85 protein-coding genes and 1 pseudogene are annotated in these 83914 nt (G+C 71.5%); 47 read left to right on the top strand and 39 right to left on the bottom strand.

From position 1 onward, the window contains the following. The 5 genes from ABD844_RS25985 to ABD844_RS25965 form a co-directional block, all read left to right on the top strand. The coding region (locus ABD844_RS25985; RefSeq protein ID WP_344883138.1) for a hypothetical protein at window positions 1–861 on the top strand (861 nt) is incomplete at its 5' end. A gap of 29 nt (window positions 862–890) precedes the next feature. Beyond that, window positions 891–2432 carry an AMP-binding protein gene (locus ABD844_RS25980; RefSeq protein ID WP_344883135.1) on the top strand — a complete coding sequence of 514 codons (1542 nt, stop codon included), beginning with the start codon at window positions 891–893 and terminating at the stop codon, window positions 2430–2432. Window positions 2433–2473: 41 nt separating this feature from the next. Further along, window positions 2474–3676 carry a class I adenylate-forming enzyme family protein gene (locus ABD844_RS25975; RefSeq protein WP_344883132.1) on the top strand — a complete coding sequence of 401 codons (1203 nt, stop codon included), beginning with the start codon at window positions 2474–2476 and terminating at the stop codon, window positions 3674–3676. Between the two features lie 9 nt (window positions 3677–3685). Next, complete coding sequence (locus ABD844_RS25970) at window positions 3686–4987, top strand: FAD-dependent oxidoreductase (RefSeq protein ID WP_344883130.1); 1302 nt, start codon at window positions 3686–3688, stop codon at window positions 4985–4987. Next, the gene (locus ABD844_RS25965; protein ID WP_344883127.1) at window positions 4971–6134 is read left to right on the top strand and encodes a DUF6986 family protein; all 1164 of its coding nucleotides are present in this window, start codon (window positions 4971–4973) and stop codon (window positions 6132–6134) included. Before ABD844_RS25970 ends, ABD844_RS25965 begins: the two co-directional genes overlap by 17 nt. 20 nt (window positions 6135–6154) lie before the next feature. On the opposite strand, the gene ABD844_RS25960 is transcribed toward ABD844_RS25965, so the two are convergent. From ABD844_RS25960 to ABD844_RS25945, 4 genes are all read right to left on the bottom strand, one after another. Further along, a complete protein-coding gene (locus tag ABD844_RS25960; RefSeq protein ID WP_344883124.1) occupies window positions 6155–6835 on the bottom strand; it encodes a copper homeostasis protein CutC in 681 nt (226 codons plus the stop codon). A 161-nt stretch (window positions 6836–6996) separates the two neighbouring features. Next, a complete protein-coding gene (locus ABD844_RS25955) occupies window positions 6997–8157 on the bottom strand; it encodes a hypothetical protein (RefSeq protein WP_344883120.1) in 1161 nt (386 codons plus the stop codon). After that, window positions 8154–8654, bottom strand: a complete 501-nt coding sequence (locus ABD844_RS25950; protein WP_344883117.1) for a SigE family RNA polymerase sigma factor — start codon at window positions 8652–8654, stop codon at window positions 8154–8156. The genes ABD844_RS25955 and ABD844_RS25950 overlap by 4 nt, the downstream gene beginning before the upstream one ends. Before the next feature lie 167 nt (window positions 8655–8821). Continuing rightward, entirely contained in the window at window positions 8822–9994 is a 1173-nt protein-coding gene (locus ABD844_RS25945; protein ID WP_344883114.1) for a S8 family peptidase, read from the bottom strand. Window positions 9995–10115: 121 nt separating this feature from the next. Between ABD844_RS25945 and ABD844_RS25940 the strand changes: the two genes are divergently transcribed. Both ABD844_RS25940 and ABD844_RS25935 read left to right on the top strand, forming a co-directional pair. Further along, window positions 10116–10382, top strand: a complete 267-nt coding sequence (locus ABD844_RS25940; protein WP_344883111.1) for a hypothetical protein — start codon at window positions 10116–10118, stop codon at window positions 10380–10382. 32 nt (window positions 10383–10414) lie between these two features. Then, entirely contained in the window at window positions 10415–11353 is a 939-nt protein-coding gene (locus tag ABD844_RS25935; RefSeq protein WP_344883108.1) for an endonuclease/exonuclease/phosphatase family protein, read from the top strand. Between the two features lie 77 nt (window positions 11354–11430). Here ABD844_RS25935 and ABD844_RS25930 read toward each other — a convergent pair whose 3' ends face one another. The 4 genes from ABD844_RS25930 to ABD844_RS25915 all read right to left on the bottom strand — a co-directional run bounded on the left by ABD844_RS25930 (window position 11431) and on the right by ABD844_RS25915 (window position 15560). Continuing rightward, complete coding sequence (locus tag ABD844_RS25930; RefSeq protein ID WP_344883105.1) at window positions 11431–12033, bottom strand: GNAT family N-acetyltransferase; 603 nt, start codon at window positions 12031–12033, stop codon at window positions 11431–11433. Between the two features lie 205 nt (window positions 12034–12238). Continuing rightward, entirely contained in the window at window positions 12239–12976 is a 738-nt protein-coding gene (locus ABD844_RS25925) for a GntR family transcriptional regulator (protein ID WP_344883102.1), read from the bottom strand. 904 nt (window positions 12977–13880) lie between these two features. After that, window positions 13881–14303 (bottom strand): Zn-ribbon domain-containing OB-fold protein, encoded by a 423-nt coding sequence (locus tag ABD844_RS25920; protein WP_344883099.1) that lies wholly within the window; start codon window positions 14301–14303, stop codon window positions 13881–13883. A 69-nt stretch (window positions 14304–14372) separates the two neighbouring features. Beyond that, entirely contained in the window at window positions 14373–15560 is a 1188-nt protein-coding gene (locus tag ABD844_RS25915; RefSeq protein ID WP_344883096.1) for a thiolase C-terminal domain-containing protein, read from the bottom strand. Between the two features lie 139 nt (window positions 15561–15699). On the opposite strand from ABD844_RS25915, the gene ABD844_RS25910 reads away from it, so the two are divergent. From ABD844_RS25910 to ABD844_RS25885, 6 genes are all read left to right on the top strand, one after another. Next, window positions 15700–16326 (top strand): flavin reductase family protein, encoded by a 627-nt coding sequence (locus ABD844_RS25910; protein ID WP_425568652.1) that lies wholly within the window; start codon window positions 15700–15702, stop codon window positions 16324–16326. Then, on the top strand, window positions 16323–17438 hold the full coding sequence (locus ABD844_RS25905) for an acyl-CoA dehydrogenase family protein (protein WP_344883093.1): 1116 nt from the start codon (window positions 16323–16325) through the stop codon (window positions 17436–17438). Before ABD844_RS25910 ends, ABD844_RS25905 begins: the two co-directional genes overlap by 4 nt. Before the next feature lie 13 nt (window positions 17439–17451). Further along, the gene (locus ABD844_RS25900) at window positions 17452–18237 is read left to right on the top strand and encodes an SDR family oxidoreductase (RefSeq protein ID WP_344883090.1); all 786 of its coding nucleotides are present in this window, start codon (window positions 17452–17454) and stop codon (window positions 18235–18237) included. Window positions 18238–18269: 32 nt separating this feature from the next. Then, a complete protein-coding gene (locus ABD844_RS25895; protein ID WP_344883088.1) occupies window positions 18270–18599 on the top strand; it encodes a PadR family transcriptional regulator in 330 nt (109 codons plus the stop codon). Further along, window positions 18596–19600: a hypothetical protein gene (locus ABD844_RS25890; protein WP_344883085.1), complete on the top strand. Its 1005-nt coding sequence runs from the start codon at window positions 18596–18598 to the stop codon at window positions 19598–19600. Before ABD844_RS25895 ends, ABD844_RS25890 begins: the two co-directional genes overlap by 4 nt. 63 nt (window positions 19601–19663) lie before the next feature. Beyond that, window positions 19664–20971 carry a DUF2252 domain-containing protein gene (locus ABD844_RS25885; protein ID WP_344883082.1) on the top strand — a complete coding sequence of 436 codons (1308 nt, stop codon included), beginning with the start codon at window positions 19664–19666 and terminating at the stop codon, window positions 20969–20971. Between the two features lie 37 nt (window positions 20972–21008). Here ABD844_RS25885 and ABD844_RS25880 read toward each other — a convergent pair whose 3' ends face one another. The 3 genes from ABD844_RS25880 to ABD844_RS25870 form a co-directional block, all read right to left on the bottom strand. Next, the gene (locus tag ABD844_RS25880; RefSeq protein ID WP_344883079.1) at window positions 21009–21830 is read right to left on the bottom strand and encodes an ATP-grasp domain-containing protein; all 822 of its coding nucleotides are present in this window, start codon (window positions 21828–21830) and stop codon (window positions 21009–21011) included. A gap of 99 nt (window positions 21831–21929) precedes the next feature. After that, entirely contained in the window at window positions 21930–22190 is a 261-nt protein-coding gene (locus ABD844_RS25875) for a hypothetical protein (protein ID WP_344883076.1), read from the bottom strand. Between the two features lie 43 nt (window positions 22191–22233). Continuing rightward, entirely contained in the window at window positions 22234–22521 is a 288-nt protein-coding gene (locus tag ABD844_RS25870) for a hypothetical protein (protein WP_344883073.1), read from the bottom strand. Between the two features lie 218 nt (window positions 22522–22739). On the opposite strand from ABD844_RS25870, the gene ABD844_RS25865 reads away from it, so the two are divergent. After that, on the top strand, window positions 22740–23396 hold the full coding sequence (locus ABD844_RS25865; protein WP_344883071.1) for an NIPSNAP family protein: 657 nt from the start codon (window positions 22740–22742) through the stop codon (window positions 23394–23396). Window positions 23397–23460: 64 nt separating this feature from the next. Here the strand turns inward: ABD844_RS25865 and ABD844_RS25860 are convergent, their stop codons facing one another. Together ABD844_RS25860 and ABD844_RS25855 are read right to left on the bottom strand one after the other, a co-directional pair. Beyond that, window positions 23461–24378 (bottom strand): SDR family oxidoreductase, encoded by a 918-nt coding sequence (locus ABD844_RS25860; RefSeq protein WP_344883069.1) that lies wholly within the window; start codon window positions 24376–24378, stop codon window positions 23461–23463. A 45-nt stretch (window positions 24379–24423) separates the two neighbouring features. Then, complete coding sequence (locus tag ABD844_RS25855) at window positions 24424–25386, bottom strand: SDR family oxidoreductase (protein ID WP_344883067.1); 963 nt, start codon at window positions 25384–25386, stop codon at window positions 24424–24426. A 42-nt stretch (window positions 25387–25428) separates the two neighbouring features. Here ABD844_RS25855 and ABD844_RS25850 point away from each other — a divergent pair, with 42 nt between their 5' ends. From ABD844_RS25850 to ABD844_RS25835, 4 genes are read left to right on the top strand one after another with little or no spacing between them, the layout of a single operon-like run. Next, on the top strand, window positions 25429–26157 hold the full coding sequence (locus ABD844_RS25850) for an enoyl-CoA hydratase family protein (protein WP_344883063.1): 729 nt from the start codon (window positions 25429–25431) through the stop codon (window positions 26155–26157). Between the two features lie 8 nt (window positions 26158–26165). After that, window positions 26166–26927, top strand: coding sequence for a CoA transferase subunit A (locus ABD844_RS25845; protein WP_344883147.1), 762 nt, complete (start codon window positions 26166–26168; stop codon window positions 26925–26927). Beyond that, complete coding sequence (locus tag ABD844_RS25840; RefSeq protein ID WP_344883060.1) at window positions 26899–27636, top strand: CoA-transferase subunit beta; 738 nt, start codon at window positions 26899–26901, stop codon at window positions 27634–27636. Before ABD844_RS25845 ends, ABD844_RS25840 begins: the two co-directional genes overlap by 29 nt. Next, window positions 27633–28667, top strand: coding sequence for an NAD(P)H-dependent flavin oxidoreductase (locus ABD844_RS25835; RefSeq protein ID WP_344883057.1), 1035 nt, complete (start codon window positions 27633–27635; stop codon window positions 28665–28667). The genes ABD844_RS25840 and ABD844_RS25835 overlap by 4 nt, the downstream gene beginning before the upstream one ends. A 7-nt stretch (window positions 28668–28674) precedes the next feature. On the opposite strand, the gene ABD844_RS25830 is transcribed toward ABD844_RS25835, so the two are convergent. Together ABD844_RS25830 and ABD844_RS25825 are read right to left on the bottom strand one after the other, a co-directional pair. Further along, on the bottom strand, window positions 28675–29346 hold the full coding sequence (locus ABD844_RS25830) for a pentapeptide repeat-containing protein (protein ID WP_344883054.1): 672 nt from the start codon (window positions 29344–29346) through the stop codon (window positions 28675–28677). A 2-nt stretch (window positions 29347–29348) separates the two neighbouring features. Continuing rightward, window positions 29349–30761: a glycoside hydrolase family 3 protein gene (locus ABD844_RS25825; RefSeq protein ID WP_344883051.1), complete on the bottom strand. Its 1413-nt coding sequence runs from the start codon at window positions 30759–30761 to the stop codon at window positions 29349–29351. Here ABD844_RS25825 and ABD844_RS25820 point away from each other — a divergent pair, their 5' ends adjacent. Next, window positions 30762–31595 (top strand): hypothetical protein, encoded by an 834-nt coding sequence (locus tag ABD844_RS25820; protein WP_344883048.1) that lies wholly within the window; start codon window positions 30762–30764, stop codon window positions 31593–31595. 124 nt (window positions 31596–31719) lie between these two features. Here ABD844_RS25820 and ABD844_RS25815 read toward each other — a convergent pair whose 3' ends face one another. Further along, a complete protein-coding gene (locus ABD844_RS25815) occupies window positions 31720–32871 on the bottom strand; it encodes an acetyl-CoA C-acetyltransferase (RefSeq protein WP_344883044.1) in 1152 nt (383 codons plus the stop codon). Between the two features lie 97 nt (window positions 32872–32968). Between ABD844_RS25815 and ABD844_RS25810 the strand changes: the two genes are divergently transcribed. Next, window positions 32969–33637: a TetR/AcrR family transcriptional regulator gene (locus ABD844_RS25810; RefSeq protein WP_344883041.1), complete on the top strand. Its 669-nt coding sequence runs from the start codon at window positions 32969–32971 to the stop codon at window positions 33635–33637. Further along, a complete protein-coding gene (locus tag ABD844_RS25805; RefSeq protein ID WP_344883038.1) occupies window positions 33634–34314 on the top strand; it encodes a DNA alkylation repair protein in 681 nt (226 codons plus the stop codon). Before ABD844_RS25810 ends, ABD844_RS25805 begins: the two co-directional genes overlap by 4 nt. 30 nt (window positions 34315–34344) lie before the next feature. Here ABD844_RS25805 and ABD844_RS25800 read toward each other — a convergent pair whose 3' ends face one another. Further along, the gene (locus ABD844_RS25800; RefSeq protein WP_344883144.1) at window positions 34345–34944 is read right to left on the bottom strand and encodes a LysR substrate-binding domain-containing protein; all 600 of its coding nucleotides are present in this window, start codon (window positions 34942–34944) and stop codon (window positions 34345–34347) included. Between the two features lie 154 nt (window positions 34945–35098). Beyond that, a pseudogene (locus ABD844_RS53255) lies at window positions 35099–35221 on the bottom strand (helix-turn-helix domain-containing protein); the annotation flags it as partial. A 95-nt stretch (window positions 35222–35316) separates the two neighbouring features. Here ABD844_RS53255 and metE point away from each other — a divergent pair. From metE to ABD844_RS25780, 3 genes are all read left to right on the top strand, one after another. Continuing rightward, entirely contained in the window at window positions 35317–37572 is a 2256-nt protein-coding gene (gene metE, locus ABD844_RS25790) for a 5-methyltetrahydropteroyltriglutamate--homocysteine S-methyltransferase (protein ID WP_344883032.1), read from the top strand. A 180-nt stretch (window positions 37573–37752) separates the two neighbouring features. Then, window positions 37753–38382, top strand: coding sequence for an RNA polymerase sigma factor (locus ABD844_RS25785; protein ID WP_344883030.1), 630 nt, complete (start codon window positions 37753–37755; stop codon window positions 38380–38382). After that, on the top strand, window positions 38379–39383 hold the full coding sequence (locus ABD844_RS25780; protein ID WP_344883027.1) for a CU044_5270 family protein: 1005 nt from the start codon (window positions 38379–38381) through the stop codon (window positions 39381–39383). The genes ABD844_RS25785 and ABD844_RS25780 overlap by 4 nt, the downstream gene beginning before the upstream one ends. 74 nt (window positions 39384–39457) lie before the next feature. Here ABD844_RS25780 and ABD844_RS25775 read toward each other — a convergent pair whose 3' ends face one another. Next, window positions 39458–40438, bottom strand: a complete 981-nt coding sequence (locus ABD844_RS25775; protein WP_344883024.1) for an N-acetylglucosamine kinase — start codon at window positions 40436–40438, stop codon at window positions 39458–39460. 79 nt (window positions 40439–40517) lie between these two features. Between ABD844_RS25775 and ABD844_RS25770 the strand changes: the two genes are divergently transcribed. Genes ABD844_RS25770 through ABD844_RS25750 form a run of 5 tightly spaced genes read left to right on the top strand, consistent with a single transcriptional unit; the run spans window position 40518 to window position 45383 of the window. Next, window positions 40518–41387 (top strand): MurR/RpiR family transcriptional regulator, encoded by an 870-nt coding sequence (locus tag ABD844_RS25770; protein ID WP_344883021.1) that lies wholly within the window; start codon window positions 40518–40520, stop codon window positions 41385–41387. A gap of 1 nt (window position 41388) precedes the next feature. Continuing rightward, window positions 41389–42123: a sugar isomerase domain-containing protein gene (locus ABD844_RS25765; protein WP_344883018.1), complete on the top strand. Its 735-nt coding sequence runs from the start codon at window positions 41389–41391 to the stop codon at window positions 42121–42123. A 19-nt stretch (window positions 42124–42142) separates the two neighbouring features. Continuing rightward, the gene (ngcE, locus tag ABD844_RS25760; protein ID WP_344883015.1) at window positions 42143–43558 is read left to right on the top strand and encodes an N-acetylglucosamine/diacetylchitobiose ABC transporter substrate-binding protein; all 1416 of its coding nucleotides are present in this window, start codon (window positions 42143–42145) and stop codon (window positions 43556–43558) included. Beyond that, a complete protein-coding gene (locus ABD844_RS25755; RefSeq protein WP_344883011.1) occupies window positions 43555–44466 on the top strand; it encodes a carbohydrate ABC transporter permease in 912 nt (303 codons plus the stop codon). Before ngcE ends, ABD844_RS25755 begins: the two co-directional genes overlap by 4 nt. Then, window positions 44466–45383: a carbohydrate ABC transporter permease gene (locus ABD844_RS25750; protein ID WP_344883009.1), complete on the top strand. Its 918-nt coding sequence runs from the start codon at window positions 44466–44468 to the stop codon at window positions 45381–45383. The genes ABD844_RS25755 and ABD844_RS25750 overlap by 1 nt, the downstream gene beginning before the upstream one ends. A gap of 489 nt (window positions 45384–45872) precedes the next feature. On the opposite strand, the gene ABD844_RS25745 is transcribed toward ABD844_RS25750, so the two are convergent. After that, entirely contained in the window at window positions 45873–47222 is a 1350-nt protein-coding gene (locus ABD844_RS25745) for an NsdA family TPR-like regulatory protein (RefSeq protein WP_344883006.1), read from the bottom strand. Between the two features lie 24 nt (window positions 47223–47246). Continuing rightward, window positions 47247–47636 (bottom strand): hypothetical protein, encoded by a 390-nt coding sequence (locus ABD844_RS25740; protein WP_344883003.1) that lies wholly within the window; start codon window positions 47634–47636, stop codon window positions 47247–47249. 343 nt (window positions 47637–47979) lie between these two features. On the opposite strand from ABD844_RS25740, the gene ABD844_RS25735 reads away from it, so the two are divergent. From ABD844_RS25735 to ABD844_RS25710, 6 genes are all read left to right on the top strand, one after another. Next, a complete protein-coding gene (locus ABD844_RS25735) occupies window positions 47980–48312 on the top strand; it encodes a hypothetical protein (RefSeq protein WP_344883000.1) in 333 nt (110 codons plus the stop codon). Window positions 48313–48541: 229 nt separating this feature from the next. Further along, window positions 48542–48733, top strand: coding sequence for a hypothetical protein (locus tag ABD844_RS25730; protein ID WP_344882996.1), 192 nt, complete (start codon window positions 48542–48544; stop codon window positions 48731–48733). 144 nt (window positions 48734–48877) lie between these two features. Continuing rightward, window positions 48878–49678, top strand: a complete 801-nt coding sequence (locus tag ABD844_RS25725; protein ID WP_344882993.1) for a DNA glycosylase family protein — start codon at window positions 48878–48880, stop codon at window positions 49676–49678. Beyond that, the gene (locus ABD844_RS25720) at window positions 49635–51110 is read left to right on the top strand and encodes a B12-binding domain-containing radical SAM protein (protein WP_344882990.1); all 1476 of its coding nucleotides are present in this window, start codon (window positions 49635–49637) and stop codon (window positions 51108–51110) included. The genes ABD844_RS25725 and ABD844_RS25720 overlap by 44 nt, the downstream gene beginning before the upstream one ends. A gap of 3 nt (window positions 51111–51113) precedes the next feature. Continuing rightward, window positions 51114–51725 (top strand): dTMP kinase, encoded by a 612-nt coding sequence (locus ABD844_RS25715; protein WP_344883141.1) that lies wholly within the window; start codon window positions 51114–51116, stop codon window positions 51723–51725. A gap of 19 nt (window positions 51726–51744) precedes the next feature. Further along, complete coding sequence (locus ABD844_RS25710; RefSeq protein WP_344882987.1) at window positions 51745–52200, top strand: NUDIX hydrolase; 456 nt, start codon at window positions 51745–51747, stop codon at window positions 52198–52200. 264 nt (window positions 52201–52464) lie between these two features. Here ABD844_RS25710 and ABD844_RS25705 read toward each other — a convergent pair whose 3' ends face one another. Next, window positions 52465–52887 carry a hypothetical protein gene (locus tag ABD844_RS25705; RefSeq protein WP_344882984.1) on the bottom strand — a complete coding sequence of 141 codons (423 nt, stop codon included), beginning with the start codon at window positions 52885–52887 and terminating at the stop codon, window positions 52465–52467. A gap of 110 nt (window positions 52888–52997) precedes the next feature. Between ABD844_RS25705 and ABD844_RS25700 the strand changes: the two genes are divergently transcribed. Together ABD844_RS25700 and ABD844_RS25695 are read left to right on the top strand one after the other, a co-directional pair. Further along, window positions 52998–53474, top strand: a complete 477-nt coding sequence (locus ABD844_RS25700; RefSeq protein ID WP_344882982.1) for a GntR family transcriptional regulator — start codon at window positions 52998–53000, stop codon at window positions 53472–53474. A gap of 51 nt (window positions 53475–53525) precedes the next feature. Further along, window positions 53526–54098, top strand: coding sequence for a GntR family transcriptional regulator (locus ABD844_RS25695; protein WP_344882980.1), 573 nt, complete (start codon window positions 53526–53528; stop codon window positions 54096–54098). Here ABD844_RS25695 and ABD844_RS25690 read toward each other — a convergent pair. Genes ABD844_RS25690 through ABD844_RS25660 form a run of 7 tightly spaced genes read right to left on the bottom strand, consistent with a single transcriptional unit; the run spans window position 54091 to window position 61105 of the window. Next, the gene (locus ABD844_RS25690; protein WP_344882977.1) at window positions 54091–55269 is read right to left on the bottom strand and encodes an ABC transporter permease; all 1179 of its coding nucleotides are present in this window, start codon (window positions 55267–55269) and stop codon (window positions 54091–54093) included. The genes ABD844_RS25695 and ABD844_RS25690 overlap by 8 nt on opposite strands. Continuing rightward, window positions 55269–56099 carry an ABC transporter ATP-binding protein gene (locus tag ABD844_RS25685; RefSeq protein ID WP_344882974.1) on the bottom strand — a complete coding sequence of 277 codons (831 nt, stop codon included), beginning with the start codon at window positions 56097–56099 and terminating at the stop codon, window positions 55269–55271. The genes ABD844_RS25690 and ABD844_RS25685 overlap by 1 nt, the downstream gene beginning before the upstream one ends. Then, on the bottom strand, window positions 56092–57834 hold the full coding sequence (locus ABD844_RS25680; protein ID WP_344882971.1) for a peptidoglycan-binding protein: 1743 nt from the start codon (window positions 57832–57834) through the stop codon (window positions 56092–56094). Before ABD844_RS25680 ends, ABD844_RS25685 begins: the two co-directional genes overlap by 8 nt. A 10-nt stretch (window positions 57835–57844) precedes the next feature. Continuing rightward, entirely contained in the window at window positions 57845–58714 is an 870-nt protein-coding gene (locus ABD844_RS25675; RefSeq protein ID WP_344882969.1) for a hypothetical protein, read from the bottom strand. Window positions 58715–58748: 34 nt separating this feature from the next. Then, window positions 58749–59666, bottom strand: coding sequence for a hypothetical protein (locus tag ABD844_RS25670; protein ID WP_344882966.1), 918 nt, complete (start codon window positions 59664–59666; stop codon window positions 58749–58751). After that, entirely contained in the window at window positions 59663–59986 is a 324-nt protein-coding gene (locus ABD844_RS25665; protein WP_344882963.1) for a PadR family transcriptional regulator, read from the bottom strand. Before ABD844_RS25665 ends, ABD844_RS25670 begins: the two co-directional genes overlap by 4 nt. A gap of 48 nt (window positions 59987–60034) precedes the next feature. Then, a complete protein-coding gene (locus ABD844_RS25660) occupies window positions 60035–61105 on the bottom strand; it encodes a thiolase C-terminal domain-containing protein (RefSeq protein ID WP_344882960.1) in 1071 nt (356 codons plus the stop codon). A gap of 295 nt (window positions 61106–61400) precedes the next feature. On the opposite strand from ABD844_RS25660, the gene ABD844_RS25655 reads away from it, so the two are divergent. Together ABD844_RS25655 and ABD844_RS25650 are read left to right on the top strand one after the other, a co-directional pair. Then, on the top strand, window positions 61401–62249 hold the full coding sequence (locus tag ABD844_RS25655) for a LysR family transcriptional regulator (RefSeq protein ID WP_344882957.1): 849 nt from the start codon (window positions 61401–61403) through the stop codon (window positions 62247–62249). A gap of 15 nt (window positions 62250–62264) precedes the next feature. Then, complete coding sequence (locus tag ABD844_RS25650) at window positions 62265–62903, top strand: MerR family transcriptional regulator (protein WP_344882954.1); 639 nt, start codon at window positions 62265–62267, stop codon at window positions 62901–62903. Here the strand turns inward: ABD844_RS25650 and ABD844_RS25645 are convergent. After that, entirely contained in the window at window positions 62895–63782 is an 888-nt protein-coding gene (locus tag ABD844_RS25645; RefSeq protein WP_344882952.1) for a hypothetical protein, read from the bottom strand. The genes ABD844_RS25650 and ABD844_RS25645 overlap by 9 nt on opposite strands. Before the next feature lie 79 nt (window positions 63783–63861). Here ABD844_RS25645 and ABD844_RS25640 point away from each other — a divergent pair, with 79 nt between their 5' ends. After that, the gene (locus ABD844_RS25640) at window positions 63862–64287 is read left to right on the top strand and encodes a TIGR03668 family PPOX class F420-dependent oxidoreductase (protein ID WP_344882949.1); all 426 of its coding nucleotides are present in this window, start codon (window positions 63862–63864) and stop codon (window positions 64285–64287) included. Here the strand turns inward: ABD844_RS25640 and ABD844_RS25635 are convergent. Next, complete coding sequence (locus ABD844_RS25635) at window positions 64277–64951, bottom strand: ThuA domain-containing protein (RefSeq protein WP_344882946.1); 675 nt, start codon at window positions 64949–64951, stop codon at window positions 64277–64279. The two genes, ABD844_RS25640 and ABD844_RS25635, sit on opposite strands and share 11 nt — an antisense overlap. 187 nt (window positions 64952–65138) lie before the next feature. Here ABD844_RS25635 and ABD844_RS25630 point away from each other — a divergent pair, with 187 nt between their 5' ends. Next, window positions 65139–65900 carry an SDR family NAD(P)-dependent oxidoreductase gene (locus tag ABD844_RS25630; protein ID WP_344882943.1) on the top strand — a complete coding sequence of 254 codons (762 nt, stop codon included), beginning with the start codon at window positions 65139–65141 and terminating at the stop codon, window positions 65898–65900. On the opposite strand, the gene ABD844_RS25625 is transcribed toward ABD844_RS25630, so the two are convergent. After that, window positions 65890–66462, bottom strand: coding sequence for a TetR/AcrR family transcriptional regulator (locus ABD844_RS25625; protein WP_344882940.1), 573 nt, complete (start codon window positions 66460–66462; stop codon window positions 65890–65892). The genes ABD844_RS25630 and ABD844_RS25625 overlap by 11 nt on opposite strands. A gap of 84 nt (window positions 66463–66546) precedes the next feature. On the opposite strand from ABD844_RS25625, the gene ABD844_RS25620 reads away from it, so the two are divergent. Together ABD844_RS25620 and ABD844_RS25615 are read left to right on the top strand one after the other, a co-directional pair. Further along, complete coding sequence (locus ABD844_RS25620) at window positions 66547–68196, top strand: NAD(P)/FAD-dependent oxidoreductase (RefSeq protein WP_344882937.1); 1650 nt, start codon at window positions 66547–66549, stop codon at window positions 68194–68196. Further along, window positions 68193–69674: an ATP-binding protein gene (locus ABD844_RS25615; RefSeq protein ID WP_344882934.1), complete on the top strand. Its 1482-nt coding sequence runs from the start codon at window positions 68193–68195 to the stop codon at window positions 69672–69674. Before ABD844_RS25620 ends, ABD844_RS25615 begins: the two co-directional genes overlap by 4 nt. Window positions 69675–69711: 37 nt before the next feature. Here the strand turns inward: ABD844_RS25615 and ABD844_RS25610 are convergent, their stop codons facing one another. From ABD844_RS25610 to ABD844_RS25595, 4 genes are all read right to left on the bottom strand, one after another. Continuing rightward, window positions 69712–70608 carry an RNA polymerase sigma-70 factor gene (locus ABD844_RS25610; RefSeq protein WP_344882931.1) on the bottom strand — a complete coding sequence of 299 codons (897 nt, stop codon included), beginning with the start codon at window positions 70606–70608 and terminating at the stop codon, window positions 69712–69714. Window positions 70609–70655: 47 nt separating this feature from the next. Further along, window positions 70656–71498: an SDR family NAD(P)-dependent oxidoreductase gene (locus ABD844_RS25605; RefSeq protein WP_344882928.1), complete on the bottom strand. Its 843-nt coding sequence runs from the start codon at window positions 71496–71498 to the stop codon at window positions 70656–70658. A 167-nt stretch (window positions 71499–71665) separates the two neighbouring features. After that, window positions 71666–72880 carry a hypothetical protein gene (locus tag ABD844_RS25600; protein WP_344882925.1) on the bottom strand — a complete coding sequence of 405 codons (1215 nt, stop codon included), beginning with the start codon at window positions 72878–72880 and terminating at the stop codon, window positions 71666–71668. An 8-nt stretch (window positions 72881–72888) separates the two neighbouring features. Further along, window positions 72889–76503 (bottom strand): outer membrane protein assembly factor BamB family protein, encoded by a 3615-nt coding sequence (locus ABD844_RS25595; RefSeq protein WP_344882922.1) that lies wholly within the window; start codon window positions 76501–76503, stop codon window positions 72889–72891. Window positions 76504–76693: 190 nt separating this feature from the next. On the opposite strand from ABD844_RS25595, the gene ABD844_RS25590 reads away from it, so the two are divergent. Beyond that, complete coding sequence (locus ABD844_RS25590) at window positions 76694–77749, top strand: LLM class flavin-dependent oxidoreductase (RefSeq protein ID WP_344882918.1); 1056 nt, start codon at window positions 76694–76696, stop codon at window positions 77747–77749. Window positions 77750–77836: 87 nt separating this feature from the next. Then, window positions 77837–79327, top strand: a complete 1491-nt coding sequence (locus tag ABD844_RS25585) for an AMP-binding protein (RefSeq protein ID WP_344882915.1) — start codon at window positions 77837–77839, stop codon at window positions 79325–79327. Here ABD844_RS25585 and ABD844_RS25580 read toward each other — a convergent pair. Next, a complete protein-coding gene (locus tag ABD844_RS25580; protein WP_344882912.1) occupies window positions 79312–79911 on the bottom strand; it encodes a TetR/AcrR family transcriptional regulator in 600 nt (199 codons plus the stop codon). The genes ABD844_RS25585 and ABD844_RS25580 overlap by 16 nt on opposite strands. Before the next feature lie 97 nt (window positions 79912–80008). On the opposite strand from ABD844_RS25580, the gene ABD844_RS25575 reads away from it, so the two are divergent. Further along, entirely contained in the window at window positions 80009–81172 is a 1164-nt protein-coding gene (locus ABD844_RS25575; RefSeq protein ID WP_344882909.1) for a cytochrome P450, read from the top strand. Here the strand turns inward: ABD844_RS25575 and ABD844_RS25570 are convergent. Continuing rightward, on the bottom strand, window positions 81158–82066 hold the full coding sequence (locus tag ABD844_RS25570) for a cyclase family protein (protein WP_344882906.1): 909 nt from the start codon (window positions 82064–82066) through the stop codon (window positions 81158–81160). The genes ABD844_RS25575 and ABD844_RS25570 overlap by 15 nt on opposite strands. A gap of 29 nt (window positions 82067–82095) precedes the next feature. Between ABD844_RS25570 and ABD844_RS25565 the strand changes: the two genes are divergently transcribed. Next, window positions 82096–83286: a serine hydrolase domain-containing protein gene (locus ABD844_RS25565; protein ID WP_344882903.1), complete on the top strand. Its 1191-nt coding sequence runs from the start codon at window positions 82096–82098 to the stop codon at window positions 83284–83286. Window positions 83287–83298: 12 nt separating this feature from the next. Here ABD844_RS25565 and ABD844_RS25560 read toward each other — a convergent pair. After that, on the bottom strand, window positions 83299–83914 hold a 616-nt coding region (locus tag ABD844_RS25560), incomplete at its 5' end, for an SDR family NAD(P)-dependent oxidoreductase (RefSeq protein WP_344882898.1).

Raw genomic sequence — 83914 nt, 5'->3', positions numbered from 1 at the left:
GCCGGCGCGCTGTGGGCCGCCGCCGCGGCGGACGTGGCGGAGGCGGCGGCGAGCGTGGGCCCGCGCGGCCGGATGCGCCTGCACCACGCGCTGTCCGCGCTCAGGGCCACCACGCTGGTCGCCACCCCCACGGGGGCGATGGACCTCCTGGCCCGGCTGCACCTGGAGTTCCTGCTGGACCCGCTGGACCTCGGGCTCGGAACCATCGTCCTGACCGGCGAGATCGCCTCCAAGCGCACCTTGCGGCACCTGGCGCAGGAGTTCGGGGCCCGGGTCACCGAGGTGCTGTCCGACCCGTTCGGCGGCGGCGCCCTGGCCTGGCGCGCGGACGAGGACGAGCCGCTCCGGCCGCTGGCGGACGGCCTGCTGGGGCTTGCCGCCCTGAACAAGGACACCACTGCGGACCTGACGGCCGGTCCGGTCGAGTTGGTCGTCACCCCGCGCGCCCACGCCACGCTCGGCGACGCCGTGCTCAGGACCGGTCTGGTCGCCCGGCCGGACGGTCCCGGCCTGCCCGCGCCCGCCCACACGGTGGGAGAGCACGTACTGGTGAGGGGCGTGTGGCTGGCGCTGCCACGGGTGGACAAGGCGCTGTCGCGGATCGACGGCGTGACGGGGTGGGAGCTGACCGTCGGCCGCCAGGGGACGCTGGACACGGTGGTGCTGACGGTGACGTTCGGACGGGAGAGCCTGGTCGGCAACCCGATGTGGAAGGCGCGGATCGAGCAGGCCGTACGCGCCCTGACCCCCGTCTCGGTCGCCGTGGAGATCGCCGGGGAGATCTCCGAGACCCCCTCCCCCGGCACCGTGAACGACCTGCGCGGCCACCACCTCGGAAGGGACCGGGCGCTCATCGCCTAGACGCTCACCAGCGACGCAAGGGGCAGCCGATGGGATCGATGCCGGACTGGGGAACGCTTCCCCGGATGCTGCGCGACCAGGCCGCACGGCACCCGGACGACACGGTCGTCGCCGAGCCAGGAGGCGCGCGCCTGACGCTGTCGGAGCTGCGGGCGGCGGCGTCCTGGATCGCCCGGGGCCTGATCGCGCTCGGCGTGGCCCCCGGCGACCGGGTGGCCGTGTGGGGGGTGAACTCGGCGTCCTGGGTGGCACACGCGTTCGGGATCTGGGACGCGGGCGCGGTGATCGTGCCGCTGTCGGCCCGCTACAAGGGGTTCGAGGCGGCCCAGCTCATCGAGAAGACGCGGGCACGGGTGCTGGTCACCGGCGCGGGGCCGTCGGAGTCCCCGCTGGCGGACCTGCTGCCCCCGCTGCCCACCCTGCAACACGTGCTCGGTCCTGGCACGGCGGGCTTGTCCGATCTCGGTGCAGGGGTGCCCGCGCCGGAGGCGGAGGAGCGGGCGCTCGCCGTACGGCCCGAGGATCTGTGCGAGATCATGTCCACCTCGGGCACCACGGGCGTGCCCAAGGGCGTCATGCTCGACCACCACCAGGTCCTGCGCGGCTACTGGGACTGGTCGGAGATCGTCACGCTGGACGAGCGTGACCGGTATCCGGTGATCGCCCCGTTCAACCATGGGTTCGGGCTGAACGCCGGGCTCGTCGCGTGCGTGCTGCGCCGGGCCACGATGCTGCCGGTCCCGGCCCTCCCGCCGGAGGCGCTGATGTCGCTGATCTCCGCCGAGCGGGTCACGGTGCTGGCCGGGCCGCCCACGCTGTTCCACCGGGTGCTGGACGAGCTGGACCGGGGCGCGCGTGACGTGTCGTCGCTGCGGGTGGCCATCTGCGGGGCCGCCGCCGTGCCGGCCCGGCTGATCACCCGGCTGGTCGAGCGGGTGGGGCTGGAACGTGTGATCAACGCGTACGGGCTGATGGAGGGCACGGTCGTCTCGATGACCCGGGAGGGCGACCCGATCGACGTGATCGCCGCCACCACGGGCAGGCCGGTGCCGGGCATCGAGGTCAGGATCGTGGACGACGACGGCGCCGAGGTCGCGCCCGGCGAGCGCGGCGAGATCCTGCAACGCGGCTACGGCGTGATGCGCGGCTACTGGGGCGAGCCCGCCAGGACGGCCGAGGTGATCGACGCGGACGGCTGGCTGCACACGGGCGACGTGGGCGTGCTGGACGAGGCGGGCAACCTCGCGATCGTGGACCGCAAGAAGGAGCTGTACATCGTCAACGGCTTCAACGTCTCCCCCGCCGAGGTCGAGTCGCTCCTGCTGCGCCAGGGCTCGCTGGCGCAGGCCGCGGTGATCGGCGTGCCCGACCCGGTGTCGGGCGAGGCCGGGCTGGCGTACGTGGTCGCGCGGCCGGGCGTACGGCCCCCCGATCCCGCCGCCCTGCTCGCCTGGGCCAGGGACAACATGGCCGGCTACAAGGTGCCCAGGCGGGTCACGGTGCTCGACTCCCTTCCCACCAACCCCAACGGCAAAGTCGACAAACAAGCCTTACGCCACAAGGCTGGATGAACGAGTAGCGTAGAAGGAGGACCTTCGCCCCGGGAGCTGCCATGTTGCGCCTGCTTGCCGGTGAGGCCGCACGGAGGTTCGGGGGACGCGCCGCTGTGGTCACCGGCGACACCTCGCTGTCCTTCGCCGAGCTGGACCGGCTCTCCGACCAGGTCGCCGCCGGGCTGGCCCATCGCGGGGTGCGCATCGGCGACCTCGTGGTGCTCGCGCTGCCCGACGGGCCGGAGTTCGTGATCTGCTACGTCGCCGCGGCCAAGATCGGCGCGGTGACCGCGGGCATCGGCACCGCGCGCATGGAGCTGCTCGGCACGCTCGACCCGGCCCTGATCGTGACCGTTCCCGGCGTGCTGCCGCCGCTGGCCGGGCTCGACGTGGTGACGCTGCCCGTCGAGCGCGACGGGCGCGGGGCGCGGGCGTACGACCCGGCCCTGCTCACCGGGTTGCGCAGGAACGAGCCGCCGCCCCCGCCGTTCCCGCCGGACCCGGCGCGGCCGGTCGTGATCACGTTCACCTCGGGCAGGACGGGCCCGCCGAAGGCCGTGGTGTTCGGCAACCGCCAACTGGAGGCGATCCGGGCCCACGGGGCCGGCACGCACTGGGGGACGCAGCAGGGCGCGGGTGAGGCGCGGCTGGTGCCGTACCCGCTGGGGCGGCTCGGGTTCGCGACCCGCCTGCCGGTGTTCCTCCAGACCGGGCGGACCTGCCACGTCGTGCCCGAGTGGAGCCCGGAGGCCGCCCTGCGGGTGATCCGCCGGCACGGGATCGGGGTGTTGCAGGGGAGCCCGTACCAGTTGGCGCGCATCCTGGAGGGCGGCGAGGACCTGCCCGGCCTGGCGCTCGTCCTGTGCGGCGGCGCTCCGGCCGCGCCCGAGCTGATCAGGGCATTGCGCAGCAAGTACGGCGTGCCCGTGTGCAACCGCTACACCTGCACCGAAGCCGGGCTGGGCATGGGCACGCGGCCCGACGACCCGCCGGAGACCGCGGAGGTGAGCGTGGGCAGGCCGCGCGGCGGCGTGGACCTGTCGATCAGAGACCGCGAGGGCCGTCCGCTGCCCTGCGAGGACCCGGGCGAGGTGCTCCTCCGCTCCGACGCGGTCATGAGCGGTTACCTTGGCAGGAGCCCCGATCGCGCGGTATTCGCCAGGGACGGGTTCATCCGCACCGGCGACCGGGGATACATCGATCACACTGGCCGGTTGCATCTGGTGGGACACGTGGCCCGTGTACCACAATCACCGGCATAGGGAGGCGGCGTGACGTTGCACGTGGCGGTCATCGGGTCGGGCCCTGCCGGGATCTACACCGCGGAGGCCCTGGTGAAGCAGTCGGCCGAGCCTGTCGAGGTCGACGTGCTCGAACGCCTGCCGACCCCCTACGGCCTGGTCAGATACGGCGTCGCGCCCGACCACACGTCGATCAAGTCGATCGCCAACTACCTGCGCAGGGTGCTGGAGCTGCCCGAGGTGCGCTTCCTGGGCGGCGTCACGCTCGGCGCGCACCTGTCGGTCGAGGATCTCCTGGGCGCCTACGACGCGGTGGTCTACTGCACGGGCGCGATGGTCGACAGGAAGCTCGGCATCCCCGGTGAAGACCTGCCCGGCAGCGTGGCGGCGACCGACTTCGTCAACTGGTACTGCGGGCATCCCGACGTCGATCCCGACCGGTTCACGCTCGACACCTCCGAGGTCGCGGTGATCGGGGTCGGGAACGTGGCGGTCGACGTCGTACGCGTGCTGGCCAAGACCGCCGACGAGCTGCGCGCCACCGACGTGCCCCACGAGGTGCTCGAACGCCTCGGCGACAGCCAGGTGAAGGCCATTCACATGGTGGGCCGGCGAGGGCCCGAGCACGCCAAGTTCACCCTGAAGGAGCTGCGCGAGCTGGGCGAGCTGGCCAACGCCGACGTCTGCGTGCGCCCCGAGGAGGCCGTCGTGCTCGGCGGCGACTTCCCCCGCCAGATCCAGGGCAACATCAAGGTCCTCCAGGAATGGGCGGGTCGCGAGCCGGTGGGCCGCCCGCGCCGCCTCGACGTACGGTTCTGGCTGCGGCCGGTGGAGATCCTCGGCACCGAGCGGGTCGAAGGGCTCAAGCTCGAACGCACCCGCCTGTCCGACGACGGGCGCGTGATCGGCACCGGCGAGTACGAGACGCTGCCGGTGGGCATGGTGCTGCGCTCGGTGGGCTACCAGAGCGTTCCGCTGCCCGGGGTGCCGTTCTCGGAGAAGACCATGACCGTGCCCAACGAGGCAGGGCGCGTGCGTGAGCGCGAATACGTGGCGGGCTGGCTCAAGCGCGGGCCGACCGGGGTGATCGGCACCAACAAGTCCGACGCGGCCGAGACCGTCCGCACACTGCTGGCCGACCTCGGCGGCAGGCCCGGGGCCGGGCGCCACGGCATCGACGCGCTGCTGGCCGAGCGCGGGGTGCGGCCAGTGACGTACGAGGAGTGGCGGGCCATCGAGGAGGCCGAGGGCGAGCTGGCCCGCACGCTGGGCCGGGGCGAGCGCGTCAAGCTGGTGGGGTTGGAGGCCATGCTCCGTGCGTCACGTCCCTGAGGGGTTCGAGCGGGCGTACCGGGTGCAGCAGGCCCGCTTTCCCGGCGTCGATCCCGCTGTGGAGCCGGGCTGGCAGCCGGTGCACACCGTGTACGTGCCCGCCGACCGGTTCTCCGCGCGTACCGTGGCCGAGTGGGGCGATCAGGCGTCGTCCCTGGTGAAGGCGCATCTGGCGGGGCCGGGCGAGCTGGCGGAGGTCTTCGGGGTGCCCGCGCCGCTGGCCGCCGACGTGCACGACAGGGTGGGGCGCAAGCTCGCCGCGGAGCCCGTGGAGGACCTGCGCGTCGACTTCGAGGACGGCTACGGCGTGCGGCCGGGGGCCGAGGAGGACGGGCACGTCGAGCAGGCCGCCGACGCGGTCGCCGCGATGCACGCCGCGGGGACGCTGCCGCGGCGGTGGGGGCCACGGGTGAAGTCGTTCGCCGACGGAGATCCCGCGCGGTCGGTGCGGACGCTGGACGGGTTTCTCGCCGGGGTCGTCGCCCGGGTGGGCGAGCTGCCCGAGGGCTTCACGGTGACGTTCCCGAAGGTGCTGATGGAGGCGTACCTGGGGCAGTTCGCCGGTGTGCTGGCGGAGCTGGAGGCGCGCTTCGGGGTGCGGCTGCGGTTCGAGATGCAGGTGGAGGCGCCGCAGACGCTGCCGTTCCTGCGGGGCGACCTGAACGAGTCGCTCGGCGGGCGGCTGGCGGCGGCGCACTTCGGGGTCTTCGACTACACCGCCGCGATCGGGCTGCCGCCGCACGAGCAGCGGCTCGACCATCCGGCCTGCGACCACGCGCGGCACGTCGTGCAGACGGCGTTCGCGGGCACCGGGGTGGAGCTGTCCGACGGCTCGCTGGCCGCCTCACCTGCCTCCGATCGAACGGCGGACGTCCACGGGCTGTGGCGGCGGCACGCGGAGCTGGTACGGCACTCGTTGCGGCACGGCTTCCACCAGGGCTGGGACATGCACCCGTCGCACCTGGTCAGCCGCTTCGCCACCGTCTACGCCTGCCACCTGGCCCGCTACGACTCCTACCGGGAGCGGGTGCGGGCCTGGGAGGAGCGGCGACCGGCCGAGGGCGGCGTCATGGACGAGCCCGCCACGATCCGCACACTGGCCGCCGCCCTGCGCCGCGCCGACGCGGCACTCGCCCTGCCCGAGTAGCCCTCTGACAGGGCGGTGGCTCAGTCGCGTTCGACCAGGGAACGCCACTGGCGTACCAGGCCCGGCTCGACCGGGTCCGACCAGCTCGCCCGTACGGCCGACCCGACGTGGAAGGCGCGGACGCCGTAGTCGAGCAGCGCCGGCACGTGGGCGGGCCGCAGGCCGCCGCCGGCCAGCACGATCGACCCGTCCCCTGCGTCGGCCCGCGCCTTCAGCACGGGCAGCCCGTCGCCCACGCCGGTGGGCGCGCCCGAAGTGAGCACGGTGGCCAGGTTGGGCAGCAGCCGTACGGCCCGCCAGGCCGCCTGCACGTCTGCGGCGTGGTCGACGGCGCGGTGGAACGTCCACGGGAGCGGGGAGACGGCGTGGATGAGCGCCTCGGTGGCCGCCAGGTCCACCACGCCCCCGCCGTCGAGGAACCCGAACACGAAACCCGCCGCACCCGCCTGCGCGAGCGTCTTGGCGTCGCGCCTGAGCCGGTCGAGCACATCGGGGTCGGCGAGAAAGTTGGCGTCGCAGCGGAGCATCACCATCTGCGGGAGAGGGCATTCGGCGGCGATCTCGGCGACCGTCTCCGGGGAGGGGGTCAGCCCGTCTGCCGCCATGTCGGCCACCACCTCCAGGCGGTCGGCGCCGCCCTGTTCGGCGGCCACGGCGTCGCGCACGTTGAGCGCGATCACCTCGAGCAGGGATCCGGTCATGGAGGAGAGGTTATATGGTGATCTGCGCCTTTGCGTCCGAAAGTGTCGTGCTACCCATGAGGAAACAGAGGCCGCTGTGCCCACCGAGGCGTTCGGCGGGGACGGCCCCCGATCTACCGTCGCCGCCGCCCGCCCCCGACGCGAAGGGCCTACCGGCGCTCCTAGCGGGTGGATTCGTGGTCCTCGCGCCAGAGCTCCGTGCCGTCCTCGTCATATCCGACGACCCTGAAGCCTTCCGCGTAGATGTCGTCGGTGCGGTCCTGCGTTCCGGCGAACATCCGGAAACCGCCGACCTTCCACGGATCGGGCACGGTGGGGGCGCTCACCGTGGTGCCGTCCTTGAAGACGATCACGACGCGTCGGGTCTTCGTGCTCGCGATGCCGAACCAGTGCTTCTTGTGCTCGCTCAACTCCACGTTCATGGGCTTGCCGCCCATGTCGGTCAGCGCCCGGTCGGGGCCGCCTCTCTCGATCACCGCCATGCCGGGCGAGAGGAGGTTCAACCCCACGGCCCTCCCGTCCAGTTTCCAGATCAGGTTCCTGTCGGGGGTCTCGTAGAGCCCCACGTCGAGCTTGCCGGGCATCTCCTTGGCAGGACCGACCGGCTTGGCGTCGGCCTCGGGCACCACCAGGGGCTGTGGCGCGATCCGCTTGATCGTCTCGCCGTCGCCGCCCGCGAACTCGAACGCCGTCACCGTCTCGTCCGTGGGAACGGAGACCGTCCAGACGGCCTGAGGAGCGCCCTGCGGCGTCTGGAGCGTGCCGGTGACCCGTCCGCCCTCGCGGAGCACGGCCGTGACCCGGGACACCTCGGGCCGCGCGGTGCCGAAGTGCAGCACCTTTCCCGTGACGGCAGGGGGGAACGACTCGGTGGAGCCCTGGACCGTGGCGGTCTCGCCGTCGATCGGCGCGCCGCTGCAGGACTTCGTGCTCCCGCCGGACCTGCTCATGTACTCCGTGCAGAAGCCGTTGGCGCCGTTGTCGGCCTTGGCGAACCACAGCGAGATGGGGCGCTCCTCCGCGGGATTCTCGATCGTCAGGCGCTGCCCGACGGGGGTCATGTTCGAGATGGAGTTCCACGTGGGCGAGGAGGTGGCGACGCTGGCGACGTTGCCGCCCTCCCCCATGCCGCGGGTGGCCAGCAGCGCGACCGGCGCGGCGATCGCGACCACGCAGATGCCCGACACCAAGGCGTTCCTGCGCACCCTACGCCGCCGTGACCGGGACACCACCTCCGTGGAGAACTCGGTCGGGGCCTGTGGCGCCCGCGTGGCGGCGGTTCCGAGCGTCGCGCGCAGGCGGGATTCCAACTGGTCGGTCATGCGGGGCTCCCGTTCATCTGTGAGGGGCTGGGCAGGACGGAGCGGAGCTTGGCCAGGCCGAGGGAGGCGTGGCTGCGTACGGTGCCCCGGGAGATGCCGAGCACGTCGGCGATCTCCATGTCGGACAGGTCCTCGTAGTAGCGCAGCACCAGCACGGCCCGCTGCTTGCGCGGCAGCGTGCCAAGCGCCTGCCACAGGCCGTCGTCGCTATCGGAGGGCGGTGTGTCGAACCGGGCCGTCTCGGGCAGCGCCCAGTCCGGCCGCTCACGCCTGCGCAACCGCCACGTGCTGATGTGCAGCCTGGCCATGATCATCCGGGTGTAGCTCTCGGGCGCCTGTTTCCGCCGTACCCGCGGCCAGGCCTGATGCAGCCGGATCAGGGCCTCCTGCGTCAGGTCGGCCGCGTCGTGCGGGTTGCCGCTCAGCAGGTAGCCGTAGCGCAACAGGGCGTCGGCCCGTTCCGCCACGAACTCCTCGAAGCGGGGATCGTCTTCCAATGGCCTGTGCCTTTCCTCGTTCCGTCGGGGGATAGACGGCCCGGGCGGCCGAACTGTTGAATGCGCGACCGCCGGAAAACCCCGCACCCGACCATCCGCACGGAAAACGCGAGGCCGCCCGAGGCCGAAACCCCAGGCGGCGGGAGTCCCTGCTCGCGACCCCCAGGCTACGGGGCGCGCACCAGGCCGACGCCGCGATCGGCCACGTCCACACCGGAGGCCAGCGGGCTGACGGCGGCGTTGGCGAACAGGCGGGCGAGCACCGTGGACGACGTGGCCGGCAGCGGCGACTTCAGCACGTCCTCCCACCACAGCGCCGCCACGCCCGCGACGTGCGGGGTCGCCATGCTGGTGCCGCTCAGCGAGCGCAGGCCGCCGCCGGCCCGTGCGGAGACCACACCCACCCCCGGCGCGCTGACCTGCGGGAAGGTGTTGGAGAAGGGCGCGATGACCAGACCGTTGCCGGTGGGCGACTGCGCCAGAGCGCCGACCGCGATGACGCCCTCCGCGGCGGCGGGCAGCGACACCGCAATCTCGAAGTCGGGATGGATCTGACGCTCGCTCTCGTTCCCCGCCGCGGCCACGACGAGGGTGCCGGGGCCGACGGCCTCGCGAGCGGCCACCATCCGCATGAGCGCGTCGAAGAGCCGCAGGTTGGCGCGGTACGCCTCCAGGGCCACCGACGTGGCGAACTTGGGCTGCCGTCCCATGTCCACCAGCCGCTGCACCATGCCGGGGAAGTCGAACCCCAGGGACATCGAGATCACCTGCGCGCCCTGGCGCAGCGCCCACTCCAGGCCCCGCAGCAGGCCCTCGGTGTCGCCGCTGCCGTCGTCGGCGAGCACCTTGCCGATCGCGGCCCGGGTCACGCCGGGCGCGACGCCGATGCGGGTGCCGTCCACCGCCCAGCCGAAGACCGTACCGGCGCAGTGCGTGCCGTGGCCCTGCTTGTCGCCCACGCCCGAGCCGCTGAAGTCCTCCTGGATGAGCGTGACGCCGGTGAAGGCGGGGTGGGTGGCGTCGATGCCGGTGTCGAGGACGGCGACGATCACGTCCGCCCCCGTCCGCGTCGAGACGTCGGCGCCCACGGCCTTGACGCCCCAGGTGGCCGCGGCGGCCTCCGCCCGGCCGTCGGAGCCGTCCTCGACCGGCTGGATGAGCATGGTCGGCATGACCGGCGCCACCGCCCGCACCTCGGGGTCGCGGGACACCTCGCGCAGGTCGCTCTTGCCGAGTTCGAGCACCTCCACGTGCGGCTCGCCGCCGGCGAGGACCTGTGGCGGCACGGGCCCCGGCGGCCGGGCCGACTCATAGGGGCTTGCCGTGCTCACGCCGCTCATGTCCCGGAGCACGCTGTATCTTTCACCCACTGGAGCTTCTCCCCCGATTCACACCACCCCGAAGACCGTCCCTCGAGTACGGGGTGCCGGCGCGACCGACTCCACCGGGATCACTTCCCGCGTGTACCGGCGGCTGCTCAACGGCGGGCCGCTGCGCCCCGACCGGGTGGCCGGCTGGTTCAACGCCTGGTGCCCCATCGACCCGGTCGCCATCGGCTGCCCGCTGGGCGACCACTGGCGGAACGGGCCGGACGAGACCCCCGTCGCCAACCCCGCGGGCCGCGCCCACGACATCGAGGAGTACCTCGCCCATCCCGAGGTCGCCAGGACGATCGGGATCCCGCTGAGCCCGCCCGCCCTGACGACGCCGCCCGGCGGACCCGCCTGACGCCGGTCCTCGTGAAACGGAGGCACGCAGCCATGTCGAACCTCAAAGTCGCGACGGTCAACGGGGAGTGGATGAACGACTGGTTCACCCCCGACGCCGAGCCTGCCGCGTTCACGCGGACGTTCTCTCACGACGGTTCCGAAGACGGCGAGCAGGGCGTCACCGCCGAGGCCGCGGGCCGCCTGGCCGGGCTGATCTCGGCCGTGGACGCCGACGTCGTCGCGCTCGTGGAGGCACCGAGCCGCACGGCCGAGCTGCGGTTGTTCATCGACGAGTACCTGACGGCCGGCGGCCGCGCCGTCTACGACTTCGTGGAGGGCGACTCCGGCGGGAGCCAGAAGCTGGCCCTGCTGTTCAAGCCCGACCGCGTCACGGTCTCCCTGACGCCTTCGTCGGAGGCGAGCCTGCTGATCGACCCGTGGCCGGCCGACGTCGACGGTGACGGGCGGAACCGGCGCAGGATCGCCAACGAGGCGATGCGCATCCGCAAGGCCATGGAACAGCGGATGACCGCCGACCCGGCCTCGGCGCTCGTCGTGCTCGGCGACCTGAACGACGGGCCCGGCCAGGACTACTTCGAGGAGTTGTACCTCGCGCACAACGTGACGGACATCCTCGCCGGCTCTCCGTACCAGCCGGAGCGGCTGTTCGGCCACGCCCAGGCCCGACGTCGCGGAGGACCAGCGCTTCAGCGCCGTGTTCGACGACTTCGTCACCAAGGAGCCGAACCGGCGGGTCCTGCTGGACCACATCCTGCTCTCGCCCGCCATGATGGACGGCGGCTCACCCCTGGCCAAGGTGCCCGGTTCCGGGCGGGTCGAGCACGCCGCCTGGGCCGCCCAGGTCAGCGGCGACGGCTCCGCACGAGACCGGCGCGCGACCGACCACCGCCCGGCCAGCGTGCTGCTCGCCCGCGCCTGACCGCATCCCCGCGGCGGCGCCCGCCTGCGGTGCCGCGAGAAGGGTGTTGAGGTCTGTCTTCACCGACCGACCGTCAACACCCTTCGCGCTCTCCGCACTGCTACCGCAGCGACTCGGGACTGCTGGTCTAGGCGCTGATCAGTTCGGCGATGGTCAGGTCGCGGAAGACCGTGGTCGTCACGTCCTCCGACGGCCGCTCGAAGAGCGCCCCGGACGACCGATGGGGCAGGTCCACCGTGCGGACGTGGCGGAACCCGCGGGTCCGGTAGTAGTGCTGCAGCCGCGGGTTGCCCTTGGCGCAGTCGAGCCGGAGCCAGGGCAGCCCCGCGGCGTGGGCCGCGGTGCAGGCCCAGTCCAGCAGGGCGTCACCGAGGCCGAAGCCCGACCAGGGACGGGCCACGGCCAGTTTGTGGATGTAGAGTGCCGCCCCCGGATTGTCGGCCGGAGTCCAGAACTCCGGGTCCGCGTGGTCGTCAAGGGCTATGGTGGCCACCGGAGGGGCCGATTCGTCGGGGTCCAGGTATCTGAGCTCGTCGTCCAGCAGGAACAGCACCCGCTCCTCGATGAGCGGCTCGATCCGCTCGGGACCGAACCCGCCACGGGGCCACTGCCGCACCCCTCGCGTGTAGAGCCACTCGGCGGTGTCGGCGAGCAGCGTGAGCACGCCGGGAAGGTCCGATGGTTGCGCTCTGCGGAGGGAGAGCGGGTGCAGCAGGGTGGTGGTGTGCATAAGTCGTACCCTTCGTTGCGATGGGTTGCAGCGCAGGCACATAGCGTGAGGACGCAATGTCGCGCAGAGGGCGAAATGTGGCCATAATCCGAAAAAACTGGATAAATGGCGATTTAGGGGAGTATGCACGACTCCCCTAGGCCAGCGAGGCGGCTATTTCTCGCTGCGCCCGGCCGGCGGGATCACCCCTTCACCCACGAACTCGTCAGCGGCGATCGAGTTCGTATCTGATCAGATGTTTGTCGGCTGGCAACACCGACACGGCGACACGCACAGGCATGTCGGCCCCGTCGTAACCCACTCGGACATAGACCATGACTGGCGTGCCGAGTTCGAGTTGGAGGCGCTCGGCCTCCTCTTGGTTGGGCATCCGCGCCCAGATGTCGTCGATGACGCGGACCTGCGCATGGCCCAACTCTTCCAGCACCCGATTCGCCCCTCGCGCGATGTCTCCGGGCCTGGCGATCTCGGAGTCGGCAACCAGATCACGGGGGAAGTAGGAATCGTTGGTGTTGTACGGCTGGCCGTCCACGAACCGCAGACGACGCCTCACCACCGCCAATTCACCGTCCGCCAGTTCCAGCCTGCTGGCGATCTCCTCGACGGGAGACACCGTCAGCACCTCGATGTACTGGCTGGGCGCTCGGCCTTCCTGCGCGACGGCGTAGGCGAACGCCTCGCGCAACTCCCCGCTGGATTGCGGCTCCAGCTCCCGCTGTGGATAGATCAGCAGCGGTCTGCGGTCTCTGACCACGGTTCCGCGCCGCGGCGTGCGCGTGACGAGTCCCTCGTTGACGAGTTCGCCAAGGGCCAGCCTCACCGTGTTCCTGCTCACCCCATGGTCTTCCATGAGCTGCGCCTCGGTCGGTAGCTGTGCCCCGGGGCCGAGGACACCCGAGTAGATGGCCCGTCGCAACTCCGAAGCCACCTGCTGATACAGCACCGACCTTGCCACTTTCACCCCTTTTGTTCCAACAATTTAGACGATCTGGTTCTAGCAGGCCACAACCCCTTGACCAAACCGCCCCGACCGGCCCATCATCCATTCGTTGGTACAAATCCATCTAAAGGCCGGTGAGGGGGTGAAGGCCAGTGTTGCCGGTCCGCACGGGTACGCCATACCTGCCCTGGCATGACCCTCGCGAAGCTACGCGTCTACTGCGTTACGCGTCGCCTCGCGTGCGATCGACCCACACCTACCAGAGCATGTCCAACGGCGCCTCCGCGCAATCGGTGTTGACTGAGCTGACCGTGTGGTGCGATGACGGATCCTTTATCGCGAACGAGGAGGGTGACGCCCCCGTCACGCGTCCCATTGATGACCCGGTCGGTACAGCTCGACGCATCGCCGCACGTAACCGGCAGCAGGGACCTTCACGTCCCCCCATCGACTCCGTGGGCGAGCCAACGGTCTAGGACTCCATCCCTCGCCGGAGTCCTGGCGCCGTCGCACACGGGGCAGGAAGCGCGTCCTGGCGGGTCCCCCACGCCCGCCAGGGCGCGTTTTCCACTCAGGGACCGACCACGAGACCCACGCCTCCATCTCCCGATGGGGGCCTTCTCGTTTTCCGGGACGGCGGGGCGCGGGCCCTGGGGCGGGCACCCGCTCGCGCCCTTGGGCGCGCAGGCAGGATCTCGTCGCGTGACCCCCCGGTCACCATCGCCACCGAGTCCTCACCGCTCACGTCTGCCGCCAGTCTGTGCCGTCCGCGTAGACGACGCCTACTGCCTCATCATCAACCCTGGGACGCGAACGCGGGGACACCTTTCTTGTTGGTGGGACTGGTGGGATTTTCTGGTACCAATCCAGTTTCCGGCGCAAGATCAACCAGCCGGGAGGATTTCCGTCAGTACGGAGCGGAACGCGGGGTTCCGGCGTCGGCCGGCGCCCAGTCCAGCAGCGTCAACCCCTCCCCCACCTCGGTGAACACCCCCACGACCCGCTCGCCGCCCACCGGGTGCCGCGCGGCGCGCCAGTTGCCGTACACCAGACAGCCCGGAACCGCCACAGGCCGGACCATCACCACTAGGTATGGCTCGCGGCGCCCCGGCACGAACGGCTGACGGCTGACGATCCAGCTCTCGACCGTCCCCACGGGCTCCACCTCCCGCCAGTGCCACCCCTCCGTACGGCAGGCCGCGCAGAACGCCCGCGCCGGGAACCGGAGCGTGCCGCAGGCGTCACACTCCTGCACCGCGAACTCCCGCCTGGCGACCCGCTCCCACCAGGGCGCGGAGTCCCGGTCGGGCTGCGGCGGATAGGCCGTCACGAGGCCACCTCAGACTCCGTCACGACGCCCCCTCGGCATCCGTCACCACTCTCTCCTCAGGACCCGTCACTACGCTCTCCTCAGGATCAGGGCCGAGGTGGCGGGCAGGATGTAGCCGGGCTGGGACGTCGAGAGCGCCACCTCCGCCCCCGGCACCTGCCGGTCCCCGGCCTCGCCCCGGAGCTGGGAGACCGCCTCGGCGAGGTGGTTGATCCCGTGCACGTACCCCTCGGACAGGAAGCCCCCGTGCGTGTTGACCGGCAGCGGGCCGTCGAGCGCGGTGGCCCCCGAGTCCACGTACGGGCCGCCCTCCCCCTTGGCGCAGAACCCGTAGTCCTCGAGCTGGACGATCACCGAGTACGTGAAGCAGTCGTACAGCTCGGCCACGTCGATGTCGGCGGGCCCGAGCCCGGCCTGGGCGTACAGGCGCGGGGCCAGTGCGGCGGCGGCGGTCACGGTGGGATCGGGGCCGGTCCAGGAAGGACCGCCGGGACCGGAGAGATGAGAGGTGCCGCCGCCCCAGGCCGCGGCCGAGACGAGGACGGGCGGGCGGCGCAGCGAGCGGGCGCGTTCGGCGGTGGTGACGACCACGGCGCAGGCCCCGTCGGTCTCCAGGCAGCAGTCCAGGAGGCGGAACGGCTCGGCGATCCACCGGCTGGCCAGGTAGTCGTCCAGGGTGATCGGGGCGCGCATGAGGGCGCGCGGGTTCTTGGCGGCGTTGGCGCGCTGGGTCACCGCGAGCCGGCCGAAGTGCTCCTCCTTGGTGCCGTAGCGGAGCATGTGGGCGCGGGCGTACATGGCGTACTGCTGGGGTGGGGCCACGAACCCGTACGGGGCCTGGTACTGCGTCTCCGGGCTGACCGGCACGCCCCGGCCGGTGCCGCCCATGCGGAACTCCGAGCGGGCGTTGACGGCCCGGTAGCAGACGACGGTCTCGGCCATCCCGGCGGCCACCGCCAGCGCGGCCTGGCCGACCACCGCGTGCGAGACGCTGCCGCCGCCGAACTGGTCGAGGTGCCAGGCCAGGTCCGTCAGGCCCAGCGCGGGGCCGACGAGCGTGGGCGGGGCGGAGTCGCCCACCCGGTGGGTGGCCAGGCCGTCCACGTCGTCGGGGGCCAGCCCCGCGTCCTCCAGGGCGGCGAGCACGGCGCGACAGGCCAGGGTCAGGGTGCTGACGCCGGAGTCCTTGGTGAAGGGGGTGTAGCCGACCCCGGCGACGGCGGTGCGATCGCGGAATTCAAGCAAGCGCTTGGACACATCGGTCACGGTAGGCGGGCGCGTCCGGACCTGTCAACGCAGGTCGGAGGGGGCGACTTGACAGCGTTTCGAGGATCGTCCTACCGTCCAAGCAAGCGCTTGGTATGATAGGCGCATTCGGTGGACGAGGAGGCGGACCATGAGCACACACGCTGCCCGGCTCATCACGCCGGACGGCGGTCGCGGCCTTCCGACGCCCCATCAGCGCAGGATTCGCAACGGAGCCGCCATGCCGCCGGGCCCATCCCACCACAGCCCGAACGGCCACCTCGACAGCCGCCGCTTCCGTCAGGTGCTCGGCAGGTTCGCGACCGGAGTGGTGGCGATCACCGCGGTCGACCCGCTGGACGGGCAACCGTGCGGCCTGGCCGCCAACTCCTTCACCTCGGTCTCGCTCGACCCGCCGCTCGTGGCGTTCTGCGTGGCGTACACGAGCACGAGCTGGCCGAAGGTGCGCGGCGCCAAGGTCGTCACCGTGAACGTGCTGTCCGAGGACCAGCAGCCCGTCTGCGCGCAGATGGCGGCCAAGGGCGGCGACAAGTTCGCGGGCCTGGAGTGGACCGGCTCGCCCGGCGGCAACCCCGTGCTCGACGGCGCGCTGGCCTGGATCGACTGCGCCGTCGAGGCCGAGCACCCGGCGGGCGACCACGTGATCGTGGTGGCCCGAGTGCTCCAGCTCGACACGTACGCGGAGGGTGGTCCGCTGGTGTTCTTCCGCGGCGCCTACGGCTCGTTCGACGGCTCGTCCGACGAGGGGGCTCGTTGACCCTTCGTGAGGAGGCGCGCGCCTGGCTGGAGGCGAGCCTGAGCGGCGAATTCGCCGCCGCGCGAGGGCTCGGCGGCCCCGGCCGCGAGCACGAGGGCCACGAGCTGCGCCAGGCGTGGGAACGCCATCTCGGCAAGCACGGCTGGACGTGCCTGGCCTGGCCCGAGCGGTACGGCGGCCGCGCCGCCTCCCTGGAGGACCAGGTCGCCTTCCACGAGGAGTACGCCAGGGCCGAGGCCCCGGCCCGCGTGGGCCACATCGGCGAGGGCCTGATCGGCCCCACCATCCTCGAGTTCGGCACCGACGAGCAGAAGGACCGGTTCCTGCCCCCGATCCAGCGGGGCGAGGAGCTGTGGTGCCAGGGCTACTCCGAGCCGGAGGCCGGATCCGACCTGGCGAACGTCCAGACGCGGGCCCGCCTCGAAGGCGGCGAATGGGTGATCACCGGCCAGAAGGTGTGGACGTCGCTGGCGCACGTGGCCGACTGGTGCTTCGTCCTGTGCCGTACGGAGGAGGGCTCGCGGCGGCATCGCGGGCTGTCGTACCTGCTGGTGCCCATGCGGCGGCCGGGCGTGCAGGTCCGGCCGATCGTGCAGCTCACCGGGACCTCGGAGTTCAACGAGGTGTTCTTCGACGGCGCGCGCACGGCGGCGGGCAACATCCTCGGCGCGCCCGGCGAGGGCTGGCGGGTCGCCATGGCCACGCTGGGCCACGAGCGCGGCGCGTCCACGCTCGGGCAGCAGATCGGCTTCCGGCGGGAGCTGGCCGCGGTCATCGAGACCGCCAGGCGGACCGGCGCGGCCGAGGATCCGGTGCTGCGCGACCGGCTCGTACGCTCGTGGCTGGAGCTGGAGATCATGCGCCTCAACGCGCTCAGGATGCTGCGCCCCGACCCGGGCCCCGAGGCGTCGATCGCCAAGCTGTACTGGTCGGAGTGGCACCGCAGGCTGGGCGAGCTGGCGCAGGCCGTCCAGGGCAGAGCGGGGCTCGTGGGCGAGCCGAACGCCCTGCGGCGGCTCTACCTGTTCAGCCGGGCCGACACGATCTATGCCGGTTCCAGCGAGATCCAGCGGAACATCATCGCCGAGCGCACCCTGGGACTCCCCCGCTGATTGGAGCCTGCCGATGCCCCAGCAGAGATCCTCGTCGTACCCGAAGGCGCACGGCCTGCTCGACGGCAAGGTCACCCTGGTCACGGCCGCCGCGGGAGCGGGCATCGGCTACGCCACGGCCAGGCGCTGCGCTGAGGAGGGCGCCACGATCGTCGTCTCCGACCGGCACGAGCGCCGCCTGTCGGCCGCCGCCGACGCGCTGACGGAGCTGACGGGCGTCAAACCGCTGGCCGTCCCGTGCGACGTGACGTCGGAGCCTCAGGTGCTGGCGCTGTTCGACGCGGTGGTGGAGGCGCACGGCCGGCTGGACGTGGTGGTCAACAACGCCGGCCTCGGCGGTACGGCCCCCCTGTCCGAGATGACCGACGACCAGTGGCACGCGGTCATCGACGTCACCCTGAACGGCACCATGCGCTGCACCAGGGCCGCGCTCCGGCAGATGATCGCCCAGGGCTCCGGCGCCATCGTCAACAACGCCTCGGTCGTCGGCTGGCGGGCCCAGCGGGGGCAGGCGCACTACGCGGCGGCCAAGGCCGGTGTGATGGCGCTGACCAGGTGCGTCGCGCTGGAGGCGGCCGAGCACGGGGTCCGGGTCAACGCCGTGGCGCCGTCGCTGGCCGTGCACCCGTTCCTCGCCAAGGTGACCAGCGAGGAGTTGCTGGCCGAGCTGACGGCCAAGGAGGCGTTCGGGCGTTCGGCGGAGCCGTGGGAGGTGGCCAACGTGATCGTCTTCCTGGCCAGCGACTACGCCTCGTACATGACGGGCGAGGTGGTCTCGGTCTCCTCACAGCACCCCTAACAATATCCTGCGAGACAAGATATGGTGGGTGCATGAATATGACGGAGCCCATGTTCCTGGCGCTGACGGCGCTGGTGGACGAGCCGCGCCACGGCTACGGCATCCTCCAGGAGGTCGACCGGCTGTCCGAGGGGCGCACCCAGCTCAAGATCGGCACGCTCTACGGCGTCCTCGACCGCCTCTCCGCGGCCGGTCTGGTGGCGCTCGACCGCGAGGAGGTGCAGCAGGGGCGGCTGCGCCGCTACTACCGGCTCACCGACGAGGGCGCCCGCGCGCTCCAGGAGGAGGCCGCCAGGCTGGCCGCCACCGCGCACGCCGCCACGGCCCGCCTGCGCGTCAGGACCGCCGGAGGCGCCGCATGAGCCTGCTCGAACAGCGCTACCGGTCGGTGCTGCGCCTGCTGCCCGCCTCCTACCGCGCCGAGCGGGAGGAGGAGATGGTGTCCGCGTTCACGGAGATGTCCGGCGAAGTGCCCGACGAGGTGAACCCGCGCCCTCGCTGGGGCGAGATCGCCAGCGTGCTCGCGCTGTCGGTGCGGGTGCGGCTGGGCGGCGTGGGCGCGACCCCGCGGGCCTTCGCCTGGGGCCGCGCCGTACGCCTGCTCGCCCTGCTCGGCCTGGCCCACCAGAGCATGTACGCCACCTCCGAGCTCATCGGGCTGGCCCACCAGTTCACCCGCGGCACCGACCACCAACTCACCGCGGGCCAACCGCTCTCCTTCGAGCGGCTGATGTCCATCGCCGTCCTGGCCGCGACGGTCTGCTCGGCGGTCGCGTTCGCGGCGATCGTCCGCGGCCATGTCCGCTGGGCGAAGGTGACGGCCCTGCTGGGCGCCGCGCCCATGGTGGTCTACTTCGTGGTCCCGATGGTCCTGGCCGGGTACTCAGGCGACGGGCCGCTGACCGAGGCGACCCGCCTGGCGCTCGTACTGCTGCCGTTGGCCGCGCTCCTGGCGGGCTTCCACTCCGACTTCGAGCCGACGCGCGGCCCGTGGACGCTCGCGCTGGCGCCCGCCGCCGCGGGCCTGGCGCTGCTGGGCTGGCCCGGCGCCGCCCTCGCGCTGGGGCTGCGCGATCCGGAGTGGATCTACATGTGGCTGGACCTGGGAATGGTGGTCGCGGCGTGGGCCGTGGGCGCGACGGTGGTGCTGGCCCGCCGCCGCTCGGCGTCCTGGGCACTCGCGCTGTCGGCGGCCGGTCTGCTGCTGCTGGCGGCCCGGCTGCCGGCGCTCACCAACCTGCCCGCGGGCGTGGAGTGGGCTGCGGTCTGCGTCCAGTGCGCGTTGCTCGGCACGTTGTCCGCCGCGCTGGCCGCGACCGGGCTGGGCCGGCTGCCCGCCGTACGGAGCGCGCCCGGGCCCTGACTGCCCCTGTCAGGGAAAGACCAGGGTAGGCGGCAAGGGCGATCCGGATCTAGTCTCCCCTGCATGGGCACACGCTCCTCCTTCTTGCTCGACGTCCTCATGGCGGAGTTCGGCGAGTCGATCAAGCGCGATCCGGCCGCGTTCAGGCGGAAGTTCCGGAAGATGGCGGCCTCGCCCTTCGCCTTCTACCGGGGCAGCGCCTGCCTGTTCTACGCCGACATGGCGGGCGGCTCCAGCGGGGCGTACGCCGACGACTCCTACCTCGACGGGCCGACCAGCCGGGTGTGGATCCACGGCGACCTGCACGCGGAGAACTTCGGCACGTACATGAACGCCTCCGGCGAGCTGGTCTTCAACGTCAACGACTTCGACGAGGCGTACGTGGGGCCGTACGTCTGGGACCTCAAGCGCTTCGCCGCCAGCGTGGCCCTGCTCGGCTACGCCAAGGCGCTGTCGGACGACTCGATCAGCGTACTCGTCACCGACTTCGCCGGCGCGTACCTGATGGAGCTGGGGGCCGTCGCGGCGGGCGGGGACGACGCGATCGGGTCGCTCACGCTCGGCACCACCAGCGGCGTGCTGCACCGGGTGCTCCAGCGCGCCCGGCTCAGCACCCGCGTGGCGCTGCTGGACGTGGAGACCGTGATCGACGACTACGACCGCCGCTTCGCGCTCATGGAGGGACGCGAGCCCGTGGACGCGGCGACCCGGCGGGACGTGCTGGCCGCGTTCGACGACTACCTGGCCACGTTGCCCGTGACGGTCAACCCCGTCGAGCACGTGATCAAGGACGTGGCGCTGCGCAAGGGCGTGGGCATCGGGTCGGCGGGGCTGCCGTCGTACAACCTGCTGCTCGAAGGGCGCTCGCAGGCGCTGGAGAACGACGTCATCCTGTACATGAAGCAGGCGGCGGTGCCCGCGGTGGCGCGGCACGTCGCCGACGAGAAGGTCACCTCCTACTTCCTGCACCAGGGGCACCGCACGGCCGAGTCGCAGCGGGCGCTGCAGGCGTACGCCGATCCGTGGCTGGGTTACACCATGCTCAACGGCGTGGGGCAGCTCGTGGCCGAGGTGTCGCCGTACTCGGCCGACCTCGACTGGGACGACGTCAACGAGCCGGCCGAACTGCGCTCGATCGTGCAGGACCTGGGCCGGGCGGTCGCCCGCATGCACTCGGTGGCCGACGACGAGTCCAGCCACGACCTGGTGGACTTCTCGACGGAGGAGGCGATCGTGCACGTGATCGGCGACGACCGGGCGGGGTTCGTCGCGATGCTGGTGGACTTCGCCCACCGTTACGGGGCGCAGGCCAGGCACGACCACCAGCAGTTCGTGGACCTCTTCCGCAACGGCCGCCTCCCGGGGGTGTGATCCCGAGAGGACGGCCGCCGAGCTGGGCTGCCGCTGATCACAGCAGCTCGCGCAGGGCCCGCGCGAACCTCGCCGCAGCCTCCGGCTCCTGGTTCAGGAAGAGATAGGGCTCGGTCAGCTCCACCTCGATGACGGCCGGTCCGCCGCCGGGAAGCCGGACCAGGTCGATCCTGGCGTAGAGAAGGACATGGGGTACGGCAACAAGCACCTTCTCGGCGAGTTCGACCTGGTCCGGGGCTGGGGTGCGAGTGTGGACCCGCGGGGGTTCACCGGCCGCCTGCCCTGTGTCCAACACGGGGGCCAGCACGGGGTTGCGGCGGACGGCGTGGCTGAAGCGGCCGTTGAAGTACAGCAGCGAGGTCTCGCCCTCCGACTCCACCATGTCGAGGTAGGGCTGCACCATCGGTGTGCGCCCCGCGGCCTCCAGCGCCGCGGCCAGCGTCTGGGCCTCGGCGCGGTCGGTGGTCCTGGTGGTGTCGCGGCCCCCGGCGGAGACGGCCGGCTTGACCACGTATTCCGGCCAGTCCGGCAGCCCACGCGACGACCAGTGCGTGGGCACGGTCGGCACGTCGAGGTCACGCAGGTACGTCTTGTCGGTGTTGGACTCGAGCACGGCGCGGGAGTTCAGCAGCCGCGTGACGGACTCCGCCCCACGCGCCCACGCCAGGAACTCCTCCCGCCTGGGCACGTAGTCCCACACCGAGCGGATGACGACGGCGTCGTACGCGCTCCAGTCGACACCAGGGTCGTCCCAGCGCTCGGCGCGCCCCTCGATGCCGACCTCCCGCCAGGCGGCCAGAACCGGGGCGATCTCGTCGTCGTCAGCCCCCGCAGACGTGGCATAAGCACAGATAGTCACGCACGGATGCTAATACGGCGCGAGCCGGGCCAAATCCGACCCGGCTCGCACCTACTCCGGACACACCGCGTCATGCCGTCCCGCGGCGTGGCCCCCGAATCAGTCGACGACGTCGTCGACGACCACGTCGCTACCGTTGGTGCCGATCACGGCGTTGCCGTTGACGTTGTTGACGCTGGTCGCGCCGTGGCCGCCACTCAGGTTGGTGCTGACGACGTTGCCGAAGTTGTTGCCCGACTGCGAGGAGTGGGCATTGTGGCTGGAGTTGCCCGCGTTCGTGTCGGCGTACGCGGGGACGGACAGCAGGGTCACCCCGGCCGCGGCGGCGATGACACCCGTCACGCAGAGCTTCTTCATCATCTCGATGTCCTTTCAGAGTGCTGTTTTCCCGGACGTCAGCCGGTCAGTGGAAGATGTACGTCACCGTGATCCCGCCGTTGGTGGCGGTCGGGGCGAAGCCGTTGACGTTGTTGACGTTGGTCGAGAACCCCTGGCCGTGGTTGCGGCCGAAGACGTCGCCGAAGTTGTTGCCCGACTGGGTCGAGTCGCTGTTGTCGCTCCGGTTGGCCGACCAGTTGCCACCGCCCCAGGGACCGGCCCAGTCGTCGTCAGCGTGAGCGGGGACTGCAAGCAGCGTGCCGCCGGCGACCGCTGCCAGCACGGCCGCGGCGGCGCACAGTCTTTTGATCACATCTGCTCCTTCGCCAGTGGAACAAGCCCGCAGGAACGGCGGTGGGCCAGGGCCCAGGGCACACCACCATCCCCGTTGACCTTCTTTGACCTCAGGGGATCAAGGTCAGAGCGAGCATATAACCTCACGTGGTCGTTTGATAGCTGTGAGTGATCAGAACATTGTTCGGCCAATACGCTGACAAGGGGTGTCAGTGACCAGGGCCTAGTGTCCGCCACATGATCTACGAGCTACGCCGCTACCAGATGCGTCCTGGGCGGCGGGACACACTGATCTCCCTGTTCGAGCGGGAGTTCATCGAGACGCAGGAAGCCGTGGGCATGCGGGTGACGGGCACGTTCCGGGAGGCCGGGGAGCCCGACACCTTTCCCTGGCTGCGGGCCTTCCCCGACATGGAGGCGCGGCGGGAGTCGCTGGCGGCCTTCTACGGCGGGCCGGTGTGGCAGGCCCACGGTGAGGCGGCCAACGCCACGATGCTGGACTCGGACGACGTGCTCCTGCTGCACCCCGCCGGGCCCGAGCCACTCTCTGGGGAACGCCCGCCCGCAGGCGCGGGAGAACCGCCCTCGTCACTCTACGTCGCCACGATCTACCACGTCGCGGGCGACGACTTCGCCGCGTTCTTCGCCCGCGAGGCCGCGCCGGTGCTCGCCGCGGCCGGGGTGGCGCCGGTCGCCTGCCTGGAGAGCGAGCACTCGGAGAACACCTTTCCGCGGCTGCCCGTACGGACCGGGGTGAACGTGTTCGTGTGGTTCGCACGGTTCGAACGGGCGGCGGACGAACGCGAGGTGCCCCTGCCCATGCTCGCGTCCCGCCTCACCGCCGCCCCGCAGCGCCTCCGCCTGCACCCCACCGCCCGCTCCGCCATGCGCTGACCCCCGCAGGCTCCCTTGAGAGCCGCCCGCGCCACGTAGGGCCGCCGCTTCCTCCCGGAGAACCTCAGCCCGGCTGTGGGGACGTGCCGTAGACCGGTTCAGGGGGCGGGGCGGAGGAGAGGAGGGCGGTGAGTGCGGGGCCGAGGTCAGCGGGCGACCAGCGGGCGCCGCAGTCCACCGCCGGGCCGTGGCGCCAGCCGGTGGCCACCGAGACGACACCGCCCTCCACCTCGAACATCCGCCCCGTGACGTGCCCCGACTCCGCCGAGCCGAGCCACACCACGAGCGGGGCCACGTTGGCGGGGTGCATGGCGTCGAACCCGGACTCCGGCCTGGCCATGGCGCCGGCGAACACCTCCTCCGTCATCCGGGTACGGGCGGCGGGCGCGATGGCGTTCACCGTGACGCCGTACCGGCCCAGCTCGGCCGCCGCCACCTGGGTGAGAGCGGCGATGCCCGCCTTGGCCGCCGCGTAGTTGGCCTGCCCGACGCTCCCGAGCAGGCCCGCGCCCGACGAGGTGTTGATCACCCGGCCGCTGACCCGGTCCCCGGCCTTGGACCTCTCCCGCCAGTACGCCGCCGCGTGCCGCAGCGGGGCGAAGTGTCCCTTGAGGTGGACGCGTACGACGTCGTCCCAGTCCTGCTCGGTCATCGAGACCAGCATCCGGTCCCGGACGAACCCCGCGTTGTTGACCAGTACGTCGAGCCTGCCGTACGCGCTGACGGCCGTCTTGACCAGCCGCGCCGCCCCGTCCCAGTCGGCGACGTCGTCGTTGCTGGCCACCGCCTGGCCGCCGAACCCGCGGATCTCCTCGGCCACCGCCAGGGCGGGGCCGGGCGAGCCGCCGTCGCCGCCGGGGCCGGTGCCGAGGTCGTTGACCACGACGCGGGCGCCCTGCCGGGCGAACTCCAGCGCGTGTTCCCTGCCGATGCCGCGACCGGCGCCCGTCACGACCACCACTCGGCCGGCACAGATTCCCACACAGACCTCCCGGAAGGATCAAGCAGGAAGGATCAAGCAGAGATATCAGGAAATGTCGCCAGAAACCAGATGTCGCCAGGCGGGGATCTCGCCGCCGCCGTCCACCCGCACCTCGGCCCCGGTCACATAGCCGGGCGCGGCCAGCCACAGGCACGCCCGCGCCACGTCGGCAGGGGTGGCCATCCGGCCCGCCGGGATGGCCCGCCCGTCCAGATCGGAGCGCCCCCCGTAGTGGCCGGACGCGTCACGGGCGGACGCCTCACGGGCGGGCGTTCCGTAGCCGGATGCGCCGGGGCCCGATGTGCCAGGGGCAGGCGTGTCGACGGCGGGCGTGTCGAATGCGGGGTTGTCGAAGGCGGGTGTGTCGAGGGTCGTGGCCAGGCCCACGACGACCGTGTTGACGCGTACTCGCGGGGCCCACTCGGCGGCCAGGCAGCGGGCCAGGTGGTGCAGGCCGGCCTTGGCGGCGCCGTACGCGGAGGTGCCGGGCGAGGGGCGGGCGCCGCTCGCGCTGCCGATCATGATGACGGCCCCGCCCGAGGCGGCCAGCAGCGGGTACGCGCGCTGCGAGACCAGCAGCGGGGCCGTGAGGTTGAGTTCGATGACGCGGGCGTGCAGGCGCGGCGAGGTGCCCTCCAGGGGCGCGGGGGGCGAGCCGCCCGCGTTGTTCACCACGACGTCGAGGCGGTCGAATCCGGCGAGCAGGCGTTCGACGTCCTCCGGCACCCGGACGTCCGCCCGCACGAACCGGACGCCCGCCTGCGCCAGTCGACGCCCACCGCCCCCTGGCACACCCACCTCCGCCTGGGCGAAGCCGTTTCCGGGAGGACCCACGCCCGCCCGAGCGGAGCCGTGCGCGCCTGCGCCGCGTGGCTCGGGTGCGGTGCGGGCGCAGACGGTGACCTCGGCGCCCGCCGCGCGGAAGGCCGCGGCGATGCCCGCGCCGATGCCCCTGGTCCCGCCGGTCACCAGGACGGACTTACCCGTGTAGTCGTAAGTGACGGTCACGGATGCTACCGTACCAAGCAAGCGTTAGGTAAGGGAGAGTGGATGGGGATCTCGCTGCTGGGTGGGCCCGTCGCCGAGGTGGTGGTGGACGTGCCGCCGGTGAACGCGTTGCCCGTGCGGGCCTGGGAGGAGCTGGCCCGGGCCGTACGCGCCGCCGGGGACGACCCCGTGACCAGGGTGGTCGTGCTGCGGGCCGAGGGACGCGGGTTCAACGCCGGGGTGGACATCAAGGAGATGCGTGACACCGAGGGCTTCACCGCGCTGGTCGGGGCCAACCGGGCGTGTTACGCGGCGTTCGCGGCCGTGTACGAGTGCGCCGTCCCGGTGGTGGCCGCCGTGCACGGGCACTGCCTGGGCGGCGGGATCGGCCTGGTGGGGAACGCGGACGTGGTCGTGGCCGGCGAGGACGCGTACTTCGGCCTGCCCGAGGTGGACCGCGGCGCGCTGGGGGCGGCCACGCACCTGGCCAGGCTGGTGCCCCGGCACCTGGTGCGCGCCATGGTCTACACGTGCAGGAACGCGACCGCGGCCGAGCTGCACGCGTTCGGGTCGGTGCTGGCGGTGGTGCCGCGCGACAGGCTGCGCGAGGCGGCGATGGAGGTGGCCGGGCAGATCGCGGCCAAGGACCCGTACGTCATCCGCCGCGCCAAGGAGTCGCTCAACGGCATCGACCCGGTCGACGTCAACCGCAGCTACCGCTTCGAGCAGGGCTTCACCTTCGAGCTGAACCTCATGGGCATCGGCGACCGGCACCGGGAGCGGTTCACGTGAGCAAGCTGATGACGGCCGGGCAGGTGGCCGCGTCCGTGGAGAGCGGCATGACGGTGGGCATCGGCGGGTGGGGCTCGCGCCGCAAGCCCATGGCCCTCGTCGGCGCCCTGCTGCGCTCCCCCGTACGCGACCTCACGATCGTCTCGTACGGCGGCCCCGACGTCGGCCTGCTGTGCGCGGCCGGGAAGGTGCGCAGGGTCGTGGCCCCGTTCGTCACGCTCGACTCCATCCCCCTGGAGCCCAACTTCCGGCGCGCCCGCCAGGCAGGGGAGATCGAGTTCACCGAGTACGACGAGGGCATGTTCATGTTCGGGCTGCTGGCGGGGGCGCACCGGCTGCCGTTCCTGCCGACGCGGGCGGGGATGGGGTCCGACGTGCTGCGGGTCAATCCTGAGCTGCGCACGGTGCGCTCGCCGTACGCGGACGGCGAGGAGCTGGTGGCGGTGCCGGCGCTGACCGCGGACGTGGCGCTGGTGCACCTGAACCGGGCCGACGCGCTGGGCAACGCCCAGTACCTGGGGCCCGATCCGTACTTCGACGACCTCTACGCCAAGGCGGCCGCGCGGTGTTACGTCTCGTGCGAGCGGGTGGTGGACACCGCCGACCTGCTCAAGGGCGGGCCCGTGCAGTCGTTGCTGATCAGCCGGTCGATGGTGGCGGGCGTGGTGGAGGCGCCGGGCGGCGCCGGGTTCACCTCGTGCGAGCCCGACTACGGGCGCGACGAGGAGGCGCAGCGGCGCTATGTGGAGGACTCCCGTGAGCAGGGCTGACGTTTGCGTGGTGGCGTGCGCGGAGGCGTTCAGGGGCGACGGGGAGATCCTCGCGGCCGGGATCGGCGGGGCGATCACGGTGCTGGCGGCGCGGCTGGCGCGGCTGACGTTCGAGCCGCTGCTGCTCACGCACGACGGCGTCTGCCTGCTCACCGGCGACGTGCCCGCGCTGGGCGAGGCGCCGCGGGAGGTGGAGGGGTGGCTGCCGTTCAGGGAGCACCTGTGGCTGGTGCTGAACGGTCGGCGGCACGTCATGCTCGGGGCGAGCCAGATCGACCGGTACGGCAACACGAACATCTCGTGCGTCGGCGACTGGGCCCGGCCCACGGCGCAGCTCCTGGGCGTACGCGGCGCCCCTGGGAACACGCGCTGCGACCCGACGAGCTACTGGATCCCCCGCCATTCGAGGCGGGTCTTCGTGCCCGCCGTCGACATGGTCAGCGGGCTCGGCACCGATCGGGGCGCGTTCGAGCTGCGGCGGGTGGTGACGAACCTGGCCGTGCTGGACTTCGGGGCGCCTGACGGGGCGATGCGGCTGGTGTCGGTGCATCCCGGGGTGAGCGTGGCCGACGTGGCGGCGGCGACGGGGTTCGACCTGCACGGCATGTCGGGAAATGTCGCCCGGACGCGGGAGCCGACCATCGAGGAACTGCGCGTGCTGGACCGGCTCGACCCCGGCCGCCTGCGCGACCGGGAGGTGCCCGCGTGAGGACCGCGCTGACGTCGCTGGTCGGCTGCCGGCACCCGATCGTGCAGACCGGCATGGGGTACGTCGCGGGCGCCCGGCTGGCGGCGGCCGTGTCCCTGGCGGGCGGCCTGGGCGTCATCGGCGCGGCCACCATGTCGGTGCCGGAGATGACGGCGGCGATCCGGCGGGTGAAGGAGCGTACCGACGCGCCCTTCGGGGTGAACCTCCGCGCCGACGCCGACGACGCGGCCGAGCGGGTGGAGGTGCTGGTCCGGGAGGGGGTGCGGGTGGCGTCGTTCGCGCTGGCGCCGCGCCGGGAGCTGATCGCCCGGCTGAAGGACGCGGGCGTCGTGACGATCCCGTCGGTGGGCGCGCGCCGGCACGCGGAGAAGGTGGCCGGGTGGGGCGCGGACGCGGTCGTCGTCCAGGGTGGCGAGGGCGGCGGGCACACCGGTCCCGTGGCCACCACGCTGCTGCTGCCGCAGGTCGTGGACGCGGTGGACATCCCGGTGATCGCGGCAGGAGGGTTCTTCGACGGGCGGGGGCTGGTGGCGGCGCTGGCGTACGGGGCCTGCGGGATCGCCATGGGCACCCGATTCCTGCTGACCGAGGACTCGCCGGTGCCCGACGAGGTGAAGAAGTTCTACCTGGCGGCGCGGGAGACGGTGGTGACCACGTCCGTGGACGGCGTGCCGCACCGGGTGCTGGACACGCCGTTCGTGGCCTCGCTCGAACGCGCGCGGCTGCTGCGGGCGGTGGTGAACGGCACCCGCTTCAGGCGGCTGTCGGGGCTGTCGTGGCGGGCGATGCTCCGGGAGGGGCGGCGGATGCGGCGCGGGCGCGAGCTGACGTGGGCGCAGGTGCTGCAGGCGGCCAACACGCCGGTGCTGCTGCGGGCGGCCATGGTGGACGGGCGGGTGGATCTGGGGGTGATGGCCTCGGGGCAGGTGGTCGGGGTGCTCGACGACCTGCCGTCGTGCCGGGAGCTGATCGAACGTGTCATGGCCGAGGCGGAGACCGCCCTGGCCCGGCTCCCCCGGCCCGCGGGCTGAGCGAGGGCTACAGGACGGTGATGCCGCGGGCGGCGAGGATGGCGTTGGCCTGCGCCTGGTTGATGATCGCGCCCGCGAACGCCCGCAGCTTGGCGTCGTCGGGCTCGCCCAGGTCGGCCCCGCGCAGGTCGGCCTTGGCGAACTTGGCGCCGAGCAGCCGGGTGCCGCGCAGCCGGCAGTCGCTCAGCGTGGCCTCGGTGAAGTCGCAGCCCGACAGGTCGGCGTCGTCGAAGCGCACGCCCTCGACGACCTCACCGCGCAGCGAGCAGCCGCCGAGGTTGGCCAGCGTCAGGTTGGAGCGCGACACCTTGAAGCCGGTGCCCCGCGAGCCGGTGAGCGAGGCGCCGATCATGCGGCAGCCCGTGAACGAGGCGTCCGTCAGCAGCGCCCCGCCGAACTGCGCAGACGACAGGTCGACGTCGGTGAACGTCACGTCGATGAGGTCGGCGTCGTTGAACCTGACGCGCATCCCGCCCCCGCCGCCGAACACCGCCCCGTCGAGGTCGGCCTTGCGGAAGTCGGTCTGCTCCAGCACGCACGACTCGAACGTGGCCCCGGCCAGCGAGGCGCCCCACAGGTCGGCCTCCGTCAGGTCGCACTCGCGGAAGACGTGCGTCTCACCCGGGGGGAGCCGGTCTGCCAACGCCTTGTGCGACAGGTCCTCGCCGTCGAAGTTCACGTTCAGAGACTACCGGTCAGCACCTCCGCCGCGGCCTGGCCGCAGACCCTGGCCGACCCGTACGTGGCGACGTGCACGGAGCCCAGGTCCGAGCGGGCGGGCAGGCCCATCTCGACCACCACGGCGTCCGGGCGGGCGCTGAGCAGGTGCCGCAGCGCCTCCGACTGCCAGGCGTGGCGGTGCACGTCCCTGACCACCACGACCAGCGGGTGACCTGTGGCCTCGATGATCAGGCGCTCCAGCTCGGGGCCGGTGGCCTGCGCGACCGTCAGGCGGGTGACGGTGGTGCCGGGGATCAGAACGCTCAGCGGCCTGCCGACGCCCCACGGGGTGTTCCTGTCGATGGCCAGGTTCATCTCCGGGGACAGCTCCACCACGTGGGGCACGCCCATCAGCGGGAGTACGGGCGCGGTGGAGCGGCGGGTGACCCTGATCGCCCGCCGGGCCGCGACCAGGCCGATCCGGCCGTCGGCGGGTGCAGGGCTGCCCGAGGAGGCGGCCCATGCGGCCAGCTCGCGGACCCGGCGAGCGGCGTCGGCCAGACGCTCCTCGGGCAGCAGCCCCTCCGCCACCGCCGCCGCGATCGCCTCGCGGATGCCGATGACGGTGGCCTCGTCGAAGTTCTCGCCGCCGACGCAGATCGCGTCCGCGCCGGCGGCTATGGCGCGGGCGGAGGCGCCCCCGATCCCGTACGCCCCCGACACCGCGGCCATTTCTATGCCGTCAGTGATGATCATCCCGTCGAACCCGAGCTCCTCCCGCAGCAATCCCGTCAGGACCTTGGTGCTGAGCGTGGCGGGCCGCTCGGCGTCGTACGAGGGCACCAGGAGATGGCCGGTCATGACGGCCTTGACGCCCTCCGCGATCGCCTCGCGGAAAGGGTGCAGCGCCTCCTCGATCCCGCTCTCGGCCACGACCGGCACCCCGTGGTGGGAGTCCACCGAGGTGTCCCCGTGTCCGGGGAAGTGCTTGGCGCAGGCGGCCACCCCGGCCGACTGGAGCCCGCGGACGAACGCCCGGGTGTGCCGGGCGACCAGCACCGGGTCCGCACCGAAGGCCCGCAGGCCGATGACCGGGTTGTCGGGGTTGGAGTTGACGTCGGCGGAGGGGGCGAAGTCGATCGTGATGCCCGCTCTGGCCAGGTCGCCGCCGAGGTCTCTGGCCAGGGACTCGGTGAGGTCCACGTCGTCCACGACGCCGAGCGCGTACCCGCCGGGGCGGGAGCTGCCGCCGGCCACCTCCAGCCTGGTGACCTCGCCGGACTCCTCGTCGGTGCCGACCAGCACCGAGGGGTTCTCCGCACGCAGCGCGGCGGTCAGCCGGGCCACCTGCGCCGCGTCGGCGATGTTGCGGGAGAACAGCACGACGCCGGCCAGCCCGTCGCCGAGCCGGCGTCGGAGCCAGTCGGGGGGCATGTGTCCAGGGAAACCGGGGAAGAGGACTGCGTCAGCGAGGCGAAGCAGATCACCGCTCAGGGGCATGACCCGAAATCTAATAGGAAAGTTTCTTATTTGCTAGAGCCATTTTCTGACGTCAACCCGCTTCCCTTCGTGAGGAACTCCGCCGCCTCGCGCCTCACCCGGACAGTCACCGTACAGCGCCGCTGGTCCACGCACGAAGTCCGCGCGTTCTTCTGGGCGGCCTCCCGCGCCGGAACCCACCGTCTCGGGGCAAGGCTCTGCTTGATCGCGGGACGGCGCGCGTTTCAGCCCGGCTTCAGCGGATTTTCAACGTGTGGCGTGATTATGGCGCGGACCGGACGCCGGGGGACGGGCGGCGCGCTCGCCCTCCGGTCCACCCAGGACCACAGGAAGAACATGAACCTTCGTCACAAGTCAGCCGCCGCCGTGGGCGTCGCGATGCTCGCGACTCTGTTCGTCTCCGCCGCCGCGACTCCGGCCAGCGCGGCCGGCCCGTGTGGCAGCGGCTACAACCTTGTGGGGACGTACAGCATCTCGCTCCACGGCATGAAGTACGGCACCCTTGAGGTCCGATGGAACGGCAGCACCGGGAAGAACTGCGCGCTCGCCTACGGCACCGGCTCGAACTACGGCCGGTCCGCGCTCAAGTCGGCGCGGATCAAGGTGGCCGGCGCTGACAACTGGGCCGATTCCGAGGTCGGCACCTACAAGTACTACGCGGGTCCGGTTTATGTCGCCGCCCGGGGCGAGTGCATCACCGTGTTCGGCTCCATCAAGGGCGACAGCAAATTGGCCACCACGAGGAAGGAGAACGTCCACTGCGACTGACCGGGAGCCCCCAGGCCCGCGTGCACGGTGACCTCGTCATTGTGCGTGCGGGTCTTTTCGGGGTGCCACTGTTCTCGGGCGGCGACGGACGCCCCGACACCGAATCCCGTCGCCGGCAGGGCCCTTAGAGGCGCTCGATGACGGTGACGTTCGCCTGTCCGCCGCCCTCGCACATGGTCTGCAGGCCGTACCTGCCGCCGGTCCGCTCCAGCTCGTGCAGCAGCTTGACCGCCAGCACCGCGCCGGTCGCGCCGAGGGGGTGGCCCAGCGCGATGGCGCCGCCGTTCGGGTTCACCCTGGCCGGGTCGGCGCCGGTCTCCTTGAGCCAGGCCAGGACGACCGACGCGAACGCCTCGTTGACCTCGATGACGTCGAAGTCCCCGATGGACATGCCGGTCAGGCCGAGCGCGTGAGCGGTGGCCGGGATCGGGGCCGAGAGCATCATGATCGGGTCGCCGCCGCGCGCCGACAGGTGGTGCACGCGGGCTCGCGGCGTCAGGCCGTGCTCGCGTACGGCGCGGGGCGAGGCGATCAGCAGCGCCGCGGCGCCGTCGGAGATCTGGGAGGCCAGGGCGGCGGTCAGGCGGCCCCCCGGCGTGAGGGGCCGGAGCGCGGCCATCTTCTCCGGCGTGGTGTCCCTGCGCGGGCCCTCGTCGGTGGCGGCGCCCTCGTAGGGGACGATCTCGCGGTGGAAATGTCCGGCGTCGATGGCGTGCAGGGCCCGCCGGTGCGACTCGTACGCGTACCGCTCCATCTCCTCGCGCGTGACGCCCCACCGGGTGGCGATCAGCTCGGCACCGGCGAACTGGGAGACCTCCCGCGTGCCGTACCGCTCGGTCCAGCCCTTGGAGCCCGCGAACGGGGTCTCGTGGCCGAGGGGGCGGCCCGCGAGCATCGCGGAGGAGATGGGGACCATGCTCATGTTCTGCACTCCCCCGGCCACCACCAGGTCGTTCGTGCCGGAGAGCACGGCCTGGGCGGCGAAGTGCAGGGCCTGCTGGGAGGAGCCGCACTGGCGGTCGATCGTGACGCCCGGCACCTCCTCGGGCAGCCCGGCCGCCAGCCAGCACGTACGCGCGACGTCGCCCGCCTGCGGGCCGATCGTGTCCACGCAGCCGAAGATCACGTCCTCGACGGCCGACGGGTCGGCGCCGGCCCCGCGCATCAGCTCCTTGAGCACGTGCGCGCCGAGGTCGGCGGGGTGGGCTCCGGCCAGGCCGCCGTTCCTGCGCCCGACGGGGGTGCGGACGGCGCCGACGATGTACGCCTCACTCATCCTCGAATCGTAGCAAGCGCTTGGTATAGCCGGGAATGCCGCACGAGCTGGGCCTGTAACGTGAACAAGCGATTGTCTGAGGGCCCATAATGGTGTAGTGACCACGCGAAAGAACTCCGGCACCGCCACGACTCCGGCGAAGCGCCAGCGCGCCACCTCATCGGGGTCGGCGTCCGAGCGCCGTGACCACCTCGTCAAGCTCGCCGCGGAGCTCTTCGCGCGCAAGGGCTTCCAGGCCACGACAGTACGTGAGATCGCCGACGAAGCGGGCATTCTCTCCGGAAGTCTCTACCACCACTTCGACTCCAAGGAGACGATCGTCGACGAGGTGCTGTCCACCTTCCTCGACGACCTCATCGCCCGCTACCGCGCCGCGCTCGACACGGGCTCCGACCCGCGCACCGTGCTCTCCGAGATGGTCCGCATCGGCTTCGGCACGCTCGAGCCCCACCGCGCCGCCATCACGGTGATGCAGAACGACTGGAACTACCTGCGGCAGTTCGAGCGCTTCAACTACCTGGTCAAGGCCGAGGACGAGGTCGAGCAGATCTGGGTCACGCAGATCAAGGCGGGGCAGGCGGCCGGGCAGTTCAGGCCCGACGTCGACCCGAAGCTGACCTACCGGATGATCCGCGACACCATCTGGGTGGCGGTGCGCTGGTTCCGTCCCGGCGGCAGACTCAACACGGCCGGGCTGGCAGAGCACTACATCACCGTGCTCTTCGACGGGCTCGCCACCGGCGAACGCACCACCCAGCAAGGATGAGCCTCGGCAAAGCGGTGCGACTGGCACTGCAGGACGCGGCCGCGCCCGGCAAGGCCGAGACGATGCGCGCCTACATGAGGTCGGACATGCCGTTCCTGGGCGTACAGGCGGTGCCCCGGCGGGCCGCGCTGCGGAAGGTGTTCGCCGAGCACCGGCTGGACAGCGCCCCGGAGTGGCGGCGGGCGGTGCTGTCGCTGTGGCGGGAGGCCGAATACCGCGAGGAGCGCTACGCCGCCGTCGAGCTGTCGGGCTACCACCTCTACCGGGAGTTCCAGACCCTCTACACCATCCCCATGTACGAGGAGATGATCGTCTCAGGGGCGTGGTGGGACCTGGTCGACGAGCTGGCCACGCACCGGATCGGCGGGCTGCTGGCCGCCTACCCCGACTCGATGCGGCCGCTCATGCTGGAGTGGGCGCACGACGACGACCTGTGGAAGCGGCGCACGGCCATCCTGTGCCAGAACCGGTTCAAGTCCCGCACGGACACGGCCCTGCTGTACGCGTGCATCGAGCCCAGCCTGTCCGACAACGACTTCTTCGCCCGCAAGGCCATCGGGTGGGCGTTACGCGAATACGCCAAGACCAGGCCCGAAGAGGTGATCCGCTACGTGAAGGCCAAGGGCCTCACCGGGCTCAGCCGGCGGGAGGCGCTGAAGAACCTGCCCGTGGCCTGATCGCGCCCGACCGCGCCCGCGGGCCGGTGGTCACCTCGTCCAGAGGGCGTCCTGCACGGCCTGCACCAGGGCTATCAGCTCCGGGGTGACGCGCTCCCTCGACCACGCCAGCGCGTACGTGATGCGCAGGTCACCCGCCTCCAGGGGGACGAAGCGGAGGTCGTCCCGCCTGATCGTGCGCACCAGGAGCTGCGGGATGGGCAGCAGGCCCGCGCCCGCCGCCACCAGGTCGAGAGCGGCGGTGAAGTCGTCGTCGGCCACCAGGCGGGCGCGGCCGGGCAGGCCGGGCCAGGGGCGGCCGGACGGTGTGATGAGCACCTGACCGGCCAGCTCCGCCGCCGCGACCCGGGCCCTTGACGCCAGCCGGTGCCCGGCGGGGACGGCCAGGTGGTCGACGGTGACGTGGAACCTGGCCGCCGTGACGAACCGCGCGGGCGCGGGCGTGGCCAGGATCGCCGCCGACACCTCCCCGTCGGCCAGCGCCCGCGCCGCCTCTCGACGCCTGCCCGCCGGCCAGCGCCCGCCCCGCCGCGGCCCGCCCGGCCGCGTGCAGCTCCACCCCGATGGCCGGGGTGCGGCCCGCCAGCCGCCTGACGATCCGCGCCGCCAGCGCGCCCACGAGCGGTGGATAAGCCAGATGAATGATCGGCCGGGCCAGCCGGGCCGACTCCGCGGTGAACGCCTCGACCGACTCGATCACCTGCTCCGCGTACGCCAGCAGCGCCCTGCCCTCCGCCGTGAGCCGCACCTCGCGGGCGGAGCGTTCGAAGAGCCGGGTGCCGGTGGCGCGTTCGAGCCGGGTGATGGCCTGGCTCATGGCGGGCTGGGACATCCCGAGGTCGGCGGCGGCGGCCGAGAAGCTCAGCCGTTCCGCGACCCGCGTGAAGCAGTGGATCTCCCGAAGCATAAGCAGCACCAATACATGGTGCATGACCCCGTGGGTCGTCGGCACCATTCCAACGACCTGACGGATCACAAGGGTTCACAAGGGAGTCGAAGAAGATGTCCTCATTCCCCACGTCCACCGTGCTCGGATATCCGCGGATCGGGCCGGACAGGGAGCTGAAGCGGGCGCTGGAGGCGTACTGGGACGGGCGCTCGACCCGGGCGGAGCTGGAGCGGGTGGGCGCGGAGCTGCGCGCGCGGACCTGGCGGAGGCTGGCCGAGCTGGGGCTGGAGGGGCTGCCGTCGAACACGTTCTCGGTGTACGACCAGGTGCTCGACACCTCGGTGCTGCTCGGGGCCGTGCCCTCGCGCTATCGGGACGCCGCCGACCCCTACTTCGCGATGGCCAGGGGCACGGAAGGGCGGGCGCCGCTGCGGATGACGAAGTGGTTCGACACCAACTACCACTACCTCGTGCCGGAGATCGGGCCCGAGACCGAGTTCCGGCTGGACGCGGGCAAGCCGCTGGGCGAGGTGCGGGAGGCGCGGGCGCTGGGGTACGAGACGCGGCCGGTCGTGCTGGGGCCGGTGACGTACCTGCTGCTGGGCTCGGCCCTGGACCGGCTGGACGAGGTGCTGGGCTGCTACGCGGAGCTGCTGTCCGCGCTGGCCGCCGAGGGCGTGGCGTGGGTGCAGCTCGACGAGCCCGCCCTCGTGGGCGACCGGACGGCGTCGGAGCTGGCCGCCGTCCGGACGGCCTACGAGCGGCTGGGCTCGATGGGGGCGCGGCCCGGGTTGTTCGTGGCGTCGTACTTCGGCTCGCTCGGCGAGGCGCTGCCGGTGCTGGCGGGCACGCCGGTGGAGGCCATCGGGCTCGACCTGGTGCGGGGGCCGGTGCCGGAGACCGACCTGACCGGGAAGACCGTGGTGGCGGGGGTGGTGTCCGGCCGGGACGTGTGGCGGACCTCTCCCGGGCGCGCGCTGGCCGCACTCGCCGCCGTACGGGCCTCGCGGGTCGTGGTGAGCACCTCGTGCTCGCTGCAGCACGTGCCCTACTCCGTGGCGGCCGAACCGGAGCTGGAGCCGGGGGTGCGGGCGCGGCTGGCGTTCGCCGAGGAGAAGGTGGCCGAGGTGGTGGCGCTGGCCGGGGCCGACTTCCTGAGCCCCGGTTTCGAGAACGCCGGGTACGAGGTCACTGGCTCGGAGGTCGCCGGGTTCGGGGGCACTGACTCGGAGGTCGCTGGGTTCGAGGGCGACGGGTTCGGGGGCGACGTGCCGGTCGGGCGGCCGTCGGTGGCGCTGCCGGGGCCGGTCGTGGCCGGGGAGCGCAGCCCGTACGCGGTGCGCGCCGCCGCCCAGGCCGAGCACCTGAGCCTGCCCCCGCTGCCGGTCACCACGATCGGCTCCTTCCCGCAGACCGGCGAGCTGCGCGCGGCCCGCGCGGCGGTCGCGTCCGGCACGCTGTCGCAGGCCGGCTACGAGCACCGGGTCGAGGCCGAGATCGAACGGGTGATCCGGCTCCAGGAACGCCTCGGCCTCGACGTCCTGGTGCACGGCGAGCCCGAGCGCAACGACATGGTGCAGTACTTCGCCGAGCACCTCGACGGGTTCGCGGTCACCAGGCTGGGCTGGGTGCAGTCGTACGGGTCGCGCTGCACCCGCCCGCCGATCCTGTACGGCGACGTCTCCCGTCCCTCGCCGATCACGGCGCGCTGGGCCGCCCACGCGCAGTCACTCACGGACAAGCCGGTCAAGGGCATGCTCACCGGGCCGGTCACGATCGTGGCCTGGTCGTTCGTCCGCGACGACCTGCCGCTGCGGGACGTCGTCCTCCAGGTGGCCGACGCCGTCCGGCAGGAGGTGCGGGACCTGGAGGCGGCCGGGGTGTCGATCATCCAGGTGGACGAGCCCGCGCTGCGCGAACTGCTGCCCCTGCGCCGCGCCGCCCAGGCCGACTACCTGGAGTGGGCGGTGGCGGCCTACCGGCGAGCCACCTCGGGGGCCGGTGACCGTACCCAGATCCACACGCACCTGTGCTATTCCGACGCCGACCAGATCCTGGACGCCATCGACGGCCTGGACGCGGACGTCACCACGATCGAGTCGGCCCGCTCGGGGGCGCGGATCCTGGGGGCGGTGTCGGCGTTCGGGCGAGGGCTCGGGCCCGGCGTCTACGACATCCACTCGCCTCGGGTGCCCTCGGCCGAGGAGGTCGAGTCGCTGGTGCGGCGGACGGTGGCGGCTCTGCCGGTGGAGCGGGTCTGGGTGAACCCGGACTGCGGGCTGAAGACGCGTACGTACGAGCAGGTCGAGGCGTCCCTGGCCAACGTGGTGACCGCCGCTCGCCGGCTGCGGGACGAGCTCGGGGCCTGATCCGTTCCGTGGCGTCGTGGCCGGCTGCCCGGGCGCGAAGCCACGGAACGGCCCACCGTCTCCAGGGGTCACGGACGACGTCCGCCAGGATCACGCTCCGCCCGGGTCTCCCGGCGGGAACTTCCCGCGGCGGTTCGGCTAAGTACCGTCGTGAGAACCATCCTGGAACAGGAGATCGTCTTGGCTGATCCTCCGACGCCCGTACCGACGCCGACATCCGGCGGCGTCCTGCGGGCAGATCAGCGAGACGACTCCTCGATCATCGCGACCTCGCTGCGCGCTCCTGAGCGCTTCGCGGAGCTGTTCGACCGGCACGCCGCCGAGCTGCACCGCTACGTCGTCCGGCGGCTCGGCCCCGAACCCGCGGAAGACGTGGTGGCCGAGACGTTCACGAGGGCCTTCGAGAAACGGCACCACTACGACCTCAGCCGCGGGGAGGCGCTGCCCTGGCTGTACGGCATCCTCACGAACGTCATCGGCAGCCACCGGCGGGCGGAGGTCCGCGGTTACCGGGCGCTGGCCCGTACCGGTGAGGACCCTGTCGCGGTGGCGTTCGACGAGCAGGTCGTGGCCAGGGTCTCCGCCTCGGCCACGCGGAAGCGGATCGCCGACGCGCTGGCGAGGCTGGGACGCGGTGAGCGCGACGTGCTGCTGCTGATCGCCTGGGGCGACCTGACCTATGAGGAGACGGCACAGGCGCTGGGCGTGCCCATCGGCACCGTGCGCTCGCGCCTGTCGCGCGCCCGCCGCAAGGTCGCCAAGGCTCTGGGCGGCGTCAACCCGATCGATGTGCGGGAGGAGACCCCATGAATGACGTTGACCTGGTCCGGGACCTGCGTTCCGAGGTGCGGCAGAGCGATCCCGACACCCTGTACGCCGCTCGGGGGCGCCTGCTCGCCGCGATGACGTCCCCCTCCCCCGCTCGGCGGCCCAGACGCATGACACGGCGCATGACACGGCGCATGACACTGCGCCTGGCAGGTGCCGGTGCCGTCGGCCTGACGCTGGCCCTCGGCATCACGGTCGTGCAGAGTTTCGACGGCGCCGACATTCCGGCGGCGACCGCCAGTGCTCCCGCGTGGGTTCCGGTGGCCGGCGTGGAACACCTGGCAGAACGCGCCACGGCGGCATCCGCGCGGACGACGGACACCTATCCGCGCGCCGACCAGTGGCTCTACACCAAGTCACGGATCTACGTCCCCGGCAAGGAGGGGACGCAGGAGGCGGGCGAGACGCAGACGCACGAACGCTGGCAGCGGGGTGACGGCGCGAAGATGGCAATCCGTCACACCAGCGCGGACGCGGACAAGGGCGCCCCTCCCGTCGGCCCCGTCACCGCCGGCCCCGTCGAGAACTCCACGGGCCAGCGATGGGCCCCGGCCTACCTGAGTTCCCTTCCCCTGGATCCGGCCGCGCTGAAGGAGCGGCTGCGGCAGAACGGTGCGGACCGCCCTGACCTGCCGGCCGCGCGGACGCTGTTCCAGCAGGTGCAACAGATCCTCCAGGATGGCGCCCCTCCGCCCCGCCTGCGCGCCGCCCTCTACACCGTCGTCTCCGAGCTGGAAGGCGTCGGGCTGGAGGAGAACGTACGGGATCTGGCGGACCGGGAAGGCGTCGGAATCTACCTGGACAGCCCGGACGGAACCCGCCACGAGATCATCGTCGACCCGGAGACCTACGCGTACCTCGGAGGCCGGAGACTCGCCCTCGGGGACGGCGAGCGTACCTCTCAGGCCGCCGGAGGCGAGGTGATGGCCGCATGGGTGCAGGAGGCCCGTGGCATCGTCGACCGTGCGGGTGACCTTCCGTAACCCTCGCCCGGTCAGCGGCAGTCGTGTCCGAAGGCGGGCGCGTCCCGAGGCGGGCGCGTCGGGCGGCGGGTGCGTCAGGCGGCGGTCGTGAAGGTGGCGTGCCGGGCCCTGGCGTCGGCCTCCGACAGCACCTCGCGGGCCGCCAGCCAGGCCGCCGCGCCCGCCGCGTCGCCCGCCGTGGTCACCGTCTCGCCCGCCAGCAGCTCGACGACGGTCTGACGGATCGGCCCTTCGCTGGTCAGCACGCTGCCCGTGAGCACCACGGGGCCCGACACGTGAACCCTGTGCAAGGTCGCCATCAGGTGGTCGGCGGCCTCGCGGACGATCTCGACCGCCGTCGGGTCGCCATCCGAGGCGGCCCGGCCGACCAGCGACGACAGGGCGGCCAGGCGTACGGGGTCGGCCTGCGCCAGCCGTACGACGCGCAGGGCGGCCTCTCGCGGCTCGTCGGGTGGTCGCGTACCGAGGAAGTGCGACACGACGAGCCCGGCCAGCACGTCTCCGGCGTCGGGGTGGTCCTGGCCGGGCGCGCCCGGCACGGGCGCGCCCCGGTCGAGGGCCTCGATCACCGCCATGGCCGCCCGCCGCCCGATCCAGAACCCGGAGCCCGCGTCACCGAGCAGCCAGCCCAGCCCGTCGGCGATCGCGGCCGGCTCGAACCCCGCCATCCTGGCCGCCACCGCCCCCGTGCCCGACAGCAGCAGCGACCCTTCGGGCTCGGCCGAGCCGGCGGCGTAGCCGACCGTCACGTCATCGACGTAACGCGGCGTGTGGGAGATGCCGTGCGCGGCCCAGACCTTCGCCAGCTCGGGCACCATCTCCTCGACGTGCCCCGCGACCCCCGCCACCGACGCGACGACCCGCGCCCCGTCGAGAGACCCGAGCGCCGGGCCCAGTGCGTCGGCGACCGCAGCCACCGCCTTGGCCAGCCCGTGCGCGGTCGGATTGCCGGCCCCGGCCCGCGCGTACCCGACCCGCGTGCCGGTGAGCGTGTGCACGGCCACCCGCGTGGAGGTGGCGCCGGCATCGACACCGACCACTAGCGATTCAGTCACGGTCCGAGTCTGGGGGTTGACGTGACCGATAAGCAAGAATAATTTTCGCCAGAAGACCGGGTATTCGGAAGGAATATTCGTGACTTCAGGAGCGCTCGGGCGCATCGAAACAGAGCTACCCGGTTTGCCGGAGGCTTTGCGCAGGGTCGGCGAGGTGATTCTCGGCGATCCGGCCGAGGCCGCGCGGTCGACCATCATCGCCCTCGCCGAGCGCGCGGGCAGCTCGCCCGCGACCGTGACCAGGTTCTGCCGGGCCTTCGGCTTCTCTGGGTACGCCGAGCTGCGCGTGGCCCTGGCCACCGAGACCGGCAGGGCGGCCCAGGCGGGCTGGGGCGCGGGCGTCGGGCATGAGATCGGCCCCGACGACCCGCTCGACTCGGCCATCGAGGTGATGGCCGCCGCCGACACCCGCCTGATCCAGGACACCGCCGCCCAGCTCGCCCTCGACGTCGTCTCCCGGGTGGCCGAGGCCATCGTGGCCGCGCCGCGCGTGCTCCTCGTCGGCGTCTCCACCAGCAGCAACGTCGCCACCATGCTCGAAGGGCGGCTGCGTCGCATCGGCATCCCGGTCTGGAGCGCGGGCGACGCGCACGTGGCGCTGTCGGAGGCGGCGCTGCTGAAGTCCGGCGACGTGGCCATCGGCATCAGCCATCGGGGCCGTACGCGGGAGGTCATGGAGTCGCTGGCCGAGGCGGGCAGCCATGGCGCGCTGACGGTGGCGGTGACCTCGTTCGCCCGTTCGCCGCTGGCCGAGCTGGCCGACCTGGTGCTGACCACGGCCAGCAGGGAGACCACGTTCCGGCTCGGCGGGCTGGCGGCCGTCCACTCGCAGCTCTTCGTGCTGGACGCCGTGTACGTCGCGGTCGCCCAGCTCACCTACGAACGGACGAACGAGGCGTTCGAACGCACGATCCGGGCGGTGGAGAGCCACCGGGTGGAAAGAGGCTGAATTGACGTACGCATCCAAGGCCCTCGACCTGGCCCGGCGGGTCGCCGAGCAGCAGGCGGAACCGGTGGGCCCGGCCGCCGGGCTGCTCGTCGCCTCGATCCGGGCGGGCGGCCTGGTCAACGCGTTCGGCTCCGGGCACTCCGAGGCCATCGCCATGGAGATCGCCGGGCGGGCCGGCGGCCTCGTACCGAGCAATCGCCTCTCCCCCAAAGACCTCGTGCTGTACGGCGGCGAGCCCCCCAGCGTGCTCACCCCCGAGTTGGAGCGGGACCCGGCGATCGCACAGCGGATCTACGACCTGGCGCCGGTCGAGCCCGCGGACGTGTTCGTGCTGATCTCCAGCTCGGGTGTGAACGGCACGGTCGTCGAGCTGGCCACGATCGTCAAGGACCGCGGCCACCCGTTGATCGCGATCACCTCGGTCGCGCACAGCACGCGCATGACCTCCCGCCACCCGTCGGGCGGCAAGCTGCTCGACCTGGCCGACGTGGTGCTGGACAACGGAGCGCCGTACGGTGACGCGATCCTCGACCTGCCCGACGGCGGCAGCCACGGTGCGGTTTCCACGATCACCTCCGCGTTGCTCGCGCAGATGGTGGTCACCGAGGCGGTGGACCGGCTCGTCGCGCTCGGCGAGCGGCCGCCCATCTACCTGTCGGCCAACGTGACCGGCGGCGACGAGCACAACAGCGCCCTGGAGCGCCGCTACGCAGGCCGGATCAGACGCGGATCATGAAAGGTCAGGAGTAGTCATCATGCCTCACACCCCCCGTATCAGCAGGCGCGAGCTCCTACGCGGAGCCGCGCTCGTGCCCGTGGCGGGCGCGCTGGGCGCGTGCGCAACGCCGGCCGCGCCGCCGGCCGCCTCGACCTCGGCGGCCCCGGTCGCGACCAGCGCGGCGAACCCGTTCGGCGTGGCCGCGGACAAGCCGCTGGAGGTCTGGATCTTCGACGGCGGCTTCGGCCAGGACTACGCCACGAACATCCACCAGCCGCTGTTCAAGTCGAAGTACCCGGGCGTCGAGATCAAGCACAACGCCACCAAGGAGATCACCAAGATCCTCCAGCCGCGCTTCGCCGGCGGCAACCCGCCCGAGGTCATCGACAACTCGGGCGCGCAGTTCATCGACTTCGGCGCCCTCTCCCAGGACGGCCAGCTCCAGGACCTGACCCCGCTGCTCGACGCGCCCTCCTGGGACGACCCGAACGTCAAGGTCAGAGACACCATCGACCAGTCCGTGATCGACATCGGCCAGTACGACGGCAAGTTCAGCGTCCTGGGCTACGTCAACTACATCTACGGCATCTGGTACTCGCAGAAGGTGTTCCGCGACAACGGCTGGCAGATCCCGAAGACCTGGGACGAGTTCATCGCGCTCTGCGAGACGGTCAAGAAGTCCGGCAAGATGGCGCCGTTCACGTACGCGGGGAAGTTCCCGCAGTACCTCTACGAGCCGCTGCTGACCATGGCCGCGAAGATCGGCGGCAACGAGGTCCTGGTCAACATCGACAACCTCGAGGACGGCGCCTGGACCGCCGAGGCCATGAAGACCGCGGCCACGGCCTGGGCCGAGGTGGGCGCCAAATACCTCATGGAGGGCACCACCGGCCTCGACCACGTGCAGACCCAGACCGCCCAGAACAAGTACAAGGTGGCCATGCTGCCCTCCGCCTCCTGGCTGGAGAACGAGCAGAAGACCACCACCCCGGCCGACTTCGAGTACGGCGTCTTCCCGATCCCCGACGTCACCGGCTCCGACAAGCTCCCGTACGGCACCCTGCACACCCAACCCGGCGAGAACTTCATCGTCTCCGCCAGGAGCCCTCACCCGCAGGCCGGGCTGGAGTACCTGCGGGCCATGCTGTCGAAGAAGGCGGCGGGCGACTTCAGCGCGCTCGTGCGTACGGTGACCGCGGTCAAGGGCGCCACCGAGGGCAGGGAGATCTCCCCTGGCGTCACCAGCGCCACCAAGGCGGTGACCAACGCGGGCGCGAACACCGTCTACTACCGCTGGTTCAACTGGTACGGCCCGCTCAAGGACGAGGCCATCGCCGCCACCGGCGAGCTGATGTCCGGCGGCCTGACCCCGGACAAGTATCTGGAGCGCATCCAGAAGAAGGCCGACGAGATCAAGAACGACTCCTCGATCAAGAAGTACCAGCGCCAATGATCTTCAACAGGTATCGCCGCGGGCTGTTCATCACCTCGTTCCTGGCAGCCCCGGTGATTCTCTACCTGGTGTACGTCATCGCCCCGTACGTCCAGGCGTTCTACATCGCGATGACCGACTGGCGCGGCGTGACGGCCACGCCCCGGTTCATCGGCCTGGACAACTTCGTGCGCCTGTTCGGCGACACCGCGTTCTGGAAGGCGGTCACGCACAACGCCGCCCTGCTCGTGCTGCTGCCGCTCATCACGATCGTCATCGCCCTGTTCTTCTCCTTCCTGCTCAACGTCGGGGGCCCGCAGGGCGTGACGGGGATCCGCGGGTCGAAGTTCTACCGGGTGGTGTTCTTCTTCCCGCAGGTGCTGGCCGTGGCCGTGGTGGCGGTGCTGTTCCAGCAGGTCTTCCGGCCGGACGGCAGCGGCATGCTCAACGGCCCGCTGACGGCGCTCGGCCTCGGCCCTGTCGGTTTCCTCTCCGACCCCGACATCGCGTTCTGGTCGGTGCTGGGCGTGATGGTCTGGCAGGCGGTCGGCTTCTACGTCGTGCTGTTCTCGGCCGGCCTGGCCTCGATCCCCAAGGACATGTTCGAGGCCGCGCAGATCGACGGCGCGAGCCGGCTCAGCCTGTTCTTCCGCATCACGCTCCCCCTGCTCTGGGACACCGTCCAGGTCGCCTGGGTCTACCTGGGCATCCTCGCCCTCGACGTCTTCGCGATCGTCTGGGTGATGACCCTCCAGCGCGGCGGCCCCGACCGGTCGACCACCGTCATGGCCGCCGAGATCTACCGCAACGCCTTCGAGTACTTCCGCTTCGGGTACGCCTCGGCGCTGGGCGTGGTGATGTTCTTCTTCACCGTCGGCTTCGCGATCCTGTCGCTGCGCCTCTCCCGGCGCGAACGAATCGAGTACTGATGACAACGATGATCTCGTGGACGGTGGCGAACTCGCGCAAGCTCCTCCGGGACGAGCGCCGGCGCCGGCTCGGCCCCCTCGGTGTGCTGACGCACCTGGCCCTGCTGATCTGGACGCTGCTGGTGATGATCCCGATCCTGTGGACGTTCCTGGCCTCGGTCAAGAGCGAGGACGAGATCTTCGACGACGCCTGGACGCTGCCCGCCACGCTGCGCTGGGACAACTTCGCCAGGGCCTGGGAGCAGGCGCACATCGGGCAGTACATGCTCAACAGCGTCATCGTCGTCGCGTTCAGTACGTTCGGGACGATGCTCATCGGGTCGATGGCGGCGTACGTGCTGGCCCGGTATCCCTTCCGCGGGAACCGGGCGATCTACCTGCTGTTCGTGTCGGGGCTGGCATTCCCGGTCTACCTGGCGCTGACGCCGCTGTTCTTCGTCGTGCAGAACATGGGCAATCTGCCGGTGATCGGCCCGTTCATCGGGCTGAACACGCACGCGGGCGTGGTGCTGGTCTACATCGCGTACTCGATGCCGTTCACGATCTTCTTCCTGTCGGCGTTCTTCCGTACGCTGCCGACGGCCGTCGGTGAGGCCGCGATGGTGGACGGGGCCTCGCACACACGGGTCTTCTTCCAGATCATGCTGCCCATGGCCAAGCCCGGCATCGTCAGCATCACGATCTTCAACATCCTCGGCCAGTGGAACCAGTACCAGCTCCCGCTGATCCTCCTCCAGGAACGCGACAAGTGGGTGCTCACCATGGGCATCGCCGACATCTCCACCGCCGCCGGCTACGACCAGGACTGGGCGGCCCTCTTCGCCGCCCTCACCCTCGCCATCCTCCCCATGCTGATCGTCTACACCGTCTTCCAGCGCCAGATCCAGTCCGGCCTGACCTCGGGAGCCCTGAAGTAACTCGCATGCCGGATGAAGCCGGGCGACACCCGGCAGCACCCACCCACGAGCCATAAGCCGGGCACCCAGCAGCACCCACCCGTGGGCCGTCTACCGGGTGGGCCCTGTATGCCCGCCCGAGCGGTCCTCGCTGTCGCTCGGGCGCCCTCCCGAGCGCGCCTCCGGCGCGCAAAGCTCCGCCCAGAGTCGCTATCGCGCCGGCAGGGCCCAACCGTGGTCGCCCTCCATTCGGGACAAGCCCCGAGCCCTGGAGAACTTGGCATCGCTCACCCCGCCTCCACACCAGCCACACAGGATCCCATTGGCGTGCCACGTACGGCCCATCAGGCAAGCCTCAACACGTATGCCAGAGCGCGCACGCTGGTCGGCTCGCGCTGGCCCAGGCTCGCCGCGTTCTCACGGGCGGCGCGCTCTCCCGAGGGGAGGTCCCCCGTCACAGCACAAGATCAACGCGGATGGGTGCCGATGACTCGATTCCTTCGCACACCCCTACCGCCCGAGCGACTCGATCAAATGGTTGTCAAGGTCGGCGACGAATCCCTCCCGCCGCCACGCGCGTAGCTCCTGGCGTGCCCGGCGCACGCGGATCACAGCGACTCGCCCCCCGGTTTCCGATGCAGCATCTATGCAGCCGTGCAGCAGGTCGGCGGCTGACTGCGGATCGCCCAGGCGGATGCGGGCAAGCGCCTGGTCTGCCGCCACGATCGCCCGCTGTACCTGCTCTCGCGGTGCGACCAGCGCCTGAGCCGAGCGGGCGAAGTAGTCGTGCGCCTGGGAGGGATCCCCGACATACAGCGACGTGATCCCCTCGAAGCCGCTCAGGTGACCAGGCGAGAACGAATTGGTGGCGGGGTCTGCACTACGGTCTTGGTCCAGGTCGTACCAGGCGAGCGCGAGCGCCGCCTTCGCGTGCTTATCCGCACCGGCTCGGGCCGCGATCTCTGCCTGCAGCGCATGAGCTCGAGCCCGGATGGTGACACTCTGGCCGGCACGCGCGTCACGCACCGCGGCGTCGATCAGTGCTTTGGCAACGTCCAGGCCGGGCTCGGAGTACAGCTTGACGAGGGCGTTGCTCATGTGGACGACCGCTCGCCGCCACGGGATCCCGAGCCTGCCGACCACGTCCGTCGCCACCAGGTACAGCGCCCGCGAGGCGGCATCATCCCGAGTCTCGAAGGCGAATCGGCCGGCGAGCATGTACGCCTGCGCCGAGATGAGCTGTAGGTCGGGCATGAACGCGTCGGGGACGGCCATATCCAACAGCCGCCGGCAGGACTCGATGATCGGCGCGAGCAGGAGCTGTAACCGCACGAATGGGATGCTGCCGACCTGGCCGTTCACCTGCGCGACAGAGTCACGCAGCGCGGCCAGCAGCCCCTCGTCAAGGCGTGACGGATCGGCCAGTGCGCCTGAAAGGGCGGCCTGCGTGGACGGGCCGAGCAGTGCAAGTAGCTCCACTCCGCTGTCGGTTACTGATCGCACGAGGATCGTACGCAGATCGTTGAGACGTCCCTCGCTCAGGCCGAAGTGCCCAAGAGCGTCCAGCAACTCGGCGAAGTCGCTGCCAGGCCCAAGTGATGTCCCTCCTCGGGCGTTGTGGGCGTACAGGTGGGCGAGCAGCAGTTGGTACCGTTCGCTCGGAACGATGGGGCCAGTGCTGGTTTCCCACCGGGAGATGGACCGTTGGACACTGGCGATGCTGGTGTCGAACGGCTGCCCGAGCTGGGCTGCCATGCCGGAAAGAGCGCGTGCGGTGTCGGCCAGGGACCACCCGCGTGAGCGCCGCAGTCGCTTGAGCATGGCGGCACCGATGAGCCGGTCGTGCGCGCTGGCGCTCATGCACTCATGATGCACCAACTGTGTTCACACGGGCACGATGAGTCGAGGTTTCCCCTGCGAGGCTCCGTAGTTGATGGTCTGCCAGGTTCCTGATGTCGTGTCGCCCCCTTCGAGGGGAAACCCGATCACCATGCGACCGTGATCGACCATCCACCTATTTCGGGTGTGGTAAGCCGACGTGTTGAGCTCCGGAGCGCGCAACTCAACGATCTCGGCGATCCGGTCGCGGCACCGGGCGATGGCCTGACGCGCTTCCACTGGTTGGTCCTGCACCGTGCACGGCACCACGACTGTGATCTGTGCTGACGTGCTACCGGCCAGCCACAGCAAGGTCAGACTGTCGATGCCCTTTGCGCCGCCGATATAGAAGTGTGCATCTTTGACCGCGAACGGCGCCAGGTAGGTGCTGAACACCCCTGCATACCAGGTGAGTTCGCGATGCCCCGTTGACCGTGTCCCCGTGATAGCCGCAGCCACCGGCATGATCAACTCCGTGTCATAGGTTGTCATATCCCGCGCGCCCACCAGTAGCGGTGGGATCGAAGCATGGACGCGGATCCCACGGCAATTCTTCACGATCTCCTGGAGCGCGCGAGCAATCCATGGCGGAGGACGCTCGCCCCTTCTGGCCACGCGCGGTGGACAGGGCGGCTACGCCGGCCGGTCAGCCTCGGTATAGCGGCGGCGGGGGCAAGCCCAGCGTGCGCGAGCCCAACCCGGTCGCACTCGCGTGGCAGATGGCGCCGCTGACCGCGCCATGAACAACGCACTCCCCTGCTGCGGCGACTGCGGCCACAACGTGATCATGGTCTACCTGTTCGACCGTGGCGGCATCCGGATCGATCTCGACCCCGAGCCCGTGGTCGGCGGCAACTACACGTTCTGGAACCCGACCTACGGCAGGCAGAAGATCTGGCGCGCCAAGTCCCGGCCCACCACGGTCCCGCCTCCCCGCGACCTGCCCGAGCACCTGCGCAGGCAGTGGAACGGCGAGAAGGTCGCCGACAGCCGGACCTGGTTCGTTCAGCACGTGTGCGGGCTGACAGCGGCCCAGATCGTAGCGGAGCGACGCGCCAGATTGAGCGCATAGACCACCCTCGCCCGGCGCGTAGCTGGAGGGCCTCGCCCGGGCGAGGGTACCTGCGCCGTCCTCGGAGGATGACCGCCTCGCGCCGCCGGGTTCCACACTCCCCGGCCGTCGCCGCGAGCGGACCCGCCCCCCTCCGAGGGCGGCCACCCCACACGTGATGAACAAGCCCTCAGAACGTGAACCAGTCATCGCCGGCTCCCGGCGAGGCTAGATCAAGGAGAGATCCAGGATGGGACAACCACTCACCACCGCCACGAGCAGCCTCACAGCCGACGCCTGCGCCCAGCGCATCGCGACCCAGGCCGCCAACTACTGGCGCGCCGTAGCCGCCGGTGTCCCCCACGACCCCGGCGAGGTCACCTCACTCCTCAGCGAGGTCAAGGCCCTGCACGCCGAACTCACAGGCGAGGAGAGCCAATGACCACGCCCGACGAACTCGATCCACCCGTGGGTCTGGCGCATGGTCCGGGCCTGATACGGCTCGGAGTCACGCCTCTTGGAGGTCAATGCCCTGACACACTCTTGCACCTGAGCCCGAGGCCGCACACATTGGAGATCGACGCCCATGAGTTGGATGCTCGACCATCCGAGCTGGAACCTGCACCCCCAGCCCACACGCGCCATGCGCACCTCGACCGGGACATGGCTGATCAAGGCCACCACCACGTACGACCCGGTCCTGCTCGACGGCGAGGGAGCGGCCCCACGTCTGGAAACCTACGATCCCGCTGTGCTGGCGGACCTGCCTCTGCCCGCAGGCTTGGCCGACGCCCTGCAGGGGCTCACTCCCATTCGCCGAGTGACGAACGCCGACCTGTGGGACGCTCTGGCCACGGCCATCATCCGCCAGGTCATCCGCGCCGCCCAAGCCCGCACCATGTACCGGGCGCTGCTCAACGCTCTCGGGCAACCGGCCGGTCAAGCATGCCTACCCCCAACCGCGGAGCAGATCCTCGCCATGCCGGACCAGGAGTTCACGAAGCTCAGGATGGCGTTCAAGCGCCGCCCGCTCCAGGCCGCCGCCGACGCCTACCTACGCCACCGCGACGAGTGGGCCCTCATGCCTGCAGACGTTCTGGTCAAGGCCCTGCAGGCGATACCTCGGATCGGCCCGTGGACTGCCGGCGCCGCAGTCGCCGATCACACCGGCGACTTCTCCCTCTACCCGTACGGCGACCTGGCCGTACGCACCTGGGCCCGCCGTGCCGACCCGGCCTCGCCATGGCCTCACGACGAGCCCGCCTTCGCCGCCCGCTGGCGCGAGCTGGCCGGGCCGCACCTGTCCACCCTGACCGCTCTCACCCTGTCTTGGGGAGACCACCATGTCCATCAACACCCCGCTCATCCAGGAAGGCTCGTGCACTGACCCTGGCGGGCAGCTCGACCTGCTCCTCGTGAACGCGCCGCTGCGCGACTACCGGATCCGCCCTCGCGTCAACGACTACACCTTGCCCGTCCTGGGGATGGCCTACATCGCCACCTACGCCGCCGCCTGCGGCTACCGCGTCGGCGTCCTGGACGCCGAAGCCGCCGGACTCCCGGTAGACGAGACCATCGCCCTCATCAACCAGGCCCACCCCCGCTGGGCGGGCTTCAACCTGCTGGCTCCCACCTACGAGCTGACCGCCACCATTGTGGCCGCGCTCGACCCGGGCATCCGCATCATGGCCGGCGGCCACCACGCCAAGGCCATGCCCCAGCGAATCCTCACGGACTCCCGCATGGCCCGCTGCGACGCCCTCATCCTGGGCGAAGCCGAGACACGTGTCGTCGAACTCCTAGCCGACCACCGATCCCGCGCCGACCTGCCCGCCGTCATGTGGTTAGACCCGATCCTCCGCCAGCCCGTCACTGGTGGGCGCCCCGGTGCCGGCCACCACCTGGCGCCCGACATCAACGCGCTCCCGTTCGTCGACCGTGGCTACCTTGCTCAGGACCCTTACCTGGCCGGCGATGGCCGAGTCGAGGCCAACATGGTGGGCGCCCGCGGCTGCCCGTATGACTGCTCGTTCTGCGGCGCGGCCGTGTCGGCGAATCCAGACGTGACGATCCGCGTACGGGACCCGCTCAACATCATCGGCGAGATGCAGCAGCTAAGGGACCGGCACGCGGTGAGGGCGTTCCGGTTCGTGGACGACCTGTTCCTCGGCGCCGGCCGCATCATCGATCGGATGATGCACGCCTTCGAGCAGGCCGACATCGGAAGGTGGGCAGCGTGGGACGCCACCGGCTGGATCAACGTGCTCGATCGGCGCCGTGAGGACCAGCTCGACCAACTCGCCGAGTGCGGGCTACGAGAGGTGGCGCTCGGCATCGAGTCCGGCAGCGAACGGGTGCTGTCCTACATCGACAAGCGCATCACCCCGGACATGGTTCTGTCGGTCGTCGAGCGGCTCGTCGTCCGCGGCATCGGCGTGAAGGGGTACTTCATCCTCGGTTTCCCCGGCGAGAGCCGCACAGAGCTGCAGCAGACGGTCAACCTCGTCCGGCAGTTGTGGACGGTATCCGAACGTCACTCTGGAACGTTCCGGGCTTCCGTTTTCCAGTTCCGTCCCTACCCCGGCACACCTGAGTGGACAAGGCTCATGGCCGACGGCCGCTACTCCGCCGAACAACTGCTCAACTACGCCCCCGTCGACCTCGGAGCCGAAGACGCGGCCCTGCGCGGACGCGACGAGTTCAACTTCTCCTCCGGCATCCAGTTCGGAGAGGCCACCGAGGACGAGATCCATCAACACCTCGCCGAGCTCGCCCGCGAACAACACACCCGCCATCACCCCACAACGAGGAGCCTCTGATGACTGCCCTGTTCATCACCGTCGACGGGCCGGGCGGCGCCGGCAAAATCGACTCTCCTGCCGCTCCTCGGCGCCGCCCTGGAGATGGCGGGCCACCGTGTGCATCTCACCCGCGAGCCCTCAGACGGGCTACTCGGACGCGCCGCCCGCGAGCGGACCAGCGACTTCCACGGACTGTCGCTGGCATGCCTGGTCGCCGCCGACCGGTTCCACCACCTGGCAGAGGACGTCCACCCCGCGTTGGCTCGTGGCCAGTTCGTGCTCTGCGACCGATACGTTCCCTCCTCCTACGTCCTACAGGTGCTCGACGGCGTACCACTGGAGTACGTGCGCCACCTCAACGCGCCCGCCCGGCGCCCGGACCTGGCGGTAATCCTCACAGCCGCCCCGGACCTGCTCGACGCCAGGCTGCGCGAGCGGGGCGTGCACTCGCGATTCGAGCACGACGGCTCCAGCGGCCGGGAGGTGTGCCTGTACGACGAGTTCGCCGACGTGCTGGTCGAGGACGGCTTCCCGACATTCAGATTGGACACCGGGGAGTTTTCACCGCAAGCCGCCGTCCAGGCCATCACCTGCCACGCCAGTGCGCTACTGTCACGCGACCAAGCGGATTAGCTCACAGAGGTGACCGGCCATGACGCAGCGGTACCAGGTAGTCGTCGACGTCCACGTGATCCTTGAGCGGGGCAGCGACATCCTGTTGTGCCTGCGCGACGGCACGGGATACCGCGATGGCTGGTACTGCCTACCCTCCGGCCACCTCGAGGAAGGCGAGACGGTGGTGGACTGCGCGATCCGCGAGGCCAGAGAGGAGGTCGGCGTCCGCTTGGACCCGGCATCCTTGCGGCCTGCCACAGTCGTCCACCACCTGTCACCCGAGGGCAAGCCACGCGTGGGAGTGTTCTTCGCCACCGAGGCCTGGAACGGCGCGGTGTTCAACGCCGAACCTGCCAAGTGCGCCGAACTGCGCTGGGTCCCGGCCAAGCAACTACCGGACAACACCGTCCCCTACACGGCCGCCGGGATCAGCCTCTATCTCGACAATGTGGGCATCGGCCTGCATGGTTGGCCTGAACTCGCCTCCCGGTAGACACACCCATGGTCGAACACAGCAGCCGCGACTCGCTCCACTACCCCTCGGTTGAGCTGGCACGCCGCCTGCTCCGCCTTTGACCTGGTCTGCCGACCACGTAGCACGCGTGAGGGAACCGCTCCGAAGTGGGCACTTTCAAGGGAAGCTGCAAAACGCATTGTCGGCAGGGTTAGCAGCTTCGTGTGTCACTGGGCTGGGACACCCAAGCCGAGTGACACAGGCGGTCACGCTACTTGCTGAGATGGTGTCTTCGGACCCTGGCTAGCCGTTCGCGGTGCCCGTCGGATCATCTGGAGCACTGCCTGAGATCGGATCCCGGCCGGGGCCATCTTGTGGATCCGCAGCCTCCGACCGGCCTGGAGATCCGGGCTCCTTACGGGCCCCGGTTCCGGCCTCCACTCCCACTAGCTGGTCCCAGACGGCCAGGGCTGTGGCGTACGGGCCGCGGGCTGTCTCGTCGACCAGCTTCTGTCCGTACCTTCGGCGGGTGCGGCGGATGAAGGACTGGCCGTGGGCGGTGCACAGCTCGTAGAAGGTTGCTTGGCAGTCGCAGGTGTAGTCGCGGACGCGCGCGGCGGAGGAACGCAGGGGCTCCCACCGCAGCGGGACCCAGTCGGGGCCGGGTGGCGGCACGTGGTGTGAGTGGAACCGATCGTCCGGAGGAAAAGCTGTGGGTTCGGTCATGCTGTGACCATAGATCCAGTCGTCTTTCCTCGTCTACTTGCACAGGCATATCTGTCTGATTAGACAGAACGATATGGGAGCTCTTGCCCGCCTTGGCCTATGTTGCCTTCGTGCTGGACTACGAAGGCGACACCCACATCTACCTCCAGATCGCCGACATCCTGCGGCACCGCCTCGCCGGGCTCTCCTCCGGCGACCCGGTGCCGAGCGAGGCCGACATCCAGTACGAGTTCGGCGTCGCCAGGACCACCGCGCGGCGGGCGATCCACGTCCTTCGGGAAGAGGGGCTCGTCTACACTGTCCAAGGCGAGGGCGCCTTCGTCGGGCCACCCGCGCAGGCACCTCGCAAGCAGCGCAAAGTGCCGCTTTACCAGCAGATTGCGGCAGGGATCGCCGAACAGATCAAGGCAGGGCAGTTCCCTCCGCGCCGTCCCATACCGGGCGAGGCGGCGTTGGTGAAAGAGCACGGCGTCGCGCGGGAGACGGTGCGGCGGGCCATGGCGCTGCTGCGGGAGCAAGGGTGGATCTACACCGTGCCCCAGCGCGGCAGCTACGTCTCGCAGAAAGAGTCGTGGCCCCAGGCTTGACCGTGGCCGCATATGCCCACGTGCTCGTATGCAGACGTCTACGATATGAGCATGCTCGACCGTGACGGGCCGGTCCCGCTCTACGTTCAGGTCGCCGAGGTGATCCACGGGCGCATCGCCAGGGGAGAGCTACGGGTCGGCGAGGCCGTACCGAGCGAGGTGGCTCTGGAGGCGGAGTTCGGCATCGCGCGGACCACCGCCCGCAACGTGGCCCGCGAGCTGCGGCGGCGCCGGCTCGTTCACACGGTCAGGGGCGAGGGCACGTTCGTCGGCCCGCCCGGCGTGCCGCGGGTGAAGCCGACCAGGGCCCGCTACGCGCTCATCGCCAACGAGATCGCCGCCCGCATCAGGCGGGGCGACCTGCGGCCGAACCGGATGATCCCCAGCGCGCAGGCCCTGACGCTGCAGTACGGGGTCGCCAAGGTCACGGCGCGGCAGGCCGTCTCCCTCCTGCGCGAGCAGCGGTGGGTCTTCACGGTGCCGCACCGGGGCACGTTCGTCTCCGACCCGGCCGACTGGCCCGAGCAACGGCACGACCCCCGCGTATGGGGAGCGGCTCATGCCAAGGCGGCGGGCGACTCACCTGAGTGCGTCGCCCGTACCGAGGCGGCGCGACTCACCTGAGTGCGTCGACCGGCTCCATCCTGGCCGCGCGCAGCGCCGGGTAGAGCCCGGCCAGCAGCCCCACCACGGCTCCCGCGACGGGCGCGGCGACCGCGAGCCACGCGTCGAGGAGGGGCGTCCACTGTTTGGTGGCGGCGATCGCGACGACGACGACCACGCCCAGGCTGGCGCCGATCACGCCGCCGACGAGCCCGATCAGCGTCGACTCCAGCAGGAACTGGGCGGCGATGTGCCGCCGGGCCGCGCCCAGCGAGCGGCGCAGGCCGATCTCGGGGACGCGTTCCATCACGGTGACGAGGGTGACGTTGGCGATGCCGACCGCGCCGACGACCAGCGAGACCAGGCCGAGGATCAGGAAGAGCGCGTTGACGTCGTCCTGCGCCTTGTCCCTGGCCCTGGTGGGGCTGGGCGGGGAGATCACCTGCAGCATGTCGCCGTTGCCCGGGCTGAGCGCGGCGGGCGCCTGGCCCGCGATCAGCCCGGCGGCCCCCAGGCTGGTGTTGACCAGGACCCTGGTGACGTCGCGCAGCCCGAACCTGCTGCCCACGGTGGGCGGCACGACCACGGCTGAGCTGAGGTTCTTCTCGCGGCCCAGGTCGCCGAGGATCCCGATCACCGTGTACGCGTGCTTCCCGATGAAGATCGCCGGTGCCCGGTCGAGCCGGGTGACGCCGAGCATCCTGGCCGTCTCGTCGCCGATGACGGCCACCCGGTCGGCCCGTTGGACGTGCCCGGCGTCGTAGAAGCGGCCCTGCACCATCCGGCCGCGTACGGCCTGCGGCAGCCCGGTCGTGGCGGCCAGTACGGTCAGGGAACGCGCGGTGACCCGGGTGGGATCCACGAGGTCGTTGGAGCGTACGGACAGGTTCGTGCCCTCTTCGCTCTCGGAGACCGCGGCGGCCGACTCCACCCCGCGCAGCCGGGTCAGCCGGTCGACGGCGTCCCAGGTCACCAGCGGTTTGTGGGCGTTGCGCGGCACCTCGACGGTCACGGCCGTGGCCACCAGCTCGTCGAACCGGCCGACGATCTGGTTGCCCGCGGTGGCGGCCACCCCGAGCGTGACGACCAGCGTGGTGATGCCGAGCACGGTGCCGAGCGTGGTGAGCGCCGAGCGCACCGGTCTGGCCAGCATCCCGGCGACGGCCTCGTCGTACAGGTCGCGTACGTGCATCACTCCTCCACCAGCACGCCGTCGGTGATCCGCACCCGGCGTCCCGCCCGCTCGCTGACCTCCCGCTCGTGTGTGATCACCACGATCGTCAGGCCCTGGTCCCGCAGTTCGTCGAACAGGCCGAGCACGGCCTCGGTGTTGCGGCTGTCGAGGTTCCCGGTGGGCTCGTCGCAGAGCAGCAGCGACGGCGTTCCCAGGAGGGCCCTGGCGATGGCCGCGCGCTGGCGTTCGCCACCGGACAGCAGGTTGGGCGCGAACCCGGCCCGGTTCCCGAGCCCCACCCGCTCCAGCGCGGTCAGGGCCCGCTCCCGCCTCCCCTTGCGGCCCTGGCGGCGGTAGATCTCCGCGAGCATGACGTTCTCCACCACGCTGCGGTGGGAGAGTAGGTGGAAGGACTGGAAGACGAAACCGATCCGGTCGCCGCGCAGCCGGGTCCTGGCCCCGTCCCTAAGTCTGGTGGTCTCGGTGCCGTCCAGGCGGTAACTGCCGGAACTGGGCCGGTCCAGCAGGCCCAGCACGTTCAGCAACGTGGACTTGCCGGAGCCCGACGGGCCGATGATCGCCAGGTAGTCGCCCCTGTCCACGCGGAGTGAGACGTCGTCGAGCGCCAGGACGGGAGGCTGCGCGGGAAAGCTCCGGCACACGCCGACCAACTCGATGACCGGCCCCCTGGTCGCCTCCGCAGACGCCTCCACCGCCGCCTCCACCGCCGCCTCCACCGCCGCCTCCACCGCCGCCTCCGCAGACGCCGCCGTAGACGCTTCCGCCGCCGCAGGCGCTTCCGAGGCGGTGGGTGCCGCCGACCGGCCGCTCGTCATGTTGTCAGGCACCGCTGATCACCACCCGGTCGCCCTCCTTGAGCGCGCCGCTCACCTCGACGTCGCCGTCGGCGGTCAGCCCCGTACGCACCTCCACGTCCCTGGTCCGGTCGGTGGCGTGCTCCACCAGTACCCGCGCCTTGCCGTCCGCCGAGGTGATCACCGCGGCCACCGGCACCACCAGCACCGGCTCGTCGGTCGCCCCCACGGTCACCCGGGCGGTCACCGCCGTACCGGCCCGCAGGCCCTTGGCCGAGGTCGGCGTGATCAGGACCGGCTGCGTGCCGTCCAGGCCCGCCTCGGCACCGGGCATCTTGGCCTTCTCGCCGACCGCCGTGAGCGTGGCCGGGTACGACTTCCCGGTGTCCAGCTCGACCCCGGCCTTCATGCCCGGCCGCAGCAGCTCCGACTCCGCCGCCTCCACCGACCCGGTCACCATGAACGTCGAGCTAGTCACGGTCGCCACCTCCGCCTCGACCCGCTGCCCCGCCTTCACCGAGACCTTCTGCACGCGGGCGGGCAGTTTGGGCAGGAAGACCACCTCGCCGGGCGGGATCGAGACGCCGTACGTGCGGGTGTACTCGGCGAGCAGCTCCTTCGCCGCGGCCAGGTCCTTCCGCGCGTTGGAGACCTTCAGCCGGGACGGCGAGAGCTGCCTGGCCTGGCGCAGCGCCTGCTGGGCGGTGACCTTGGCCTCGTCGGCGGTCCGCACGGCCTTGCGCAGCTCCTCCAGCCTCGTCTGCCTGTTCTGCGCGGCCTCCTCCAGCACCCGGTCCAGTGCCTGCTCGGCCGCCGCCAGGTCGGCTCTGGCGTTGTCCACCTTCAGTTCCAGCAGCCGGGTGTCGGCGGCAGTGGGCTCGGGAGTGGGGGCGGGGGCGGGGGCGGGCGTGCCGGTCGGGGTGCCCGCCGGGGTGGCCGGGGGACGGTTCCTGGCCGCCGCGAGCGCCTGCTCCGCCTCCAGCAGCCGCTCCCCGGCCGCGCGTACGGCCGCCTCGGCCGCCGCCAGCTTGGTCTCGTCCTCGGGCGTGGACTCCTGCGCCTCGGCCTTCTCCAGCGCGGCGCGCGCCGATTTGAGGTCCTTCTCGGCGTTGGCCAGCTTGACCTTCAGCGGCAGCACGTCACGGCCCTGGTCCAGGGCCTTCTGCTCGGTCGCGAGCGTCTCCTCGGCCGTCTGCACGGCCTTGCGCAGCGTGTCGTACGTCTGCCGGTCGGTCAGCGTGGGCTGCTGGGCCTCGTAGCCCTTCTTGGCGTACAGCTTGGTGACCGCGGCGATCGTGGCCGGGTCGAACACCCCCGTGACGGGCACGCGGTGGCCGAGCCTGCGCAGGGCCTGCTGCAACTGTTTCACGTCGTCCCCCTCGCTGCCGGGGGCGATCGTGCGGTGCATCGGCACCGTGCCGCGCAGCGCGAACACCGGGCGGCCGTTGACCTCCATCAGCACGCCGCCCTCCCTGATCCTGCCCTGGCGCGGCGCGCGGGTGGCCCGCTGCGCCTCGCCCGTGCCGCCGACCACGCCGGCCAGGCTGATCGGCAGCGGGGAGCCGTACTCGAGGGTGCCGCTGAGCACGACGGTGCTGACGAGCTTGCGGCGCTCGACGGCGGCGGTGACGAGGGAGGCGGCGGGGGCGGCGCGGCGGGCCGCCTCGTCGGCCGGGGAACGCAGCCGGGCGCCGACCGCCCAGCCCGCTCCCGCGATGATCACGACTCCGGCGACGACGACGGCGAGGAGTCTCCGTGGGGACTTCACGATGCCGGCGTCAGAAGGCGAACTGGTCGTCGACCTGCTGCGTGATCGCGGTCTCCTTCGGTGTGAAGACCGCGTAGAAGTCCTTGCCGCACTCCAGGTCGTCGAGCGCGGCCTTGACCTCCTTGACCAGGTACGGCCTGGCCTGCGCGGGCGTGAGGTCGGGCTGTTGGTGCTCGTCGCCCTGCTGCTTGCGGGCCAGCGCCTTGATCTCCTCCAGGAAGACGAGCCGGCCACGCTTGTCCATGGCCGACGGCTTCATGTCGCTGACCGGGTGGCCCTTGCCCTTCAGACAGGTGGACATGGACGCCGCCAGCTCCACCAGCTTGGGGTCACTGTCTAGTTCGTCACCCAGTATCCGCCTTTTGGTGAGGGTGAGCTGGTTGAAGTAGTCAAGGTTGGACTTGAGCTCCAGGTCGAGGACCTTTTTGGCCGCCTGCGAGACGCAGCCGTCCTTGGCCTTGTTGTACGCGTCGAGCTGAGCGCCGGAAAGTGAGCCGATGACCGCGGCGTTGGGGTCCGCCTCGTGGTCCGCGACCGCGGCCGGGATGCCGATCTCATCGGGGTAGACGAACTGGGAGAAGGCCTCGAACCCGTATTTCTCTCGATATTTCCGCATCGCCTGGTAATCGCCGGAGTCGCGCTTGCGCTCCTCCTCGGACACCTGCTCCTCCGGCTTCACGTACGGCACGTACTTGAAGCCCTTCTGCTTCATGCAGTCGGCCTTGGCCGCCTCGAACTGCTGCTTCTTGTCCTTCGCGGCGGCGGTCGTGCTCGCGGTCGCGCCGGCGGACGGCTGGGCACCCCCTGCGGCGCCCCCGCAGCCGCAGAGCACGACCGCCGAGAACGACACGGCCAGGAACAGACGGGATCTCCTCAACATGAGGCGTGACCATACTCCTTTGAACGAAGTATCGTCAATCCAGACAATGCCTCCCCTGCCGCAACGGGGCGAAGGCGGCGGACAGGGCCAGCAGGACGAGGACGCCCGCATACGCGAGGTGCTGACTGGTCAGCCACTCGGCGTGCCAGGCCAGATCACCGCAGAACGTCACCAGATAGACGCCCGACGCCAGCGCCCACCGGTGGTCGCGCGCCCAGTAGCACGCCATCAACCCCAGCCCCAGCGCCCCCGCCTCCACCGCCAGCCTGCTCAGGCTCATCGGATACTCCGTGCCGCCGGGCATCCACGCGGGCCCCGCCCAAGCGGCCGGTACGACCGCCGCCCACCACCACCATGACCTGGCCCGCACCGGCCGCCGCAGCGACGCGAGCACCACCAGACCGGCCAGCACGACCGCGTAGCCGGACGCCACCAGCAGCGGATCACTGTCCTGGAACAGGGCCCGGTTGCCCAGCGGATTCGGATCGATCGGCACCAGGGTCAGGTCGAGGAAGCCCCACCCGCTCGCGATCCCGACCGCTTTCACGCCGGTGACCAGGACGAGCGGGAGCGCCGTACGCAGCCATCCGCGCAGGATCGCCAGCAGCGCCAGCGCCGACAGCAGCGTCCACACCGGCAGCTCACCCGCGTACGGCAGCAGCGCGGCCAGGTTCGCCGCCGCGACCGCCGTGATGCCGAGGTGCAGGCCATCCTCCCACGGGCTGCCGGTGGTCTGGTGCGCGATGCGGCTGCGTACGCCGCCCGTCAGCAGCCCCCACGCCTCCCTGGCCACGGGCAGCCTGCGGCCGGGCGCGGCCTCCTCCAGCAGCACGTCGAGCAGCTCTTCGCCGTGCGCCCGCCGGTACGCCCGCGGGTAGGCCAGCAGCAGCCTGCGGTAACGCCGTTCGAGTGCGGTCGCGACCCGCGCCCCCGCGGGATCGAACGCCGTCATGCGCCGGACGGCCGCAGGACCAGGGCGGCGGCCTCTTGCATCCGTCTGGCCTCGGCCTCCACGAGCGCCTGGCCCTCGGGGGTGATCCTGAAGTAGCGCCGGTTGCGGCCGTTGACCGTCTCCTCGCGGTCGACGGCGATCACGCCCCGCTCGTTCAGGCGTTCCAGGATGCCGTAGAGCGTGCCGACGGACGGCTGCACCCGCCCCTGCGACAGCTCCTTGATCGACTTGCTGATGGCGTGTCCGTGCAGCGGCCCGGCACGCAGGGCGGTGAGCACGAAGTACATCGGCTCACTGACTTCAGAGGTTCCCCTGGGCATGGGGACGACAGTATTCCGTTCAACGAAGCGTGTGCAACAGCCCGGGTCTCAGCTCACGAGGAGGGCCGCGCTGCCGTAGCCGCCGCCGAAGCCCGTCACCAGCGCCACCTCGCGTCCCCCGCGCAACTCGCGCACCGCCTGGGCCACATTGTTGAGGCCGTGCACGTAGCCCTCGGAGAGCAGCCCGCCGTGCGGGTTCACCCGGGCGTGCCGCCGCTCCAGCAGGTACGCCCCCAGGTCCCCGCGCGCCACGAAGCCGAAGTCCTCCAGTTGCCTGGGCACCAGCCAGGAGTAGGCGTCGTACGGCAGCACCACGTCCACGTCCGAGTGACGCATCCCCGACGCCCGCCAGAGCATGGGCGCCACGTACGCCGAGAAGATCGCCGTGACGTCGGGCGCCCGGTCCATCGAGGAGCACCCGGGGCCTCCCCCGCGTACGACCGCGTGGACGCGCGGCCCGTCGAGCACGCCGCTGACCAGCAGGGCGCAGGCCCCGTCGGTCTCCTGGCAGCAGTCCACCGTACGGAGCGGGGTGCAGACGTACGGTCTGGCCAGATAGTCGGCCAGGGCGAGCGGCTCGCGGCGCAGGGCGCGGGGGTTGGCCCTGGCGTTGTCCCTGGACTGGGCGACGACGGCGTGCAGGTGCTCGGCGGTGAGGCCGGTGTCGTGCAGGTAGCGGGTGGCGGCCAGGGCGAAGAGCGGGACGGGACCGGCCAGGCCGTAGGTGAACCGTTCCTGGGGACCGGTGGAGACGGTGTTCATGCGCCTGCCCGAACGACCGTTGAGCGCCCGGTAGATCAGGACGTTGTCCGCCAGGCCGCAGTGGACGAGCATGGCCGCGTCGCCCAGGATCGAGGCCGCCTGCGTGCCCCCGCCGGCGATGTCGTTGTGCCAGCCGAGCCGCTCGATGCCCAGGGCGCGGGCGACCTGGACGACGGGGGCGGAGTCGTTCATGTGGTAGCTGAGCAGGGCGTCCACCTCGCCCGGAGCGATCCCGGCGTCCGCGCAGGCGGCCCGGCACGCCTCGGTCGCCAGCTCCAGCTCACCGCGCCCGGACTCCCTGCTCAGGGCGGTCATGCCCACCCCGGCCACGGCCGCCCGCCCCGCGAAGGACTGCATGCCCCCTCCTCAGCCCGCCCGGCCCATGGCGGTGACGCTAGCCGCCGCCCGGATTCGAGGCAAGCGCTTGCTCGGCACAGCGCCGCTCCCCTTGCGTGGTTCCGGGCGGCCGAAACGCCGTCGTCCCGCATCCCATGGCGCTGGAACGAGGTCCGGGAACCCCCCTGCGACCAGCGGGTTGCCGCGATCTCCGCAGAATCAGGTGACTGAGCACCTTCACGGGAGCTGTCCGCTCTTGTAATACGGAGGTGTGATCTTCCGATAGCCCATCATCATCATCACGCCGAGGTGAGCGATGGATCTACGCTACGTCCGTTACGCCATGGCGATCGCCCGCGCGGGCAGCCTCCGCCGGGCCGCCGCCGCGCTGCGCATCGCGCAGCCCACGTTGTCGGAGCAGCTCAGGGCGCTGGAGAAGGAGATCGGCGTCGAGTTGTTCAGCCGTTCGTCGAGTGGCGTGCAGCTCACCGAGGCGGGCGAGGCGTTTCTCGCGCAGGCCACCGTCGCCGTCGACGCCTTCGAACGCGCCGTGGCCGCCGCCAGGAGCAAGGGCGACACCGTCCGGCTCGGCGTGGCCGACGGGCTGGCCGACGTCGCCGCCCGGCTGCTCTCCCAGCTCCACGCGAGCCCTCTGCGGGTGACGCCGATGGGGACGGCCGAGCAGATCGTCTCGATCGCCGACGGCACCCTGCAGGCGGGGCTCGGCTACGCGCCGGGCTCCCTGCCCAGGGGCGTGGCCCGCATGCTGATCCAACGGTTCCCGGTACGCGCGCTGCTGCACCGGGAGCACCACCTGGCGTCGCACGAGGCGCTGTCGCTGTCGGACCTGGCCGCCGAGCCGCTGGTGATGCCCGAGTCGGACGCGGTGGCCGGGGCCCGCCGCTTCCTGGAGGGCTTCGTCCGCCACGGGCTCCATCCGCGCCTCGGCCCGTCTGCCGCCACCCACGACCTGGTCATCAACCTGGTCGGGGAGGGCACCGGCTACGCTCTGTGCGTACGCGACGGGACGACGGTCCCCGACTCCCTGACCTTCGTCCCGATCAAGGAGGACGTGCCGCCGCTCGAAGTGGTCTTCCTCTGGAACCGCCAGGCCGACGTACCCGAGCTGGTGAGCGCGGCCCGGCACGTGGCCCGATCTGGATAGCACTATTATCTAACGATGCGCATCTCCGAACTCAGCGCCAAGTCCGGCGTGGCCATCCCGACGATCAAGTACTACCTGCGCGAGGGCATGCTGCACCAGGGCGAGCAGACCGCCGCGACCAGGGCGGAGTACGACGAGACGCACCTGCGCAGGCTCCGCCTGATCCGGGCCCTGCTCGAAGTGGGCCGCCTCTCCGTGGCCTCGATCAAGACGGTCGTCGCCGCGGTCGAGGACGAGTCGCTGCCCACCCACCAGATGCTCGGCACGGCCCACTACGCGCTGAGCCCGGCCGTCGAGCCCGAGCCCGGCGAGGAGTGGCAGGCCGCCCGCGCCGAGGTGGACGCCCTGATCGAGAGCCTGGGCTGGGACATCACCCCCGCCGCCCCCACCCGCGACGAGCTCGCCCAGACCCTGGTCAGGATGCGCCAGCTCGGCGTGCCCGTGGACCTGACCCCGTACGTCGAGGTGGCGCGGAAGCTGGTCTCCGAGGTGGAGATGGACCTCATCCCGTTCCACGGCCCGCGTGACGCCGCCGTGGAGGCGCTGGTGCTCGGCACCGTCCTGTACGGCAGGGCGCTCGACACGCTGCGCCGGATGGCCCAGGAGTCGGAGTCGGCCCGCCGCCTCTCCCCCCGCCCGGGAGGGTCAGAGTAGGCCGTTCGCGCGCAGGATCCGGACCGCCCGCACCGTGGTCGCGCCCCGCCACTCCAGCGCCCCGGCCGGCGAGATGCGCGCGTAGTCGACGACCCAGCCGCCGTCGTCCTGCTGCTCCCCCGCCAGCCGGACCAGGTCGGCCGCGATCACGTCGGGCTCGAACAGCTCGCGGACCGGCCGCCCGGGGTAGGGCGCGAAGTCCAGGGGCCGCAGGGCCTCGGTCTCGGTGCCGCCCGCGACGGGGACCCGCCCGTCCTCGGGGATGTGCGCGCCGAGCCGCTTGAGCAGGTCGGCCGCGCGGGGGTGGGTGTCGTACACGGCGTCGAGGAATCGGACGGCGAACGCGAGCACGTACGCGTGCGGGCACTCCTCCAGCGCCTGGATCGTGTCGAAGCAGTAGCGCGTGGCCTTCTCCAGCCACGGGTGCGCGGCCACGGCCGGGTCGTGGGCGGCCACGCGGTGGGCGGCCGCCGCGGACACCGCGGTGATCTGCAGCGACGACGTGTCCGGATCGCCCGCCGCCCACCAGGGCGCCGTGGCGGCCGTCTGCCTGAGCGGCAGCGAGAACGGCAGGCCGCCGTCCGGCAGCGACACCGCGTCCAGCCAGTCGCACAGGCCCGCGGCGTGCGGCGAGGTGACCGGGGCGACCTCCTCGAACACCTCGAAGGCGTGCAGCGCCGCACCCGGCTGGCTCTCCGGGGAACGCAGGTCGGGTTCGAGGCCCCAGCCGTAGCCGCCGTCGGGGTTGCGGTAGCCGTCGAGGGCCGCGAGCGCACCGGCCGCGACGCCCTCGCCGATGAGCAGGTCGTAGCGGCGGCGGTCAAGGACACGCGCGTGCCCGGCCAGGAATCCGGGGATCACGGAAAGGGTCACGTTCATGTCACTCATCGTGCCCAGATCGCCGCGACTCGGTCTTGTAGGTTCCGGACACGCCGGACGGCCGTGCGATCATGACGGCATGGCGGCCGGTGTCGACGACGGGGCGGCGCGGGCGAGGTTCGGCGCGCAGCCGGTGGCCCGCATGGCCAGGCTCGCCGCCGACGGCACGCCGCGCCTGGTGCCCATCACGTTCGCCCTGGACGGAGACCGGGTGGTGACGGCCGTCGACCACAAGCCCAAGACGACCACCGACCTCGGCAGGCTGCGCGACCTGCGGCGCGATCCGGCCGTCAGCCTGCTGGCCGACCACTACGAGGACGACTGGGCCCGGCTGTGGTGGGTGCGCGCCGACGGCCTGGCCTCCGTCGTGACGGCAGGCCCCGGCCGCGAGGCGGCACTCGACCTGCTGACGGCCAAGTACGCGCAATACCGCGAACGCCGCCCGCAAGGCCCCGTGATCGTCGTCGAGGTGACCCGGTGGAGCGCGTGGTCGGCTACTCCGTGATCGTCACCGGCCGTTTGAGCAGCCACAGCGCGGCCCGCTGGAGCAGCGTCCGGTGGACCTCGTTGTCGTACGACCTCGTGTCGTGCCCCAGCGCGTCGTAGAACACCCGCCCCCTGCGCACCGGCCGCGCCCAGATCAGCGGCTGGCCGTTCGACGAGGCCAGCGGCTCGACGTCGGGCAGCACGTCGAGGTCGCTGTAGACCTCGTCCACCACGTCGAAGTCGCGCAGGCCGTCGACCACCGGGTGGGTGCCGTGCACGCGCACGCCCGTCCAGCCCAGCGGCGGGTGGTGGGACTTGGGCCAGGTCCAGCAGCCGCCCAGCACGCGCGGCCAGCCCTGCCAGTCGTCGAAGCAGATCGACGCCGCGTGCATGCACAGCAGCCCGCCGCCCCGGTCGAGGTGGTCGAGGAGCGTCGTACGGGCCTCGGCGGGCAGGGCGAAGCGCCACTCGTCACGCAGGTCGGCGAAGCGGTCCTGGTCCATCTGCCAGCGCAGCGCGTTGACCGTGATGAGCTGGAACTCCGACGGCTCGCTCAGCGCGCCCGCGATGTCCTCGGTGATCTCGGACTCGACCCCCGCCTCGGCGAGCACCTCCGCGAGCGCGGCCGAAGTCGCGGCGAAGTCATGGAACAGTCCTCCTGAAAGGATTAAATTTCTCGCCACCTGGCCAGCTCATCATGCTCACCGCGGCATTTCCACCCATGAACGGCTACTTCCGGCCCGGTTTTCCCGGGTGAACGACGGCTTCCCGCGGCTCCCCGTGCCCTGTGTCGTGGGCGTCCGCATCCGGACGCACGCCCGCGTGCGCCTCGGCTGAGATCGGCCGGGCGCACGATCTATAGTCGCCCCTATGGATCTCGGCATCTCGGGCAAGGTCGCCCTCGTCACCGGTGGCAGCGCGGGCCTCGGGCTCGCCGCGGCAAGGAGCCTCGCGCGGGAGGGCTGCGACGTCTGCGTCTGCGCGCGCGACCCGGAGCGGCTCGCCGACGCGGTGGTGGAGCTGCAGGAGTTCGGCAAGGTCGTGCACGCGGTGCTGGCCGACGTGGAGGACCCCGACTCGGCCAGGCGCGTGGTCGAGGAGACACGCGAGGTGCTGGGCCCGGTGGACATCCTGGTGGCCAACGCGGGCGGGCCGCCCCCGGGCCGGTTCGACGAGGTCGGGCTCGACGACTGGGACGTCGCCCTGCAGCGCAACCTGCTGGCCACCGTACGCCTGGCGCACGCGGTGCTGCCCGGGATGCGCTCGCGCGGCTGGGGCCGGATCGTCACGATCACCAGCAGGTCGGCCCGCGAGGCGCTCGACGGGCTGGTGCTGTCGAACGCGACGCGCTCGGCCGTGGCGGGCCTCGTGCGGACCCTGGCCAGGGAGGTCGGCCGCGACGGCGTACGCGTCAACAACGTGCTGCCGGGGCCGATCGAGACCGACCGGCTGCGCGACCTGTCGGGCGGCGAGGAGGCGATGCGGCGGCGCGGCGACGGCGTGCCGGTCGGCCGCATCGGGCGCCCCGAGGAGGTGGGCGACGTGGTGGCGTTCCTGGCCAGCGAGCGGGCGTCGTACGTGAACGGGGTCTCGCTGCTGGTGGACGGCGGGGAGTCGCGCGTCATCGCCTGACGAGCGTCGCCACGACCGTGCCGGCCCAGCTCTCGTCGTCGTCGGGGAGCGACACGAAGCAGGCCAGGTTCGCCCGGTGGAAGCAGGCGCCCATCAGCATCGAGGCGGCGGCGCCCGCGTCGATGGCGGGGTCGAGCCGGCCGCCGCGCTGCTCCGTGCGCAGGATCTCGGCCAGCGCCAGGATCGGCAGGTGCGGGCCCGCGCCCGTCTCGGCGAGCATGGCCCGGAACCCCGCGATGAGCGGCGGATCGCCCAGCACGCCGCCGCCGATGGCCACGGTCCTGGCGTAGAACCGCAGCGCCGTCAGCGCGAACGCGGTGAGGTTGGCGGCCACGTCGCCCTTCCCGACGCTCTGCCGCAGCTCCGCCAGGGCGGGGGCGAGCGCGGGCAGGCGTTCGAGGAGCACCGCGAGGAACAACTCCTCCTTGCCGGCGAAGTGCTTGTAGATCAGCGCCTCGGAGCAGGCGGCCTGGACGGCGATCCGCCTCGTGGTGGCCCCGGCGATGCCGAACTCGTGAATCGCCTGCTCAGCGGCGTCGATGATGCGCTCGCGCGTGCCCATCCGCCCATGATATGAGCGTGTGCTCAGCATACCCGGGTACGTGACATCCTTCCCTTAAGGACTGGATTCGAAAGGGCGTTGGGCATGGACAAGCCGGTCATCGTGACGGTGGACGACGATCCAGGCGTCTCCCGGGCAGTCGCCCGCGACCTCAGACGCCGTTACGGGCACGAATACCGCATCGTGCGCGCGGAGACAGCGCTCTCCGGCATCGACGCGGTCAAGGAGATGCGGCTGCGGGGCGACGAGGTGGCGGCGATCCTCGCCGACTACCGGATGCCCCAGATGAACGGGGTGCAGTTCCTGGAGGCCGCCATGGACCTCTACCCCTACGCGCGCCGGGTGCTGCTGACGGCCTACGCCGACACCGAAGCCGCCATCCAGGCGATCAACGTGGTCGACCTCGACCACTACCTGCTCAAGCCATGGGATCCGCCGGAGGAGAAGTTCTACCCGGTGATCGACGGGCAGCTCGACGCCTGGATGCGCACCGACCGGATCGAGCAGGCCGAGCTGCGGGTGGTGGGCGACCGGTGGTCGGCGCAGTCGTACCAGGTGCGTGACTTCCTGGCGCGCAACCACGTCCCTTACCAGTGGATGCTGGCGGAGGACCCGGAGGGCGCGCAGTTGGTGAAGGCGGCCGGCGAGAGCTGCCACCTGCCGCTGGTGGTGACCGCCGACGGGGTCACGCTGGAGTCGCCCGACCAGGCGGCGCTGGCCACGGCGGTGGGGCTGTCCACGACGCCGGCCACCGACTTCTACGACCTGATCGTGGTGGGCGGAGGGCCCGCCGGGCTCGGGGCGGCCGTCTACGGGGCCTCGGAGGGGCTCAACACCGTGCTGGTGGAGGCGTACTCGTCGGGCGGGCAGGCGGGCCAGAGCTCCAGGATCGAGAACTACCTGGGCTTCCCCGACGGGGTCTCGGGGCAGCAGCTCGCCGACCGGGCGCGCAGGCAGGCGCTGAAGTTCGGGGCCGAGCTGCTGACCGCGCGCAAGGTCACCACGCTGGAGCCGCGCGGGCAGGCCAGGGTGATCGGGTTCAAGGACGGCGGGGAGATCGCGGCGCACGCGGTCATCCTGGCCACCGGCGTCACCTACCGGCGGCTGGAGGCCCCCGGGCTGGAGGACTTCGTGGGCCGGGGCGTCTACTACGGCGCCGCCGTGACCGAGGCGCCGGCCTGCGAGGGCACCGAGGTGTTCATCGTCGGGGCGGCCAACTCGGCCGGTCAGGCCGCCGTCTACCTGTCGGGATTCGCGAGCAAGGTCCATTTGTTGGTGAGGGGTGATGGTCTGGAGAAATCCATGTCTCACTACCTCATCGAGCAGATCGCCGCGATCCCCAACATCGAGGTGCACGTGCAGACCCAGGTGGTCGGCGGTGCGGGCGAGAGCCACCTCGAACGGCTGACGCTGTCCACCAAGGGCGATGAGCGCACGGTGGACGCGCAGTGGCTGTTCGTGTTCATCGGGGCCGAGCCGTACACGTCGTGGCTGGGCGAGACGATCGAGCGCGACGCGCGCGGGTTCGTGCTGACGGGGCCCGACCTGGTGCAGGGTGGGCAGCGGCCGCGCAACTGGCCGCTACGGCGCGAGCCGTACTACCTGGAGACCAACGTGCCCGGGGTGCTGGCCGCCGGCGACGTACGCGCTGAGTCGATCAAGAGAGTGGCCTCCGCCGTCGGCGAGGGCGCGATGGCCGTCGCGCTCGTGCACCGTTACCTGGAGAAGCAATGACCGACCAACCGATCGCCCCCCAGCCGAGCACCGACCAGCCGGGCGCCGACGAGCTGGGCATCGACATCGACGAGCTGCGCAAGCTCTTCCTGTTCGAACGCCTGACCGATGGGCAGCTCACCAAGCTCGCCGCCAGCGGCCGGGTGCGCACCTACGCCCAGGACGAGGACATCGTCCGCCAGGGCGACCCCGCCGACTGCTTCGCCGTGCTGATCGAGGGCGAGGTGCAGATGATCAACGAGACGGTCAGCGCGGGCACCGTCGCGATGCCCCGGGTGTCGCAGCCCGGCGTCTACGGCGGCGCCACCTCGGCCTATCTCGGCGAGCGGGCGCCGCAGACCTACCAGCACACGCTGCGCGCCACCGCGCCGTCGCGGATCTTCCTGCTGCCGGCCAAGAAGTTCGCCTACATCGTGGCCGAGTGGTTCCCGATGGCGATGCACCTGCTCGACGGGATGCTGTCGGGCGGACGGATGCAGCGGGAGATCATCGACCGGCGGCAGCGGCTGACCGCGCTCGGCACGATCACGGCCGGGCTCACCCACGAGCTGAACAACCCGGCCGCGGCGGCCGTACGGGCGGTGAGCGAGCTGCGTACGCTGATCACCACCTCGCGCTTCCAGCTCGCCCAGCTCGCCGAGGACGGCATAGCGGCCGAGCGGCTGCGCACGCTGATCGAGGCGCAGGAGGCGTGCACCGCCAACCTGGGCAAGCAGCCGCAGCGCTCGCCGCTGGAGATCTCCGACGCCGAGGACGAGCTCGGCGAGGCGCTGGAGGAGCTGGGCGTGAGCGACGCGTGGGAGCTGGCCCCCGCGCTGGTCAACGCCGGTTTCACCACCGACTACCTGCAGAAGATCCGCACCAAGGTGGGCGACGAGCACACGCCCAGGGCGCTGCAGTGGCTGGCCCAGGCCATCGAGATCTCGCAGATGCTCGACGAGGTCACCGAGGCGACCGAGCGCATCACCACGCTGATCCGCTCGGCCAAGCAGTACTCCCAGATGGACCGGGCGCCGTTCCAGCAGGTGGACGTGCACGAGCTGCTCGACAGCACGATCGCGATCTTCCGCGGGAAGATCCCGCCGGGCATCAGCGTGGTGACCGACTACGACCGCACGCTGCCGGCCATCCCCTGCTACGCGGGCGAGCTGAACCAGGTGTGGACCAACCTGATCCACAACGCGCTCGACGCCATGGGCGAGGAGGGCACGCTGACGGTCCGTACGGCGCACGACGAGGACGAGGCCATCATCGAGGTCGGCGACACCGGCCCCGGCGTGCCCGACGCGATCAAAGACCGGATCTTCGAGCCGTTCTTCACCACGAAGAGCGTGGGCGAGGGCACGGGCCTCGGGCTCGACATCTCCTACCGGATCGTGGCCGGGCGGCACGGCGGCGAGCTGAAGGTCCGCTCGGTGCCCGGCGACACCTGGTTCGAGGTACGCCTCCCGCTGCGTGAGCCCGTCGCCACCCCCTGACGCCCTGTTTAGGGGTCCTGCCCAGAGGTTCGGCCGGTCATCGCAGGGTGAGCGGCGTCTCGGCCGCGATGCGGGTCAGCTTCTGCGGGTTGCGGACGTAGTACAGGCCGGTGATGCGGGCGTCCTCGACACTGATCGCCATGACGCCGTCGATCTCGCCGTCCACGCGGATGACGAGTGCCGGGCTGCCGTTGACCACGGTGAGGTCGGCGGTGAGCGTGACTCCGGCCTTCCCGATGCCGCCCGCGATGAAGCGGGCCACCTTGTCGGCGGTGCTGATGGGCCGCGGCGGGGTCTGCTTGATCCCGCCGCCGTCGCTCACCAGGACGACCTGCGGGGCGAGCACGTCGAGCAGACCCCGCAGGTCCCCGGCTCCGAGCGCGCGCCGGAACGACTCCAGCACCGCCCGCGCCTCGCCTGACGAGACCACCTCGCGCGGGCGGCGGGCGTCGACGTGCCGGCGCGCGCGGTACGCGATCTGGCGGACGGCCGCGGGGCTCTTGCCGACGGTGGCCGCGATCTCGTCGTAGCCGACCTCGAAGACCTCACGCAGCACGAAGACGACGCGCTCGGTCGGCGACAGCGTCTCCAGGACGAGCATGAGCGCCATCGACACGCTCTCGGCGAGTTCGACGTCCTCGGCCACGTCCGGGGCGGTGAGCAGCGGCTCGGGCAGCCAGGGGCCGACGTACGCCTCCTTGCGGCGCTTCAGGCTGCGCAGGCGGTTGAGCGACTGCCTGGTGGTGATCCGGACCAGGTAGGCGCGCTGGTCGTGCACCTGCTCCAGGTCGGTCTTCACCCAGCGCAGCCAGGTCTCCTGGAGGACGTCTTCGGCGTCGGCCGCCGATCCGAGCATCTCGTAGGCGACGGTGAAGAGCAGGCTGCGGTGGGCGACGAAGATCTCGGTCGCCGGGTCGGTGGCGTGGTCGCTCATCCCTCAGTCTCTCCTCCGCTGTGGCCGATCCTGGTACCCGACGGTCGTCAGGCGTCGAGGCTGCCGTGGGCCCGCGCGGAGAGGTCCTGCCAGTCGGCCCAGGTCTTGAGCCGGTCGGCGTACGCCTGCTGGATCATCGGGTAGAAGCCCTGGCCGAAGAGCACCCGCAGGGGAGGGTTGTCCGAGTCGACGAGCGTGAGGAGCGCCTGGGCCGCCGCGACCGGGTCGCCTGAGGGCTGCTTTCCCGCGACCGCGCCGAGGCGCCTGCGGAGACCGTCGTACGCCGGGTCGGTCCGCGCCATGTGGCCGTTGGCGAGCGGATCGGGGTTCCTGCCGTCCCTGGTGGCGAAGCCGCCGGGCTCGATGACGGTCACCTTGACGCCGAAGTCGGCGACCTCGCCGGCGAGGGCCTCGTTCAGGCCCTCAAGAGCCCACTTGGAGGCGTGGTACGCGCCGCCGAGCGGCATGGCGATGACCCCGGCCGCCGAGGACAACTGGATGATGTGCCCCGAGCGCTGCTCGCGCAGGTAGGGCAGCGCCGCCTGGATCACCCACACCGCGCCGAACAGGTTGGTCTCCATCTGGTCGCGCAGCTCCCGCTCGGTCAGCTCCTCGACCGCGCCGATCTGGGCGTAGCCGGCGTTGTTCACGATGACGTCGAGACGGCCGAAGTGCTCCCTGGCCCGCCGCACGCTGTCGAAGACGGCGGCCTTGTCGGTCACGTCCAGCTCCAGCGGGAGCACCGCGTCGCCGTGGGCGGCGACCAGTTCGTCCAGGCTCGCGGTGCTCCGCGCGGTGGCGGCCACCCTGTCGCCGCGGGACAGGGCGGCCTCGACGAACTCCCTGCCGAGGCCACGGGACGAACCGGTGACGAACCAGACCTTGCTCATGATGACACTCCGTCTTCCTGCGGTGGCGGCGGTCCGGGGTCGGCCCCTGGTCCGCCGCTGTCTGCTGTGACACCCCCAAGACACCTGACCCGGTCACGACATAACACGCACCCGATGTGACCTGTGTCTCTCCCGCACCGCACGGCACCACCACGGCCAGGCAGCGGTCATCCGGCCAGTTGGACCGCCGCCAGGGTGGCGGTGACCGCGCCGCCCGCCACCACCAGGAGTGCGGCGGCCAGCGGGAGGCGGGTGAGCGCCCGATGGCCGCTCACCCTGCCCAGGAGGTCCCCGCCGCGCATGACGACCAGGCCCACCGCGGCCAGGGTGACGGCCATCCCCACGCCGAACGCGGCCACCAGGAGCAGCGCCGTGGCCGCCCGGCCGGACAGCAGACCGGCCAGCAGCAGGAGGAACGCCGACGGCGAGGGCAGCAACCCGCCGGAGACGCCCAGCGTGAGCAGGCCCCTCCGCGTCAGCAGCGACCCCTCGTGCCCGTGCCCATGGCCATGCCCGTGGCCGTGCCCATGCCCGTGGCCATTCGTCCGGGAGCGGAGGTGGCGGCGGAGAAGGGCGCAGCCCACCGCGAGGACGGCCAGGGCACTGGCCAGTTGCAGCCACTCGGTGACCACCCGGAGATCCGGCGCGCTCTCCATGGCGGCCCACCAGATCAGCGCCAGCGCCCCCACCGACACCGTGTGCATCAGGGCCACGACGCCGCCGAGCCGTACCGCGTCGAGCGGCCGGGCCCGGCCGCCCAGGAGGTAGGCGGCGGTGAGGGTCTTGCCGTGGCCGGGCGCGCACGCGTGCCCCGCCCCCGCCAGCAGCGCCAGGAGGAGCGCCAGCGGCAGGAAGCGGTCGAGCAGGGCGGCCAGGTCGCCCGCGGCCTCACCGGTCCCACCAGCAACACCGGCCCCATCGGCGGCGGTGCCGGTGAGCCGTACGTCGTGGACCGGGGCGGCGGAGGTGTGCAGCGCGCCCGAGCCCGACGGGGTGACCGACACCGTCCGGTAGGCGGCGTCGACGTCGTGCAGCAGCGACACGCGCAACGTCAGCAGGTCGGCGTCGTGGGCGCAGCGGAACCGGGCGACCACGCCGTCCGTACGGGCCGTGACCCCGGTGAGCGGGCAGCCCGCCCCGTCCTGGGAGACCGTGAGCCCGCGGCGTACGTAGTCCTCGATCGAGCCGCCGGCGGCCCGCCGCAGCGCGGCCACGTCGTCGGCGGCGGCCGACCACGTCACCTCGACGGCGGGTCCGCCGGCGCTGACCTTCGCCACGGGCGGCGGGCCGAAGGGGTGTGCCCACCCCGGACCCGCCGCCCCCAGCAGGATCAGCGCCGCCACGCCCGCGACAGCGAGCAGGCGGGACAGAACCCTGGTCATTCAGACCGTCACCTGGCCGTCAGCGCGTGGATCGAGCCGTCGTCGGTCAGCGCGAACAGCAGGTTGCCGCTGACCGACAGGGCCGAGGCCACGCCGCCGCCCAGGTCGTACTGGGCCAGCAGCCTGCCGCTCGACCGCTCCAGCGCCACCACGCGGCCGTCCCAGGTGCCCGCGTACACCACGGTCCTGGTGACCAGCGGGTGCATCGCCGGGGATCCTGGGCCGTTGGCCTGGCAGGAGGTGCCCGCGCGCCAGGGGTCGTCCATCGGGCTCTCGCCCGGCAGGTAACCCGTCGGACGCTCCCACACGACCTTGCCCGAGGCCGTGTCGTAGGCGCGGATCACGCCGTCCTGGCTGCCGACGTAGGCGGTGGCGCCCCACACGGCCGGGCTGGTCACCGGCGGCGGGCCGTACTCGCAGACCGAGGCGGTCCCGAGCGTGGCCTGCCAGGTGATCCTGCCGTCGGCGGCGTGCCCGCGCACACCACTGGCCGTCGCCGTCACCAGCCCCGAGTCGGTGAAGGCCGGGGAGGACTGCGAGTAGATGTCGCCGCCGGTGTCCACCGACGACACCTGCTTGCAGGTGGTGAGGTCCATCGCGATCAGCGACTGGCTCGAACCCGAGTGCAGCCACGCGGTGGTCGAGCCCGGCCGCCTGATCGCCGTGCTGTGGAACTCGCCCCACGCGACCGGCGCGGTGAAGCCGCCGGGCAGCAGCTCGCCGGTCCGCGCGTCGCGGCAGCGCACCACGTCCCACTCCTGGTAGACCGCCACGGCGCGGCCCTGCGGCAGGTCGAAGACGCTGACGGGGCCGCCCGCCCTGCCGTACCTGCGTACGCTGGTGGGCTTGGTCTCCTCGGCGTGGATCGCCTCCCAGGCCACCTTGCCGGTGTCCGCGTCGAGCGCGTAGACGCGGCCGACCCCGGTGGTCAGGTAGACCTTGCCGTCGTGCACGGTGGGGAAGGACTCGGCGTCGCCGTCGAGGTAGGTCCGCCACACCTCACGGCCGGTACGCGCGTCGTAGGCGAGCATCATGCTGTACGGCGAGGCGAACGCCTGCGAGGCCACGATCACCTTGCCGTCGTGCACGGCGGCGCCGTTGAGATGGAACTGCTCGCCCGTGTTCGCGGCCCAGCGCAGGTCCAGGGCGCTGCCCGGGTCGTCGGAGGCCGCCGAGCGCCCGAGTTCGTCGCCGCCCTGGCGCGTCCACTCCCCGCCCGGCGCCGGCTTGGCGACGCGGGCGTCGGCCCGTACCTCGAAGGAGGTGCGCACCTGCGGGAACCGCTTGCCCTCGGTGTCGACGACCTGCAGCTCGGCCGTGTACTTGCCGGGGTGCAGGCCGGTGATGCGGTCGCTGACCCTGGTCCAGGAGACGTGCGCGGCCGGGCACGCCTCGCCCGGGTAGCAGTTGACGATCCCGCCGGGCCGGGTGCCGGCGCCGAAGCGCAGGCCCTTGCGCTGCTGGGCCACCTTGCCGTTCGAGGAGCGGATGGTGAGCGTGGCGGCGGCCGGGGTGCGGCCGTCGTCCTCCGCGTAGATCTCCAGCGGGACGCCCGCCTTGGCGCCGTGCAGGCTGCCCGACGCCGGGCTGACCAGCGAGACGTCGTCGTTGACGCCGAACTGGCGGCGCGTGGCGGTCACGTAGCCCTGGTCGGCGCCGGTGATGCCGCTGAAGTCGAGGATCTTGTAGTCGGGGCGGGCGGCGTCGATGCCGTACATGCCCATGTTGTTGACCTCGACCGAGCGCTTGAAGGCGCCCCTGCGGTACTCGGCCTGCTGGTTGTGCCCGGCGGCGAACATGCGCACGTCGTACTTGGCCAGCTCGTCCACGGTGGGCTGCATGCCCGCGCCCGGGCCCCAGCGGGTGAACAGCGACCGGTGCGCGAACACCAGCACCTGCTTGCCCACGGCGTGCCTGGCCAGGTCTTCGCGCAGCCAGGCGAGCTGGGCCGAGAGCCCGCGGGTGTCGTTGTCCTCCAGCACGACGATGTGGCGGCCGTTGCGGTCGAAGCTGTACCACTCCGGTCCGACGTTGCGCCGCCAGTACTCCACGGCGCCGGCGTACCCGCTGGAGGTCTCGGTGCCGCCCATGTCGTGGTTGCCGATCACCGGGTAGAAGGGGTGGCCCAGCTCGCCGTTCCGCAGCCCCTTCCGCAGCACGTCGTAGCCGCCCTGACGGCGGGCCACCTCGGCGTAGTCGGTGACCGTGAGGTCTCCGGTGGAGACGGTCAGCGTCGCGCCGTCGACCTCGGCCATCGCCTTGACCTGCCCGGTCCAGCGCGGCTCCGAGCTGGCGTACTCGGCGTCGGTACGGTTGCCGACCTCGGGGTCGGAGACCATCAGCCACGCCTCCTCCGGGTCGGCCGCCGCCCTGGTCGGCACGAGCGCGAAGTCCAGCTCGGCCGCGTCCTTCACCTCGTTGAAGAAGCGCGGGACGAAGTCGTCGCGCAACACGGGCTGGTAGCCGTCGGGCGAGACGATCTGGACCAGGTCGGTCTCGCGCCGGTTGCGGTCGACCTGGAGGCTGTACGACCCGTCCGCGCCGGTGGTGGCCCAGGCGGCGCCGTCGGTGACCGAGACGCCCTTCATGCCGCGTTCGCCCTGGTCGCGTCGGCCGTCGCCGTCGCGGTCCTCGTACACCACGCCCTTGACGGTCACCAGGTCGGCGCCCGCGCCCGTCAGGGTGACCGTGACGGGAGCGCTGAGCTGCTCGTATCCGTCGTTGTACAGGAAGTACGCGGTCCACTCGCCCTCGCCGAGCGCGGAGGTGCTCAGGGTGACCTGGCCCGAGGACTCCGGGGCCCGTACCCAGACGCGGGAGTAGTCCACGCCCGGTTTCTCGCCGGCGGCGTAGATGCCGACCCAGTTCAGCGCGTTCGGCCGGTCGGTGCCGTAGGCAAAGGTGACCGGTTGACCGGCCCTGGGGTTGGCGGTGACGAGCGTCAAGGTGCCCGCCGCGCTCGGCGTGGCGCTCTGGGCCGGTTGCGGCGTGGCGCCGTCAGGGCCGGGCGTCGCGGCGAAGGCGGTCTGCGGCGTGAGCACGGCCAGGCCGACCGTCGCAACGACCGCGACCTTCACCGATCCCTTGCCGGGGCCCCGGCGTACGACGCCGATCGCCGCGAGCAACAGGACGGCGAGGACCGCCAGGAGCCACGGCCAGCCGGGCCACGCGGGAGCCTCGGGCGCGTGCGCGCCCCCGGCGTCGAGGACCGGCGCCTCCGCCGTGACGAGGGCGGCCATCCCGTCGAACTCCGCGATGACCTCCGTGAGGCCCGCCTCGCCCAGCAGCGGCGCGAGATCGATCGAATCCACGGCACAGGACCAGGCCAGCTCGACGACCACGCCACCGGGAACACCGTTGCCGTCCCCGGCGACACCGTGCGCGCTGACCGGGCACGGCCCCTGCAGCAACCCGGCCGCCCAAGCTCCGGCCCGCTCCGGGCTCACCACGTCCTGATGGACGATGAGCCGCCCGCTCGCGATCCCCTGGTTCGACGCCACGACCAACTCGGCGTGCTCCCGGGTCAGGTGCGCGGAGGCCGGACCTGTACACAGAGTGATACCTGCGATGACCCCCAGGAACAGCACAAACGCCTTCCACGGGGGCAGTAATTGCCTAGACATGTAGGGCAGGCTAGGCGCGCCACCATACCGACATAAGGGGGATTATTCAGACATACTGAATAATTCACCCGCAGCCTGCCCATCGTTCACGGCGAGCTTTCCCCGCCCGCCCCGGACAGGGCCGGGGCCGCGAGGGCTGTGATACGCTCCCAAGCGAGCGCTTGGTTCACCGTTGAGGGGCGGCCGCCGCATGAAGTTCTCGACCTTCCACCTCTTCCACCGCTTCGACGGCCAGAGCTTCAAGGACGTCTACGACTACCACCTGGAGCTCGTCGAGCTGGCCGAGGAGCTGGGGTTCGACGGGGTACGGCTGGCCGAGCACCACTTCCGCGACTACGGCGTCGTGCCCAACCTGTTCACCGTGCTCGCCCACGCCGCCGCCCGCACCGAGCGCATCCGCCTGGGCACCGGCATCGTCGTGCTCCCCCTGCACAACCCCGTCCACGTGGCCGAGGAGGCCGCGCAGGTGGACGTGTTGTCCGGCGGGCGGCTGGACCTGGGGATCGGCAGGGGATACCAGAGCTTCGAGTTCGAGGGGTTCGGGATCGACCTGGCGGAGGCGCGTGACCGGTTCAACGAGGCGCTGGAGGTGATCCTCGGGCTCTGGACGCGGGAGGCGTACCAGCACGAGGGGAAGTTCTACCGGACCGGCTCCGAGGTCTCGCTCGTGCCCAGGCCGCTCCAGACTCCGCACCCGCCGCTGCACGTCGCGGCCGTCTCGCCGGAGACCGTCACCATGTACGCCGAGCGCGGCCTGCCCGTCCTGGCCGACCCGGCGGCCACGTTCCGCAAGGTCGTCAAGGCGGCCGAGACGTGGCGGGAGACGGCCGCGCGGGCCGGGCACCCGCCGGGCGCCGACCTGGTGGTGGCCCGCAGCGTGTACGTCGCCCCCACCCTCGAACAGGCCCGCGCCGACCAGGCCAGGTTCGAGGCGTCGTTCGACCGTTCGCGCATCTTCAACGAGCGCAGCGCCCCCATCGACCCCAAGACCGGCCGGGCCGCGCAGGGCTTCGAGTTCTACCAGGACCGCTACCTCAAGGGCGGTGCCGTCTCCCCCGACTTCCGGTGGGAGCAACTGGAGGTCATCGGCGACCCGGCGCGGGCGATCGAGCAGATCTCGGTGCTCAGGGACGCGGGGTTCACCAACCTCCTGTGCGACTTCGGCAGCACCCGCCCGATGCCGCTGGAGGACATGAAGCAGGTCATGCGCTTCTTCGCCGCCGAGGTCATGCCCGCCTTCCGCTGACGCCCCCGCCGAGGCCACGACCGGCGCCTCCCGGCACCCGGCCGAGGCCGCGACCGCCGTCCACCGACACCCCCGCCGGAGGCTTCGATGATCCACAGCCTTTCCCTGTCAGACGTCCTCGCCGACCACGCCCGCAGCCGTCCGCGGGTGACGGCGGTGGTGGACGGTGACCTCCGGATCACCTACCCGGAGCTGGACGACCGCGTCAGCAGGCTCGCCGCCGCGCTGGCCGGGCTGGGGGTGTCCGGCGGCGACCGGGTGGTGTGGCTGGGCAGGAACGCGTACGCGGTGCTGGAGCTGCTGCTGGCCTGCTCCCGCCTGGGCGCGGTCTGCTGCCCGGCCAACTGGCGGCAGTCGCAGGACGAGCTGCGCTTCGTGCTCACCGACCTGACCCCGGCGGCCGTCGTCTGGGAGCCCTCCGAGGCCGTCGAAGCCCTGCGGGATCACGGGACGACGTGGATACGGGCGGGCGAGGAGTACGAGCGGCTGATCTCCGGTACCGTCCCCCGGGAGTTCCCCCAGGCCGACGACGCCGAGCCGGTCCTGGCCCTCTACACCGCCGCCTTCGGCGGACGCCCGAGCGCCGCCCTGCTCAGCAGTGCCGCCCTGGTCGCGCACGCCACGTCCCTGCTGGTCGTACGGCAGATGGAGCCCGGCTTCACCTTCCTCAACAACGGCCCGCTCTTCCACGTCGGGACCATGATGTTCTGCCTGGCCACCCTCCAGATCGGCGGCACGAACGTCTTCACCCCCGCCTTCGACCCCGGGGAGGTCTGCCGGCTGATCGACGCCGAGCGGGTGACGCAGGCGTTCCTGTTCGGGCAGATGATCGACGCGGTGGCCGAGGCGAACGCCGACGGCAAGTACGACCTGTCGTCGCTGAGGTTCGTCTCCCACTCCGCGGAGTGGGACGACATGATCACCGTGGACGACTCCCCCTGGTGCCGGAGCAAGATGGGCGGCTACGGGCAGACCGAGGTGGGCGGCATGCTCACGTTCCTGGGGCTGGCGGAGGGCGGGGCGGGGTTCGCGGGGCGGCCGTCGCCGCTCGTACAGGTGCGGATCCTCGGGCCGGACGGCGGCGAGGTCCCGGCGGGCGAGGTCGGGGAGATCTGCGCACGCGGCAAGACCCTCTTTTCCGGATATTTCGCCCGACCCGACTTAAATGCCGAAAAGACAAAGTACGGCTGGCACCACACCGGCGACCTCGGCCGCCGCGAACCCGACGGCACCATCACCTTCGTCGGCCCCAAGCTCCGCATGATCAAGTCGGGCGCCGAGAACATCTACCCCGCCGAGGTCGAACGCGCGCTCAAGACCCATCCCGCCGTCGCCGACGCCGCCGTCATCGGCGTGCCCGACCCCGACTGGCACCAGGCGGTCAAGGCCGTCGTGGTGCTCGACGCCGGTGCCACGGCCACGCCGGACGAGCTGATGGAGCACGTCAGGACGGCGCTGGCGGCGTACAAGAGGCCCCGGCACGTGGTGTTCGCCGACACGATCCCCAAGCGCGGTTTCACCCCCGACTACGACGCCCTGGACGAGGCGCACGGAGGCGGCAACTACCCGGGCTCCTGACGCAGGGGCAGCCCCGCCTCCAGGTGCGTCATCGCCCGGTCCAGCTCTGCGGGCGCGTCGAGGTCCGGGTCCTTCACCCAGTCGAGCCAGACTCCCATGATCACCCCGACGATCGCACCGGTGACGTTGCGGATCTCCGGGTCGCCGGGATCGCGCCCTTCGCGGGCGGCGAGCATCTCGTTGAGGCTCCTGAGCACGCCGGTGATGTTGTCGAGGCTCGCCGCCCACAGCTCGGGCGCGGTGAGCATGAGCCGCTCGCGCTCCAGGCTGTCGAGGCGTTCCTCCGGCGTCTGGGCCTCGATCACGGCGCGCATGGCCATCCGTACGGCCGGGACCGGCGCCACCTCGGGCGGCAGGTCCCGCAACGCCTCCACGAACGGCGGGAACTGGTCGACCATCACCAGGTCCTCCTTGGTCGCGAAGTAGCGGAAGACGGTGCTGGGCGCCACCTCCGCGGCCTCCGCGATCTGCTCGACCGTCGTCGCGGCGTAGCCCTGCTCGCGGAACAGCCGCAGCGCCTCCTTCTGGATCGACGCCCGCGTCTTGGCCTTCTTGCGCTCGCGCAGCCCCGGTCGGTCGTTCATGTCTCCGCATTCTCGGGCGTAGCGCGGCCCGCGTCCACTCACGAGAGATCATAATTTTTTGCTATACAACTCTCTTTTGAGAGTCTACTCTCAAAATATGCGACTTCCCATGGACCGCGATCCGCGGTGCCCCTTCGACCCGCCCGCCGGGCTGCGCGGCCTGCCGCCGATGGCCCGGCTGGAGTTCTCTGACGGCCATCTGGGCTGGCTGGCCACCACGAGCGAGGCCGCCAGGGCCGTGCTGAGCGACCCCAGGTTCAGCGCCAGGCGGGAGCTGAAGCACCCCGCCGTACGGTTCACCACACCCGGCGCGGCCGGACGCCCCGCGCCCGCGGGCTTCTTCGGCGCCATGGACCCGCCTGAGCACACGCGTTACCGCCGCCTGCTCACCGGCCAGTTCACGCTGCGCAGGATGCGCCTGCTGGAGCCGCGCATCGAGCGCGTGGCCGCCGACCACCTCGACGCGATGGCCGCGGCGGGGCCGCCGGCGGACCTGGTGAGCGCGTACGCGCTGCCGATCCCCTCGGTGGTCATCTGCGAGCTGCTCGGCGTGCCGTACGCGGATCACGACTTCTTCCAGGAGCGCAGCCTGCGGATCGTGGCGCCGGACGGCGACGTGGACGGCGCGACCGCCGACCTGGCGGGATATCTGGGCGAGTTGGTCCGCCGCAAGCGTTCCGCGCCGGAGGACGACCTGATCAGCGGCCTCCTCGGCGAGCTGCCCGACGAGGAGTTGGTCACCGTCGCGATGCTCCTGCTCGTCGCGGGCCACGAGACCACCGCCAACATGCTGGCGCTCGGCGTGTTCGCGCTGCTGGAGGCGGGCCGCGCGTACGAGGAGGGCCCGAACGGGACGGACACGGTCGAGGAGCTGCTGCGCTGGCTGTCGATCGTGCACCTCGGCGCGCCCAGCAGGGCCGCGCTGGAGGACGTGGTGGTCGCGGGCACGCCGGTCGGTAAGGGCGAGACGGTCGCGCTGTCGCTGCCGATGATCAACCGGGACCCGGCCGTGTTCGGCGATCCGGACGTCCTCGATCCCGGGCGCGCGGAGGCCCGCAGACACCTCTCGTTCGGCCACGGCGTGCACCAGTGCCTGGGGCAGCAGCTCGCCAGACTGGAGCTGCGGCTCGGCCTCCGCGCGCTGTTCGGGCGTCTCCCCGGCCTGCGGCTGGCCGTGCCCGCCGCCGAGATCCCGCTGAAGCAGCACGCCGCCGTGTACGGGGTCGCGAGCCTCCCCGTCACCTGGTCACAGGATCGCTAGCGGGGTGAGCGGACTGCCGGTGCCGCCCTCGATCCGCAGCGGCGCCGCCACGAACACGAACTCCGTACGCCCGCGCGCCGCCAGCTCCTCCAGCCAGAGCAGCTCGATCAGGTGGATGCCGTGCCGGTGCAGCAGGAGGAGGTGCAGGTCGTCCTCCAGCGGCTCCTCAGCCTGCCCACTGGCATTGAGGGCGCCGATGGCGGCGTTGTCGCAGGCCACGGCGGCCACGTCGTGCGCCGCCAGCCAGCGGCCCGCCTCGGCGGACAACCCGGGCTGGCCCGACCAGTACTCCTCCCGCGAGCGTTCCCAGACCACCGGCCAGCCGGTACGGATCACCGCCACGTCCCCCGGGCGCGGCGTGGCCATCTCCGCCAGCAGCCCGGCCGGGATCCGGTGCCCGGCGGGCAGATGGTCGAGCCCGAGCCGCCTGGGCACGTCGTACAGCACGCCTCTGGCCACCACGCCGCCCACGTGCTCGATGCCGCACCTGGTGGCGCCGTAGGAGCGGACCCGGGCGGCGGGGTGGCCGTTGTAGAGTCGGTCGCCCGACCACATGTGGCACAGGGCGTCCATGTGGGTGGTGGTGCCGTGGTGGGTGACTACCAGGGCGTCGTCCGCCACCCGCAGTCCCGCTCCGACCGGCCTGGCTCCTGCCGCGTAGTCGCCGCCGTCCACGGACATGAAGTGCTGCGGCAGCGGACGGCCCGGCAGGTGCGGGACCGTCGTGGGCGCGGGTGAGGAGGTGGCGCCCCTGATCGGCATGGCCAGGCTCAGCACCTCGCCCGTGGACGCGCTGCGCAGGGCGTCGAGGACCACGTCCGGGGTGAGGAGGTTGAGGGTGCCCCGCTGATCGTCTGGGCTGAATCGTCCCCAGTTGTTAGGCTCGTTCACCAAGTAAGCGCTTCCTTTCTCGTGGAGGTCCGATGCACTGCGATCCGCGTTTCGCCCGCGTGCGCGAGGTGTTCGAACGGCATTTCGCCGACGGCGAGGAGCTGGGCGCCGCCTTCGCCGTCTACCTGGACGGCGAGCTGGTCGTGGACCTGTGGGACGGCGTCGCCGACCGGCACACCGGACGGCCCTGGGAGCGCGACACACCCGTCTTCGCCTACTCCTGCACCAAGGCGGTCACCGCCGCCGTGCTGCTGCGCCTCGCGGAGCGGGGGGCGGTGGACGTGGGCGCGCCGGTCGCGCAGGTGTGGCCGGAGTTCGCGGCGCGCGGCAAGGAGGCGGTCACCGTCGAGCACGTCCTCACCCACCAGGCGGGGTTGCCGGTGGTGGAGGAGCCGGTGCCGGTGGAGGAGTTCGAGGACCACCCGGCGATCGCCGCCCGGCTGGCCGGTCAGGCGCCGCTCTGGGAGCCGGGGTCGGCGCACGGCTACCACGCGCTGACGTATGGGTTCCTGGTGGGGGAGGTGGTCAGGCGGGTGACCGGCACGTCGGTGGGCGAACTGGTGGCGGGCGAGATCGCCGGGCCGCTGGGGCTGGAGCTGTGGGTGGGGGCGCCGGAGCCGGTGATCGCCCGTACGGCACGCCTCATGGCAACCGACCGTTCCGGGCCCGCCGCCCCGGCCGCCGCTGAGGGGGCCGGGCTTCGGGTGACCGAGGCCGCGGCGGACGGACGCCCGCAGGACGTCCTGGCCGAGATGGCGCGGGCCGCCCTCGACCCGCACAGCCTCATGAACCGCGCCCTCGGCAACCCCGGCATCCACCTGCTCAAGGGCGGCGCGAACCACCCGGTGATCCTGCGTGCGGGCTGGCCGGCGGCCGGGGTGGTCACCACCGCCCGCGGGCTGGCCGGCTTCTACCGCGGGCTGCTCTCCGGCGAACTCCTGCGCCCCGAGACGCTCAGGGAGGCCCTGCGTCCCAGGGTGGACGGCCCCGACCGGGTCCTGTGGCTCGACACGTCGTTCGGGCTGGGGTTCATGCGGCCGTCCCTGACGTTCCCGATGCCGTCGAAGAGTGCGTTCGGCCATTCGGGCATGGGCGGCGCCGTCGGCCTGGGCGATCCGGAACGCGGCCTGGCCATCGGCTACGTCATGAACAAGATGGCGAACGCCCTCTCCGGCAACCTGCGCGGGCTGCGGCTGGTGCAGGCCGTCTACGACGCGTTGTGACCGCATGGCCGGTCAGTGCATGGTCACGCCGCCGCTCACCGACAGGGTCTGGCCGGTGATGTAGGCGGCGCGATCCGTACAGAGGTAGGCGACGAGCCCGGCCACGTCGGCGGGCGTGCCGAGGCGGCGCAGCGGGATGCCGCGCGCGATCCGGTCCACCAGCCCGGGTTCGGCCTCGGAGACGCGGCGCAGCATCGGGGTGTCGGTGGGGCCTGGACAGACCACGTTGGAGGTGACGCGGGCTCTGGCGGCCTCGCGGGCGAGCGTCTTGGCCAGGCCGAACAGGCCCGCCTTGGTCGCCGCGTACGCGCCCTCGCCGCCCGAGCCGGCCCTCGCCCCGTCGGAGGAGACGAACACCAGCCGCCCCCACCCCCTGGCCATCATGCCCGGCAGCAGCCGCCTGGTCAGCAACATCGGCCCGCGCAGGTTGACCTGCCACATCAGCTCCCAGCCCGCCGGGTCGCTCTCGGTGAACGGCTCCACGATCGACACCCCGGCGTTGTGCACGACGACGTCCACCTCCCCCACCGCGTCCCCGAACTCCGCCACCGCCCGGGGCGAGGCCAGGTCCACGGGCAGTGCCCGCGCGCCGGGCAGCTCGGCCGCGACCTCGGCGGGGCGCGGCAGG

It is taken from the genome of Nonomuraea antimicrobica, assembly GCF_039536965.1.
In the GTDB taxonomy this organism is placed as follows: domain Bacteria; phylum Actinomycetota; class Actinomycetes; order Streptosporangiales; family Streptosporangiaceae; genus Nonomuraea; species Nonomuraea antimicrobica.
The sequence above is the reverse complement of the archived record's forward strand: the minus strand, read 5'-3'. Positions and strand labels throughout refer to the sequence as shown.

Bases quoted from the DNA above. Each gene is read 5' to 3' on its own strand.
- ABD844_RS25980 (WP_344883135.1), top strand. From the start codon at position 891: ATGGGATCGATGCCGGACTGGGGAACGCTTCCCCGGATGCTGCGCGAC.
- ABD844_RS25975 (WP_344883132.1), top strand. From the start codon at position 2,474: ATGTTGCGCCTGCTTGCCGGTGAGGCCGCACGGAGGTTCGGGGGACGC.
- ABD844_RS25960 (WP_344883124.1), bottom strand. From the start codon at position 6,835: ATGACCGGATCCCTGCTCGAGGTGATCGCGCTCAACGTGCGCGACGCC.
- ABD844_RS25955 (WP_344883120.1), bottom strand. From the start codon at position 8,157: ATGACCGACCAGTTGGAATCCCGCCTGCGCGCGACGCTCGGAACCGCC.
- ABD844_RS25945 (WP_344883114.1), bottom strand. From the start codon at position 9,994: ATGAGCGGCGTGAGCACGGCAAGCCCCTATGAGTCGGCCCGGCCGCCG.
- ABD844_RS25935 (WP_344883108.1), top strand. From the start codon at position 10,415: ATGTCGAACCTCAAAGTCGCGACGGTCAACGGGGAGTGGATGAACGAC.
- ABD844_RS25930 (WP_344883105.1), bottom strand. From the start codon at position 12,033: ATGCACACCACCACCCTGCTGCACCCGCTCTCCCTCCGCAGAGCGCAA.
- ABD844_RS25910 (WP_425568652.1), top strand. From the start codon at position 15,700: ATGAGCACACACGCTGCCCGGCTCATCACGCCGGACGGCGGTCGCGGC.
- ABD844_RS25900 (WP_344883090.1), top strand. From the start codon at position 17,452: ATGCCCCAGCAGAGATCCTCGTCGTACCCGAAGGCGCACGGCCTGCTC.
- ABD844_RS25895 (WP_344883088.1), top strand. From the start codon at position 18,270: ATGAATATGACGGAGCCCATGTTCCTGGCGCTGACGGCGCTGGTGGAC.
- ABD844_RS25890 (WP_344883085.1), top strand. From the start codon at position 18,596: ATGAGCCTGCTCGAACAGCGCTACCGGTCGGTGCTGCGCCTGCTGCCC.
- ABD844_RS25885 (WP_344883082.1), top strand. From the start codon at position 19,664: ATGGGCACACGCTCCTCCTTCTTGCTCGACGTCCTCATGGCGGAGTTC.
- ABD844_RS25875 (WP_344883076.1), bottom strand. From the start codon at position 22,190: ATGATGAAGAAGCTCTGCGTGACGGGTGTCATCGCCGCCGCGGCCGGG.
- ABD844_RS25865 (WP_344883071.1), top strand. From the start codon at position 22,740: ATGATCTACGAGCTACGCCGCTACCAGATGCGTCCTGGGCGGCGGGAC.
- ABD844_RS25850 (WP_344883063.1), top strand. From the start codon at position 25,429: ATGGGGATCTCGCTGCTGGGTGGGCCCGTCGCCGAGGTGGTGGTGGAC.
- ABD844_RS25845 (WP_344883147.1), top strand. From the start codon at position 26,166: ATGACGGCCGGGCAGGTGGCCGCGTCCGTGGAGAGCGGCATGACGGTG.
- ABD844_RS25840 (WP_344883060.1), top strand. From the start codon at position 26,899: ATGTGGAGGACTCCCGTGAGCAGGGCTGACGTTTGCGTGGTGGCGTGC.
- ABD844_RS25825 (WP_344883051.1), bottom strand. From the start codon at position 30,761: ATGCCCCCCGACTGGCTCCGACGCCGGCTCGGCGACGGGCTGGCCGGC.
- ABD844_RS25815 (WP_344883044.1), bottom strand. From the start codon at position 32,871: ATGAGTGAGGCGTACATCGTCGGCGCCGTCCGCACCCCCGTCGGGCGC.
- ABD844_RS25805 (WP_344883038.1), top strand. From the start codon at position 33,634: ATGAGCCTCGGCAAAGCGGTGCGACTGGCACTGCAGGACGCGGCCGCG.
- metE (WP_344883032.1), top strand. From the start codon at position 35,317: ATGTCCTCATTCCCCACGTCCACCGTGCTCGGATATCCGCGGATCGGG.
- ABD844_RS25780 (WP_344883027.1), top strand. From the start codon at position 38,379: ATGAATGACGTTGACCTGGTCCGGGACCTGCGTTCCGAGGTGCGGCAG.
- ngcE (WP_344883015.1), top strand. From the start codon at position 42,143: ATGCCTCACACCCCCCGTATCAGCAGGCGCGAGCTCCTACGCGGAGCC.
- ABD844_RS25755 (WP_344883011.1), top strand. From the start codon at position 43,555: ATGATCTTCAACAGGTATCGCCGCGGGCTGTTCATCACCTCGTTCCTG.
- ABD844_RS25750 (WP_344883009.1), top strand. From the start codon at position 44,466: ATGACAACGATGATCTCGTGGACGGTGGCGAACTCGCGCAAGCTCCTC.
- ABD844_RS25745 (WP_344883006.1), bottom strand. From the start codon at position 47,222: ATGAGCGCCAGCGCGCACGACCGGCTCATCGGTGCCGCCATGCTCAAG.
- ABD844_RS25735 (WP_344883000.1), top strand. From the start codon at position 47,980: ATGAACAACGCACTCCCCTGCTGCGGCGACTGCGGCCACAACGTGATC.
- ABD844_RS25730 (WP_344882996.1), top strand. From the start codon at position 48,542: ATGGGACAACCACTCACCACCGCCACGAGCAGCCTCACAGCCGACGCC.
- ABD844_RS25725 (WP_344882993.1), top strand. From the start codon at position 48,878: ATGAGTTGGATGCTCGACCATCCGAGCTGGAACCTGCACCCCCAGCCC.
- ABD844_RS25720 (WP_344882990.1), top strand. From the start codon at position 49,635: ATGTCCATCAACACCCCGCTCATCCAGGAAGGCTCGTGCACTGACCCT.
- ABD844_RS25710 (WP_344882987.1), top strand. From the start codon at position 51,745: ATGACGCAGCGGTACCAGGTAGTCGTCGACGTCCACGTGATCCTTGAG.
- ABD844_RS25705 (WP_344882984.1), bottom strand. From the start codon at position 52,887: ATGACCGAACCCACAGCTTTTCCTCCGGACGATCGGTTCCACTCACAC.
- ABD844_RS25695 (WP_344882980.1), top strand. From the start codon at position 53,526: ATGCTCGACCGTGACGGGCCGGTCCCGCTCTACGTTCAGGTCGCCGAG.
- ABD844_RS25690 (WP_344882977.1), bottom strand. From the start codon at position 55,269: ATGCACGTACGCGACCTGTACGACGAGGCCGTCGCCGGGATGCTGGCC.
- ABD844_RS25675 (WP_344882969.1), bottom strand. From the start codon at position 58,714: ATGTTGAGGAGATCCCGTCTGTTCCTGGCCGTGTCGTTCTCGGCGGTC.
- ABD844_RS25670 (WP_344882966.1), bottom strand. From the start codon at position 59,666: ATGACGGCGTTCGATCCCGCGGGGGCGCGGGTCGCGACCGCACTCGAA.
- ABD844_RS25665 (WP_344882963.1), bottom strand. From the start codon at position 59,986: ATGCCCAGGGGAACCTCTGAAGTCAGTGAGCCGATGTACTTCGTGCTC.
- ABD844_RS25660 (WP_344882960.1), bottom strand. From the start codon at position 61,105: ATGCAGTCCTTCGCGGGGCGGGCGGCCGTGGCCGGGGTGGGCATGACC.
- ABD844_RS25655 (WP_344882957.1), top strand. From the start codon at position 61,401: ATGGATCTACGCTACGTCCGTTACGCCATGGCGATCGCCCGCGCGGGC.
- ABD844_RS25650 (WP_344882954.1), top strand. From the start codon at position 62,265: ATGCGCATCTCCGAACTCAGCGCCAAGTCCGGCGTGGCCATCCCGACG.
- ABD844_RS25645 (WP_344882952.1), bottom strand. From the start codon at position 63,782: ATGAACGTGACCCTTTCCGTGATCCCCGGATTCCTGGCCGGGCACGCG.
- ABD844_RS25640 (WP_344882949.1), top strand. From the start codon at position 63,862: ATGGCGGCCGGTGTCGACGACGGGGCGGCGCGGGCGAGGTTCGGCGCG.
- ABD844_RS25630 (WP_344882943.1), top strand. From the start codon at position 65,139: ATGGATCTCGGCATCTCGGGCAAGGTCGCCCTCGTCACCGGTGGCAGC.
- ABD844_RS25625 (WP_344882940.1), bottom strand. From the start codon at position 66,462: ATGGGCACGCGCGAGCGCATCATCGACGCCGCTGAGCAGGCGATTCAC.
- ABD844_RS25620 (WP_344882937.1), top strand. From the start codon at position 66,547: ATGGACAAGCCGGTCATCGTGACGGTGGACGACGATCCAGGCGTCTCC.
- ABD844_RS25615 (WP_344882934.1), top strand. From the start codon at position 68,193: ATGACCGACCAACCGATCGCCCCCCAGCCGAGCACCGACCAGCCGGGC.
- ABD844_RS25610 (WP_344882931.1), bottom strand. From the start codon at position 70,608: ATGAGCGACCACGCCACCGACCCGGCGACCGAGATCTTCGTCGCCCAC.
- ABD844_RS25605 (WP_344882928.1), bottom strand. From the start codon at position 71,498: ATGAGCAAGGTCTGGTTCGTCACCGGTTCGTCCCGTGGCCTCGGCAGG.
- ABD844_RS25600 (WP_344882925.1), bottom strand. From the start codon at position 72,880: ATGACCAGGGTTCTGTCCCGCCTGCTCGCTGTCGCGGGCGTGGCGGCG.
- ABD844_RS25595 (WP_344882922.1), bottom strand. From the start codon at position 76,503: ATGTCTAGGCAATTACTGCCCCCGTGGAAGGCGTTTGTGCTGTTCCTG.
- ABD844_RS25590 (WP_344882918.1), top strand. From the start codon at position 76,694: ATGAAGTTCTCGACCTTCCACCTCTTCCACCGCTTCGACGGCCAGAGC.
- ABD844_RS25585 (WP_344882915.1), top strand. From the start codon at position 77,837: ATGATCCACAGCCTTTCCCTGTCAGACGTCCTCGCCGACCACGCCCGC.
- ABD844_RS25580 (WP_344882912.1), bottom strand. From the start codon at position 79,911: ATGAACGACCGACCGGGGCTGCGCGAGCGCAAGAAGGCCAAGACGCGG.
- ABD844_RS25575 (WP_344882909.1), top strand. From the start codon at position 80,009: ATGCGACTTCCCATGGACCGCGATCCGCGGTGCCCCTTCGACCCGCCC.
- ABD844_RS25565 (WP_344882903.1), top strand. From the start codon at position 82,096: ATGCACTGCGATCCGCGTTTCGCCCGCGTGCGCGAGGTGTTCGAACGG.